Source organism: Paenibacillus sepulcri (assembly GCF_042647105.1).
In the GTDB taxonomy this organism is placed as follows: domain Bacteria; phylum Bacillota; class Bacilli; order Paenibacillales; family Paenibacillaceae; genus Paenibacillus_Z; species Paenibacillus_Z sepulcri.
Window position 1 is genome coordinate 1,960,828 of record NZ_JBHRUP010000001.1, and the last position, 115,343, is coordinate 2,076,170.

Consider the following 115,343-nt stretch of genomic DNA (forward strand, 5'->3'; position numbering starts at 1 on the left):
CCCTCAAAATACGTGTAGGAATCGTTCATTTGATTGCCGATGAACGCGGCATCGTTGGTGGCGGATATACGCGAGCCGTCAAAATGATTGTTGATCACCCGCGCTCCCGTGAACGGCTCTGATACCGCAAGGCCTATCGCTCCCTTGGATCCCAGTTCATTGCCCTCCACTACCGCATCACGGCCATCATAGAGAATCACGTCATATGCTGCATTATTATAGAATCGATTGTTTTTAATATTAATATTGCTGTTCCGGTTGCCGTTCTCGCCGAAGCCGCCTTCCACATCGATGCCGGATTGCGGTGCGACGCCTTTGATATCATGAAGAATATTTTTGCTGATGGTCACATTATCCGCGCCGCCGACAGTAATGCCCTGGCGCCGGTTAAAGGCGAATTCCGAGTTGGTGACGAGCGCATTGCGGGTCAAGGCGCGGTTCCAAAACTCCATATAAGCGCCTTTGGTGCCCGCTTTGGCATAGACCAAATGAAATGAACTGGCCTTCGCCGGAATATCAATCAGATCCCGCATTTTCACATTTGGCAGCTTTTTGATAAAACCGCCGGCTGCATTGTAGAAAACTAAATCGACAACATTCGGCAAATTAACCGGATTGGCAAGTTCGAACTGACGCTCTGTCTTGAAAATCGGATTGGAGAAATCAAGCTGCGCCTTCGTTCTGATTTTTTTCGCATCCGCGACTGGACGGCCGAGGTCGTCGATGCCTCCTGAGACGAAATTTCCTTCATACAGGTCCTTGACCAGCGTATTTTTCCCGCCCAGAGCCAGACCGTCGCCCGTAAGATTAATCGCCTTGATGCCGTCGATGGTCAGGTTAATGGCTCCTTGGGTCTGAATGCCGTATCCGCTCTCATGTGTCCCTGAGGTATGCGGACTGTCTTTTTTCGTAAAATCATGAGTATCTTTGTCACCGCGGTAGGTTCCGCCCTTGAGCGTTACATTATCGGCCCCATAGCCGATATACATGATCTCGTAGGCTTCGCGTCCGTTGGTTTCCTTCTGGAGCACTGCATCGCTTGGCAGCTCGAAGCGCATGTTCCCTACCATATTGATCCGGCTGTTTTTGTCGATCAGGTATTTTCCCGAAGGCAGCGAAGCAGCTTGAATATTATTCTGATGGGCCCATTGCAGTGCGGCGTTGATTCCCTTCGTCGTTTCTACCGGATGTGTCCCGTTATTATAAATCCCGAACCGGGAAAGCTCGATCAGATAAGGAATCCGAGCTGCTTCAGCACCTTCTGCCGTTGTCGTCGAAAACCCCGGATGCCATACGAGCGATATCATCATAATGAAGGCCGCTGCCAACATTTTGATCTTCATAACTTGTCCCTCCCCTATGAATATTGTCGAAGCATGAGGATGAAATAACAAAGAGAGAGTCCTGATCAAGCTCTTTGTTATTTTCACTATAGCACTGCGAAAAGCCTGTCCGTGATGGACAATCATACTAACTCCCAAAATTTGTTTGGCCCTCGAATCCATTTCATATAAGGCTTTGGCATTAAGAAATGGATTCCCTCATATGACATATTCAGCGGAGAATGGGCTCAATTTTTGATAAACAGACACATATATCCCAGACTAGCATAGTCTTTCTTTCTCAAATCATCCAGTATCTTCTTATGAAACAGGGAAGCATGTTCGTAATTTTTGGTATAGGACTGGATCAGCTTGACCGCCAGCTCCCTGGAAAGCTCCTTGTGATAAGAGGCCATACCGATAAGATGCAGCTTAATCATGGCAAAATCAAGAATCAGCATCCTGTAGCAGTCAAAAACCGGAATGCCCTGCGACATCTCGCCCAGTACGCGGCTGTAGATGGCGTTCAATATATAGTTCTCCAATATTTGCGGATTGCTGTCGAGAAAAGGGGCGGTGTACTGTTCATATGATTCCGTGTATACATCCAGAATCGATTCCAGCGATGCGTCTGTGGCCTTCATCCCCCTCGTATAATCATTCATACATTCCCGATACCGGGTATTCCATAGCGTATCCTCCAGAACCCCCATCAAGCAGTTGTTCAGGTACTGCAGCTGAAAAGCGGGATCGACCGGAAAAACGTTATAATCCAGCAGCTCTTCGTTGTGGGCAGCCTCATGCCGGAATTCAAGCAGGAAAGCGGGAATATCCCTGAATTTCTTCTCCTCCATTATGAGGTTGACATTATCGCAGAACACACCGAGCAGGATCAGACGATGCGGCAGGCTGAACTGCCTGTAGCGGATAATTTCCATCATCATCCCGCGAATCTGCGGCAAATAATAATCACGCTTCTTCTCGTTATGACCGCTGCTGGTTACATGCCTGAATGCAAGTATGCCCGGATCTCCCGGGGACGCTTCTTCAAAATCCATCGCCTGGCGATCCAGCAAAATGACTCTGGCCGCTTCCGGACAGGAGAGCTGCAGAGACATCTCCGTCGCAGCCCCCGCCTGATTCACGACCCGCGGATACGTCCGGCAGGTTTGCGACAGATACTCTTCCCCCAATGTCGCTTGAATGGTGCATAATCCCCCATCCAGCATGGAGCAGTTCCCGGTTTCGGGGTTCAGCTGCATTTCCGCGTAATCCTGGGCACTGCCATTTTTTTTGACGGTCAAATGGTCGTTCAGCTTATTTCTCATCCCGCTGTGGTTTACCGTTTGGTAGCGGTTATAGCTCTGTTTGTCGATGCTGATGCCCCACCAGGCGCAGCAGGTATCCTCGCAGCTGCTGCCGATGCACGAGAATTGCTTCAAATAGTGAGGGACGGCTGTCTGATTATTTGTCATGCCCATTTTGAACTGCCTCTTCTCTTTCATGATCCTGTCTAATTCATATATCGGCTGCCCGGGATCATTTGATGCGGTGAAAAAAAACGGAATGCCCCAAACAGGGCATTCCGCATGTACTGTTGATCTTTTTTTGCTTCATCGGCTTTCTTCACTTTATCATTTATCGCCATAATTTGTAAACTAGCACACTCTCCTGTCGATCATCTTCTTAATTGAGGGGATGCCAGCGTCTGTGCCAATGCGTTCTCCAAGGGCGTGGCAGCCAAGCCGAACCGTTTGGTGAATGAACTGCTGTCCACGATAAAATCCTGCTCGAACTGGTACAGCATTTCGATGCTTTCCCGCGCTTCCGGCAGGAACAACCCGCCTAATCGAAGCATACCTTTGCCCATGGACCGGATAGCGGCAGGAAATCCCGCAAGCCGATAGGCGGCTGCGGCAAACTCCCGTGTCGTGACAGTGTCAGCATTCGGCACATGCCAGGCACGCCCGAATGCGCCCTCATCCCGACTTAATGCGACAAGCGCCTTGCCAAAATCGTCAATAAACGTATATGTGTGCTTCTTATCGGGATTTCCCAGGACGGTGCATGGTTTCCCTTTCACGATGGATTGGAAGAACCGCAAGCCCACCGACGAGCTGCGGACGTCCGGCCCGAAAAAATCCGCCCCTCTTCCCATTGCCACCTGGAGCTTGCCCTCCTGATGCAGCTGCAGCAGCCGGCGGGACATCTCCGCCCGGACCCTTCCTTTCCTTGTTGCGGCGGCGTATGGCAGCCCTTCATGCATGATTCCGCCTGCCTGCCCGTACATATATACATTTTCGGCAGCGACAAGCTTCGCTCCCGCGTCCATAGCGCCGGCGGCAATATGATCCTGGAAAGAAAGGAACATATGTTCCCATTTCTGATACGGAGGCTGCGCACATTGAAAGACGACTTTCGCTTGTTTCATAATCGCCTTGGTCTGATCCTTGTTCATGAAATCCGCCTTCAGCACGCGCACTCCGGATGGAACCGCCGCTTTCCCGCTTAGACTGACCATTGTGACCGGTTCCCCGCAAGCGGCAAGCTCTCTCATAACGGACATGCCGAGCGGTCCCGTTCCCAGTATTACATTCATCGTATGTTCCTCCTCCTTAAATCTGTTGGACTGGTCAAAAAAAGAATAAACCCTATAGCAGCTATAGGGTCAATACTTTTCGTACAGGTATTTGGAGCTCTACGATAAATTCATCCGGCTTCATCATTTGGGCCATATCCACCAGATACTGCTCCATAGAAGGACCACTCTCTTTATAGTGATTCCTCTCCATCCATTCCACCAATTTAAGATAGACGCGCTTGCAGGATTCCTCGTTAGGAATTCCGCAGTAGAGTGCGGTGATATATTCGCCTCCGGGAATAATCCGGGTATAAGCTTCCGGCACTTGAGCTCCGGGAAAATCGGTAGACATACAAAATTCAAGATCGGAATCATTGCGGTCGAAGGTCATGATATTCTCATGATAGATGGTCAGCAGCCGGTTCGGGACCAACCCGCAGGCTTCGGCTTTTTGGAACAGTTCAGTAAACTGAACAATCGAAGCCTCCATGCCGCAAGCCGATCTCCTTCGATCATACAAAATATATTGATCGGGAAGCCGTTTCAACTCCACAAGCACATCAAGATTCTTAAGTCCGCTCCCCAGCTCTCGGAGGTATCCGATCTGATTCTTTCGCTTATCTATCGATTCTACAATTCTCGCTAATTGTTCAATCTCTGCTGCCGTTTGCCTGCGCTTGGCTTCCAGCTTTTCCAACAGGCCATCCAGACTGTCGCTGGTCATGGCTGCTTTTATTTCATCAAGCGAGAAATTCAGCGCCTTCATATCCTGAACTATTTTAATCACGAGAATCTCGGAATTGGCGTAATAGCGATAACCGGTGGAGGGGTCAATATGACCAGGGTTCACCAAACCGATCTTGTCGTAGAAACGTAATGTTTGCACGGAGATGCCGCAAATCTTCGACGCCTGGCCGATGGAATAGTATTGATCATGACGCATGGCGCTTAACTCCCCTTTTGTGATAACTGGTATGATTCTCATGTTAGACGGTGAATTCCCTTTAATCAAGCATCCTAATAAATCAGCTGCAGGAAACCGGAAAAGGGGCCCCCGTGAGGGCCCCTTGCTTCCGATTGCGATTTAAAACTTCAGCCTTTGATGCCCGAAAGCGTTACGCCCTCAATAATATACCGCTGCCCGATGATATAGACGATAAGCACCGGAATAAGCGCGATCGCTGCTCCCGCCATCATCAGGGTCCAGTCCGTCGCGTACATGCCCCTGTACAGGTTGAGCATCATCGGAACGGTAAACTTATCCGGGCTGTTGAGGAAAATCAACGGATTAAAGAAGTTGTTCCACATGCCGAGGAAGGTGAATATCCCCAATGCCGACAATGCCGGCTTGATCAAGGGCAGCATAATCCGCGAGTAAATCGTCCATCGGTTGGCCCCGTCCACGATAGCCGCCTCTTCCATTTCCTTGGGAATGCCCTTGAAGAACTGGCGGAGGAGAAACACCCCGAAGGCATTCAGCAAAGCAGAGGGAACAATGATCGACAGATGGGAATCCAGCCAGCCGATGTTCTTCATTATAAGATACAGCGGAATAATCGTAACCTGTCCAGGAACCATCATGGTGGCCAGAAACATCAGAAACAGCGGCTCTCGCATGGGAAAACGGATCTTGGCGAACGCATAAGCGGCCATGGAACAGGTTAGCAGCTGCGACAGAACGACGATCACATTAATATAGAAGCTGTTGAAGTATGCCCGGCCAAACGGCAGCGCCGTCAGAGAGTCCTTGAAGTTGGACCAGACAAAGGGGCTTGGAATCCACTTCGGCGGCACGATGAATACCTGCGATAAATCCTTCAGCGCGCTAAGCACCATCCAGACGAAAGGGAGTGCCATCACGCAAGCCCCCAGAATCAGCACAAGATGGAGCGCCAGGGTGGAAATACGGAAGCCTTTTAGCTGCATATCGCTGCTCCTCCTTACCGAATCTATTAGTCCTCGTAATGCACCCAGCGTTTGGATATGCCCATTTGAAACAGCGTCAGCGACAAAATGATCAGAAACAGGATTACCGCCGCCGCCGTGCTTTTGCCAAATGTAAAGTCTACAAACGCTGTCTCATAAATATGGAACACAATGGTATAGCTGGCCTTGGCCGGCCCTCCTGAGGTCATGACGAAGGACTGGTCGAATACCTGAAAGGAACCGATGATCGACATGATGGTAACAAAGAAGGTGGTCGGCGAGATCAAAGGAATGGTAATATGGCGCAGCTGCTGCCACTTGCTTGCTCCGTCAATCTGGGAAGCTTCATAATAGCTTGCCGATATGCCCTGCAGACCCGCAAGAAACAGCACCATATTGCCGCCAAGCCCCATCCAGATGCTGAGCATAGCAATGGACGGCATAACAAAATGCGTATCCGTCAGCCACATCGGCCCTTTGATCCCGAACCATTCCTTCAAATACAGATTGATGAGCCCAAAATCCGCGTTGAACAACCACATGAATACGACGGCTACCGCAACCGACATCGTGATGTTCGGCATGAAATAGATCAGCCGGTAGAGCACTTTTCCCCTTACCCGGTTGAGTCCGATCGCGACGAGCAGAGCCAGCAGAATGCCGGTCGGCACCGTCAGCAGGGTGTAATAAAGCGTATTGACAATGGCGATCCGGAATTCTTCATCCTTGAATTGGGAGATAAAGTTATCCAATCCGACAAATGACCGCTCTCCGAAGCCATCCCAATTCATCAAACTCAGCACAAATGCCATAATGAGCGGAAGCAGCGAGAAACAGAGCAGCCCGACGAATTGCGGGAAAATGAAGAAGTATCCCCAGAAGCCGTCCGTCGTCTTGTTGTTCAAGGGCTGCCGGTGCGGGCCAATTTCCGGGCTTATGGTGCCTGCTGCCTGTGTTTGCCTGGTATTCACATCCATCGTCATCCCAACTTTCTTTTGCTGGCCTTATTTCTTCTTATATTCGTCGATTTTTTTGTTGGCAAGATCCTGAATCTCCTGCATGGCCGTATCCAGATCCTCATTCTTGAGCCAAAGCGCTTCAAAACGGGAGTTAATGTCCGTGCTGAGTCCTGGAATGCCGGCTTCGGCAGGCGTCAGCGCATAACCGATTTCCCGTGCATCGAGAAACAGCTTCGCATGCTCCGGCAGATTGCCTTCCAGCACCACATCGTCCGCTCCTTTGACGGACGGAACAGCGTTGCCGCCGCCCTGCAGGCGATAGATCTGGCCTTCTTTACTGACGAACTCCGTCAGGAACTTGTAGGATGCTTCTTTTTGCTTGGAAGCTTTATTCAACACCATATAAGCAGTGGGAATACCGGCTGGCTCAATTTTGTTGCCTGTATTGGTCGGCCAGGTTACCACGTCATATTCGAGACTGGCATTTTTCTTGAACAGCGGGAGGTACCAGCGTCCGGCCCCGACAAATCCGACCTGATTGGACATGAACATGGCATCGCCGCCTTGGCCTTTGGGAAGTGTACCTGAGAAAGTAATATTTTTGGCCTTCACGTTATCATAGAGGAACTGGAAGGCTTCCTTTGCTTTCGGATCGGAGTTGCCGACATAGGCTCCAGACTCGTCATATACTTTACCGCCGTTAGCGGTTACCCAGCTGTGGGTGCTGTTCCAGGAATTATCCAGCACATAGCCGTATTTGCCGGTTGTGCGGATTTTCTCGGTCATCAGCTTGAATGCGTCCCACGTCCATTCGCCCTTCTCCTGAAGATCTGCAGGCATATCGGTGACTCCTGCATCCTTCAGCACCTTCTTGTTATACCAGAGAACCATGGGATTACAGTCCACCATGATGCCGTAAATTTTGTTGTCGCGCTGCGCTGCGCCCCACAGTCCTTCGTAGTAATCCTCCTTCTTCAGCGTGCTGTCCGACACTTCCATCAAGGGTGTTAGCTCTTCAATGCTGCCATTCTCAATCAGCTTCACGATGAAGGCATCACCCGCATAAAAGATATCCGGCGCCTTGCCGCCCGTAAGCTGCGTTAGGATTTTCTGATCGTATTCGCCGGGAATCGGAATAAGCTCGGCTTCAATATCGGGATGCTTGGCGTTAAAATCCTTGGTAAATTCCTGAAATCTTGTCAATTCGCCAGGATTCCCCCATGTCGCCCAGGTAATTTTTACTTTCTCCCCTTTGGGCGGCGCTGTATTTCCCCCTTCGGTCTGAGCTTCTTCATTGCCTGCCGCACAAGCCTGCAGCAGAATCGATAGAGTAAGAACAAGAGCCAGCAGCGACCATTTTTGCTTTTTCATTACGAATTCCTCCTTTAAATTGTCTACCCATGCCGCCACTTCTACTAATGGAAGCGCTTTTATTATAAAATACGAGAATTTTCAAGAAAACGGGTTTTGTTCCGATAACGTGTCTTGTTTTCCGCTGTTTGCTTGTCCTCCCGGTTTATGGGGCTGTCCGTGATATTCACCCGGCGAGAGTCCGACAATTTTCTTGAACTGCTTGCTGAAGTGCTTGACGTCGTTGAAGCCCGACTGCTCCGCGACCTCATAGACTCTCAGCGTTGACTCCGCCAGCAGCTCCTTGGCCCTGTTGACTCGCAGGGCAATCAGATAATCGATAAAGTTCTTCCCCGTCACCTTCTTGAACATTTCGCTGAAATAATTCCGGCTGACATTGACTTCATCCGCCACCTGCTGCAGGGAAATCGCCTCGGTGAAATGCTCCGTCATGAACTGCACCGCCTGCATCACAATCCGACCGTGAAGCGTGGTGTCCGGAATTCCGGAATCATTCGTCACCGGCATGCTGCTAAAGCAGGCCTCCACATGCTCCGCAATATCCGCCGCAAAATCAAGCTTGCTAAGCTTGCGGATATGATGCACCATCGCCGTATTGTTATGCTTGCTTAACATGAGCAGGCTGAGCAGCTGCTCGGCTTCAACAATGACCTGCTGCTTCGTCTTGAATTGGCGGCTCCAATGGCCGGTGATCCGCTTCAGCTGGAGCAAGGCTTCGGAATGATTCTCCACAGCCAGCGCTTCCTTGAGCAGATGCATAATGTCGCCATGATCGGGAAGAGGCTGGCAAGCTGGCTGAGGCCTTTCCTCTGCCATCACGATGCTGCCCGGACCGTAAAAGAATGTATCCTCGAGCGCCTGCTGCGCTTCCGCAAAAGCAGCCTGAAGCTCCCGCAAATCCCCATGCAGCCGGCTGATCCCAGCCGCATACACATCATCGGCCAGCTCCCCGCCCCGGACGGCTTGGCCGACAACCTCCTCCGCCCGCCCCGCTGACAATATCCGCTCAGGAATAACCGCTATCAGCAGATCCGGGTGGATTGCGGCGGCGGCAGGAGCTTCCAGCCTTTCATACAAAAGGGTCTTCATTGATCCAATCTCCCGGCTTAGCCGGACTTCAGACTCCAGAGAATGCGGCTTGATGCCATGAACCTGAAGAACAGCCATGCCGTAACGAGGCGGAATATCCGTCAGATTCACTATCAGCGAAGCGCAGGCCTCCTCATTGCCGTGAACGGCCTTAATCAACAGCTTCTCCAGCTCTTCCTGCTGCTCGGCAAGCTGCTTGTCCCGATACTTCTCGAGCAGCTCCCGGTTCGCCTGCTCCTCCCGGAGCTTCACGCGCATCTGGTCCAGAATCGTCTTGAGCGAATCGGCGTTCAATGTCGGTTTCAGGATATAATCGGACGCGCCCAGCCTGATCCCTTCCCGCACATAATCGAAATCGCTATGGCAGCTGAGCAGCAGAACCTTGACCCAGGGACATAGCTCCCGCGCCCGGCGCGTCAGCTCCAGTCCGTCCATCACCGGCATGGCGATATCCGTAATCAGAATATCCACTTCCCCGTTCTCGAGCCACTTCATCGCACGCATGCCGTTTGCGGCTTCGCCCACCAGCCGGTAGCCGTTTCCCTCCCAATCGAACGTGGCGCGAAGTCCGGCCCTGGCCATGAATTCATCGTCAACGAGCAGCACTCTGCACATATTTATCCTCCTTTCTCCGCGAGAACGTAATCAGCACCGAAGTGCCTTCCCCTTCTCCGCTGGCCACTTTTACCCCGTAGGCATTACCGTAATACAGCTTGATCGTTTGATCCACATGCCGCAGCCCGATGCTCGTCATCCCTTTCGTCGTACGCTCCTTGCTGCTGATCAGCAGTTGGCTGATCCGCTCCCTGTCAATGCCGACTCCGTCATCCTTGATCCGGATGAGCAGATCCTCTCCCAGCTGCTGCACCTGGATGGCGATCGTCCCCTTCTCATCCTTGGGAGCAATCCCGTGGAAGATGGCATTCTCCACGATCGGCTGCAGCAGCATGCGGGGGATCGGAACGTCGAGCAGCTCTTCCGGACAGTCTGTATACAGCTCAATCTTGTTCTCGTACCGGTACTCCTGGATAATCATATATTTCTCCAGCAGCTCAAGCTCACCGCCGATGGTGCCGAATACGCCTCCCCGCTCCAGGCTCCCTTCCAGCAGCTGAACAAGCGTCGTAACGGCATTATCCACATCATTCGTGCGGTTGAGCTTGGCCATCCAGCGAATGGAGTTCAGCGTATTGTACAAGAAATGGGGATTGATCTGGTAGCGCAGAGCGCGGATTTCCGCCTTCTTCTTCTCCGATTCCTCTTCCGAGATACGCTCGATCAAGAGCGCGATCTGTCCGATCATTTTGTTGAAGCTGCGCCCCAGCTGGCCAATTTCGTTTCGTCCGATGTGACCGCTTCTGACCGTCAGATCCCCGGCTTCGCCCTTCTTCATCAGCCGGCTGAGGTTGACGAGCGGATTGCCGATTTTGCGGATTCCGAATACCCCCATGCCGACAGCAAGCACGATGGAGCCCAAAGCGATCCAGAGCGTAAAATTGCGGATACTGGCAGAGTCTGCGGTCAGCTCCTTCAGCGGAACAACACCGACTACATGCCAGCCGTTATCCAGTTTCTCGGGAATAACCAGCGTTTTCTTCTTATCGCTATCGCTCTCCCGCATCTTCTCCGGCAGCTCGATCCTTGAGGCTTGTCCGTATTCCGCCGGGTCGGGGTGATAGAAATAACGGTTCTCGTCATTGGTCACATAGATATAGCCGGTATCGCCGAACTGCACACGATCAAGCTCGTCAATGAGCAGATCGGCCATGATTTCATAGAACATCACGCCGATGATCTCCCCCGTCTCCCAGCTGCGGATGGCGCGGCCCAACCCGAATACGGGAAAGCCCATTTCCGTTTTCTTCAGGTACGAGGTTTGCGAAAGTCCGAACCAGACCGTATTGCCGTTCGCCTTCAGAATGGCTTCATACCAGTCGGAATCCCATTGATCGGGGACGGACATGAGAGAGTCTCCGCTGAACACGGAGTTGTTGCGTTTTACATCGAAGATGTAGATGTCGAGAATTTCCGTGGAATTGATCATAATGGATGTCAGCAGCTCTTTGCCGTTCTTCACCATCTCATTGAGTTCGTATGGGGTGGTCTCCGGCTTTTGCTCCAATACCTCCTGAATGAGCTTGCTGTTGAGCACCATCATGGAGGAGTCGTCAAGCTTCTTGAAGAACAGATTCAGCTTGTCGCTGACCTGCGTGATGGTAAGGGACGCCACCTTGCTGACCTGCTCCTCCACAATAGCCGAGGATTTGTTATAGGACAGGAAGCCCATTACAAGTACAGGAAGCGTCATGCCGATAAAACAAAACAAAAACAGCTGAATAACGATCGATTGCAGATGCCGAAACCGAAACCGCATGAGGATTCATCCTTTCCTGCCAGATTTGATTATCCGCTTACAGCTTTGGAGCTTTACCTCCCTTCTGATTGTAAATTTCCATAGCAAAAAAACCATGGGCAGGACGACTGGGTTAAAAACAAATCTCGTCACCACCTCATCGCTAAGGATTGACCCTTTAATTCGCCACAGGCGGGATATCCCCCTTCTTTGGGTGCCATTTTAAGGTAAACAAGTTGGAGGCAAGCCCCATCCTGACTCGATGAATTCCATACAAATAGAAACAGACGCGCTTTGGAAGCACGCCTGTTTCTATTTCTTACTATTAAACTTATATCAAGTATATGCTATTATACCTCCGTCTAAAAGCATGGTGAAATAGTCTGACATAATGCTCTTTCAGAAAATCACAAGCCTTCTAGGCCAGCAGTCTTCTCACATTGCCCAGCCCTATGCGGGTGCCGGTCCGGCACTCTTCCATGCCTTCAAATTCTATGGAGATATATCCGTCATAGCCGGACTCCTTCACAATTCGCAGCACCTCCGGAATGTCGATGTCGCCTTGACCCGCAATGGCGCCGCGAAGGAAATTGCCTGACGCTGTCTTGAACCAGCCCTCGCCGGGATCGCGGTATGAGGGGCGGAGATAGAAGTCTTTAATATGCACCATGGAAGCATAAGGGAGATTCTTCTTCACCGCCGATACCGGATCCTCGTCCGCGCACATAAAATTGCCGATATCCAGCGTTGTCTTGAAATTTGGCCGGTCCACCGCATGAATAAGCGCCTGCACACGATCGCTTGCCTGGATAAAATAGCCGTGATTCTCCACGCTTGTCGTAATTCCGAACCGGGCCGCATAATCCGCGACCTGCCGGCAGCCCTCCGCAAGCCGCGGCAGCTGCTTCAGAAAATGGCTCATGGATGTATCCGGATGCGAAGCGACATCATGGCGCATCAGCTTGACGCCAAGGCTGCGTGCAATGTCCACTTCCCCCTTCAAACGCCGGACTTCCTGCTCGAAGGCCTGGTCATCAAGCGCAGCCAGATTGCCCCCTACCGCATAGTTGGAAATCGCAATGCCCGCTCCCTTGGCGCGCTCCACGATTTGTCCGGCAAGCTCCGGCGTTTGCGCAAAATCAAGACCAAGCGGCACAATTTCCACATGCTCTCCGCCTTCGGCGGCAATCCAGTCAATGACATCCAGCACTGTCATTTCGCCTTTCCTGACCGCTTGCCACAGGCTGTACGTGCTGACACCGATTTTCACCTAATATCTCCTCCTGACAAATCGTTTCTTGAACATCTTAAAAAATGCATCCATCCGCTCCCAAGCTGCGTCATTGATGCTGTTATATAGAGAGCGTATCATACTTTCCAGCCGTCATCGAGAGCCTGCAGCAGAATAAGCACTCGTTCTTTGTGCCTGTTGACAACAAAAAAGAGTTATGAGAACATTACCTAACGACCGTTAGGAAGGTGATTTTATGAGCAAGCTCAATATTCAGAAGGCTGCGCTCTCCCATTTTGCCCGGAGCGGCTATGAGGGGGCCTCCCTGAGTCAGATTGCCGATGAGGTTGGCATCAAGAAGCCGTCTATTTATGCGCACTATAAAGGTAAGGACGACTTGTTCCTGCATGTTGTGCGGGATGTTTTTCATACCGTGCAGCGCCGGATACTGGAATATTTCCAGGCCCGCAATGGTGAGCCTGTGGAAGACATTTTGAATGGATTGTTTGGATGGATCCGGCAGGAGTACGAGCAGGATGACGCCGCCAAGTGCTTGCTGCGCATGGTATATTTCCCTCCGGACAAGCTATATCAGGAGATTGCGGATATCGCCAATCCGTTCATTGACGGGATGCAGCGCAAATTGATTTCCTACTTGAGGCAGTCCCATCAAGTCGGAACATTCCTGTGCACGGACTATGAAGAAGCCGCGGTTGCTTATATAACGCTTGTGGACGGAGCGATCATCGAATTGATATACGGCGGGCCCGAGCGTTACGGCAAGCGTGTGCAGGCAGCGTGGCTCATTTATTGGCGGGGAGTAACTTCCCAAACCGGAAGGGATTTGACATCATGAATCGGTATTGGATCTATGTGATTTTCGCCGGCCTGCTTGAGGTGGTATGGGTCTCAGGCCTCAAATATTCCGATTCTCCTCTGGAATGGATCGGTACCGGCGCGATCATCGTGATCAGCTTTGTCGCCATTATTGTATCCAGCAGCAAGCTGCCGGTAGGGACGGTCTATGCTGTCTTCACCGGCCTTGGGACGGGCGGATCGGTAATCGTGGAGATCCTGCTGTTCCATGAACCTTTTAAACTATCAAAAATCATTCTCGTCGCGATCCTGTTGGCCGGAGTCATCGGTCTGAAATTCGTCACCGGCGACAATCCGAAGAAGGAGGCTGCATAATGGCTTGGGCTGCAATTATTTTGGCCGGGTTTCTGGAAATCTTCGGTGTGATCAATATCAAACGCCTCACGATGAAAAAGTGGGACGCTGCTCTTTATCTGTTTTTGTTATTCGGCTGCAGTCTGTATCTGATGTCCTTTGCGATGAAAACTCTGCCGATGGGTACGGCTTATGCCGTCTGGACAGGGCTCGGCACCGTATGCGCCACTCTGCTTGGCATGTTCAAGTACGGCGAAAACAAAGAATGGCGCCGGCTGCTCTTTATCGCCATGATTATAGGTTCGACTGTCGGATTGAAGCTGGTTTCCTGAAGAGCTTGCCTGTTGTATAAAGCTTGATCCAACAAGAAGAAACGGCTATCGCCGTCCTTTTGGCGGTGCGGTTAGTTTCTTCCCGCAGAGATATAAGCAAAGCAAAGTAAGGTGGAATTTTATACTTTCTGATGGATAAAAAAATACGGCTCGCCCGTAAGCGAACCGCATAAATGAGAATAATTAATTCCCGGGAAATAAAATTAAAACGCCTTGGCTTATGCGCTGCGTGTCTCTTTCTTCACATTCACCGTTTGGCTTTCCTTTTGTATATTTACACGTCTGATAAATAATGCAATGACAAGTCCGATAATCGCCACAACCATGGCGAATATAAAGGCATTTTGTATGCCGGCAGTCAACGCTCCCAGAGCTGCAGCCGGTTCAGAGGGATCCGCCGCCGACTCCATGAATTTCTTTTGACCCGCTGTCATGATGCTGACCGCCAGCGCCGTGCCGATTGCACCGGCAACCTGCTGCAGGGTGTTCATGATCGCCGTTCCATCCGGATAGAACTCGCGGGGCAGCTGATTGAGACCGTTGGTCTGGGCAGGCATGAATACCATCGCGACGCCGATCATCAGACAGGAATGCAGCACGATGATCAGCGCCGTTGTAGATGCCGCTGTAATCCCCGCGAAGAACCAGAGCACGACTGCGAGGATAATTAGTCCGGGAATGACCAGCCATCTCGGGCCGTATTTGTCGAACAAATGCCCCATGACCGGCGACAATGCACCGTTAATAATTCCTCCCGGCAGCAGGATCAAGCCGGCCGTTAAAGCGGACATGGACATTCCTGTCTGCAAATACATCGGAAGAATCAGCATAGAGGACAAAATCACCATCATGCAGATAAATACCATCAATACCCCGACAACAAACATCGGATATTTGAACGCACGGAGGTTGATCATCGGCTGCTTCATCGAGAATTGACGAAGCGCAAACAGCAGCAGCGCCACAATTCCGATCGCCATCGCAACGATGACCTTGGTGCTGCCCCAGCCTCCTTCACCCTCACCCGCGCTGCTGAAGCCGAACACGATGCCGCCGAAGCCAAGCGTCGAGAACAGGATCGATGTAATATCAAATCTGGGCTTGGTGATCGTCGAAACATTCTGCATATACAAAATACCGAAGGCAAGCGCGATCAGCAGAAACGGAAGCGACAGCCAGAAAATCCAGTGCCAGCTCAGGTTCTCGATCAGCAGTCCGGCAAATGTCGGGCCGATCGCAGGAGCGAACATAATTACTAGGCCGATAATACCCATAGCCGCTCCCCTTTTCTCAACAGGGAAAATAATAAGGATCGTATTAAACATCAAGGGAAGCAATAAACCTGTTCCAATCGCCTGCAGAACCCTTGCAACCATCAGTATTTCAAAAGAGCCTGAAAGCGCCGCAACCAGCGTCCCCAGAATGGAGAACAGAAGCGATGCCACAAACAGCTGTCTTGTGGTGAACCACTGCAGAAGCAGGCCAGAAACGGGAACGAGAATTCCCAATGTGAGCAAATAGCCTGTCGTCAGCCACTGGACGGTTGCCGGCGTAATATTGAGCACCTGCATCAAATCGCTGAGGGCGACATTAAGCGCCGTTTCGCTGAACAATCCGATAAATCCGCTGAGCAGCAGGGAAACCATAATCGGGATAACTTTAAACGTTTGACCGGGGTCTATCTTTGTTGAACCTGTCGGCATGCTTGCTTCCATGTTTCCTCATTCTCCCATTCATATCTATCTCTATGTTTTTATTGTTTGTTGCTTTGATGCCATAGCTGACTCCAAGGTCTGCAGCAAAATCATTCCGAAGTCCGCTGCGCGCATTTGTGAACGATAAACGGGATGTACCTGGAGGCTGTAAGGAGCGGCGTTTTATCCTTATTCGTCTGTGCCAGTATTAATGCTCCTTCAACCAGAGAAACGATCACCGTTGCCGTCTCCGCCGCGCTGCCCCGCTCGATGCCGGACTGTGCCAGATGCTCTGCAATAACCGACTGCCACTGCGTTAATGCATCCTGGCAGGCAGCCCTCAGTTTATCGCTTATGGAGGAGGTTTCCACCGATACCCAGAAGCTGAAGGGCATAAATTCTTCGAAATTCGTCGCTTCCGCTTCATCGGCTATTTCCAGGACAAAGGCCTGGATGGCCTCTGCTGGCCCCTCATTTGCCGCAAAATAATTTCTCCATTTTTGGACGACAAACTCCTTTACCGAAGCAATGCACTGCAGGGCAAGCTCTTCCTTGCCGGCAGGAAAATAATAATACAATGAGCCCTTGGGACATTCACTCTCCTTAATGATTTGATTTAAACCCGTTGCATGATAGCCTTGTGTAAAAAACAGCTTGGATGCCGTCTCCAAAATGCCCTCACGCGAGTTTTGTTTGCTTGTCATCGGCTAACCTCCAGAATTATAGCGAACGGTCTATTTAATTTAACCGTGCATCGATGAAGATGTCAACCTTTTTTCATGGGCTTCCTATAGTGCCAGACGGTGAATGATCGGCTATACTTCAGTTATACGATAAGTCGGATTTTTAACGATTGATCAAGCTTGGCCCTCTTTCCGGAGAAAGGATGAACGATATTGGAGCAGGATGAGGTTCGGGAGGAACTGCCTTTCCGTTCGCTTTTCGAAAGTCTGACCTATATTGGAATAGTCTCCCGCCAGTCCTGGGATGTCGAGAAGCATGAGCATGATCATTTCGAGCTCTGTTATGTAGACGAGGGCGAAGGCTGGTTCGCCATTGACCAGTTCCTGTATGAGGTGGAAGCCGGCGATTTGTTTCTGACCAAGCCCGGGGAACGCCATCAGGGAGCGGCGAGCGGCCGCATGCCCTACAGGCTTTATTATCTCGGCTTCCAGATCGACGGTCTCCGCTCGGTGGAGCTCGATTATATCGAGCTGGGTGTAAAACGGGTGGTCAAGGACACTTCCGGTGCCGTGAAACGGATTTGCGATCATATTTTTGATGAAATCAACGGCCAGCAGCTGCATGCCAATGTGATCGTACAGGGTTATTTTCTGCAAATGCTCGTCTCCGTCATTCGCGCTTATCAAGGAGACGGCTCCGGCGGTCATCATCCCAGAACCGTCACGCCTGCGGTTAAAACCGTGCTTTCCCATCTGCATGAATACGTCCGGTTCCATCACGATGTCCGCGAGCTGGCCAATAAGGTCCACTTGAGCAGAACCCATCTGGAACGGGAGTTCAAGCGATGCATGGGAGTTCCGCTGGGGCATTACATCCGCTCGCTCTGTCTGGACCGCGCCAAATATTGGCTGGGGGAATCCAATGATTCCGTGACGGCCATCGCCGAGCGGCTGGAATTTGGCGGAATTCATCACTTCAGCCTTTTCTTCAAGCGCCTTACGGGCATTTCCCCCTTGGCCTATCGGCAGCAGGCGGCCAAACAGCCAAGGAAAAGTACATGAAATGAAATGACGAAAAACGTTAAATAGAAGGAGATATCCCGTAAAGACCCGACCCGGCAAAGCAGTTAAACTGTACCTGAGCAAGCCAATCCGCTTCGTAAAGGAGACAGCATTCATGAACGATACCCTTATTTTGCCGCAGGCCGAGGACCAACGCTTTTTTGATGAGAACGGTTACTGGATATCGCCTAAAATCATTGATGATGACAGACTGGGGCAGCTTCGGGCGCATATGGAGCTGGTCCACAACGGCATCTTCGAAACCGGACGCGCACCGCACCATGGCTACTGGAAGCCGGAGGATGGCAACGTCCTCCGGAAAACCGACAATTCCCACTGGGCTGATCCCGTACTCCGCGGTCTTGCAGCTGATCCGCTTATCGGCCATATAGCCGCGCTTCTGATGAAAGCGGACGCCATTGCGCTGTGGCATGATCAGCTGCTCTACAAGCCGGGCCGTCCCCGGGATGGTCAGCGGCCTTCCGCCAATGTCGGATGGCATCAGGACTACTCCTATTGGCGCGCAGCGGCTGAGCCGTCGCTCATTACCGCCTGGGTAGCCTTTGACGATGTGGATCTGTCCAACGGCTGCATGCAGGTCGTTCCCCGCAGCAACCGGTGGGGATTGGTCAATGTCAATGACTTCTTCGAGCAGGACATGAAGAAGCAGCAGGAGCAGATCAATCTGCCGGAGGGGGAGCAATTCCGCACCGTTCCGCTGATCATGAAGGCCGGGCAGGTCAGCTTCCACCATGCGCTGACGATCCACGGCAGCGGCCCCAATACGACCGACAAGCCGCGCAGATCATTGGCAGTCCATCTGATGACAGGCGATACGCGTTACAAGGCAGGCACCAGAGGCGACAATCATATGAATGTGGCGCTCCTTGGCGGCCAGGACGGCGATTTGTTCGCCGGCGACCCATTCCCGGTTTTGTACAGGAGATAGGCCCCGCATTTTTTCGCATCGCGCGCCAGCTGCCAGCGTACGGCGCAAAAGAGGGTGAAACCATTTAACCTTAACATACAAAATCCAGAGTCATTTCTTATCGATTGCTGTTTTGAACATTTGCGGTCAAGAAGAAACGGCGGCGCCGTCCTTTGGCGGCATCGTTAGTTTCTTCTCTCAAACCTTATAGAAATTTATAGGCGTGAAAACTTATAAATTCTATAAGGTCAAGAAGAAACTTGCTGTTCTTTGGAAGCTCAGCAGGTTTCTTCTATCAGAAATATAAGCAAAGTATGGAGGAATTTTATACTTTCTTATATTTCAAGAAGAAACGGCCTCGCCGTCCTTTGGCAGTCCTTGCTGATCTATCAACAATAAACAGCCATTCCGGGCTCCTCACGAGTCCGAAATGGCTGTTTATGTTTTATATCCAGCTGCCACGCCGCTTTACTGGAAACCGCATAAGCGAAAAGCTCTGCTCAAGTCGGCAATCAAATCTTCCGGATCCTCGAGTCCAATATACAGCCGCACAACCGGAACGCCCGCCCGCGGCGAACCGGATGCCGCCTGCTGTACGGTAATCAGACTTTCGTAGCCTCCCCAGCTGAATCCGATGCGAAAATAGCGCAGCTCATCCGCAAAAGCCTTCAGCTTCTCTGCGGAGTGACCGCTCTCAAAAGAAAACAGACTGCCGAAGCCCGACATCTGCTTTTGCGCGAGCTCAACCTGGGGATGCCCGGGCAAAGCCGGATAATGCAGCTTATTGATAAAAGGAAGCGAAGCCAAATACGCGGCAACGGCCGCTCCATTTGCCTGCTGCTTCTCCATCCGCAGCGGCAGCGTCCGCAGCCCCCGCATAATCAGAGACGCCGTCTGCGGATGCATGATTGAGCCGAGCAGCACCAATTCACTGCCGCTTATCCGGTCGATCCGCTCCCCGCTTCCGATCACCGCCCCGCCCATGGCATCGCTGTGTCCGCCTATATATTTGGTCAAGGAATGGACCACCAGATCGATTCCATATTGCAGCGGATTCTGAAAGCATGGCGTTGACCATGTATTATCGATCACGGTGGCTAATCCGTATTTCTCCGCCAGCCGGGCGCAGCCCTCCAGGTCCTGAAGCTCAAACAGAAGACTGGAGGGACTTTCCAGATAAAGTAGCTTCGTATGGTTTCCAATAGCCCTTTCGACGGCCTCCAGACTCGTACCGTCCACGAAGGTTGTCCCGATGTTGAACCGCTTCAGATAATCGCCCATAAATACCTTTGCCGGCCCGTAGACCTGATCCACGCATACGATATGATCGCCGGCGCTGACAGTCGAGAGGATGGTCGCCGTTATCGCCCCCATGCCCGATCCGAATGCCCGGGCCTTTTCCCCGTCTTCAAGCTTAGCGAGGCGCTCTTCCAGCTCGACGACCGACGGATTATTCCCGCGGGAGTAGCTGTAATGCCCTGCCGGGTCGGCTCCTGCGCGGTCCATCTCCTCGTAGGAGGCGAACGTAAACAAACTGGTATTATATACGGGGACATGTACAGCCCCGTGATGTCTTTCATCATGATCATCGTGAGTGACCAGCGTTCGCAGCTTCCGCTTATCCGCCATGTTCTTCCCGCTCCTCTACTATTGTTCCAATACGACGCTTTGGAAGCTGCGGGTACGAGCGGATTGCTCGGCTTTGAGACACAGCAGGGCGCTGCTGATTCCCGCCTCCAATGGGGTTCGCGATTGCTCCACCCCTTGTATTACGCGGATGAAATTCAGCGCCAAAGCCGAATCTCCGCCAAAATGGGGCAGCTTCGCCGCAGCCAGCTTATAGTTTTCCACTCTCGGCGTATGATGCATATGCACCTTCACCTCGTCCTGATACCAGTCGAATTCCACGGTGCCCTTGTACCCGATCAGTCTGGCTCCCCGCAGGGCGGCGGATTTGCGCGAATAGAAGTTTTGCGAATAGACGGCATGCATGCCTGTTTCATAACGGATCATGATGCTGGCCGAATCATGGTTGCCTGTATCCTCGGCAAATGCGCACATCTCCCCGGTGATCTCCTCCTGGCTGTAATGCTTCAGCACATGGGGACTTTCCGGACAGGTCTCCCATTCGCCGCAATCCCTGCAAAACAAGCCGGCAGGCTTGCTGCCCTTGAATACCCGTTTGGACTCCATGGCGCTGACCTCCAGCGGCCGAAGTCCAGTCAAATAATTGAGGTAGTCCAGATCATGGGTCGCCTTCTGCAGAAACAGCCCGCCAGTTTCCGCTTCATCTCTATACCAGCTGTGATAATATACGCTTCCATACGGCACATTATTAACCGCCTGTATATGCTCGATCGTGCCCAGCTTTCCGGAATCAATAATCTCCTTGACCAGCTTCACTATCGGCGTGGAGCGCAGCGGGAAGGAAACGACAACCTCGCTGTCTGATGCCTGCGCAGCCGCGCGCAGCTTCTTCAGATCCTCCAGCGTGATCGCGACCGGTTTCTCCAGAAACAACGGAATATTTTTTGCCAATACCTTCTTTGCCATCGCGGTATGCAGCGTGCAGCGCGTACCGATCATGACGCCATCGAGTTTCTCCGCTGCCAGCATCTCATCCGCATCCGTATACAGGGCGATGCGGGTTACATCCAGGCCTTTTGCCGTGAGGAGCGTATTTGCCTTCGCCAGATCAATATCCGCAACAGCCGCAAGCTCTGCTCCCAGCTCCAGTTCCAGCAATCGGTTCAAAAAATAATCCATTCTTGTCCCGTATCCGATAATTCCGATTCTCAAAGCATCCTCACTCTCCTTTCTGCCCCCTTCTAATGAAGCTCCGGGTAATCCTGCAAAATGACCACCGGCTCCCTGACATCCTGCAGCTCGAAAATGACAAGCTCATTCTCGCCTGCCACAAGCAGAGGTCCCGGTACATATAACGTCCGCTGAGGTCCCTTATCCCAATACCGGCCCAGGTTGAACCCGTTGATATACGCGACTCCCTTGGTCCATCCGGCAAGCTTCAGAAAAGTATCTCCGCGCTCCTCAACCAGGAATTTCGCACGATAAAAACGCGGACCGCTTGCAGTCCCATTACCGCTGGCCCGATCCGCCGCATCGGCTTCAACCATAACCGGTTTAAAAATAAGGGCAGACAAATCCTTTAGCGGCAGCGGCTGAATGCTCCAGTTGAACAGGAACTGATTATACTGCTGCGTGCCTGCTTTGACACCTTCCGTGATTCCTTTGCGGTCCTTCATCTTTGCGCCATAATTGATCCGACCCATATTCTCCACGAGCAGACCCAACAGAGCGCCTTCTGCCGGAATGTCCAGCTTCGCGGAATTGGCGCCCCATCTCTCGATGACGCCCTTGTATTCCTTGTTCAAATAAACAAGCGCCCGGTCATGAACATCCTGCACAATGATTTCGCAGCCGCTTCTGGGACCGGAGATAAACGTTTCATACCAGATAAAACCGTAGTCCTGCCCGAGCTGCTCCATCGTCTGCGGATAGGCACTGCCGACCGCCTCGCCGAGCTGCGGGAGTGATTCAAATAAAGCCGCCTGCTCCGTCATCCGGATCGCCCCGTAGCTGCGCTTCGCCGGCTGAGCCGGAACTTCGGTCTCCGGCGGTTCGACATATCGCAGAATAACCTCGCGTATCGCTTTATATTTATCCGTTATATCTCCCGATTCCGAGAGCATGGCATTGTAATCGTAGCTCGTCACGGTCGGTTCATAGAAGTCGATATGATTGGCGCCATTATAGAAGCCGAAGTTCGTTCCGCCATGAAACATATAGAAATTGACGGACGCTCCCGATCTCAGAATACGGTCCAGCACATCCGCCACCTCATCATATCCCCGGACATGATGCTCATCTCCCCAATGGTCGAACCAGCCGTTCCAGTATTCCATGCAGAACATCGGCTTGTCCTGCTGGTATTCCGCAAGCTTCGCGAAGGCCTGCTCCGGCTTGGAGCCAAAATTAAGCGTTGCCAGCACATCCGGCAGCAGCGTGCCGCCCTGCAGCATGAAATCCTCGGGGCCATCCGATGTGAACAGCAGCACATCGATGCCGCGGTCGATCATGCCCTGGCGCAAATAACTCAAATAGGCAGCATCATTGCCGTAGCTGCCGTATTCATTCTCAATTTGCATGGCGATAACAGGTCCGCCGTTCGTGCAGAGCAGAGGCTTCAAGAGCGGCAGCAGCACATCATAATAAGCGTCAACCTTATCCAGGAAAGGCTGGTAGCTGCAGCGCAGCATCATATTCTTGTCCTGCAGCAGCCATGACGGCAAGCCGCCGAATTCCCATTCCGCGCATATATATGGACTTGGCCGCACGATGACATGCAGTCCCGTTTCCTCCGCCAACCGGATGAAACGGACAAGATCGGCCATGCCCTCGAAGCAGAAGCGGCCTTCCTGCGGCTCGTGGATATTCCAGGCCACATAGGTCTCAACAGCATTGAAACCGCATGCCTTGAGCTTCAATAGCCGGTCCTGCCAATATTCGGGCACAATCCGAAAATAATGCAAGGCTCCGCTGATGATCCGCAGCGGTTTTCCATCGTACATAAATTGATTGCCTACAGCTGTAAACAAGGCCACTTTACGCTACTCTCCTTCGTCCGGCAGGACATCATGATCCCTGAATTCCCTCGGGGTCAAGCCGGTCATTTTCTTGAACAGCTTCTGAAAATAGATTTTATCGCCGTATCCGGCCAAATGGGCGATCTCATATACCTTAAGTCCCGGATGATCCAGCAAAAATTGCTTCGCCTTGTCGATGCGCACCCGGTTGATGTAATCGGTGATGGTCTCGCCCGTACCAAGACTGAAGATTTTGCTCAGATAGCTTGCGTTGAAGCCGACCTTCTGAGCGATATATTTCAGCTCGAGATTGCGGTTATATTCCTTTTCAATCAATCGTTTGATCTGTTCGACCGCTCCGTTCTCAATCCCTGAAGCGGCATATCCGGGAGATGGAATCCTCTTATCGGAGTCTCCCCTTGCAGCCTGCTTCTTCTGCTCGCACAGACCGAGCAGCCGGAACACCTCGCTTTTGTCCATCGGCTTGAGCAGATAATCCGCCGCCCCGCCGCGAAGCGATTGCCTGGCATATTCAAAGTCGTTATAGCCGCTCAATACAATGATAAACGTTTCCGGCATTTTGAATTTGGCCTGTTCGATGAACTTCAGGCCGTCCATGACCGGCATCTCAATGTCCGTAATGATGACATCAAGCTCCCCCTGCTTCATCTCCGACATGCCGACCAGAGCTTCAAGACCGTTGGAATAAGAACCGGCAATATGGAGCTCGCCTGGATATTTGGATAATATTTTCTCAATGCCAATCCGAATGCGCTCCTCATCGTCCACAACCATCACATTCAACATATCTCGTCCCCCCGCTCGTCAGTTGAGATCCTTGCTTGATGAACCAGGCAGACGCAGGGTCACGATGGTGCCGATCTCTTCTCTGCTGTCGACCTTCAGACCGTAACGCTCGCCGAATTGAAGCTTGATGCGTTCATTGATATTGCGCAGACCGATGCCCCGTCCCGAATCAATCAATTGGACGCCTGAAATATGATCCCTGAGAATTTTTAACGCCTGTTCGTTCATCCCTACCCCGTCGTCGGACAGATGAATCACGATGTCCTCGCCGTCATGAGCTGCTGCGATTTGAATCGTTCCGGATTCCGGCTTGTCTCTGAAAGCATGATGAATCGCGTTCTCAATGATGGGCTGGAATATCAGCTTGATGCAGGGCAGCGCATAAATATCTTCGGGAATATGAATAATCAGCTTGTATCTGTCGGCGAACCTCATATTCTGGAGCGCCAGATAGTTTTGCAGATGGTCGATTTCTTCCCTGATCGTGACACTGCGGTTGGCGTGATTGACCCCGTAACGAAGGAGCTTGCCCAGAATATAGGTCATCTCGGATACTTCATCGTCATCATTGACCTCCGCCGTCATGCGGATCATTTCAAGCGTATTATAGATGAAATGCGGGTTAATCTGGCTTTGCAGGGCAATCAACTCCGCTTCCTTCTTCCTTGCCTGGGTGAATTCCACCTCTTCGATCAGGGTCTGGACGCGGGAAACCATCATATTGAAATGCCGGCCCAGCATCCCGACCTCATCGCTGTATTTCAGATTAAAGCTGACATCGAGGTTGCCGCGCTGAACCTCCTGCATGAGCAGCTTGATTTTGCGCAAGGGACGCGTAAGGGCGAACGAGATGGCAATGGCAATAAACAGGGCAAAGGCGATAAACGCTGCTGTTATCGTCAATGTGAAATTTCGTGTTACCGATGCCTGCCGGGTCACTTCCTCCAGCGGAATATAGACGAGCATTTTCCAATGAGTCAGATTGGAGATGACATACGTGCAGATATAGGGCTCGCCATCCTTTAGGATTTGAAAAGACCCCTTATCATCGACTGCCCGCCTGATGCTCTCGTCGCTCGAGATATTATGCGTGATCAGCTTCCTCTCGCTATCGAACACGACCACATTATTCTCGTCCACAAGCAGCGTTTTCCCCTTGGTTACATCATCCGCACTCTCAATCTGGCGGCTGATCGCGCTTATATTCGTATCGAATACAATATAGCCGACCGGCTCCATATCCCAGGTGCCTTTCAGCTCGCGGATGACGGAGAAGGCGTAATAAGTGGTGGGGGAACGGTCCGAGGCGACTTCCTGTGTGCTCACAAGCTCCGGCCGGCCGTCGCCCTCTGCGGCTATCTTCTCCCAGACGGATTTCACTTCGTCAAAATTGCTTCGTTTGCCGCCGGATTTGATATTATAGAATACATTGCCGTACCGGTCGAACACATAGACGGATACGGTATCGGGTTTGATCTTGTTCAGATTGGCCACATATAAGTCCAGGGACCGCTGCTTGTCCAGTTCAACGCCCGGCTGAGACAGCCACTGCAAGAATACCTCATTATAAAGGGGCATCGCTGACATATTGTAGAGATCGGTCACGTAATCATCCAGCTTTGTCATCATTTTGGACGTGATTTCGGCAGCATACGCTTCCGTGTTGGTCTGGATGGAACGCGAGTAGGAATAATAAGAAGCGTAGCTGACCAGAATGATCGGCAGGGAAACCAGGAACAGGAACACGATCAGCAGCTTCTGCTGCATGCTCAGATTGGCGAAAGCGATCCAGCTTTTATCCACTCTCATCTTCCATTTTCCCCTGAACGGACTGCGCATGCCCTGTTCCCCCTTAAGCTGAATTCCAGGGCATGAGCACAGTACTCTTGCCCTTTGGAAATACTGCTTATTTTACAGCACCGCTCACGATACCCGCAAACACATATTTTTGAAAGAACAGATACAGAACAATGATCGGAACCATAATCATTAATATGGCCGCAGACATAAGTTCCCACTCCGTGCTCCGCTCGGACGAAAAGTTCATCAGGCTGGTCGAGACGACCGCCAGCTTCTGATCCGGCATATACAGAAACGGAATAAACATATCGTTATAGATATTGATCGTCTTGATAATGACGACAGTCGCCGTCGCCGGTGCAAGCAGCGGGAAGATGATCGTCCGGTAGATTTTGAACAGCGAAGCGCCTTCCATCATTGCGCTTTCATCCAGCTCAGCCGGTATATTGCGGATAAACTGCAGATAGATGAAGATTTGCAGCACATCGGTGCCCAGATGCAAAATAATCGAAGCGAACAGCGTGTTGAACAAATGCAGATTGTTAATGACCGTGAACGTCGCCACCTGCGTCGTGATCATTGGAATAAAGGAGACCGCGATGTAGGCGCCAAATATTACTTTTTTCAGCTTGAAATCGAAGCGGCCCAGAATATAGGCAACCATGGTACCGAGCGCCACGTTGCCGATGACCGCCACAACAATAATAATCAGCGTGTTGAGATAAGCGCGGTCCAGATTGGCCCGCTCCAGCACCGTCATAAAATTGTCGAAGTTGAAGAAATTTTTCGGCAGCTGGAATACGCTCGTCTGCGTAAATTCCTCTTTGGTCTTGAAGGCATTAAGAACGAGAATATACGGCGGGAAGAAGATCAGGAACACAGCCACCCAGATACAGGCGTGCTTGATCAGGGCCATCGGTTGAAATCGTCTGCTGCTCATTACTTCTCCCACCTCCGGATAACGGCTCTTTGAACGCCCAGAATCACAATAACAGCCACGATCAAACTCACACTCATGGCTGAGGCCAGCCCGAAATTATTAAACGAGAAGGCCGTATCCACGGTTTTCGTCACATAGGTGTCGCTTGCGCCCAGCGGACCGCCCTTGGTCAGCAGGAACGGCAGATCGAACACTTCAAGCGCGCCAATAATCGTCAGGAACAAGTTCAGCTCAATGACCCTCACCATATTCGGCAGAATAATATGCCAGATAATCTGCAGGCGCGAAGCGCCGTCGATTCGTGAAGCTTCAATAATATCGGAAGGAATGGACTGCAGCGCTGCCAGGTAAATGACCATATTGAAGCCCATGAATTTCCATAATGTAATAAATCCCAGCACATGGTTGACGAATTTCACCGACCCGAACCAGCTGATCGCCCAGTCATCGAGCCCCACGGCATGCAATAAAGTGTTAAGCGAGCCATATTCGGAATTAAATACATAATTGAACATGTACGCAACTGCCACGCCATTCATAATATAAGGCATAAACAAGATCACCCGGTAGACATTGCGCCCGCGCAGCTTGGAATTCAACAGCAGGGCGAAGCATAAACCAAGCGCATTCTGGAGCAGCCCCCACAGCAGATAGACAAAGTTATGCAGAAAAACAGACAGTATTTCCTTATTATGAAACAGCTCATTGAAATTGCTGAAGCCTGCCCAGGTTTTCTCCGGGCTGTATCCATCCCAGGTCATCATGCTCATATAAAACAGATAAATAGCCGGATACAGCGAAAAAACCGAAAGCAGCGCCAAGGGAAGGATCAGAAACGCAACGATAATGATCGTTCTTTGATGCTTGTAGGATAAAGTTTTGATCATTCTCACTCCTCTTTCTCGCAGATAGCCCGGATTGCGAGGAAAAAACAAAATGGATTATCCGCCTGGACCGATAATCCATTTTGTCTGTTCTAGCCGTTAACCAAACCGTCCATCTGCAAGCCGCTTATTTATTCAGCGCAGCCTTGGCCGCAGCCCACTTCTTGTTATAGCCGTCGAATACCTCTTTCATATCCTTGACGACCACCTCTTGAATGAATTTAAACGGATCGAACTGCGTTTTCTGCTCGATTGCCGTAACATCCGCGCTAACGGGCTCCGCTTCCATCATCGTCGGATTATAGCTCATAAATTGCGTGATTTGCGGCAGATCCTGCTGCTTGTCCTTGATTGGCGAAATAATCATATGGTCAGCATAATCGCCGGATTCTTCCAGCATGAATTTAACGAACGCTTTGGCTGCTGCCTTGTTTTTGCTGTTCTTGCTGACGGCGTATGCCCAGTCATTGCGCATCATGCCTTTGTAAGTACCGCTGTTGTCATAGGGCAGCGGCACAAATCCGATATCCTCCAGCGGCAACCCGTTGGTAATCAGGGAAGAGAAGAGCCAGTTCCCGATATACATCATCGCTGTTTTGCCGGTTGCCAGGTCTTTTTGCGTTTGATCCCAGCTTGCGGAGTAGACATCTTTCTCCAAATATCCTTTGTCGTTCATTTGTTTCAGAATGCCAAGTCCTTGTCCATATGCGCCGTCTACTGTAAATGGTGCATCCGATTTTAATTTATCATTGCGCAGCTTCGTGCTTCCATAAATGAACTCTGCCGGATCAGTCCAGTATTGAAGCGTCCAGGCATCCTTGAATGCGGTGGCCATCGGTACAATTCCAGCCGCCTTCAGCTTTTCGGAATCAGCCATCAGCTCATCGAGCGTTTTTGGCGGTTCTGTGATGCCCGCTTTTTCAAAAGCGTTCTTGTTATAAACCAGTCCATTGATGGCTACCTGCTGGGAAATCCCGTAAAGCTTGCCCTCGTAAGAGCTGAAGTCCTTGAAGTAGATATTGTCCGTCAATCCCAGATCGTCAAGCGGCTCGTAGAACTTCGGCAGATCCTCCTGCTTCGTCTCAACCAGCGACAATACGTCCGGCAGCTCATTCGCCGCCATACGTACACGGATCGTTTGCTCGTAATCCTTCAGACCTTCAATCTTCACATCCGTGATGCCAGGGTATTTCTCTTTGAACTTCTCTACATACTTCTTGAGATCCGTGTCGACCAATTCGGTTCTGTGCGTCGCCCACGTAATTTCGCCTTTGATTTCTTCGTCGCCGGAAGCGGCATTGCCGCCTGCGGCTGCGTCATCGCCCGGAGCCGCGTTGTCGCCCTCCGCCGTGTTGCCTGCATTATTTGCTGCCGTGTTGCCCCCTGTGCTGCCATTGTTCGCGTTGCTGCCGCACCCTGCCAAGAGTGCCATGATCAAAGTCAGCAGCAATACATAAGACGCTGTTTTCTTCATGTCCGATTCCTCCAGTCCATATAAGCGTTATCGCTTACATAAATATTATGTTAATTAACATAACATTAAAATGGTTATATATTGTTTTTATTGTCTGCATTTTGTTTGTTATAAATATATTCGCGATTATTATCAGAAAAAGAATCAAGTCCATTTAATATGTCATATTTCATAACATAATAAATTGAATTTATTGGTAACTGCAGGTAAAGAGATGTTGTGTTCTAGCAGTTATCTGTACCGCAGACAACTGTCTATGAGGCAAGTGTACAATCATCTGGTTGTACTCGAACATAGAATATACAGAAAACCAATCCTAACCATGAAGGGAGTTTGAACCATGTCTACTAATCATGGTAATCCATGTGAAGACCAATGCTGTCCTCCACTGCCTGCGATCTTTGATCCACCGCAATATATTGTGAACGACTACTACCATCCGCAGGTACAGCCTGTTATTCACCAGATCGAAGTCATTAATCAGCATCACTGCGTGCCTGTACCTCAGCATATGTACACTTATAGCGAAAAAGATATCATGTGCAGAGTATCCAGCAAACGCAAATCCGTAAAAAAACACAGCAAAAAACGCAGCAGATAATAAGTCATTGCGGGAGCAGCCTGCTGCTTATGCTGAACTATTCCCATCACATTTACCATTAGAGCGAAAAGCCTCCAGCGCACTTTCAAAGTGCACTAGGAGGCTTTTTTTGGTATGCAATGGCGTAATATCCTGCTAAAAACCGCAATCGGGGGAGGAAGCTGGCGTGCTGTGTTCCCACCATTTGCTGCAGCAGCCATTGTCCCAGTGCCATTGCGCGAGCTTGCCATTGCGCGAGCTTGCCATTGCGCGAGCTTGCCATTGCGCGAGCTTGCCATTACGGGCAGCACCGTCTGGTGCTGCCCGCATAATAATGAAGCTCTAGCCTACTTTCCCTATTGTCAACCTTGCGGAATTTCGCTGATCGCACGCAGAAGCGTGTGCCGGTTCAAGCGGACGCGATATGCTTCCCGCTTGCTTCGCTCCAGCAGCTGCGGATCGAGACCAAGCTCAGCGATTGTGGAAGGTCCTCCGACTATCTGCAGCAGGCGGCGAATTTCAGCCTCATCCGGGAGCTTCGCAAGCTCGGGGCTGATCTCGTTCCATCCTGTCACCGCCTGCGCTTGTTGTCCGGCAGCGAATTTATGATACAATGCCGTAATTTCAGCGCAGGCTACTCCCACCTTCGCGCCGTGGAGAAGCTGCCTCTTACCGGTTTGGATATACTCCATTTCCCAATAGTGGGACAGATGATGCTCCGCTCCCGAAGCGGGATGCGACTGCCCGAACAACAGCATTGCCAATCCCGAATCGATGAGCGCCTCAATCAGAACGCGAATTCCTTTCTCTGTCCGGTTCCCGATCTCTCTGGCATGCCGGACACAGGCTTCCAGCGCCTCTTCCGTGATGTCGGCAACAAGCGTCGAATAAGGCTCGTCTGCTGTAATTTTGCCCACTTTCCAGTCGAACAGCGAGGTGTATTTGCCCAGCATATCTCCGAATCCCGCAGCAACCATCTTTCCCGGCGCTGCGCGCAAAATATCCAGATCGGCAAAAATCGCCACAGGCCCGATTGCCGGGACCGTTATTTTTTCGCCGCGGATGATGATCGGCGCGCCTTTGGAGGTAAAGCCGTCTACAGACGGAGCCGTCGGGACGGATACGAACGGCAGCTTCGTCGTATATGCGGCGTATCTGGCTATATCATGCAGCGTCCCGCTGCCGGCAGCCAGCACCAAATCAGCAGCAGTGCGCTGAATGTCGAGAATCAGCTGGATGATGGATGCTTCATCGGCAATCACATCTCCCTGCCTGTCGGGCTTGATCAATGTGACGGCCGCCGTTAAACCAAGCTGCTGCAAATTGTCTACTAGCTGCTGTCCTGCTATCCGGTATGTATGGTCATCTGCCACTATGACAATATTTCTGTATCCGTTATCAACAATATAAGGAGCCGCCTGCGTAATGCCACCGGCTTCAATAAGAATGGGGTCGGGAAATAACCCTTCCCCGTTTGCGAAGCCCATTTGTCTGGCGGCATGCTTGATTTTAACCATGGAATCACTCATATTATATCTCCTCTGCAGGGTTCAGTATTTTCTTATCTATTTGTAATCATCTGCTTTTTCCTTATTATAGCGAAATTATGGGGAATTCACCTCATAAAACAAAATACACGGAAATAAACGATATAAGTATATGAGCTCTCCCGAGTTTAAGGATAAGAGATTTGAATCTACATTACCTTTTTTATTATAAAACAAGGTCGAAAGGCTCATAAATCCGATGTCAATTTCCATTTATTTCATTGGAAAAATAGGGAAATTGTAGTTCTATGTCGAATAACGCTTTATCTTAAAAATAAGTCACATTACATTTTGGTGGTGCTAATGCTAAGTAGAAATCTTAATTATTTGAAATCGGTGCGTTCTGATTTATTTGAATCTCTTGGCTCATTGAATCAGCTTTCGGCTGCTGATCCCTTATCTCTGACAAGATCCGGCTTCACCTTCCCAAACTTGACGGCTCGTAAGGAGCAATTGGAAATCCCCCTGCATGATCCTTCCGATCCTCATGCAGAGGCCGGGCGGCTGCTTGCCCCTCTGACAGAGCAATTAAGTCAGCCGGAGCATCATGTTTTGTTTTTTGGCGCGGGGCTGGGGTACCATATCAAACTGTTTGCTTCCCGGTACCCCGGAGTGCCCTATTCTATTTATGAACCATCGGCAAAGGTGCTCAAGGCTTTTCTATCCGAAGTTTCGCTAGAGGACTTGAATATGACCATGCTGCGGAACCTGTATTTCGGGTTCAATCCCAAGCTCACAACGGAGAATATCAAATCGTTTATTTATCAAGCACCCGGAAGTTTTACCGTTATTACTCTTCCGTCCTATGTAAAGTTATTCAGCGGCTTACATAAGCAATTTCTGGAGGGCATTCAGGCTGTTATCAAGTATAAGCAGCAATCACTGGTCACGAATCATCATTATGAAAAAAAGTGGATCTTGAACAGCTTCAGAAATTTCAAATATACCCTGAATACGCCAAGCATATTCGACTATCGCAAGCATTTTGAGAACAAACCGGTCCTGCTTGTTGCCGCAGGTCCGTCCCTGCAGGATGAGATCGAGAATCTTCGGCAGATCAAAGAAAACGGCACCGCCTATATTTTTTGCGTCGGATCGGCCATCAACTGTTTTATTGAGAATGGGCTCATTCCGGATGCTGCTTTCACTTATGATCCCAGTACTGAAAATAAAAAAGTGTTCTCACGTGCCATAAATGAAAACACAACCGGGTTTCCTCTTGTCTACGGTACTACAGTTGGCGAGGATACTTTGGATCAGTTTCCTTGGGACAAAATTCATATTCCGATTAATCAGGATCCGATATACTCCTATTATTTCAAACCTGCCAAGGAAATTGTGCTGCAGGACGCACCATCGATTGCGGTCATTACCCTGCAGGTATTGCTGGCGATGAAATGCTCCGCGATCATTCTTGTCGGTCAAAACTTCGCTTACCGGGATAATCAGTTTTACTCGAAGGGTGTGCCCTATGGACATAGCGAAAGTCCAAACCAATTAACCGTTCCCGGCGTCAATGGAACTCCTGTCAAAACAACAGCAAGTCTGGATCTCATGCGCAAGGAAATGGAGCATTATATCCGGCTCTATCCGCAGGCGGCTATTATTAACACAACCCAAGACGGCGCAAGCATTCTAGGCGCCAAATTCCAATCTTTGACCGATACCATGCAAACGAGTTTGACTGAGAAAGTAGTAAGTCCAAACTGGAGCAACCAGCCTGAGAATGGTGTCTCTGATCACAATCATATTCATTCAAGAAAACAAGATATGCTCAAACAGTATCAGCAAATCAAACAGATCTTCATACAGATGCAGGCTGCTATGCTCAAGCTAAAAAACGATCAAAGTCCAGCATTATTTCAACACTTTGACGAGTTATTTAAAACCTTGCAGCAAAATATGTATTTTCAATTATTTCTGCGGCAAATGAACCGCGTCCGTTATGAGCAGTTGTACAGCAAAACCGTCACGATTAAGATCGAAAAAAATGCAGAGCGCAAAGCTGCTCTTCTTCTTCAGTTATTCGGGCAATTTTTATATGACGTATATGAAGATTTCAGAAAAATCCAACCCTATTTTGATCAACTCAATCAAACCATAGACCAACTACCATCACATAAAGCGAGGTTACGTTGAACTTGAAGAAAAAACAAAAGCCCAAAAAGAGTGCGCTTCAAAAAACAGTAAAGCTGTTGACACTAGGGACGGCCACCTCTCATCTTTTTAATTTGTTTTCGCCTTTTATTGCTCATGCTTCTTCACCTGCGCCTGGTAATATTCCAGCTATTATCACAAAGAAACAAAAACAGGAAGAGCTTCAAAACAGACAGCTGTTTTATTCCATTTTGTCCAGCGCCGGTCCTAATTTGAATAATTTTTTGCCTGTTGGAAGCGGAGTTTCCTCCGATTCGGATTTTACTTTTGTTTTTGACCGTTCCGTCCATCTCGGCAACGGGAATATTCAAATCATCAGTCTTGATAATAATAATCTTAATCAGAATATTTCAATATTGAGTGGTCATTCAACAGGCGGTATGATTTCATTAAGCGGAAATACCGTCCTATTAAATCCAGATTACAATCTTACAGGTCGATATTATGTTCAAATCAGCGAAGGGGCTTTTGAGGATTTAAGCGGTAATCCATTTGCCGGTATTTACGATGCCACGACCTGGAGCTTTACCACCTGGGATCAATCCCCAGGGCTATTGACGTTCTCTCCCGACACCTCCGGGGCCGCGACCGATACCGACCTGACCCTTTTCTTTGACGAACCCGTTATCCTCGGCGAAGGCACCATCGTCATTCACCGCATGGCCGACGATTCCGTCGCCCAGACCTTTTCCATCACCAGCGGCCAGATGACGCATGCCTCCTTCAGCGGGGCGCCCGGTATTAGCGGTTCCTATGCGATTATCATCAATCCCGACGTGAATTTATCCGGGGATACCTCGTATTATGTCGATGTCCCCAGCGGCACGTTCACCGACTTGAACCATAATCCGTTCTCCGGTCTGCTTGGTCAGATCTGGTCGTTTGGCACCACCGACGATCAGGCGCCTACTGCTGTTTCCTTTTCGCCTTCTGGGGATAGTGCCATCTTCCCTGGCGAGTTGACCATTACGTTCAATGAAAATGTCCAGTTGGGGACCGGCTCCATTCAGTTGTTCCAGCAGGGCGAGGATACTGCCCTTGAAAACGTTTGGGTATCCGGCGGTTCTGTCCTTTCGGGCACAGCTTCCGTTTCCCCTCATGACCCGGCTTCCCTCGATTTTTTCCATTATCCCTACCTGCTGCAGGACACGTCCTACTATGTTCAGATTTCCTCCGGCGCCATCGTCGATACGACCGGTAATCCTTTCGCCGGTATTTACGATACAACCACCTGGAGCTTTTCTACCTGGAATTCACAGCCCAGTCTATGGATGTTCTCCCCGGACACCTCCGGGGCCGCGACCGATACCAATCTGTCCCTTTTCTTTAACGAACCTGTTATCCTCGGCGAGGGCAACATTGTCATTCACCGCATGGACGATGATTCCGTCGCCCAGACCTTTTCCATCACCAGCGGCCAGATGACGCATGCCTCCTTCAGCGGGGCGCCCGGTATTAGCGGCTCCTATCAGCTGATCATCAATCCCGACGTGAATTTATCCGGGGATACCACGTATTATGTCGAGATCTCCAGCGGCGCGTTCACCGACTTGAACCATAATCCGTTCTCCGGTCTGCCTGGTCAGAACTGGTCGTTTGGCACCACCGACGACCAGGCGCCTGCGGCTGTTTCCTTTTCGCCTTCTGGGGATGATGCCGTCTTCCCTGGCGAGTTCACCATTACGTTCAATGAAAATGTCCAGTTGGGGACCGGCACCATTCAGTTATTCCGGCAGGGCGATCCTTCCCCTCTGGACACCATTTGGGTATCCGGCGGGGCTGCACCCTCGGACATGGCTTCCGTTTCTCCTCACGACCCGGCTTCCATCAATCTGTTTCGGCATCTCGATTATCTCGATCAGGACACGTCCTATTATGTTCAGATTTCCTCCGGCGCCATCGTCGATACGACGGGCAATCCCTTCGCCGGTATTTACGATGCCACGACCTGGCGCTTTACCACCTGGGATCAATCCCCAGGGCTATTGACGTTCTCTCCCGACACCTCCGGGGCCGCGGTCGATACCAATCTGTCCCTTTTCTTTAACGAACCTGTTATCCTCGGCGAGGGCAACATTGTCATTCACCGCATGGACGATGATTCCGTCGCCCAGACGTTCTCCATTACCAGCGGCCAGATGACGCATGCCTCCTTCAGCGGGGCGCCCGGTATTAGCGGTTCCTATGCGTTTATCATCAATCCCGACGTGAATTTATCCGGGGATACCTCGTATTATGTCGAGATCTCCAGCGGCGCGTTCACCGATTTGAGTCATAATTTGTTCTCCGGTCTTCATAGTCAGAACTGGTCGTTTGGCACCACCGACGACCAGGCGCCTGCGGCTGTTTCCTTTTCGCCTTCTGGGGATGATGCCGTCTTCCCTGGCGAGTTCACCATTACGTTCAATGAAAATGTCCAGTTGGGGACCGGCTCCATTCAGTTGTTCCGGCAGGGTGATTCTTCTCCTCTGGACACCATTTGGGTATCCGGTGGGGCTGCACCCTCGGACATGGCTTCCGTTTCTCCTCACGACCCGGCTTCCATCATTCTGTTTCAGCATCTCGATTATCTCAATCAGGACACGTCCTATTATGTTCAGATTTCCTCCGGCGCCATCGTCGATGAGACGGGCAATCCCTTCGCCGGTATTTACGATACAACCACCTGGAGCTTTACCACCTGGGATGCACAGCCCAGTCTATGGACGTTCTCCCCGGATACCTCCGGGGCTGCGGTCGATACCGACCTGACCCTTTTCTTTGACGAACCCGTTATCCTCGGCGAAGGCACCATCGTCATTCACCGCATGGCCGACGATTCCGTCGCCCAGACCTTTTCCATCACCAGCGGCCAGATGACGCATGCCGCCTTCAGCGGTGTAACCAGTATTAGCGGCTCCTATCAGCTGATCATCAATCCCGACGTGAATTTATCCGGGGATACCACGTATTATGTCGAGATCTCCAGCGGCGCGTTCACCGACTTGAACCATAATCCGTTCTCCGGTCTGCCTGGTCAGAACTGGTCGTTTGGCACCACCGACGACCAGGCGCCTGCGGCTGTTTCCTTTTCGCCTTCGGGGGATGATGCCGTCTTCCCTGGCGAGTTCACCATTACGTTCAATGAAAATGTCCAGTGGGGGACCGGCACCATTCAGTTGTTCCGGCAGGATGACGATACACCTCTGGACACCATTTGGGTATCCGGTGGGGCTGCACCTTCGGGCATGGCTTCCATTTCCCCTTATGACCCGGCTTCCATCAATCTGTTTCGGCATCTCGATTATCTCGATCAGGACACGTCCTATTATGTTCAGATTTCCTCCGGCGCCATCGTCGATGAGACGGGCAATCCCTTCGCCGGTATTTACGATACGACTACCTGGCGCTTTACCACCTGGGATCAATCCCCAGGGCTATTGACGTTCTCTCCCGACACCTCCGGGGCCGCGACCGATACCAATCTGTCCCTTTTCTTTAACGAACCTGTTATCCTCGGCGAGGGCAACATTGTCATTCACCGCATGGACGATGATTCCGTCGCCCAGACCTTTTCCATCACCAGCGGCCAGATGACGCATGCCTCCTTCAGCGGGGCGCCCGGTATTAGCGGTTCCTATGCGATTATCATCAATCCCGACGTGAATTTATCCGGGGATACCTCGTATTATGTCGATGTCCCCAGTGGCGCGTTCACCGACTTGAACCATAATCCGTTCTCCGGTCTTCTTGGTCAGAACTGGTCGTTTGGCACCACCGACGATCAGGCGCCTGCGGCTGTTTCCTTTTCGCCTTCTGGGGATGAGACCGTCTTCGCTGGCAATTTTGGTCCTTTGACCATCACCTTTAACGAATACATTAAGTTGGGGACCGGCTCCATTCAGTTGTTCCAGCAGGGCGAGGATACTGCCCTTGAAACCGTTTGGGTATCCGGCGGTTCTGTCCTTTCGGGCACAGCTTCCGTTTCCCCTCATGACCCGGCTTCCCTCGATTTGTTCCATTATCCCTACCTGCTGCAGGACACGTCCTACTATGTTCAGATCTCCTCCGGCGCCATCGTCGATGAGACGGGCAATCCCTTCGCCGGTATTTACGATACAACCACCTGGAGCTTTACCACCTGGGATGCACAGCCCAGTCTATGGATGTTCTCCCCGGACACCTCCGGGGCCGCGGTCGATACCGACCTGACCCTTTTCTTTGACGAACCCGTTATCCTCGGCGAAGGCAACATCGTCATTCACCGCATGGTCGACGATTCCGTCGCCCAGACCTTTTCCATCACCAGCGGCCAGATGACGCATGCCTCCTTCAGCGGGGCGACCGGTATTAGCGGCTCCTATCAGCTGATCATCAATCCCGACGTGAATTTATCCGGGGATACCTCGTATTATGTCGAGATCTCCAGCGGCGCGTTCACCGATTTGAGTCATAATTTGTTCTCCGGTCTGCATGGGCAGAACTGGTCGTTTGGGACAACAAATGCAAACACGATTCCGGACAACAACCCAAATAATCCGAATCCATCTAACCCGACGAACCAGAATCCGACTCAGCCGACCGGCAACACAAACAATGACTCCAACGACGACAGCCAGGATACTGAGGAACAGGCGCCTGTCATAGTTGATCAGAAGCAGGCCAATGTCATCGTACAGCCTTTCAAAGCAAATGAGTCTGACAAACAAATCGAAATCAAAGTAACCCAGGCGACTTCAAAATCAACCTTGATTTATTATTTCGATGAGCGTTATCAAGCCTGGATTGCTGTTCCAACCACGAAGACGATCAGTCTGCTTTCTGCAAATATTCCTTCCGGGAGCTGGATCGCCGTCATGGACGATAAGAATATCTTCCAGCCGTCCGATACTTCCGGGAATTGGGCAAACCAGGATATTCTGAAGATGATGAGTCTTGGCATCATTCAAGGCTTTGAAGATCAATCCTATAAACCGCAGGAACCAACGAACCGTTATCAAATCGCTACCGTATTAGCCAAAGCTTTACAACTCGATCCCATGAAATCGGATCTGAGTGTTCTGGATCATTTCCCGGACGCGGCAAGCATACCTGAGTGGGCAAAACCCTATGTTGCCGCCATGCTCCAAAACAACCTGATGTCAGGAAGCACCACAGGCTTCGATGGGCAAAGCTCCCTGACGAGAGCCCAAATCGCAACGGTCTTGGCCCGATTACTTGCTGATGCTAAAGCCAACCCATCTTCTTCTGGCATACCCGCCGATTTCAAGGATGGTGCGAAAATCCCGGCCTGGGCCGCTGCCGGAGTCAGCAAATCAGTGGAACTGGGCATCCTCCAAGGTTATCCGGACGGCAGCTTCCAACCGAACAAAGCCGTAACCAGAGCAGAAATGGCCGCCATTATAACCCGATTAATGGATTATCTCGTTCAGAATCAACAAAACACCGGGCAACAACCGTAAAGAAAAATGAGCTGACGCCGACATCCGGCGTCAGTTTTTCTTTGCCACTTCATCAGTTAAGGAATTCACATTAAATCCGGCGTTTGACTTTCCCCTTCTTCCTTGCTCTAATGGAAGAACAACCAATTACCATTCACCTATAGGAGGTCCCATCATGATGCTTTTTCTGGACAATCGGGGCATAACGGATCCTGCGTTCAATCTCGCGCTGGAGGAATATTCGCTTCGCAATTTGCCCATGGACGACAGCTATTTGCTTTTTTATATCAATGAGCCGTCCATTATTATAGGTAAGAACCAGAATACTGTAGAGGAAATCAATGCGGAGTATGTCAATGAACAAGGAATCCATGTCGTAAGGCGACTATCCGGAGGCGGAGCCGTTTATCATGACCTTGGCAATCTGAACTTCAGCTTCATCACCAAAGATGATGGCAGCTCCTTTCATAATTTCGCCAAGTTCACCCAGCCTGTAATCGATGCGCTGCATAAACTTGGTGTGGAGGCTGCGCTTACCGGACGCAACGATATCCAGGTGGGAGAACGTAAAATATCCGGAAATGCCCAATTCGCCTCGAAGGGCCGACTATTCACCCATGGCACACTGCTCTTCAATTCTGCGATGGAAAATGTAGCATCAGCCCTGCGGGTCAAATCGATTAAAATCGAGTCCAAAGGGACCAAATCGGTCCGCGGCCGTGTAGCCAATATCTCTGAATTTCTCGAGCAGCCCATGACGACCGAACAGTTCCGCTCCGCCCTGCTGCGGGAGCTGTTTCATTGTGAGCCTGAGGATGTGCCTGAATACCGCTTCAGCGACGAGGATTGGTCGGCTGCCCAGCGGCTGGCGGACGAGCGTTACCGCAGCTGGGATTGGAATTACGGCCGTTCGCCCAAATCCAACATTCAGAATATCCGCAAATTCGCCTCAGGCATCATCGATGCCCGCCTAGACGTGGAGGGCGGCCGCATAAAAGGCATCAAGATATTTGGTGATTTTTTCGGTGCCTATGATGTTGCTGAGGTTGAACAACTGCTAACAGGCATTCCTTACGATGAAGCGGCCATCCGCCAGGCACTTGCATCGGTCGAGCTCAGCCGTTATTTTGGGGCCTTGACCCTTGATGAACTGACAAGTCTGTTGCTGCCGCAGGATTAAAGAAGGATTTCACAGCAGCCATTTTCCGGATGCCGCATATTGGACAACGGATTTTTGTACAGGCAGGCGCAAATACCCACGTATACAACAGCTAAGGATCTATGGCGAAGAAACGCCCACCCGCCTCCTAAAAGCGGCAGGGTTCTCCCCTCACAATGTACAGAAAACAGCTGTGAGACGATATAATTTCTACATGTTCACACAGGAACGGTCGTACGCCATCCTTCGAGCCATATGCAAACGCAAAAAGAGCAGTCCGCCATCAAGGCGGCTCTGCTCTTTTCATCTTCCCTTTAGGAGCCAGTACTGGTCCCCGAATCTGCCATGCTTAGCCTTACCTTATTCTTCCGATTGCGGCAAGCTGTCCTCAGCCGCTTCCACGATACGGTCGAAGATCTCATCGTCTTCCTCAATCGCCTGCTCAACCGCAAAGATCTCTTCTTCAGATCCCGATTCCGAGCTGAAGCTCAAGCTGTAATCCCACATTTTCCCTTTTTTAGTAAGAAGAGTCACCTCATACGGATATTTATGACCCTCAACCTCGAAGATCACATTCCCTTTATATCCCTCTTCGGCGTCATGGGTCATGCTGGCACTTATAATCTTAATATTCACGCTTAAATCCCCCTTATTTCATCAGCAAAGAAACGATAGCTTGTCTACCTAAAATGTACATGATAAACCTGAAAAAGAAAAGGGTTCCGACTTTAGGCATGAACCTTATTCCTAATCAAATGTAAATAGATTGTCCGGAATTTTTGCATTTCCTCCAAAAATTTTCTTCATTTCTCACAAAAAAACCGTTCCCTTACGTATAATTTTATGATATTATGAAAGCGCTAACAAATTCATCTTATTAAGGGGGCGCGTTACATGATGAATGTGGCATTGAGCGAGCGTAATGTGTATGAGAACTTTGAGGTGGAGACAGATATTCTTTATTTCAACGTCGGCCGTCTGGGTCTCGTTAGCTTCCACGGCAGAAATTATAACATAAAAAAAAGCATGTCTGCTGATCAACTAAACGCTTATATAGCTGACGGACGATTCGTGAAGGTCAACGCGAACTGCTACGTCAATTCCGGGAAAATCATGTCACTCACCGATGGAATTATTCAATTCCAAGGATGCGGCAGCGATGACAAGCAGGTCCCGGTATCCAAGTGGAGACAGCACCAGATCAAGAATCTGCTTGCCGCCCGCAAGCCAATGGCGATGTAATCGGGCAGGACATATAGCAAACTCCATCACTAGACACAGTCCTTCCGCAGAAGAAAAGCCTTGACGGTCAAGAGAGCAATCTCCTGATGTCATCAAGGCTTTTTTTCAATCCCTATTCGAGTCTTGCGGCAATTTCCCGTTTGAACTGCAGCAGCGCCTCATCCGTATCGATCGTATAGCCGCATTCCAGCCCCACGATGCCTTCGTAGCCGGTATTCTGAATGGCCTGCAGAATATTCAGGTAGTTCAATTCGCCCGTGCCCGGCTGATTGCGTCCCGGATTGTCGGCAATATGATAGTGGTTGATACGATCCTTGTAGCGAGTCGCGTTGGCAATGACGTGACCTTCGGTAATCTGCTGATGATACACATCGAACACAAGCTTGACATATGGACTGTCCACTTGATCGATAATATCCGCAGCCTCGTATGAATATTGGACAAAATGCCCCTGATGGTTCACAATCCCGTTCAGCGGCTCCACCTCGAGCACAATTCCAGCCTGTTCACAAAGCGGCGCACACCGTTTCAAAGTCTCAACCATCGCTTTACGCTGATATTCACGCGGCAGGCCGTCTATGACCTGGCCGGTTTGCGTAATGATGGATTTGGTCCCCAGCGTATGACAGGCTTCAATGGTCTGCTTCAGATCCTCGATGTAAACATCCCGCTTGCGGTCATCGACCAGATTAAATGATTTTGTGCAGGTCGCCGTTATGCCGGAGCCGATCCGTTGCTGCTCTTTCGCAACCGTTTTCAAATCTTCGATGTTCCACCAGGCATAATACTCCAGGCCGGCAAATCCATGCTCGCTTACTTTCTCCAAATGATAAATAAGATCTTTTTCCGGGTACGCTCCAATGCATAATGAAAATTTCATAATCCAAGGTTCCCTCCAGCTCATATCAAAATCAGACTTACTAACGAGTATGCCATATTTCCGCCAAAAGTCCAGGCATTCCCTTCTATTCCTCCACTTTAACCCGGCAAAAATAAAACAGCCGCTATCGCCAAAGGCAATAACGGTCTGTATACGATCCTCATTCAAGGCTTCAGATTGCACAAATGTTGTTATTCCCGCTCTCTCGCCTTATCCATATTGGCAATAACCTGATTAAACAGGCGGGTCAGCTCACGCACATCATCCTGCGACAGACCTGTGAACATCATTTCCGAAATTTCCGCGCGCTTGTCCTTCAGCTTCTGAACGACATCCTTTCCTTTATCCGTTATCACCAGATAAACGACGCGGCGGTCCTCCAGATCGCGTACTCTCTCCAGATATTCCATATCGATGAGCTTATCGGCGATGCCCGTAATCGCACCCGCCGTAATCAGCAGCTGCTCGGCAAGCGCCGAAGCCTTCTGGGAACCATCTTCATCAAGTCTGATGAGGATACGGGCCTGCATCGCATTTAAGCCGAAATTGCTCGTCTTGGTCCATTCTGAATCCATGCGCCGCTTCATTTGAATAAACGCATTCTCTAACGAAAGAAAATCCTTTTGACGCTGCTCCTTCATGATGGCCCACATCCTTTATTCATTCTCCTATTATTTTAGAACAATATATTTTAGTTGTAAAGTATTTATATCTAAAAGAGATACCCTTTCTTACTATACCACAAATAAAAGGATGACAGATAATCCGCAGTGGATCATCCGTCATCCTTTAGTTGTGAAGCCGCAGCGGCCCAATCCCCAGGAGAGCAGCGCGCGTCGCCTCCCAGGCAGCTGCCAACGCTTCCTGAAGCGGCCATGCTGCCGTGCTCGCTGCCATCACGGCAAAACCATACTTATGTGTTTCCGTTACACCGGCAATGACCGGGTGCTGTTCTCTGACACTCAGACCTGATACGGCATCGCGGACTGCCTCAATGTGCTTGGCCGTGATTTGATCGGAGAAGGCATAAAATGCACCTGTATGCGTCAAACCGCCGAAGCAGCCCGGAGCGCTCAGCATATCCGATGCCGGATCGATCAATTGATGCTGGGCGAAAATAAGCTCGCCCTCATAGCTGACCTTCAATCGGTTGCGGTAAATACGGTAAGCGAATGTCTCGCCTCTGAGCGTCCTGCCGGGGCACAATACCTCAGCTTGCATCCAGACTGAAGCCTGCGAAAGATTGACCACTGTTTCACTTGAGAAAGCGGCATCCCGATACAGCATGACCGGCTCCGGCATATTTTCCAAGATAGCCCCGGGCGAAAGCGCAAAGGTCTGCCTCATGGAGGAGCCGCTGGCAAGGTCCGGGCATGGATGCACCTTGGTGAAGGATTGATTAGTCAAATAAACGTGAGCATCTTCATGGGCCGTCCAGTCAAATTCATACCGGTCGCCGGCCAAGAGACCCGGCGAGACGTCCATAACCATAACCCCCACAGGTCCTCCCATAGGGAAGGTCTTCGCAATTTTCACAGGAGCTGTGTGGTATTTCGACTCCACCTGCGTTTGACCGCCCCGGCGCTCGAAGGCGGCTCGCAGATGGGATACCCTTGCTGCCTGCGTATGATTAAACGTGATTATGGGTGTGTACGGTGCCCGGTTCATGCTTATGCTCAGCCGCCGGTTCTGAAGCTTTCACATGCCCATGATCGCGGGTATGATGGTTATGGTTATGATCATGGTCATGATCATGGTCATGGTCATGGTTATGATCGTGATTATGGTCTTGAGCTGCATTAGGATTATGGCCATGAGTTTCATTATGATTGTGTGCCTGCGGCTGATCTGCATGCAGATGATCATGATCCACGCCTTGGGCATGAGCGAGCTCATGCTCAAGCCAACCGACAATTTGTTCCACGCCAACGCTTCCGAACAGATTGGAGAACACATAAGGGCGGTCTCCCCTCATTCGTTTTGTGTCGTCTTCCATAACCTGCAGACTGGCGCCAACATACGGAGCAAGGTCAATCTTGTTGACCACGAGCAAATCGGACCGCATGATGCCGGGACCGCCTTTACGCGGGATTTTCTCGCCTTGAGCCACATCAATAATATAAATAAAACGATCGACAAGCTCCGGACTGAAGGCAGCTGCCAGATTATCGCCGCCGCTCTCGATAAAAATCAGATCAAGCCCTTCGAACCGGCTGGTCAGCTCATCCACGGCTTCGAAATTCATCGAAGCGTCTTCGCGAATGGCCGTATGCGGGCAGCCCCCTGTCTCCACGCCGATAATGCGCTCTTCTGGCAGTACGCCGGTAGCCGCCAGAATGCGGGCATCCTCTTTTGTATAGATATCGTTGGTTATAACGGCAACGCTGTATTTATCTTTAAGCGCTCCTGCCATCCGCTCTACAAGCGCTGTCTTTCCCGACCCTACCGGCCCGCCGATACCGATCCGTATGGGACGGGAACGATCGATCGCCGGCTGTTCCCATCCATGATGATGATGACCCTGACCTTGTCCTTGACACATTACACATACCTCCCAAAATGATTAGTAAATCCTGTTTGACTAAGCGTTCCTTGAGCTTACCCTGTTAAGACATGAACAATCGGGAATAGAGGGTCTCATGCCTGATCATGGCAATTTCGGCCATCGGCATATTTGTGTAGGCGTCCTCCGGCTCCATTCCCTTCACAACAGACCAGGCACGGCCAGTATGGGATGCAAGGCGCGCGATAAGCTTCTGCCCTTCCGTCTGTCCGATGGACATCAGCCGAAGCGCGCTGTTGATGCAGGTCACCACACAGGCATACAGATAGCCCTGTACGGACTGCTCCAGCGTGATCCCAAGCTTGCTGCAGGCGTAGCCGAAAACAAGCGGGTGCGTAGCCAGACAGCGGCCCCCTCGCAGGCCTTCAGTAAGCGGCGACCAATCCAGCTGCGGATAGACCTGGGCTGTGAGCTGCAGCAGCCTGCGGCCCATCTTTTGCACGCCTGTGCGGGTTTCCTGCGCGGCCCGCTGCACATGTACAAGATGTTCAACCGCCCATAGAGGCTCCCAGTCGCCAACAGACGCGCAGCGGTAAACCGCCTTAATCACCATAGCGTCTGCCGTGGACCAGCTTTGGTACAGCATCGCGGTCACATAAGCCTCCAGCTGCGCGCCCGTGATCAGTTGACCCTCTTGTACGAGGGTTTCAAGACCGAATGAATGGGAGAAGCCGCCAATGGGCAGGGCCGAATCCAGCAGCTGCTGAAGCGCCAGCCAGGGCAGAACTCCAGGACCGCCCCCGACCCGAGCTTCCTCTATATTCATACCCATGCCCTCACCTCATCAAAATAAGAAATACCGCTGCGCCATCGGCAGAACCTCTGCAGGCTCGCAAGTAGCGGGAACACCGTCCACCTTCACCTCATACGTCTCGGGATCCACCTCGATTTTCGGCGTCGCATCGTTATGGATCATGTCTTTCTTCGTCACGCTGCGGCAACCCCGTACAGGTTCCACCCGCTTGGACAGGCCAAGCTCCCGGGCAATTCCGCGGTCATAAGCGGCCTGTGAAACAAATGTGATGGAGCTGTTCGAATTGGCTTTGCCGAAAGCGCCAAACATCATTCGTCCAAATACCGGCTGCGGTGTCGGAATGGAAGCATTGGGATCGCCCATCTGGGCAAAAGCAATCGTTCCGCCCTTGAGCACCATATCCGGCTTAACGCCGAAGAACATGGGACTCCAGACCACCAGATCGGCGAACTTTCCCGGTTCGATGGAGCCCACCAAATGCGAGACGCCATGTGTGATCGCCGGATTGATCGTATACTTGGCAATATAGCGTTTGATGCGGAAGTTGTCCGCGTCGGCTGTCGTATCCGGGGCAAGCGGTCCGCGCTGCCGCTTCATTTTATCCGCTGTCTGCCATGTCCGGATGATAACCTCGCCTACCCGCCCCATGGCCTGGGAATCGGAGCTGATCATGCTGAACACGCCCATATCATGCAAAATATCCTCCGCGGCGATCGTCTCCGGACGAATCCGCGAATCGGCGAAGGCCACATCCTCGGGGATGCTGCTGTCCAGGTGATGACATACCATAAGCATGTCCAAATGCTCTTCAATGGTGTTGATTGTAAAAGGACGGGTTGGATTCGTCGAGGACGGAAGCACATTCAGCTCTCCGGCAGCACGGATAATATCCGGGGCATGGCCGCCTCCGGCGCCCTCCGTATGATAGGTATGAATCGTCCTTCCTTTGAACGCTCCAAGCGTATCCTCCAGAAACCCGGCTTCATTGAGCGTATCCGTATGAATGGCGACCTGGATATCATACTGCTCGGCTGCCGCAAGACAGGTATCAATCGCCGCCGGAGTCGTTCCCCAATCCTCATGCAGCTTAAGGCCGATCGCGCCCGCTTCAATCTGCTCGATCAGCGGACCGGTGAAGGACGCATTTCCCTTCCCGGTGAATCCCAGATTCATGGGGAATGCTTCTGCCGCTTCCAGCATGCGCCGCATATGCCAGGCACCCGGCGTGCAGGTGGTGGCATTCGTCCCCGTAGCCGGTCCCGTGCCGCCGCCGATCATCGTCGTCACGCCGGAGGAAAGCGCCGTCTCAATCTGCTGCGGGCAAATAAAATGGATATGCGAGTCAATCCCGCCCGCCGTAACAATTTTGCCTTCGCCGGCGATCACTTCCGTGCTGGCGCCGACGACCATGTTCGGCATCACACCGTCCATAATATCCGGATTGCCCGCTTTGCCTATTCCGACAATCAGACCGTCGCGAATGCCGATATCGCCTTTTACGATGCCCCAGTGGTCGATGATGATCGCATTGGTGATCAGGGTATCCAATACGCCATCATCGCGGAGCGCCCCGCTGGATTGTCCCATTCCGTCACGAATGACCTTGCCTCCGCCGAATTTGCATTCATCTCCATAGACCGTATAATCCTGTTCAATCTGCGCCCACAGCTCCGTGTCTGCAAGGCGTACGGCATCGCCGGTGGTAGGTCCGAACATTTGCGCATAGCTTCTGCGATCCATCTGGGTCATGACGGCTCTCCCTTCCATGCGGCCAGCCTTGCCCGTACCTCATCCGGCATATCTCCCCGAACAGCAGGTCCGTGCGTCAGACCATTCAAGCCAAACGAGCGTTTCAGCCCGCCGAGCTCCACCAGGTGCACCGGCTTTTCCTCGCCAGGCTCGAATCGGACAGCCGTTCCTGCCGGAATATCAAGCCGCATGCCAAACGCCGCCTCGCGGTCGAACTCCAGCCCGCGGTTCACCTCAAAAAAATGAAAATGCGATCCGACCTGCACCGGTCTGTCGCCTGTATTTACAACTATAAGCTCCGCTCTTGCCCTGCCTGCATTCAATTCAATTTCGCCAGGCAGAGTACGGTATTCTCCAGGTATCATGACATCACCTTCCTTAACTTGAGGTTTTGCCGGGCAACAACTCATGTTCATATACGATTACAAATATTGCTTTTGTTAAAAACAACCTCTGTCAGTAAAGGGAATGAGTTCATGGATGGGCAATGGGATGGTGAATCGTCACAAGCTTCGTGCCGTCTGGAAAGGTAGCTTCCACCTGCACCTCATGAATCATTTCAGCCACGCCGCTCATGACTTGCTCGTGAGATAGGATGCGGGTGCCTTGTTCCATCAACTGGGCCACAGTCAGCCCGTCGCGGGCGCCCTCCATGATCTCGGAAGTGATGAGCGCCACGCTCTCCGGATAATTCAGCTTAACCCCTCTCCCGAGACGTCTGCGCGCCAAATCAGCAGCGATAGTGATGAGCAATTTTTCCTTCTCGCGTTCAGTCAACTGCATGGGTTCACCTCATAAATGTAGTATCTCTTCCTCAATCCATCAACAAGCAGTTAAGCTTTCTTACATTATAACGGCCGAATGGCGTCAAGTAAACATTCGATGTTAGATTTAATGACATTAACTAACGGTTGACTCCCATGTTCCTCTCTCAAAATTGCACAGCTTTCATAGCTTCCCTCTTTTTGCTCAGGCCTTGCCAATACTAGTCATAGCGTTTGCATTGTGATAAACTTAAAGGCATTGATCTTGCGCAAATTGGCCTTTACGGAAGAAACTTTTGCTGGCTGAAACAGCCGCTAAAACGGCACTTACTTACACATTGGAGGGACATGCATGGCGACACAGAAAATGCGTTCAGATATGATCAAAAAGGGGTTCGACCGCGCTCCTCACCGCAGCTTGCTGCGCGCTGCCGGAGTTAAGGAAGAAGATTTCAACAAACCGTTTATTGCAGTATGCAACTCGTATATTGATATTATTCCAGGTCATATGCATCTTCAGGAATTCGGCAAGCTGGTAAAAGAAGCGATCCGCGAAGCAGGCGGAGTGCCGTTTGAGTTCAACACGATCGGCGTCGACGACGGCATCGCTATGGGCCATATCGGTATGCGCTATTCATTGGCAAGCCGCGAGATTATCGCCGATTCCGTAGAAACGGTCGTTAATGCCCACTGGTTCGACGGCATGGTCTGTATTCCCAACTGCGACAAAATCACGCCAGGCATGATCATGGGCGCCCTGCGCGTCAATATCCCGACTATGCTCGTCAGCGGCGGACCGATGAAAGCCGGTAAAACGGCGGACGGCCGTTCGATTTCACTCTCCAGCGTATTTGAAGGCGTAGGCGCGCACCAAGCGGGTAAAATCGACGATGCCGCTCTGCAGGAGCTTGAGCAATACGGCTGTCCAACCTGCGGATCCTGTTCGGGCATGTTCACAGCCAATTCCATGAACTGTCTGGCCGAGGGTCTGGGACTTGCTCTTCCAGGCAACGGAACGATTCTGGCGGTCTCCCCTGAACGTAAAGAATTCGTCAAGCAAGCTGCCCGTCAGTTGATGAATCTTATCGAGCTTGATATCAAGCCGCGCGATATCGTAACCATCGAATCCATCGATAACGCTTTTGCGCTGGATATGGCGATGGGCGGATCCACCAATACCGTTCTCCATACTCTGGCTATCGCACATGAAGCCGGAATCGAATATCCGATCGAACGTATCAACGAAGTGGCAAGCCGGGTTCCCCATCTGGCCAAGGTTGCTCCCGCTTCCGATTACCATATTGAAGATGTGCATAATGCCGGCGGCGTAAGCGCCATTATCAACGAGCTGTTCAAGAAAGAAGGCGCACTTACTGGCGACGTTATCACCGTTACCGGCAAAACCCTTCGCGAGAATGTAGCCGGGGCCGAGATTCTGGACAAGGATGTCATCCGCACCCTGGACAACCCGCATAGCGAACGCGGCGGACTAGCCGTTCTGTTCGGCAATCTTGCGCCAGGCGGCGCGATTATCAAAGTAGGCGCAGTAGACAAATCGGTTGGCGGTTATCTGAAGGGACCGGCCATCTGCTTTGATTCCCAGGACGAAGCACTTGCAGGCATTGCGGGCGGCAAGGTCAAGGAAGGCCATGTAGTCGTAATCCGTTATGAAGGTCCTAAAGGCGGACCGGGCATGCCTGAGATGCTGGCTCCAACTTCGCAAATCGTCGGTATGGGACTTGGCGCCAAAGTAGGTCTCGTAACGGACGGACGCTTCTCCGGCGCCTCGCGCGGCATCAGTATCGGCCATGTGTCACCGGAAGCTGCCGAAGGCGGCCCGATTGCTTTCGTCAACGACGGTGATCTCATTGAGCTGGATATGAACAACCGTACGATGAATCTGCTTATCAGCGATGAAGAGTTCGAGCAGCGCAAAGCCAACTGGAAAGGCTTCGAGCAAAAAATCAAAAGAGGTTACCTGGCCCGGTATTCCTACCTTGTAACCAATGCCAGCACCGGCGGCGTCATGAAAATGTAGCTTGCGCACAGGAAAGCTCCAAAGCTTTCCTCGCTATTGAAAAAACGCTTTGCCTCCGGCATTTAAATGCCAGAAGCAAAGCGCTTTTTTGCATACATGACTCTCTTGGCAGCAAAACAAAAAGAAATGCCGTCAAGGAGTATATTCCCTGGCGGCATTTCCATTGTCATAGACGGCATGCGATACTGCCGGCCGACCCGGCGTTTGCAGCTTGTCATCGAAGTCGGCTGCAGCAGTCCACTTGGAAGTAAAGTCATCCCCCTTGCCGTATCGATGCCAGAACTCCTCCATCGACATGGCAATAATTCGTGGTGTCAGCTTGCTGCCTTGCTCTTTAATTCTGCGTTTCCCTGAAGGATGCAGCACCCTCAGAAGAAGCTTTAAGTAAATCCGTGTCATTTTATCGAATAAGCCCTTGGGCAGATCCAGCACGCTAAACCCGAACTGCTCTGCGCCCCGGTTAATCATGCTGATTCCATACAAGCCCTGAACATGCTCGAATTCCTGTCGTCCCGCAATTTGAGCGGCAAGCTTGGGCATTCCTTTCTCCACTTCACGGATAAGACGAATGGCAACATGCATCATGGAGCGGGCTTCCGTCATCAATTGGAACAGCTTGTTGTTGTCAAAATGCAGCTCGATAACCTCATCCTTATCCTTGATGACCTGACCGTCTGAAAGCATAAGCGGCTCTCCGCGGTAAGGAACAACCCGGATATGAAAGATGGAATCCTCCCCGCCGGATTTTACCCGGAAAAGGAAATGAAAAATTTTCTCCCAGCCCATCCAGCAGGCAATGGAAGAACGCTTCAGCCATCCAAGAGCGCGGCGGCTTGTTTTGTGCCGGTCCGTAATGGCGATCATTTCGTTAATGGCCACGAACCTATAGCCCCGGTTCACGCCCTCTTCGAGATAAGTCTCCAAAGCCTCCAGCATATTGGCCGGAGCCTCAAGATCCGCGCCGAATGTCGCGCCGCAGTCATGCAGCAAGATGATCTCGCCAGGGCGGAGTTTTTTCATCAGCCGCTTCTTCAAGCGTCTGACACCAACTCTTTTGCGCCAATCGCCGAACAGGGATGACCATAATATAATCTGCAAATGTCCCATATTGGAGAAATCAAATAAATTCACGATTCCCCAGGGAGGCCGATAATACGCGGAAGGAGCTCCCGTTGCCTGTTTGATCAGCTCCGACGTGCGGTGAATTTGTCTTGTAACCGTTCTTGGACGCATGAACCAGTTGGACTTATGGACATAATTATGAATCCCGATAATGTGACCTTCATCATGCATGCGTTTGAGCAGTTCTGGATGCTTCTCCGCATGAATGCCGACAACAAAAAATGTGGCTTTTGCATTGTAACGCTTTAACAAGTCAAGCAGTAAAGGGGTATATTTTGGATCCGGTCCATCATCGAATGTAAGAGCAATTTCATGACTGGCAAGTCCCTTCTTAAACACTCGAAAGCCGAAGGTTCGGCTTATAATCCCCGGAAGAAAAGCATAAAACGTCAAAATATAAAAGCCCCATAGCAGGAAGTTTTCCATATCTCTATCCCCACCACCCTAGTTTATATCCCTGCTAATACTGGTAGACGGAGCACTAATGTTCCCTCGTTTCATTGTAACATAATGCTGACGAAAACGGCTATGGTTTGATGTTAAGCCTTTGTTTTTTCCTTGTGACTAATTGAAAGAAATATTGGGAAACTCTAGAAAATTAGTGTACAATCATGAGGGATATTCAAGCATCATATGTGCAAAGGAGTAAAAAAATGATTTCCTTCTACCAAAAATATTGGCGCACCGCTTTTGATATTGCGCTGATCGTGCTTACCGTGTACCTGATCATGCTGGCCTTCAGTTATGTGTACCGCATTGCGACTCCGATATTCCTCTGCTTCGTTATCTTTATGTTTATTGAACCGCCAACCAGATGGATGACCAGAATCGGTATTCGAAGATCAATTGCAGCCGCTATATCCGTGCTTATTTTCACGCTTATTATTCTTGGAGCATTTGTAGGGGCAGGATTCATTATGACATCCCAAATTACCGGACTTGCTGAAAAGCTTCCTTATTATCAGCAATTATTCACAGATCAATTCCAGAAAAATTCGGCATTTTTTGCAGACAAAATGCAGGCGCTTCCGCCTGGCTTAACCGATAAAGCAACCGAGGTTGTAGGCTACATCACAAACTGGGGCCAAAAAATCGCCACTACTTTTCTGCTTTCCCTGGGCGGTTACCTGAAATCGGTCTCCACCTTCATTTTAAATTTTGCCATCGGCATCATTCTTGCTTATTTTCTCAGCCTAGAAATTGCCGATTGGAAAAAAATGGCCAGCGAGAAAACACCCCGAACGTTCAAAACCGCCTATTATTTTCTGCGCAATAATGTATTTGCCGGAATAAGCGGTTATCTCAAGGCGCAGGGCAAGCTGATTTCCATCACCTTTTGCGTAATATTCGTTTGTCTCCTGCTGCTTGGCGTGGACAATGCGTTTTCTATCTCTTTGCTTTCCGCCGTGTTTGATGTTCTCCCTCTTCTCGGCGTGGGAACGGTCTTCATTCCCTGGATCATCTATTTGTTCATCGTTGGCCAAACGACTTTAGCCATATGGCTTACGGTATTATTCCTTGTCGTTGTGCTGACCAGACAGATCCTTGAGCCGAAAATCACCGGAGATACGCTTGGTGTTTCCGCCTTTACCATGCTCGCGTTCATGATCATTTCGCTCTCTTTGTTCGGCATAGCGGGCGTGATCCTGTCGCCGATTTTAATGATTTTAATCAAGGCCTTATACGATCAGGGATATTTTCACCGGTGGATTCATTTGCCCAAGGGAGAATATGATCAGACGTCTCAAGAACCGCCCCAAACGATGCCTTGACGAAAAACGTGCATAAGCAAAGGGCCATGTCTCCTTCAAGATTGAAAGGGACATGGCCCTTGGTGTGAGGGCGAAGATTCATTGCAAAACGATTCAGATGCTTATAGCTCTGAACTTTATACCCGGCAGAGTTCATTCACAGCCCGCTATTATCTGCCGTCCCATCGAAAGACTTCGACGGCAGCTTGCAATTCTTCAGCCAGCTGGGCGAGCGATTGAGCGGTAGCGGCCGTTTCTTCGCTGCTTGCCGCCGCTTCCTCTGTTGCCGACGAGATGTTCTCCACCGCCGATAGTACCGTTGATGCCTGTGCCGCCTGTTCTTCGCTCGCCGCTGCAATCTCCGTTACCTTCTGTCCGGCTTGGTCCACCATTGCCGCGATTTTCCGGAAAGATTCTCCCGTTTGACGCGACAGGTCGGAGCTGGCCTGAACGGCCGTAACGCTTCGTTTCGTATTATCCTGCATGCCTTTTATGATACCTGCAATCTGTTTGGTCGCCTCTCCGCTGCGCTCCGCGAGCTTGCGGACTTCATCGGCAACCACTGCAAAGCCCCGTCCCTGCTCACCCGCGCGGGCAGCCTCGATAGCAGCATTAAGGGCAAGCAGATTCGTCTGATCCGCAATATCCTCAATGACCTCGATGATCTCGCCGATCTTCTGTGAATCATCCTCCAGCCTGGACATTTGGGAGCTGACAGCCTGCATGCTTTCGATGGAGGACGTGATCACTTCTCCTCCCTCTCTGGCAATATCGATGGTTTGATCCGAAAGCTCGGAGGCTTCTTCCGTATTCCGTGCGACCGAGTGTATGGCCGCTGAAAGCTCGATAAACAATTCATTGATAGTCTGTGCAGCGGTCGCCTGATTCGTCGTTCCACCGGCAATTTCTTCAGTGCTGGCCGATATTTGCTGGGCTGCCGCCGCAACACTATGAGAGGATGAGGTGATGCTTCTCACAATATTCCGCAAATTATCCACCATATCATTGACCGCCGCTGCGAGTCTGCCCACCTCATCCTTTGTTTGGATGTTATTCTTCTCGCGCAAATCGCCGACCGCCACCTTATCAACCAGCTGAACCAGCTTGTTTAATGGCCTTGAAATAATTTGCGCGATATAATAACCAAAGGCAATACAAAGTAGGATGGAAGCAATAATGATGCCGATTGTCAGATTACGCGACTGATTGAACATTTCGACGTTCTGATTATTGGACTGGTCCGCATGGGCGATATTCAAATCGTTCAGCCTGTCCAATATCGCGCCAAGTGCTGTGCTTGATTCCAATAGCACTCCTTCTGTAAATTCAAGCATCTCATCATTCTTATCGCCGTTGGCAAGCTCAATCAGATGCGCGAAATTGTTTTGATAGGCGGCCCACGCACTGTCAAACGGGGCAAGCGCCGTCCTGGACTCATCGCTCATCATCGTATTTTTGAATAATTCCATTCGATCGGTAACCCTATCCTTGACGGCTTCGTAGCTACCCTGGTTTTGTTTCCGGTCTGCTGCAGTCTCATCAATGTACAAATCACGGGCAAGCTTGCGAATTTCCATCACATCCACCTCGGTTTGCGCCAAATAATTGACGGGCAGTAAATTATCCGAATACATGGCCTGGAGATTCGTGTTGAAGCTGCCCAGATTGCCTAATCCATAAAGCCCTACAAAAGCGAGAATACACGCAATGACCAGAAATGAGGAGATCAGCTTTATGCTGGTTTTTAAGTTATAGAACCATTTCATACATGTCCACCCCGATGATTTTAATGGTATCCGCTATTGATGCACCGTCACGCGCTTCTTGTCACCAGCTTGATAATTCCGCCAATCTCCAGGATCAGGCCCACTCTGCCGTCCCCCAGAATCGTCCCGCCCGAAATCCCCTCAATATTCCCCATGTAACGGCCCAGTGACTTGATGACTATCTCCTGGTTGCCGATCAATTCATCAACTGCCAGTGCGATCCTCTTGTCTCCGCGCCCAACAATAACAATTGGAATTTGCCTGCTTCGATGGTCCCTGCGCTCATAGTGAAAGTAATCATGCAGCCAGCTGACAGGGATGACCTGATTGCGAATCGTCACTACGGGCATTCCTCCGACCGTACTGATATGCTCTGGGGCGATGCGTACAATCTCCGATACACTGCTCATCGGAATAATGAAAATCCGGCCGCCGATATCGACCAGAAGGCCTGTAATGATAGCCAGCGTTAGCGGCAGCCGGATCCGGAACAATGTTCCTGTGCCGATATTCGTCTCAATCTGGATTAGTCCGTTCATTCGCTCAATTTCCGTCCGCACAATATCCATACCGACGCCACGGCCCGATACATCGCTTATCTGTTGAGCGGTTGAAAATCCCGGATGAAAGATGAGATGTACCGCATCCTGATCCTTCAGCAGAGCTGCTTCCGCAGCCTGAATGATTCCTTTTGCCACAGCCGATTGCCGGATGCGCTCCGGATCAATGCCCGCTCCGTCATCCTGTATGGTTATGAGCACCTGATTATCCTCATGAGAAGCGCTGATCCGCAGCGTTCCCTTTGCCGGCTTGCCGGCGTCAAGACGCTTGTCTGGCTCCTCGATACCATGATCAATGGCATTGCGGATCAGGTGGATAAGCGGATCTCCAATATCTTCGATCAAGGTGCGGTCAAGCTCTGTTTCCTTTCCCTCAATGACGAGCTCCACTTCTTTATGCAGGATATGAGCCAAATCCCGCACCATCCGGGGGAAGCGGTTGAACAGCTGCTCGATGGGAAGCATGCGGACCTTCATTACGCTTTCCTGCAGCTCGCCGATGGTCCTGGTCAGATGATCGGATAAATGCCCCAGCTCTTCCACTGCCTCATCAGGACCAAATTTCTGATAGAAGGCTTTCTCCATCTGCTGGATGCGCGTCTGTGCGATGACAAGCTCCCCTACCAGGTTCATCATATTTTCCAGCCGCTCCACATTGACGCGGATCGTCTGTCCCTTGGCTTTCTCAAAATGCCCCGGTGGAGCAATGCTTTCGGACTCAGCCCGGACCTGCTCGTCCTGCTCGTCCAGTGATGCCGCCGCTTGCAGTTCTGTCCAATCGCAAGCATCAACGAGCACCTCGTCCACATCCGTCATTTCTCCGATTCTGCTCCCCAGCTCATCAAGCGGCAGTGCTGTGGACAGCAGCCATCGGTTCTGAATCACGTTTTCTTCCATATCGTGGCCTTCGAATGCCGTATCCGACCAATAGACGTTTTCGGTTTCCCGCAATCTGCAGTCGATCAGACTGAGCCTGGCCAGCTTCATTTCACAGCTCTGGCAGATGGTGACGCTCACCCATGCCGGTACGCGTCCAAGTTCAGCCTGCTCCTGTAAGGATTGCAATACCTCATGCGTAAAGATTGCAATTTGAGGCTGTACCCCGGATGCCTCCGCTGGATGGGATATGCCGCCGAACGACTGCAGCTCCCGAATCAGATGCTCCATATTCGAGCGCTCGCTATTCGTGTTTATAATTTCGGCCTGCAGCCTCTTCATGCCATCCGAGCATTTGAAGAACAAATTGGTCATCGCCTTATTAACGGCAAGCTTGCGGTTCCTCACATTATCCAGCAAATGCTCCATCTCATGCGTCAATATTTTCATTTTTTCATAGCCCATCGCCGCTGATGAGCCTTTCAGAGTATGAGCTGCGCGGAACAACCGGCTGATCGCAGCATCGGATTGTCCTTCCTTCTCGAGGCGCAGCACCTCTTCGTCCATACACTGGAGCTGTTCCTCGAGCTCTTCCAAATAAACGGCCCGAAATTCTGACAAATCGTCCATCGCCGCTCCTCCTCAGGGGTTTTCCGTTTCGGGAGCCTTAACTATCCTGGATCAATACCTCATCCATTTTCAGAATGCCGACCAAGCCTGCAGTTGAAATGCCGATACCGGCAAAATAACTGCCGTTGATTCCCCCTATCCGCTCGGGAGGAGGTTGAATGTCGGTGAAGGTGGTCACCTGATTGACCCGATCCACAATAATGCCTATATACTCCAGCGTGTGATTGACGACCACAATTCGGGTTGATTTCCCTGCCGGCGTTTCCTGAAGCTCGAACAACCGGCTTAAATGGATAATCGGAACGATTTTCCCCCTTAAATTGATTACGCCTTTCACATAATTGCGGCCGTTCGGGATTTCTGTAATATCCTGCATTCGAATAATTTCATGAATAGCTGAGATTGGAATCGCGTAATTCTCTTGGCCCAGCTCAAATTCGACAAACTGCTCATCTGAAACTCGCATCGCATAGCTCCGATCCGTAGGATGTGGGTTATTCTCTTGATAACGATAAAGATGGCAGTCCTGTCACCTCCCTCAGCTTCGCTGCGATATCTTCCAGGTCTACGATGTAATCCACCGCCCCCGTTTCAATTGCCGCGCGCGGCATCCCGAATACAACCGAGGATTCTTTCGATTGGGCAATCGTTGTGGCTGCTCCTGCCGCCTTGCCCTCAGCCAATGCTTCAGCTCCGTCGCTCCCCATCCCCGTCAGCATGACCAAATGCCGCTTCAGACCCTGCAGCGCCGAGACCGAAGTGAATAATTCATGCACGGACGGCATATGCAGCCCTTTGCTTGGCCGCTGGTGAAGCTTAATCCGGCAGACACCTCCGGTTTCCGCAATATTCATATGCCGGTCGCCCGGGGCAATATAGACACACCCGCCCTCCAGCCTGGCATCATGCTCCGCTTCCCTTACCGTGAGGGAACAGTTGTGATTCAAACGCTCCGCCAGCGACGCTGTGAACGGCGACGGCATATGTTGGACAATGACAATGGCATGGGGGAAATCGGCAGATAAGCCCTGGAGTACCGTTAATAAAGCCTGCGGACCGCCGGTGGATGCACCAATTGCAATAAGATGCCTGGGCGGCAAACCTCGTTTAGAAGACGGGATCTGGTTTTTGGGGAGGGGGGAGTACTTAAGCTTAAGCAAATTTCGCAACGAAACCTGCGCGGCCGTTTTGATTTTTTCCGACAAATCCTGCTTGACCTTGTACAGATCGAACGATAATGCGCCCGAGGGCTTATGTATAAAATCAACTGCCCCATACTGAAGCGCTCTGATGGTGGCCGCTGCTCCGGTCTCCGTCAGTGAGCTCAGCATGAGAACAGGTGTAGGCTTCTCCGCCATAATTCGTTTCAATGCGTCCAAACCATTCATAACCGGCATTTCGATATCGAGCGTGATGACATCCGGGGCAAGCTGCTTGGTCAGCTCAATCGCCTGCAGTCCATTCCGCGCGGTGCCGATGACTTCCAGCGCATTGTCTTCACTAATGTACCTGCTGACCATATTTCTCATAAAAGCGGAGTCATCCACGACCAATACTTTAATGGCCAATGCCAGCACCTCATCCATTCCAAGGTTTAACGTTTGCGAAAGAAATAATAGAGATCGGACATTTGCTCGGACAAGGATAGAAAAAGATCAACGATTTCTCCGTCAAACTGTTTATTTTTGTGCAAAATCAGTTCCGTCTTCGCCTCTTCAAAAGTGACCGGCTTACGGTAAGAACGGGTGGTCAGCATGCAGTCGAACGCATCAAGAATCGCACATACCCTGGCCTGAAAGGGGATTTCCTTGCCTTTTAACCCGCTTGGATAGCCGTTGCCGTCCCACCGCTCATGATGATGCTTCACCAGATCAACAATTCCCTGCTCCGTATATACCTGCTCCAGCAGCAATTCCGCTCCCAGCTCAGGATGCAGCTTTATGATCTTCCACTGCTGGTCCGACAAAGGCCCTTCCTGCTCAAGAATTCTCGATGGAACGAACAGTTTGCCTATATCATGCAGGAAACAGCCTCTGATCAGCATCTCCTTCTCACTGTTATCCAATTGCAGCGCCGGAGCGAACTTCTCTGCCAGAAAAGCCACCCTCACACCATGCTGATAAGTCCGAGGGCTTTTGATCTCAAGCGAATTCATCCAATGTATCGTTTCCGCTTTAATGCTAGGGCGGACATCCCACTCCATATCCGCCTCATATAGACGTTTCACGCTATGCACCATCCTTGTCTGCTGTCAGTAGAAACCATCGTATGAGGATTAGTATTCCGAATAGCTGCCTTTATAAAAAAAATAAGACTTTAGGAGGATATTATTATTGCAAATATAACCGATGTCGTACAATAGTAGTTATGCGACATGAAGAGGAGGAGCTTGCATCAGCATGAGGAAAGTCTCAGAGGAAAAAGCAAACGAATTAGTGGTTTTACCCTATAGTTCCGGCTACAGCGATGACCAAATTATAAATATGTTTCTGGTCGCCTGTGTAAGATCCCAGAATACGAAGAGAAACTACAGCCGGGCGATTGAACGGTTCCGGCAATTCATTTCGTACAAGTCGCTAAAGAATGTGACCTGGCAGGAAGTAGAGGCTTTTAAGACAGGGTTAATTGAAGGGAAATGGGGAGCAACCGGAAAGCCTTTGGCGCCAGCCAGTGTGGCTGCCTTTATTGCACCGCTGAAGTCCATGTATAAATGGGGAAGCGATTCCAATATAGATCTGTTCGTGCATAATCCGACCACATCCATTCGTTTACCCTCGGTTCCCATGAACAGCCGCAAGCATTTTTTGACCAAAAGTGAAGTTGGGAAGCTGCTGAATGCCTTGAAGCGGCAAAACATGAGAAATTATCTGATCGGGTTATATTTGGTCCTGCTCGGATTGAGGGTGTCGGAATTAACGGGGATTAAGTGGAAGGACTTCTATGCGGATTCTTCTGAAACCTCCATTTGGCTTACAATCAACAAGGCAAAAGGCGGAAAATCCCGCGAGGTTAAAGTCCCTAATCGTTTGTGGTCACTGAGCATTCGCTATGTGGAAGCCATTTCTGCTCCTGGCTTACCAGCGCCGGAGCTTGTGTTATTTCCTGTGACAACGAGACAAATCGAACGTATTATACGCGATACCGGTGACCGATGCGTCACCAATAAGAAACTTACTCCGCATTGGCTTCGGCATACCTATGCTACATTGGCCTTATTGAATGGAGCCTCACTCCAGCAAGTACAGGAAACGCTGGGGCATGCCCATATGAATACAACCCAACGTTATTTGCATACTGTAGAGCAATTAAAAAAAGCCGCGCCTGACTTTGTAATGGATTATCTGCATGATTATATCCCAGAATAATAGTCCTTTTGTAATAGGCATGATTTATTTTCGCTTGTTTTAATGGGATTAATATCCTATAATTCTATTTGAAAGCAGTCGTCGAATATTGGCGAATTTGAGTGAATTATGTCGCATAACTACTATTGTACGACATCGAATACAACATGAAATATATGTCCTAATTATTATACTGCATTCTTTTATTTGAAACTTCTACGGGTTAAAATTGGAAAGTCGGTCGCTGGTTATTGATGATCAGTTGCCGGCTTTTTGTTTATTACGTCCTCCCTAAATCCCTCCAGAGGAGGGACCCCTAGGGCCGCCGGCCCTCTGGACACCCGGATTTAATAACGTCAGAGTTACACAGGAACGCTCTCTCGCTGCTACCAGCCTGGCTCGTTTTTCGTCCCTTGCGGGACACACTTTCTTTCGTCCATTCCCTCCCTAAATCCCTCCAGAGGAGGGACCCCTAGGGCCGCCGGCCCTCTGGACACCCGGATGCGATAACGTCAGAGTTACACAGGAACGCTCTCTCGCTGCTGCCTGCTTGGCCCGTTTACGTCCCTTACGGGACACACTTTCTTTCGTCCATTCCCTCCCTAAATCCCTCCAGAGGAGGGACCCCTAGGGCCGCCGGCCCTCTGGACACCCGGATGCGATAACGTCAGAGTTACACAGGAACGCTCTCTCGCTGCTGCCTGCTTGGCCCGTTTACGTCCCTTACGGGACACACTTTCTTTCGTCCATTCCCTCCCTAAATCCCTCCAGAGGAGGGACCCCTAGGGCCGCCGGCCCTCTGGACACCCGGATGCGATAACGTCAGAGTTACACAGGAACGCTCTCTCGCTGCTGCCTGCTTGGCCCGTTTACGTCCCTTACGGGACACACTTTCTTTCGCGCACTTGGGGTGCCTGGTGGACTCCGTCCCATAATAACGTTGGCGGGACAGAGATGGCGTTTTTTTGAGGCGGTTGTTTGGAGTCTGCTTAGACCCTGTTCTTCTCCTTACGTATTGCTGGAGGAGATAGGAGTTTGCCTGCCCTCCTCTGCGGACAACGTGAGGGGAGGATTGCTGATTAGAATAGTGATTGAGTGCTTACCCCTCGGCGAGGATATCCATTACACCGCGAAATAAGGCCGTTGCCTTATTTGATGAATCGGGAGAACGATTCTCGGCTAATACTGCTACCGTGTAACGCGGGGCTTTCAGAGGCCCATACCCTGCAAACCACTGGTTGTTCCGCTTGATGCCCTCTCTGAGCGTCTCAGCAGTGCCTGATTTGCCCGCGACCTGCCATATGCCTCTATTGATTGACCGGCCTGTTCCGTTAGTGACAACGGCTTCCATGCCTCTTAAAAGCGCATGTGCTGTCTTGGTCGATATACGGCCATACCGGGAAGAGGAATTCATGCGAGGCAGCACAGCCATTCGCTGTTCATTAGCATAACGAATCTCACTCACAAGACGCGGTTCCATAACTTGTCCACCATGAAGCAGCGTCAATACCAGATTAGCCGCCTGCAGAGGCGACATGGTGACATCGCGCTGACCGATTCCTGTTTGCGCCAGCTGCCCGCCGTCCCGATGATCGGGGAACGCTGCGAACAACGTCCCCGCTTCTTCCTCCTGCAGCAGCCGCAGCGGCTCTCCAAGCGGCGCGAAGGGCCGGGGATCATACCAGCCAATCTTGCGGCCAATCCCCAGCTTGTCCGCTGTCACAGCCAACTGGGCAGGCGTCAACCGTTCGGCTATTGTCGCAAAGGCAACATTGCAGGATTGGGCTAGAGCTTCATGCAGTGTAAGTCGGCCATGTCCCCCCTCCTTCCAGCAGTGGAGGCCATAATGACCGTAATCTCCATCACATTCGAACACTTCCCGCTCCTCCGTCAGATCTGCTTCCAATGCAGCTGCGGCGGTAACCAGCTTGAAGATGGATCCAGGCGTTGTTGCTCTGACCGCATGGTTAGCCATGTCGGTTCCTGTTTTTTTCAAGGAATCCGGCGCAAGCAGCGGCCGCGAAACCATGCTGACAATATCGCCCGTATGGGCATCCAGCACGACGACCGCCCCTTCACGGAGACCATGCGCATCGGCATATGCCTCAATCTTGTTTTGCAGCGGCAAATCCAGAGTCGTAACAACCTTAAGGGGATAATAGGGGTTATCCGGACTGGTTAATCGCATATCCAATCCATTAAGCGGCTTGTCCGAACCATCGGTGAAAAAAGAGACTGAAGTTGCACCGGTGCCCCGGAGCAAGCCGTCCAGCGACCTTTCCAGGCCTGCTCCGCCCACCTGATCGGTCAGCTTCATCTTACGCTTGCTCAGTTCACGCTCGTATCGGGTTTGAAGCAGCTCGGGATGCTGACTGATGTAGCCGATCGCGTGCTTGGCATCGAACCCGGATGGATAACGGTTCCGGTAAGGCAAAATGCGGACGCCGTCCAGCCTCAAGCCGCTAATGGTATCCAACTGCTGCTTACTGAGCTTATGCGGTGCAGACTCGCCCGCCACCTGCCAGAATGACGGCGCCTTCAAGCCTTCCATCCAGACCTGGAGCTTTCCGGCACTGACACCCAGCGCGGCTGCCAGCTTCTCAATTTCGCTCCGCTGCTGCCCGTGATTCCGAATTTCCTTCTGCACAGGAAATACCGCCAGTCCTTGATACGACTCACCAGTCAATGCCAGCCCGCTGCGGTCCACAAAATCTCCCCGCCCACTGTCAAGGAGCAGCCCCCGCTCCCGCTGCGCGACCGCCTCCCGCTTCCAATTCACACTGCGGCTGGTAGCCGGAGCGGCTGGCATCAGCTGCAGCCAGGCAAGCCGCAGCACAAATATCCCAAGCACAGCGCTCATACCAAGCAGAACGATAAAAACACGCCGATTCCTCCTTATTCGGCGTTCCCTTCCGTTCATCGATTTCCCTCCTCATGCATGACGCTGAACTGCCCGTTACAGGGCAGAATTCGATAATACCTCCTATTATCTCCTATTCCAGCCGTTTCATCCTATGCCTGACAAAGAACCTCCAATGCCAAGATCGAGGCAAAATAAAGAGCCCGCCATTCAGCGGGCCCATCGTCATTGTTATTTAATACCCTTGCAGCTGAAATAATCAAGCAGAAAGCTTTGAAATACTTTGGCTACAAGCGGCAGCTTTTCGTTGGAACGATAGATCAGACCGATCGTTCTCGTCACAGTGGGAGATTTCACTCTGACTTTGACGGGCTGCAAAGGCCCTGAAGGGTACAACGCCATTTCCGGAAGCAGGCTGACTCCCATCCCGGCAGCGACCAGACCGCGAATCGTATCGGTCTCTTCCCCCTCAAACCCGATATGGGGCGTGAAGCCCGCTTCCCTGCAGGCATCCCATACAATCGGACGCAGAGAATACCCCTGGCTGAACAGCACAAAATTATCATCCTTCAGCTGAATCAAATCGATAATGTCTTCTCCGGCCAAATGATGGTTGGGCGGGAGGATGGCGAACAATTCTTCCGTCAGTACCGTCTCTCCTGTAACTTGACCATGCTGCTCGGGAAACGGCGATACGAAAGATAAATCAACTTCACCCTTAATCACGTCCCGGATCAGTGAAGGATACATCCCCTGCTTAAAGCGGAAGGTGACATTGGGATGCAGCTTCCGGAACGTCGAGACGATTTCGGGAATGAGAGAAAACCCGAGACTATGCGGAAAGCCCAGCCTGATCTCGCCTTTCTCGGGGTCAAGAAATTCATGCACATCCGAAACAGCCCGTTCCAAATCAGCCAAAATCACTTCGGCTCGTTTCAAGAAAAGCGCCCCCACCGGAGTCAGCTGCAAATTGCGTCCCTTTTGCAGAAACAGCTTTGCACCAAGCTCCTGCTCCAGCTGATGGATTTGGCGACTTACCGCCGATTGTGCGACATGCAGCTCTTCAGCCGCCTGCGTCACATGTTCTTTTTTGGCTACTTTAACAAAATAATGCAGCTGTCGAAGCTCCATGAATTCCCTCTTCTCCTTCGTTCCCGTCCGTACGTTTAGTAACGTTTTCTTTTGTTGATGGTATACCAGTCAAATCCATAAGCCAGAACAAACCCGGCAAACAAACCGCCTATATGAGCCCAAATACCAATTCCCGGTACAAAAACGGAGTATATGAGACCAAAAATCAAGATCACATAGACCGTTTTGCGGGATGCCTCATCCAGTGATTTCTTCATCAGGGCCAGATAAAGATAGGTGCCATAGATGCCGTAAATCGCTCCGGAAGCACCTGCTCCTGCCGTCTGAGCCTCCGCTATGGCGCTGAACAGGTTGCCGACAATTCCGCTGATCAGATAGAACAGCGAGTAATGGATATGCCCAAGCATCTTCTCCAGCGGAGGAGCAAAAATCAGAATGGCAAACATATTAAAGAACAAATGCTGAAAACCAAGATGAAGAAACACCGCCGTCACATAACGCCAAGGTTCTTCCAAGGAGAAATAATTCTCATAGGGATCGCTGTAAAATATGCCCCGCTCGAGCAGCGCATGGTTGCCGCTGAGCTCATCGACCAGAAATACGAGCAAATTCAGGGCAATAATAATCGCTGTGACCGGATACATCCGCAGATAGCCGCGAAAGCTTTCATATCGTAGAAAGATCATCCTTTTCCTTCTTTCTCATATATTGGACAACAGCAATTCATTATGATTATAATAAATTTGTTATGAAACATACAATTATTTAGAAGGAGGACGTTTTCCAATGGCACAAGAACGCACAGGCGTGGCTACCCTCAAAGGAAACCCGCTTACACTGATTGGTCCGCAACTGAAAAAAGGTGATGCAGCACCAGATTTTCAACTGAACAAATCATTGGTGGATGTCGTCTCATTAAAAGATTTCGCTGGCAAGGTTAAACTCGTTAGCGTTGTTCCCTCCATCGATACCGGCGTATGCGACGCTCAAACCCGCCGTTTCAACGAAGAGGCTGGCAAGCTCGGTGATCAAGTGGTCGTACTTACCGTCAGCGTCGACCTTCCGTTTGCCCAAGCGCGCTGGTGTGGAGCTGCAGGCGTTGAGAATGTGGTTATGCTGTCCGACTACAAAAACAACAACTTCGGTGAAGCTTATGGCGTACTGATTAAAGAACTTCGCCTGGACTTCCGCAGCATCTTCGTTATTGACAGCAATGATACCATTCAATACGTTGAAGTGCTGGGCGAAATGACCGAGCATCCAAACTATGAGAACGCGATTGAAGCGGTAAAAGCGCTCGTATAGATTACATACGGGTGAACAGGTGCAATGGTTGCGCGCCAATTCACAACAAAAGCGAGAGAAGGATTTTTCCTTCCTCGCTTTTTGTTTATATGCCAGATGTTTTATAAGCAGCAAGCTTCTTGTCAATCGTTCTGTAAATATCAAGAATCGTACGATAATTGGAACCTAGATCGCCGAGTGAACCACGTGAAGCCGAATAGATATCAATAGCGGATGTAACCGGATTCACACCAATCACTGACACGGTAATGTCCATGGTGCGACCCGTCATAGTACGTTTTTCGAGAACAATTTCTCCAACGGAAACGACCTCATGCAGTACTTTGTAGCCCTGCATTTTCTTCAATAAGGAGACAACTTCCTCCCACGCCTTATCCTTCGACAACTTGTAAAAATGGGATTTTAGCAATGGATCTTTCGCTTTATCGCCAGTCAGCTCATGACTGCGCAGCAACCCTATCAGGGTTCGCTTCAACAAAGGTGATCTCCCCCTCTAACGTCTATGTATGCTAACCAATATCATAGCATAATTCACACATTAAAAAAAAGGGGCTGCCCCCTTTTCTTGAAATATCAGCAAGGACCAGACAACGCGTCATTCCTACCTGATATCTTTATTGGGAAGAAAGCAACTATGCCATATCAGGATGCTTCAGCCGCTTCTTCTTAATTTTGAAAAAAAACCCGCTAATGCCGTCCGACCCGCTTGCTTCTGAACCCGCTCTCGCAGGTGGGTGTCCGCAGGAACGTTTTTGAGGTCCCCTTTCGAGGGCATGTCAGCCGCGTTCCGATCTAGGTCTCCCGGGAAACAGCCATTGGTTCAAAACAACGTAAAGCCGTAACGAGCAAAAGCAGGATGTACTCATTATTATAGAGGTTTTTGAATCAAAAGTAAACGTAAAGCAGCTGCTAATTTAGGGAGCAATCGCTAGCTGTCCTTTTTCACTTCTTCATTGAGATTCATCAATTCAGCCTCAGCTTCGGCTTCAGCGGCTTTCTCCGCCTGCAGCTGGAGCTTCGTATAAATCTGATAAAAACCCCAGAACGAAATGGCCGCAACGATACTGCCTGTGAAGAAAGGCACCAGGAACATCAGCTTAGGCGAGCTGAAGCTGATATAAACGACTACGCCGCACATGATGGCGGTGGACAATGAGCGGAAAGGACGGCCGATAGTCAGGAGCACTGCGTTCTTGAGCAGTTGGAACGTCTTCATATGGTAATGGACGACCATAGAGAAGAAGTTAAACAAGGAAACGGCAAGCAAGGCCATGATTGCAATGAATAAATAAGAAACCAGCTGAAGATACTCCAATTCTTTCAAGTATACCTGGAAATCAACAATCAGAATGGCGAACAAAATAACATACAAAATGCCGCCTATCATGCTTTGCAGATAGCTTTCCTTGTAATTCCGGAAAAATGTACGCAGAAGCGGGGCGTCCACTTCGCCCATCACCCATTTACGGGCAACTCCAAACATAGCCGCCGTTGCCGGAAACAACGTGAAAGGCGCTATGATACTTGACAAGACAACACTGCTCAAAAATTGATCGGTGTTCTGAGCCATAATGACTGGAAAGATCAAGAAAATATACGGTATAGAACATAAAATCCACAATACATTCGTAACCGATAATCTCATGATCCACTCCGAGATCTTGTACAGCCCGCCCATTAAGCCTCTCATTTCCATGATTGCCTGAATCCCCCTAAAGGCGTTTTTCGCAAGAAAACGCTACATCGTAAGTATGAGCCTTGGCGTTTCCGTAAGAAACGTGTACAGCAAGCGATTTCATTATTCTATATAACTATATAATAGGTTGCCCCTAATCGCCAACTCTTCATTCGTTCAACCCTTATACGAATCCATATTTTCCATTAAAATCAAGAAAAATGGGGCCACCCGCCCGATTGCTCGGCTATACGGATAGCCCCGGTTAACCATTAGTTGCGGTTGAAGTCCTCTGAAGATTGACGCGAACGGCGAGTATCGCTGCTGCTGCTGCGTCCCTGTGAGGAGCCTCTGCTTCCGCCTTGGCCATCACGGTCGCTGCGGTTGTAGCTGCTTCCGCTGCTGCTTCCGCCACTGCGGCTGCCGCCGTAGCCGCCGCGGCTATCGCTGCTGCGACCGCTGCTGCTTCCGCCGCGGGGACCGCTGCCAGTGCGGTTGCCGCCGCCAAAAGGTCCGCCGGAGAAACGACGGCCGCTCGAACGGACATCCGGTCTGCGTTTTTTAGCACGGATAGGATCTTCCGGTGTCAACTCGATGCTGACATCCTTCTTCTCACCCGTGATCAGCTTGATGGCTGCTGCAAGCAGGTTGACGGAATCATATTGCTCCAGTAACTGGATCGTGATCGCTTTGAATTCATTGATCGAATCGCTCTCGACAAATTCAAGAATCCGCTCAGCCGTCAGACGCTGTTTGCCTTCAATCGCTTCCGCAATGCTCGGCAGCGGCTTCTTGGCAATTTTGTGGCGCGTGACTTTCTCAATGAAATGCATGTGGTCAATTTCACGCGGAGTGACGAATGACCACGCTGTTCCTTCTTTGCCCGCGCGGCCTGTACGGCCGATCCGGTGAACATAGCTCTCCGGATCCTGCGGCAAGTCGAAGTTGATGACATGCGTTACGCCCGAAACATCAAGACCGCGCGCAGCAACGTCCGTTGCAACAAGTACATCGATGCTGCCGTCACGGAATTTGCGCATGACGTTGTCACGTTGATTCTGTGACAAGTCGCCATGAAGTCCGTCAGCGGAATATCCGCGTTTTTGCAGGGCTTCGCTAAGCTCATCTACCCGGCGCTTGGTGCGTCCGAAAATGATCGCCAATTCAGGTGATTCCATATCAAGCAAGCGGCTCAGTGCGTCAAACTTCTGACGTTCATGAACTTCAATGTAAGCCTGCTCGATCAGAGGCGCACTGATCTGGGTCGGAACGACGGAGACATGTTCCGGATTTTTCAGAAATTGCTGTGCCAGCCTCTGGATGTTAGCAGGCATCGTAGCTGAGAACAGCATGGTGTGGCGATTTTCAGGTACAAGAGAGAGGATTGTGGTAATGTCCTCCATAAAGCCCATGTCGAGCATTTCATCCGCTTCATCCAATACGACAGTTTGTACATCGTCCAGTCGAATGGTTTTGCGGTTAATATGATCAAGCAACCGTCCGGGTGTTCCGATAATGATTTGCGGCTTCTTTTTCAAGGAGCGAATTTGTCTTCCGATCTCTTGTCCGCCATATATCGGCAGCGAACGAAGACCTTTGTAACGGGTAAGCTTTCCGATCTCTTCCGAAACTTGAATGGCAAGCTCGCGGGTCGGGGTCATGATTAATGCGACGATACGCTCTTCGGTTACCGGAATCTTGTTAACGAGCGGGATTCCGAAGGCGGCCGTTTTGCCCGTTCCTGTCTGAGCTTGACCGATCAAATCGGTACCGGTCAGCGCAATTGGAATGGCTTTTGATTGGATGGGAGTGGATTCTTCAAACCCTAGCTCCGTGATGGCTTGCAAAACTTTAGGTTCCAAGCCGAATTCAGCAAATGTTTTCAAACTTTTTCAATCTCCTTCTATCTGCACTCTACAGAAAATATACAGTTCATTATAGCACAACATCTTGCATGAATACCAGTAAGTCGAAAGTACGCATACTATTTACACACACAATCCCCGCGGCAGCAGCGAAAGGACTTGATGTCAAGCGCATGCAAATAAGAGGTGAATCACAACAGATGAAGAGACTCCGCACGGCGATTGTCATGCTTCTGAGCTCGGCCCTGATCGCCTTTGGCTTCAACCAGCTCCTTATTCCGCTGAAGATGATCAGCGGAGGCGTATCAGGAATAACCATGATTATCGGCTATGCCACAGGCTTCAATATCAGCTGGCTTTATTTTGTGCTCAATATCCCTGTTTTGATCTGGGGCTGGAAGATCCTTGGCCTTCGTTTTGTCGGCTGGAGCATCTTCTCTGTCGTTACGACTACTATTGCCATCCAGCTTATTCCAACTGAGGCGGTTGTGAATGATCTCACGCTTGGAGCTGTCTTCGGGGGCGTTGTGGTGGGCTTCGGCAGCGGGTTGTCGCTTCGCGAAGGCGCTTCAACCGGAGGCTTCGATATTGTTGCGACCATTTTGACCCGTAAACGGGATTTATCGATCGGCATGCTTATTTTTGTCATGAACGGGAGCATCATTATTGCGCTTGGTTTGTTGACTGGCGACTGGGATGCCGCCCTCTATTCGCTGCTTTCCATCTTCACAACCGGCAAAGTCATTGACCTGATCCACATCCGCTATGTCAAGATTACCGCCTTCATCATCACCAACTGCGCCCAGGAGCTGCGCAAGGAGCTGCTGCCTCTGCAGCGCGGCATTACCGTTATCCGAACCCGCGGCGGATACACGGATGCGGAGAGGGACATGCTTATGACTGTAACAACCCGCTTCGAGCTGCCGGAACTAAAAAGAATTATCCAAAAAACGGATCCGGCCGCTTTCGTGAATATCGTCGAAACCTTGGGTATCATGGGGGACTTCCGCAGAACCTGACCTAAGATAGCGTTGTTTGTCTCCTGCTGCAGAAAGCGCGGCAAATATGGAATTTTCCGTATACCCCTAGGTTTTTCGCTTCGCTGCTGTTATAATAATGCTACCCCGCAGATTTGGTTCTTGCCATACGTTTTTGCCCTCCATTACGATGAAAGGGTGATGCTTGATGGATATGGAAACGGTCAAACTGTTGATGATTGTGGAAAAGCTGGTTCCAGAGCTAGTGCCTTTTCTCACGGAGCGGGAATTGAACCTGAATATTGTGCTTCGGGACGGACTGTCATTACTGGAACCGGGAGATGCGATGGAAATCGTGCAGCACAGTATTGTTGAGCATCAAAAAGCAGTGTACTTGCATTAAAATAAAGGCGGCGGGAACGTATTTATACGTTCCCGCCTTTTTTTTTGCCCGGCGCCGATTAGATCTTCTCCGATTGCTTTAATATCCTACAAAATACCTCTGTGCCTCTTTCTATAACTGAATTATAATTAATGTACAGAGCCAAATGGGAGAGAACACAATGGATGCCATTATTTCAATTATGCTGTTATTGTTTCATGTTTTATCCGGAGGAACGGCTCAGAGCGGGCAAGAGAGTGCTTCCACTTCCCAACTGCTAAGCACTTTATTTGCCGGTCACGGTCCCGCGCAAACGGGTCAGGGAGTACAAACCGGAACGGGTGCTTCAAGCGGGGCAGGCACTTCGGACTCCTCCACCGGTTCGATTCTGGTGAAGAAAGACCCCCAGCCGGATGCTCCCAAGGTAAAAGGCGTCTATGTGACGGCCTACAGTGCCGGCGGCGAGCGGATGGAAACGCTGCTCAAGCTGCTCGACAGTACCGATTTAAACAGTATGGTTATCGATTTGAAGGATGATCTGGGCAACATTACATACCCCACGGAAAATCCGGAGCTTCTGAGGCTGGGCTCGCCCAAGAAGTATATCCGCGATATCTCCGCCATGATGGATCGTTTGAAGCAGCATAATGTCTATCCTATCGGCCGGATCGTTGTTTTCAAGGATACGGTGCTCGCCACCAAGCATCCGGAGCTTTCCTTTCGCCAAAAGGATGGGAGCATCTGGAAGAACGGCAACGGGGACAGCTTCGTTAATCCTTATATGAAGGAAGTATGGGATTACAATATCGAAGCCGCCAAGGAAGCCGTCAAGCTCGGCTTCAAGGAGATTCAATTTGATTATGTGCGTTTCCCCGAGGGCTTTGAGAATAAAGCGGATTCCCTCGTATTCCAGCACACTAAAGAAAGCCGCGTCGATACCATCGCCGCATTCGTCAAATATGCCAAGTCACAGCTGGAGCCGCTTGGCGTCCGCGTATCCGTGGACATTTTCGGCTACGCCGCCTCGGTTCCGGCAGCCGAAGGAATCGGTCAGGATTTTGTTAAAATTTCCAAGCATGTCGATGTGATCTGCCCGATGGTATATCCCAGTCATTACAGCACAGGCTGGTTCGACGTGAAGGACCCCGACAAGGATCCATATGCAACCATTAAAGGCTCCATGGCCGATACGCATAAGAAGCTGGATCCGATCGGTTCCTACAAGCCGGTTATCCGGCCGTGGATTCAGGATTTCACCGCCAGCTGGCTGGGCAAAGGCCACTACATCCAATACGGCAAGGAACAGGTGCAGGCGCAGATTAAAGCGCTGCATGATTCCGGAATCGATGAATTTCTACTCTGGAACGCAGGCAACAAATATACGGCTGGTGTAGATTATAAATAAGAAAAAACGGCTCAGCTGCCAAAGGGCAGCTGAGCCGTTTTTTACACCTGATACATAAGCAAGATTTGGCATTCCTGTGCTTATTCTATAAGAATGCCCCGCACAGCCAGCAGCTGTGAAAATGAAATTTCACAGGCTGCCAGGCCTTTGGCAGGGCTTTTTTAACTATAAGGGCCGTCTCTAATCTGTTAATCCTTGAGAAGCTTCTGCGCCAGCTCCAGAAAATACTTGACGGCGTGATGAATGCGAAGCTGAACGCCCTCTGAAGCAGGTGCGCCGTCAGGACCAAACTCACGCTGCGCTCCGCCCACCGAGATCCATTCCGGGCAATTGATTCCGTGCACATTGCGGACAATCGTCTGCAGATGCTGCAGCGAATTGACTCCTACCGCACCGCCAGCCGAACTGATTGACAATACGAGTTTGCTGTCAAATTGCTCTGCGCTGAGAAAATCAAGAGCGTTCTTCAGCGCGCCGGAAATACTGCCGTGATACTCAGGCGTACTAAGTACAATTGCATTGGCCTCAAGTACAGCCTGGCGCAAGGATATTACCTCTGGAACCTGGACAGCATCATCCGAGCAATAAATCGGAAGACGGTGCTGATGCAGATCCACCATATTAACCTCGTGACCCTGTTCTTGCATCAATCCAGCCGCATATCGGGCCGCTTTTGTGCTTGAAGCTCCAGCCCTGGTGCTTCCCGCAATAATAACAATTTTCATATAAGTATCTCCTTTGATTCAATGAAATTATTAAGGCTTGCTTATTGGGACAAGCGCAATGCGAGATTGTACAGATCCATGTTAAAAGGCTTCTTCGTATTTACCACTTTATCGATATCGGTTACAGTCAGTTCTCCGCGGATGATGCCGCAGCCTTTGCCTGATTCGCCTTCCATGAGCATGCGTACCGCAAAGTCCCCCAGCTGACTGGCTAGAATCCGGTCATTATGCGTCGGGTTGCCGCCGCGCTGAACATGACCCAGAACGGTAACGCGCGGATCTACGTCGCAGCGCTCTCTTATCCCCTGACCGATCTCTTCTCCGGTGCTGGCCCCCTCTGCAACGACAATAATACTGTGCCGCTTGCCTGACAGGAAATTTTCCTTCATCCGGTTTGCGACCTGATCGATGTCAAACGGCACTTCAGGCACGATGATCGTTTCCGCTCCGCTCGCAAGTCCGGCGAACAATGCGATGTCGCCGCAGCGCCGGCCCATAACCTCAACGACTGAAGAACGCTCATGCGAGGTCATCGTATCACGGAGCTTGTTAATGGCGTCAACCACGATGCTCACCGCAGTATCGAAGCCGATGGTGAAATCGGTGAACGGAATATCATTATCGATCGTTCCCGGCAGTCCCATCGTCTTGATGCCGAGCTTGCTCAATTTGTTCGCCCCTTGGTAGGAACCATCGCCTCCGATTACAACAAGACCGTCAATCCCGCGGTCACGCAGCACTTCCGCTCCCCGCTGCTGACCTTCCGGGCTTAAAAATTCCTTGCATCTTGCCGTCTGCAGAATCGTTCCTCCGCGCTGAATAATATCTCCGACGCTGCGCAGATCCATTTGCCGTAAATCATTGTTTAACAGCCCCTGATATCCCCGCTGAACGCCATATACCTCCAGACCATGGTACAGCGCACTTCTTACCACGGCGCGCACCGCCGCATTCATGCCCTGCGAATCTCCACCGCTCGTGAGTACGGCAATCGACTTGACTGCTGACATTTCAATCCACTCCCTGTCTCTTATCTATATCTTAAGTTTGCCGCATTCTGATCCAGACGCTGTTCCCCAAAAAAAACAATCGTGTAAGAGGACTTCGTCTCATCAGATGTTTGGAAACGCGACGTACGTCCGACTGTTCCCGCACCTTCGGATCCGACAGGTACAAGGCGAGCAGTCCTTCAATAATCATGGTATGAAACTGCCTGCACGGCAGCGCCTGCACATCCTTGCGCGCTCTTGCTGCAATCTCGCCGATTCTCTCCACAAGCTGCGATTGATCTTCGTAATAATTGCAGAAGTTCAAATCCCCGCCGATACGGTCTTCTTCCTGGTCGATTAAATAGTCCAGCATAATGTGAAGTCCGCATACATGAGGAAAGTAGGCGTCCCGGATCAACAGGGCATCCTGCTTCGCAAGCCCATCCTCGGAGGCCGCAAGAAAAAGAACAAACATCCCAAGTGTGGACCCTGTTGCAGCAGCAAACTCGTTCCACTGCAAATGGGGGACCTTCTGGCTGTGCTTCTCCCACCACCCTAGCAGCTCGGGTTCACGGCGGTTTTTGACAATATGCTTGTACACCTGTAAATCGCCATAGAGGCCGACCAGCTCGGAGACAGGCGACTGAACGCTGCTATAGGAAGGAAGCTGCCGTATGCAGCTCTGACAGGTCTGCACCAGCCCGTGCAAATACCCCCCATCCTCCCGTTCATTGCGCAATGCGTAATAATCACGCAGGGGAGCTCCGGGATCAACCGCATCCAGCATCGCCTGATGCAGCAGCCGAAAATCGCCCTCGTCCTGCGATGTACTGCGGTCGCACAGATTATCCAAATAATCGCTGATCGTCTGAAGCGCTACGATAAGCGGAACGAGAACATGCCGCTGCTGAAGATTGGCGGCGGCGTAGATTCCTCCACCCTCGCAATGAAATTGCTTGTCTCTCATACTGGCGAGCGCTTGTGTCCGCAGTTCGTCATCGGGTATCTGCCCGGCAATCATCCTCAGCCGTCCAAGCTCGGCCCTAACCTCGGGAAGTACATATTTATACACCCGGTACATAAGCGAAACGGGTGTTTTCGGTACATGACGAGCGTGCGCCAACATTTTCATTCAAGCGCCCTCCTTGAACCCTTCCTTCAGAAATGGCTCCGCGTCTCAATCTCCTGATTGATGCGATACCAAATATGCAGATCATTAATCCGGCTTGCAAGCTCCGCGATTTCTGAATTAATGCAGCAGGAAGTCTCGAAATCTTCTTCCTCGTATAATTCCGCCTGTTTCACATTTATTAACCGTTCATAAGCAAAGACACGATCCGGGATCGTGCCGCGAATAATTTCCCATTGCGTAACTATGGATGAACGCGCTTGTTCACTATAGCTTTCCCATTCCTGATTCAGTTCAGGCAGTGCGATCCCGAGGCGTTCGTTCCATATAAAAATGTCATCCACCATAGAAAACCTCCAACCATTAATGTACCATTTCATAACGCACAAATCCAGCGCGAAAACATGTTCGTGCAGCCCGTTTCCACCACCCGGAACAAGGCGGAATCTTGCAGCCGCCCACAATTTTAATCGAACGGCAAGCTTGGGGCCTCTACGCCCTGTTCATCCATGCTATACTGTTTACCATAATAAATAACATCAGGGAGACGAGTCAAAAATGATTCAACAGCCGGGCACAGTTACGATGGGACAGCTGTGGCGCTTTTTTTTACCGCTTGGCATTTCAGCAAGTCTCGTAACGTTGTCGCATGTCATCATTAACAGCACGTTATCGCGAGCGGACAACCCCGAACAAATTATTGCCAGCTATGCGATAGCCATGAGCCTGCTCATTATAACCGAACGGCCGGCCGTACTGCTGCGGCAGACAAGCTCTACGCTTGTAAGGGATAAACGTTCCTTCCGGTCCATGCTGCTTGTCGGACAAGCCGTGTTCGGAGCCATCATGGCGCTTGGCCTGCTCATCTGCTATACGCCGCTTGGCGTCTGGATCTTCCAGGGGGTGTTCGGGGCTGATGAGTCGCAGGTTCCCGACATCATAGATGTTTATCAGGTGCTGATGTTTGTGAGCTTGTTCTCGGGGATCCGCTGCTTGTATCAGGGCGTCATCATTTATAATCTGCGGACCAAATGGCTGACCATCGGGATGAGCGTACGCCTTCTGGGGATGTACGGATTATCGTTGTATTTTATCCATACGGGGGTGCACAGCAGCTCGGTAGGAGCGGTTATTTTCCTAGTCGGCATGATCATGGAGGCCGCTATGAGTTATGCGGAGGGACGCCTGCTGGTCCGCCAGATGCCCGATGAAGCGGAAGGACACACCATTAAGTCGGGCAAGCAGGTGTTCTCTTTCTATCGTCCGATGCTGTTCTCTACCTTTCTCGCTGTGTGGATCGGCCCTTCCATTAATGCATTTCTGGGCAAAACCTCCGACGCTGCGCTGGCCATAGCTTCCTTCGCGCTCGCTGCGAGTCTCGTGCAGCTGGTCACCAGCTTTTTCAGTTATTTTCATCAAATCGTCCTTAATTTCTATCGAATTGACCGGGATGCGGTCCGCCGCTTCACGCTGGCCTTCGGCTTCATTCCGCTGGCGCTTGTAAGCAGCATCGCCTTCCTGCCCTTAGGCGACTTTATCGTCGGCGATATCATGGGGGTGCAGGGAAAATTAAAGGAAGAGACGCTCCGGGCATTAAAGCCCTTCGCTCTGTTCGCCCTGGCCATGCCCTGGCTGGATATGTTCAACGGCATCATCATGGTGCGGGGCCATACGCGGGTGATGCTGGGCTCGCAGGCCTCCAATCTGCTGTTCACCGTCACAACGATTGTTCTGCTGGTGTCGCTTGCTCCCGGCTGGAACGGAACAATCGGCGCCTGCGCGCAATCTGCCGGCCTCGCCGCTGAATGCATTTTTGTTGCATTGGCGATCAGGCGAGGCCGCAAATCAAACCGGATTATAGCCGGAAAAGTATTGGATATGGAGTGACACACACATCATGAATTCATCAAACCCGGTTCTCACCGCAGCCGGACGGTCGCAATCCGCAGCAAAAGAAACCCTTATGCTCCGCATGTTCAGTTTTGCCATGTTTATGACACAGGCCATTGTCGTATCTTATTTACCGCTTTATTTTCTGGATCATGGCTATAACGCCTCCCAGATCGGTATCATCTATTCCATCGGACCGTTTATTTCGATATTTTCTACTCTTCTGTTCGGAGCGGCCAGCGACAAATACCGTACGCTCAAAAAGATTATGACCGTCATTCTGTTCGGCCAACTCGTGATGCTCTCGCTGCTGTTCACGACCCAAACCTTCACAATAGTCTGTGTCATTATGCTGGTCTTCTATTTCTTCCAGACGCCGATGAACCCGCTGAGCGACAGCCTGATTTTGTTGTCTAGCCAATATACAGGCACCCCTTATGCGCTAGTCCGTATTTTCGGTTCGCTGGGGTTTGCCTTCATGGCGTTTTTTATGGGGCAGCTGCTGAGATTTACGGGATCTTGGGCAAGTCTATTGGTCGGCGTATGTACGATAACAGTCTCCTTCGTGCTTTCGCTGGGGCTGAAGGATTATCAGGGCTCGCTCAAAAAGATGGATTTCTCCGGTTTGTTCAAAATTCTGCGAAAACCCGATATCGTTATTTTTTTCGTGCTGATTCTCGTTATTTCCATTTCGCACCGGATGTATGAGGGGTTTCTGGCGGTGACGCTCCGGCAGATGGGAGCAAGCGATTCCCTCGTCGGCGTGGCATGGCTCATATCGGCGGTTAGCGAAATTCCGGTTTTCTTCCTGCTCGGCAAATATGGCCACAAGTTCAAGGAGCTTCCGCTGCTCGCAATCGCAAGCCTCATGTACGCGATCCGCTTCTGGCTGGTCAGTGAGATCCAGTCGCCGATCTGGATTATCCCCGTGCAGGCGATGCACAGCATCACCTTTGGCATCTATTTTACGACGGCGCTCAGATACCTCTCCACGATCATTCCCGATGAGTACCGCTCTTCAGGACAAGCCGTATTTACCGTGGTATGGGCTGGCATCGCCGGCATTATCAGCGGCACGGTGGGCGGCCCGATCTTTGATCATTACGGAAAAGGCGCCTTTTTCCATATGGCGATGATACTGGCCTTGATCGCGGCGGCAAGCTTTTTGGCCAAACATATTTTCTCCCGCTCCAGCGTTTAATGCCAAGCTGCTGCAAATTCAAATGAAACGACCCTGGTTCCTTGATGAACCGGGGTTATTTTCTGATTTACCCGCTGCGCTAAAATCATTTTCTTGGGACGCGTTTCCCCCATGGTTTAAATACCGACAATATAAACAATGCCAGAAGAGACAACAGCTGCATGATGATGCCATTGATCAGAAAGGCCCGATTCACCAGAAAGTCTGATTGGCCAAGAGCATTCAGTCCGTCTGCACCGGTGATTGCTGCGGCTTTAAGCGACCACATATATATGCCTGCCATGCCCAAACCGATTGAAGCCACCGTCAGCAGCAGCTTGGCGATAATCCAGTAATATTTGAACAGCCCCCAATGAGTAAGCAGCGACAGCAGAACACCGGTGACAACAGCACCGATTGTAGAGGCCCGGATCGATGTCTCGGCCAGAAGCAGCATGCTGGCGTAGCACGCCTTCAGCACCCCCTCATCGGAAGTGGAAGCCGCAACCAGGCTCAAGATCAGGAAGGCTACCGTCACGCCAAGCATAATGGCGCTAAAAAGCAGATGGAGCGTCAGCAGCCACTTCTTTGTACCTCCCGAAATTCGATGCATGTCCGTATTCATCTCCTTCATCCCGCATGCTTCCCATTGTAGGATTCAGTTCTTGATTCCTTCTAAATAAGTTCTAAACAAAGTATAAAAAAAAGCCCTTTCCAGCTGTTCGCGCAATCAAAAGCCGCGAAGCCGGAAGGGGCTGGTTTGAACTATAAAAGCAGTAACAAGACGGCCGTATTTGAACAATCGGAACAATCAGAGTCGGTCCGGTGAACTTCTATTCATCCTCATCGATTTCGAAGTTGGCAAAAACGTCCTGCACGTCTTCATTGTCTTCAAAAGCGTCCATCATCTTGAGCAGCTTCTCGGCATTCTCGCCTTCCGCTTTGATCGTGTTTTGAGGCAGCCAGCGGACAGCGGCGCTGCTGAACCCGTAACCGTCATGCTCAAGCGCCCCTTTCACCCGTTCAAACTCCTGCGGGTCGGTGAGAATCTCATAGCTGTCGTCATTCACGATAACATCCTCCGCCCCGCCTTCGAGCGCCATCATAATCATCGTATCTTCATCGGTGTCATTCTGCTCCCGGTCAATGACGATCAGCCCTTTCTGATCAAACATATAGGCGACGCAGCCGGACTCCCCCATGTTGCCGCCCCGCTTGTTGAAGATGGAGCGGACATCCGCAGCCGTACGGTTGCGGTTATCGGTCAAACAGCGCACCATAATGGCCACGCCGCCGGGGCCATAACCTTCGTACATGATTTCTTCGTAATCCACGCCATCTGTACTTCCTGCCGCCTTCTTGATGGCGCGCTCGATATTATCAACCGGCATCTGCTCGGCCCTTGCCGCGGTTATCGCCGTTTTGAGAGCAAAATTGGATTCCGGATTAGGTCCTCCCTTGCGGGCATGTACATATATTTCGCGGGCGAGTTTGACAAATTTATTATTTTTAGCCTGGTCGGCCTTGCCTTTGCGGTCTTTAAACAACTTGAATTTCATTTTCAAATCGCTCCCCTTAAGGTGAATTCCAACCCTCATTTTATCATCATGCAAGCCTCGGGGTCAAAGCATTCGGGGCATTGGCGCAAGCAGCCTGCGAACATTCCAGGCCTCCCATAAGAAAAACCCGACAATAAATTGTCGGGTTTTATATACGTTGGGACATGTGTTTGTGCGATTGTGTCCGATCCTACAACTTCACGACGTTGGCAGCTTGTGCTCCGCGATTGCCTTCAGTGATATCAAATTCTACAGCCTGACCTTCATCCAACGACTTGAAGCCATCTCCTTGAATTGCAGAAAAATGTACGAATACATCTTCTCCGCCTTCGACTTGAATGAAACCATAGCCTTTCTCTGCGTTAAACCATTTTACTGTTCCTGTCAATTGAACAACCTCCTAAAATAACGTCATTAAATGACGTGTGTTTCCATTATACACCTAATATGGGGCAGTTGCAATTACATCCCGATAAACAATCCGCTCTCGGAGCCGGGAATAAAAGGAAGTCCGGTCCGGAACAATTCCGCCTTTCCGCCTTCAGCCTGAATCATTTCAAGAAGCGCATCCAGATGCGGGTATATCTCCCCGCTTAGAGACATTAGGGGATAGATGCGAATGCCTCCTCCTGGACGGCAAACCCTCATCATCTCCAGAACCGCTTGCCTATGGAAAGCAAAATCAAATTGTTCTTCATATAAAAACAGAAAGTGGCTGCACAGAACAAGGGAGAAACGCCGGTCCGCAAAGGGCAGTGCCGGAAGACTTCCAGCCGCATAACATCGCGCTCTGGCCTCAGGTTCACCGTAATGGGCGGCAAACCGTCCAAGCGACTTCTCGCGCCCGGCTCTGTGATTGCTCATATTGCCGTAATAGGACATATCGAACTGATCTGTAAGACCCTCAAGCTTAGCCGTCGAGAGGGATATTTCCGCCTCGGCTTCGGTGAATAACCCAGCCGGGTCAAGCGCATACCGCGGATCAACCGCCATCGCCTTGAAGCCCAAGCCGCTTGCATCCGCTGTGAAGGACGAACCGCCGGATGCAATGTCAAGAATTTCTCCTGCCTTGAGCTCATCCTCAGACAAATCAAACATCCTCACATATTCCTCAAATCCCCGGCATGTCACTGCAACGCCGACCTGTTCATACCTTTTCTTCATCGCTCTTCTCTCCTCTGCTCGGCTCATCTCAACTCAAAACCCGGCTAAATGCTCTCTTCCCACTTCAAAACCAGGAGTATCAAGTACTCCGCTAAAAAAGGTGAACAAATTTTATCACGAAACTTATTTGATTTCTACCCCCTGTATTCGCTATGATTGATGGATACGCCACTATGCTGGAGGGAATGTACCGTATGTTTAAGAAAGTACAAATTTATAAAACGGACAAGTATAATATGCTGAACGTCGAGGTTCAGGGGAAAACGCTGATCGTCCGGGAAATTTCCGATCAATGGGGCGAGGAATGCCACACATTCGTCAGCCGCCCGGAAATGCTCCACTGGGCCGAGAACCGCTTTAAGCCCGAGAGCTTTGAAGGCCGCGAGGAAGAGCTTGCAGCGATTATGGAAGGCTTCCGCTCTGTCTAGTGCAGATGCCGGGGCATGTTTCTTCCTGAAGGATTGAAGGAAAATTCATCCTGTATATCGAAGACATACAAGGCGGGTCATAACCAGCCTGCCGGCTGAATAGGTTGTGCGGAGGGAGCTTGAAAGAAATTGGATACGACAGCTACGATTATTTTTATCGTCGCGGCTTTTTCGCTGGGCATCCTGATCATTATGCAGCGCAACAACATACCCGCGAGCCTGCGAAGAGGCCTCGCAATCGCCGCAATTGTTTTTATCGCGTTTGCTTTTTTCCTGATTGTTTATAGTTTAACTACGATGGGGTCATAACGAGACTGTTCGCGGGCAAGACTAGGTGCAGACTGTACCTAGGAGCGTGAACCTCAATCATGAAGTGGCTTCCCATTGTATTGTCGTTGTCCCTGCTGCCCGCCAGCAGCGTGTCCTTGCACCTGCCCGCTTCTGTACCCGCAGTTCCGTCATCTATTAATCAACCGAGGGGGATTCCGATGAACCACGTACCCAAACGTTCCGAAACCGCGCCTGAGAACAGCTGGAAGCTGGAAGATTTGTTCGAAAGCCAGTCTGCATGGGACAAGGAATATTCGCACGCGAAGGAACTGATGAAGAAAGTCAATGCCTTCGAAGGCAAGCTTGCCGACCCCAAACAAGTGAAAAGCTGCTTTGAGCTTGAGGATGAGCTGTCGCAGCATGTGGAGCGGCTCTATGTGTATGCCAATTTGAAGCATCATGAAGACACGGCTGAGGCCGAATTCCAGGCTTTATCCGAGAAATCCAAGAAGCTCAGCGTCGAAACAGGAGAAGCGTTGTCCTTTATAACGCCTGAAATTCTGAGTCTCTCCGATGCCGATCTCGAAGCAATGATCAACAATTCCGATTTGGCCAAATACCGTCATACGCTGGAAGAAATGCGCCGGGAGAAAGCCCATATTCTATCCAAATCCGAGGAAGCTCTTCTCGCTGCGGTCGGGAATGTGAGCCAGGCGCCGGGCACGATTTTCAGCATGCTGAACAACGCAGATCTCAAGTTCCCCAAGGTCAAGGATGAGAATGGCGAAGAAGTGGAATTGACGCAGGGCCGTTACATACAGTTTCTGGAAAGCAAAAACCGCGAGGTTCGCAAGAATGGCTTTAAAGCCATGTACGACACCTACGGCAAGCTTAAAAACACGCTCGCTTCGACGCTCAGCGCGAATGTGACCAAGAACATTTTCTACTCGCGCGCCCGCAAATATCCGTCTACCCTGGAAATGTCCCTCTATGGCGACAACATTCCCAAAGAGGTGTACACCAACCTCATCGATGCCGTGCATAAGCATCTGCCGCTGATGCACCGCTACATGGAGCTGCGCAAGAAGCTGCTCAAGGTGGATGAGCTTCATATGTATGACCTGTTCGCTCCGCTTGTCGATGAATTCAAGATGGACATCAGCTTCGAGCAGGCCAAGGAAACGGTCAAAGAGAGTCTCGAACCGCTGGGCAAGGACTATCTGCAGGTGCTGGAGAAAGGCTTCCAGGACAGATGGATCGACGTTTACGAGAATGAAGGCAAACGCAGCGGCGCATACAGCTGGGGCGCTTACGGCACGCATCCCTATGTGCTGCTCAATCATAAAGACAATCTGAACAGCATGTTCACGTTGACGCACGAGATGGGCCACGCGCTTCACTCTTATTATTCCGACGGCAATCAGGATTACCGCGATGCGCAGTATACAATCTTCCTGGCCGAGGTCGCTTCAACGCTCAACGAGGCGCTTCTAATGGATTATATGCTGAAGAAATCAACCGATCCGAAGGAAAAAATGTACCTGCTCACCTATTATGCGGATCAGTTCCGGACAACGGTTTTCCGTCAAACCATGTTCGCCGAATTCGAGAAAATCATTCACGAAAAAGCCGAGCAAGGCGAATCGCTGACCCCGGATCAGCTCAGCAAAATCTATTATGAGCTCAACAAGCAGTACTATGGCCCGAACATGGTCGTGGACAAGGATATCGAAATGGAATGGGCCCGTATCCCCCACTTCTACACGAGCTTCTATGTCTATAAATATGCGACAGGCTTCTCTGCAGCCACCAGCTTCTCGAAGCAAATTCTCGAGGAAGGCGCACCTGCCATTGACCGCTATCTTGGCTTCCTGAAAAGCGGAGGCAGCGATTTCTCCATCAATATCCTCAAGAAGGCCGGCGTCGACATGTCCACGCCTGAGCCGATTGAGCAGGCGATGAGCGTGTTTGAAGAGCTTATCGCGCAGATGGAAGAATTGACGAAGTAAGAACGGCTCGCCGTGTTTTCTATCATGTATTCATCAAAAAGAAGTCCCTCCGTTTAATGGTGGGACTTCTTTTTGATGGTGCTATGGTTTTTGAATTGACTCTTCAGTATGAACTACAGGAACTTAGTCCTCCGGCGGATACAGAACGATTCGTCCTTCCTCCATCTCCACCCGCACCTTGTTTTTCTCCTTGAACTCATCCGCCTGCAGGTAATTGGCAGGAATCTGCAGACGTCCCGCCTTGTCGATCACGGCATATTCGACATGGCTTGCTTCCTGCTTGAATAATCCGCCCCTCTCAAGCTCCGCAAGCTCCTCCGCGTACGATTGGCGGCGGATGATCTCTGAAGAGGTCTTGCCGTCGCGGATCGCCACAACACGGTCAACCTTCCGGGCAAGCAGCGGGTCATGCGTGACAATAACGATTGTTATGCCGATCTTCCGGTTCAGCTCCCGGAACAGATCCAGAATCTGATCCGACATCCGCGTATCCAGCGAGCCCGTAGGCTCGTCGGCGAGCAGCAGCTTCGGTTCATTAGCCAGCGCTATGGCTATCGCCACCCGCTGCTGCTCGCCGCCTGAGAGCTCGCTCAACCGGTTCTTGATCCGGTGGCTGAGTCCAACAGCGTCAAGCAGCTCCAACGCGCGCAGACGCTTGCGGCGGCCTTTGAGCAGGATGGGAAGCTCCACGTTCTCCAGCGCCGTCAGATAGGGAATCAGATTGCGGGCATTGCTCTGCCAGACGAATCCGACGGTTTCGCGCTTGTATTTGACCAGATCGCGTTCCGCGAATTTCAGCAGATCCTGATCATTGACGAGCAGCGTACCGGCTGAAGGCCGGTCAAGGCCGCCCAGCATATTGAGCAGTGTCGATTTGCCGCTGCCGCTGTTGCCGATAATCGCCATCAGCTCGCCAGCCTCCACATGCAGGTCAAGTCCCTGCAGGGCGACGACTTCCAGATCGTCTGTCTTATAAATTTTGACAAGTCCATCGCAATGGATCATAAGCTTAATCCTCCCCAAGCTTAAGCGCCTGCGTAATTTTCATTCTGGAGACCCTTACTCCGATGACGATGAGCCCGATGAGCAGCATCACGCCAACCACGCTGTACAGCTGTACATAATCGCTGAGCTGATGAATAATCTCGAACGGCGGCACCTGCTCCGCGGCGCTGAAGGACAGCTGGAACAGCGGAACGAACAAGTCGCTCACCGTATTTCCAATCCACACGCCCATGAGAATGGCCGCTGCCGAGGTGAGCAGCTGCTCGCTGAGCAGCATGCCGATAATCTGCATGAACGAGATGCCCATTGCCCGCAGAATCCCGAATTGCAGCGTGCGTCCGGCCAACGTCAGCACCCAGAACAGCAGAAAGCCGAAGAAGCTGATCATCATCGATATGACAAAACCAAGCGTCATGACGCCGTTGATGGCAAGCCGGAATGGATCATTTTTGGAGCGGATCAGCTGCTGATTGGCATCCACCAGCTCTTCAACAGGGATTTCCTTCTTTATCAGGTCATCATAAATCACTTTGCTGGTTGCATCTTCCTTAAGCTTGATCCAGACCTCGTACGGCTCCAGAGCCAGATGGTTCTGGATGTAGGATAGATGTCCGACAATCAGATTCGGCAGCCGGACATTTTCATCATCCTGATCTTCGCTGACACCGCCAACAGGCAGCGGATTCCAGCCCGGCCAATAATCAATGATGCCATACACGGTAAACCCGGCGTTGTCCAATCCGCTCCATTTGACAGATATGGGATCGCCCGGCTTCACCTGGTACTTGTCCGCGATTGATCTGGAGATCAGCACAGCCTTGGGATCGGAAGCAATCAGGTTCAGATAGCTGTTGATGTGATGATCAAGAAGCCCGCTGCGCATCCAGGACACATTGCCAAAATCAAGGGTATCAATTCCGTATAGCGTAGTTGCGCTGTCCCCCCCGCTTGCACTGAAGCTGGCATCCGGTTTGCGGAATACGCGTGCCGCCTTGTCCACCCCAGCCAGCTCCGTCATCTGGATAAAGGAGGGCTCGGTGTAGGTTATGACTTTCGGCTTTGCGGCCGCATCCTCGGGGGACTCGGCGCCTCCTGGCCCGCCTGACATTGCAGGCGGGGGAGCATCGTTATCCCAGTGAATTTGCAGTTGAATATCCGATCCGGTCGTATAGTGGATCGCATCCTCCATATTTCCGTTGATGGTCCTCGCTGCATTGGCGCTGAACAGTCCCATGGCAACGGTCATAATCAGAAACACCTTGATCGTCAAATACTGCGTGGACGAGCGGCTGATCTGCAGCAGGGTGGAATAGAGAGCGGGGGTCCACCACCTTCGTCCTATCCAATAAATCAGCTTAATCAACCAGGGATAAATACGCAGCAGCAGCAAGCCGCAGCCAAGCGCAAACAATGCCGGCATAAAGAACAAGAGCGGGTCAACCTGCAGCGCAGTAGGATCAAGCGCAAGCTGCTGCAGCTGATCCAACCGCTTATTGAAGCCGACAAGCAGATAAATCGAAACCGCCAGCAGAATCAGGTCGATGCCTGTTTTATGCCAGAAGGACATTTTGCTGGAGCGGGCGAGCTGCTGCTTATGTCCGACAATCGAAATCCGCGTTGCCAGAAATGCCGGAACAAGAATCAGGATAATCGAACCGACCACAGCCGCAGCCGCAACCTTGTAAGAGGCACTGTTTAAGGCAACATCAAGCGACGAACGCTGCACAAATTCCAGGAAACCGTTGGAGGCTCCGAGAATCTTCGTGAAATACACGCCCACGAACGGTCCGACCAACAGGGCCAGCAGCCCCAGAATTACGCTCTCCACGGTGAACACCAGCATGATCTGCAGCCGGCTCGCTCCGCGGCTGCGGAGGACTGAGATCTCCGTCTTCTGCCGCTCGATGATGAGATTCGCCGCCATATACAGATAGAAAGCGAGCATGAACATCACCGGCGAGTACAGCGACCACAGCATGATGTCGAGCTTTTCCTTCTTTTCCGTGTACGACTGGATGGGATTCTTCGCCGGAATATCGACCGACGCAATGCCAAGACGCATCGTAAAATAATTGGTCATCGCCTGGCTTTGGCCCGTGAAATTTGCGATATCATCGATGTTCAGCTGCTCATAATCAAGCGAATACTGCCATGTAATGCTGGAGAGCTTGAGCACGCTTTCCTTCTGGACAAAATCCTGCTCGAAACGTTCGAACGGTATGTAGAACGATGAGTTATAGCTCTCCACGTTGAATTGATCGTAGATATTCTGCGGACTGCTCTCAACCAGCCCCACCACCAGCACACGGATTTTCTCACCGGTGTCTTTGTTGGTATAAACAAACTCATGATCCAGATCCCGCTTCAGATCAATAATAAACTTCTGCGTGACGACAGCTTCATAAACTCCGTCGCTGCGGCCCGGATCGGGAAAACGCCCATCGATCAGGCGGACGCGCTTCTCCAAATCGGTCAGGGTCCGGAAGCTTCCGCTGACGTTCATTTCCTTCAGCTCGCGCTCAGAGCCATCCGCTGGAAACACGCGGAAGGACTGTGTGGACCTGGACACCAGGTAAGACTGGGCATCCAGTCCGAAGCGCCTGGGCGCATTTTCCATATAACGGTCCGCCTGGGCAATCATGTTCCGGGTTTGATCGAAAGTCCTTTCACCCGGAGATACCGATGTAGCCGCGCGGATATAGCCGGGGTAAATATTCTGATCCTTTTGCAGCTGCTGCAGCTCCTTGGTGAGTGTACGCTGGAGTATGGCATGGGAGTATAAGGGCATAGAGCTGAACAATGCGACACAAATCGTCAAGCCGAACCACAAATTTAGCTGAAGCCAACGATTCTTCGCCATTTTGCGAAAAATCATCGTCCATAAGGCCATCGTCGTTTCACCTCTTCTTGTCCCTTAAGTCAGGCATCACGCGGATTAATTGTTCAGGATAACCTGCTCGCCGGGCTCGAGTCCCTTGACGATCTCCACTTCCGTCGCAGTCATGATTCCCGCCTCCACGTCAACCTCCTTACGGCGATCGCCGTCAAGCACCTGCACATAGGTTCGTCCCAAATAGGTGCGCAGACCGCTGCGCGGAAGCACGATAACATCGTCATGCTTCTCCAGCATGATGTGAAGCTGAACGGTTTCTCCCATAACGAGCTTGCTGCTTGGTTCGTTCAGTTCAATATAAAGCAGCTTGGCATTGCGCTCAGCCTGCTCCTTGTTATCGGTAAAAGGAGCGCTGGAAGGGGATTGAACCACCTTCCCCATGATCTTCGTACTGTCCACGGTCACTTCTACGTCCATGTGAAACTGGATCGGCGAGATCGTTTTGGGATCCTCCGCTTCGCATACCAGGTAGAGCTGCTTCGGATCAGAGACGCTCACCAGCGGTTTGTATCCGGTTACACTATCGCCTGCAGCAATCGTATCCTTGTAGGTGACGATTCCATCAATCGGCGCGGTCAGCCTGGCCGCCTCGGCCTCCTGTTCCAGGGAATCCAGCGAAATCTGCTCGCGCTCCCTGTCGATTTCGCGAAGTCTGACTTCGCCCGCATCCGCCCCCGCCTGCTTCACCTTGGAAAATTCAAGCGTAGCCCGCTCAAGATTCAGCTTCTGCAGCTTGATGCGCAGATCCAGATCGCCCATATCGAGCTCGGCGAGGAGCTGGCCGGCTTTCACGACATCGTTCTGGTTGACATGAATTTCCTTCAATCTTCCGTTATCTTTATAAAATAGCGGTATGCTGTGTTTGGAAGCCACTACTGCGGTTCCTGAGAAGAAACGTTCGATGGTCCCTTTCTTCACTTCAACGGAATCGAACTTCTCCTGCGCCGGCTTGATAAGCGGGGGCGCAAGCGTTTCTTCTCCCCCGGGCAGCAGGGAACAGCCCGATAATAATGAGGCTGCGAGCAGCAGCAGCGTCGATTGCTTCAGCAGCCGTTTGCGGCGGCTATGAATTAGGTTCAGCGACAATCTCCCCATCCTCCAATGCAATGACATGGTCGACGATCTCCATAATGCCGGGATCGTGGGTCGTCATAACTACGGTCATGCCGCGCCGCTCCACCAGATCGCGGAATACCTTGATTACCTGAAGCCCCATCCGGCTGTCCAGCTCCGCCGTCGGCTCATCGGCCAGCAGCAGCAAGGGCTCGTGCGCAATCGCTCTTGCAATGGCCACACGCTGCTGCTCCCCGCCCGACAATTCGGGAGGACGATGCTTCATGCGCGACTTCATGCCCACCCACTCCAGCGCAGTCTCGGCACGCTCCTTGTTGAGCTTCTTATCGGTTCCGGCGATACGCAGGGCGAATTCAACATTCTCATAAGCGGACATCAGAGGTATTAATCCGAATGCCTGAAAAACAAGTCCCAGCTGGGAGCGTCTCCAGACGCTGCGCTGCTTCTCCGGCAGTCTGGACAGCTCCTGTCCGTTAAACAGCACATAACCTTCTGTCGGCTGATCCAGCGCGGCCAGCAAATTAAGCAGCGTCGTCTTGCCTGAGCCCGAGCGGCCCTTGAGCGCAACCATAGAACCTGCAGCAATATCCAAATGAATATTCTTAACGGCTGTAACCGCCGTCTCGCCCCGGCCAAATACTTTCTTCACATTAACCGCCCGCAGAATCGGTTCTTGTTGCTGCTGTCTCGCAAGCAGCGCAGACGTTTCCATGTTCAATTGCGGTCAAGCTCCTCTCTGATGGATTGACTGGCTTTCAAACTTTTACAATTCATCCATTTTGAAGCTTAAGCTTATGTCAGAGTTAGAATACTCGTTGCGTGAATGCGCTGTCAACCCAATATTATACAGGATAAAGACCTGATTGCACTTAAATTTGTGACGGAATGCCTGACTGCCGTTAGGCAATCAGGATGCCGATCACTCCGGCCAGCACAGCGGCGGCTGCGGATGAGAACAAATTGACCGCGTCATTGGTCATCCAGCCATACCCGCTGATCCGCTTCGCCACAGCACCGCAATGCTCGGCACGCTCGGTCTGCACACCGCAGACGGGGCAGCGGTACATCGCCTGCACCGTCGCTCCGAGGAGTGAATCGGCGAAGGCGCCCGCCGTTCCAGCGAGACAGCCTACGGCGACAAGCACGCCTGGCAGCACCTCTCCAGGCCCGCCGGTAACCCATGGCGATATAAGAAGAGCGGCAGCAGCCCCGATCACGGCTGCCCCGGCCAGGGCAGCCATACTGCCAAGCGGCGTAACCGCGCCGCTTGTTCCAGCGGGAACGCGAGCGCCGCCGAGTATGGCCCGCGGCTCCACCCGGCTGAGCGCTCCAAGCTCGGTAGCCCAGGTGTCCGCGTTGACGGATGCCATAACGCCCACGAACGCGTAAAGCCATAACGGGTCCGGCCATATGGCATGCGCGGCGCACAAAATCAGGCCCAGACCGCCATTTGCCCAGACCTGCCCGGCATCGCGCCGGCTTCCTTTGGCATAATTCGCTTCGGCGTCCTGTTTGGCCCGATGCCTCCGTTTGAATTTGGATAGAGCCGTGGAGGTTACAAAGAATACCATTAACGCGCCGAACCACAGCGGGCCGCCAAGCGTTACATAGCTTGTCCCCATAATAATGGCCGCCAAGGCACCTGATCCTGATAAAGAGCGCACCCTGTAGGCAGCCAGCGCAATGATCCCGCTGCCCAGCAAGCCAAGCGCAAGACGAAGCCACCAAGCGTCAACCCATCCGACCATGCCAAAAAGCCTCCTCTATGCTTTGTTTCTATATATTAATTCTCAATCCTGTGCCCGGCCAAAGCAGGATTCACCCGAGGCTGCGTAGAAATGGTCACGTTGAGTGATCCACTATTCACCAAGGAGTGTCCACCTTTGAACAAAGACCCTAACGATGCGGATGCGCCGGCACGTTCAACCTCTAATGAGCGAAGCCCCGAGGAACTGCTTCGTATCATATTCGATTATACCGCAAAAATCGGCAGAGAGCGCAGCCTGAGCAGCGTCCTTCTGCTGATGGCGAACATGGGTCGTGAAATGATATTAGCCGATAGATGCACCGTATGGCTGATCGATTATGCCAATCAGGAATTATTCACCACGGTTGCGCACGGAGTGAACGAAATCCGGGTTCCCCTAGGCTCAGGAATCGTCGGACATTCCATCGCCATAGGCGAATCTCTGCTGATTGAGGATGCTTACCGCGATCCAAGACATAATGCCGAGAATGACAGGCGGACAGGGTACCGGACCCAATCGGTCATTACGGTGCCTTTTGTCGGTAATGACGGCAGTATCATCGGCGCGTATCAAGCCATCAACAAGCTTACCGCGAGCGGCGTTTTCACCGGACAAGACCTGGAGCAGCTGAAGCTGGCCGCAGCCTATGCGGGCAAATCTCTGGAATCCGTTATGCTGCAGGAAGAGATCCAGGCCACCCAGCGGGAAATTATATATACGATGGGCCAGATCGGCGAGAGCCGCTCAAAGGAAACCGGCTACCATGTCAAACGAGTATCTGAATATTCCTATGTCTTGGCTCTTGCTTGCGGGCTGTCTGTGGAGGAAGCGGAGCAGCTCAAGATCGTGTCGCCCATGCACGATATCGGGAAAGTCGCCATCCCCGACGCCATTTTGCAAAAGCCGGGCAAGCTCACCGCAGAAGAATACGAGTTGATGAAGCAGCATACCGACATCGGCTACCAGCTGCTCAAAGCCTCAGGCCGCCAGCTGCTCAAAACGGCTGCCATCATCGCTTATGAGCATCATGAGAAATGGGACGGCTCCGGCTATCCAAGAGGCATCAGGGGCGAGGCTATTCATCTGTACGGACGCATTACCGCCATTGCCGATGTATTCGACGCTCTGGGCAGCAAGCGGGTCTATAAGAGAGCCTGGGAGCTCGGCCGCATTCTTGAGCTGATCCGGGAAGAAAGCGGACGCCATTTTGACCCGCAGCTTGTCCGGATCTTCATGGAGCAGCTGCCCAAGCTGCTGGAAATACGCGAGCGGTACCGCGATGAGCATGATCTAACCAATGAAACCGGCCACCTGTAGGTGAGCCGGTTTCATTGGTTACAATTGGCTTTTATAATAATTCGGCGAAGCGGTCCGGGTAATTCGTGCAGATCATCAGCTCGGGATCAATGGCCGCCAGACGCTTCATGGCTGACACATCGTTGACGGTCCAGGCCATCACGGTTATTCCCTTGCTGCGCATCTCTTTCATCAGCTCCGGCGTTACCCGTTTATAGCCGATGGAGAGAAAGGAAGCTCCCAGGGCACGCAGATCACCCGCCAGGGAAGGCGGAGCAACCTCCGTGATCAGCCCTGTCCGCACCTCGGCGGTCAGTTCTCTTACCGTCCGCAGCGCCTGCTGGTCGAAGGAGGTGATGACCGTGTCAAACTGCAGTTCCTTCTCATAAAGCAGTTCCACGACACGGCGCTCCATTCCCGGATAGCGGCCGCCGTGGGTCTTCAGCTCAATATTCAATCTGCATCTGCCTACCGTCGCATCCAGAACCTCCTCCAGCAGCGGCACCCGTTCTCCGGCGAAGGCTTTGGAGAACCATTTCCCCGCATCCATGCGCGACAGCTGGGTGGTCGTAAAATCCCCCACCGGACCGGCGCCGCTTGTTGTCCGGTTCAAAGTGGAATCATGAATAACAATCGGCGTTCCTCCCCGTGACAGCTGGACATCAAGCTCAATCCACTGTATGAAAGGAAAAGACATCGCTTTTTGGAACGCAGCCATTGTATTTTCCGGCGCAAGGCCGGAAGCTCCCCGATGGGCTACACATGGATTAAGCAAAGCACTCACTTGGCGCTCACATACCCTTCTGAATTAATTGAGGCATTCAAGGAAATACCCGACAGACGTTTAAGCAGGGCTTGCGCCTCCTCTCCCTCAAGCGGCGTTGGCTGGGAAGCGACGCCACGCATGGGATTGAACTTGAGGGTGCAGTCTCCGCTGCCGGTGCAGAATGCGTTCAGCACACCGGTGTCCTTGGTTTTATCCGTCGCTGTCATATTGAAAATATAATTGCCCAAGCTGTAGGAAATCCATTTGCCTTTGTAGGTCTCGAAGCCCTGCAGAACATGAGGATGACTGCCGATCACCAGATCCGCACCGGCATCAATATACGTATGGGCCAGAAGCTTCTGGTCCGCGTTGGGATTATCCGAACGCTCAATTCCCCAGTGAACCATAACAACAACCAGATCCGCATGTTTCTTCGCTTCCTGAATCGCTTTTACACCGCGTGTGGAGTCATAGGTTTCCGCAAGGCCCGCGTGATCGCTTGTCGCTTTCCAGGATGCCTCCGGAACAACTCTGGTCAGGCCGATATAAGCTACGCTGATGCCGCCGGCTTCCAGATAGACCGGCGCATAGGCTTCCGTCTCGTTATTCCCTGCGCCGATATTCGGCATCCCGGCTTCCTCCAGATGGCCGATGGTGTCAAGCAAACCTTCTTTCCCTTGGTCAAGCGTATGATTGTTGGCCAGGTTTACCAGATCGAATCCCGCCTCCTTCAATGCCGGCAGCGATTTCGGGGATCCTTTGAACACGTACTGCTTATCTTCAGCCGGAACTCCGCGCGTCGTGATGGGGGTTTCGAGATTGCCCGCCATCAATTCAGGCTCCGTCAGGAAAGACAGCGACTTGGCATACGGATAATCGTAGCCGCTGCTCTGCATCAGCTTATCCACTGACCCGGCAAGCAAAATATCGCCTACAAAACCAAGCGTGATTGTACGCCCGTCATCCGCGCTTCCTCCGCCAGATTGGTCCGGAGCATCGCTTCCGGTAGACGAACCCGTTCCTGACGGATTCTGGGAGCCGCTTCCCGTTGATGAATCCGTACCTGATGGACCGGAGGATCCGCCTCCCATTGACGAATCCGTACCGGATGGACCGGAGGATCCGCTTCCCGCTGACGAACCTTCGTCAGATTGACCGGGAGAACCGTTACCGGTTGATGAACCTGCTGGTTTTCCCCCTGGCGGATCTGCAGGCGGTTCTTCAACAGCCCCGGAAGGGGTAGTTACGGAGCCTGCCGATTCTGTTCCACCGGATGAACCGGCAGCAGCATCAGAGCCCACGGCTGAATCGCCGCTTGACACAGAATTATCGCTTCCTGCACCGTCCGCAGCTTCATCCGGGTCAGCAGAGCCGCTCCTGCCATTCTCCCCGCTGCCGTTTCCGTCGGCATTCTCATACCCGAGAGTCTCTGCATTCTGATTCGTCGGCTCCTTGCCCCCACTGCCGGAAGCGCCTTCAAGCCTGGGCTGTTTGTCATGGTTGACCATGAGATACACGCCAATAATGATGCAGATCGCAACCAGCATCGACAGATTGAGCAGCAAGAGCCTTCGCATTCGCCGGGCTTTTCGTTTTTTAATGTGCTGGTGTGATTCTGAACGGGATATATGCATACAAAAATAAGCTCCTTTGGGCAAATGAATGGGATAAATCCAAGTATACGCCGGGCTGGTTAATTGCGGCTTCTGCCGTCAGGAAGTGAAAATGATCATCCCATTGCGCGTTCTGCTGTGGATTTGTCCCCGATTCTCCAAATGAAACAAATGGGCAAGCGTCTCAGACATCGCGAAACGCAAATTATGCGTATTTCCCGAGATTCGTGCGCCGAACAGCCTTTGGCACAGGTCGTAACCGCTGCAGGGTTCTGCTTCCAGGAGGCTCGCGATCTGCGCCAATCTCCGCTCATGGTGAAGCAGCAATTCGGCAGCACGGTCATCGAAGCGGGTAAACGGATCCCGGTGGCCCGGAAAAGCCAGCTCCACCTCATAGCTCCGCAGATGGACAAGACTGTCCAGAAACTGCTGCAGGGGATCTCCGTCTTCCCTGGGCACTACGCTCACATTGGGCGTAATATCCGGGAGCACCTGATCGCCGCAAAACATCCGCCGCTCTGCGGAATCATATAGACACAGCTGGCCTCGTGCATGTCCCGGCGCATCGATGGCAAGCCAGCTCCTGTTCCCCATCTGGAGCATATCTCCAGCAGAAATATAAGTAATTTCCGGCTGAGGGGATACCCTCTCGCGGAAAGCCGCCAGATGGGGAGCAATAGCGTTCAATACCTCAGCGGGCATCCCGTGACGGGCATATAGATCTGTCAGTTCCAATGAGAATGAATCATCATTTCCCCAAAGTCGCACCGCATAAGCATGGGATTGTTCCGACATCAGCACGGGGGCCGCTGTACGCTGTTGAAACCAGCCTGCCAGCCCGTAATGGTCGGGATGCTGATGAGTCAGCATAATGGTGTGGATCTGTTCATACGCGATCTCATGAGCTTTCAGAGCCGCATTCCATGCCAGGACGGCATCCGGTGTATGCAGGCCCGGGTCGATTAGCGTATAGCCTTGCTGTCCAGGCACTAGATAGCTGTTCACCCATTTCAGAGAGAACGGCAGCGGCACCTTGACCTGAATGATGCCTTCAGGCCAGACCGCAGTTGCTGCTTGATTCAAGAGGACACCCTCCCTGTCATAATCATCCGCGGAGATTCCATTTGATCATATGTATTTCCCTCATAATCGCCGTATACGCGCCCTATGGCCAATCCTGCCTCCGCAAGTGCATGCTCAAACCATTCCAAAGACAATAAACAGACGCGCTCTTCATATATGCGGGCAGCTTTACTGTCGGATTCGGGTTGGATGGTAATTTGCTTCCTGACACAATTATTCTTAATCTTCCTGACTTCATCGATCAGCAGTCCCGTTGGCCCGTCTACACGCCGGGAATGGGGAACAAGATGGTTTCTGACATAATCCGGGTTAAGAAAATCAATGAGAAACTGGCCATTCTCCGTCAGAACCCTGCGAATTTCCTTCAACACCCGATGGTTGTCAGCTTCATCTTCAAAGTAGCCAAAGGAAGTAAATAAATTGACTGTCGCCCGGAAACTGCCATCCGGTATGGGGAGACGGCGCATATCGCCGTGGATAAGTGCTTCAATTTGCCCTTCCTTATCATGCTCTCGCGCTTGCTCCAGCAGTACTTCTGACAGATCGACACCGGTCACGCAGTAACCGAGACTCGCAAGCGCCAGAGAATGTCTGCCCGTTCCGCAGCCAATATCCAGAATTTTCGCAGCTCCGGGAAGCGACAGCCAGCTGCTCATACGCTCAACTTCTCTGACAGCCTGCTCCCAATTACGATGACGGTACACAATCATATAATCAGAACCGAAGCTCTTTTCATACCAAGCAGTCATTCCTCATTCCTCCCCATCGATGCGATAACCCGCAAGAAGAGCTGGCTGCCGCCGTTCTTTGTCGGCTAAGCCAAGTTCCTCCCTCTGAAATATAAGCAAAGTATGAGCCAATTTTACACTTCATTTATCTTATGAATGCACCCTGATGAGACTTTCGTCAAACTGCTTTTAGGCAATATTGTATCCACTCTTCTTCGTGGCAGCAACTGCATCCATTAGATTTATACCAGGCTGACGGGAAATCATAACAGAGAAAGAATAGACCTTTATCCGGCAATATGGACCCAGCCCGCTGCACCTGCCCTGGTCAGCGCATGATTGCAGATGAGGGATTTACTCAAATTCAGGCCAGCTTTACGAGACGGTCCGTTGCCCGTAAAAACTGAAGCGAAGACGCCCCTATCCCAAACATCGCGGCGCGGAGCTCGAACTCGATCCGCTCCAATTGATGATAGACCGCCTCCTGCTTAAGGATAGAGGATTCAGGGCCTGCAGCTCCAGCCAGAAGCGTACGGCCGAATCCGGCCAAATCAGCGCCAAGCGCAATTGCTTTGGCCGCGTCCACGCCTGTATGCAATCCACCGCTGGCGATAAGGCAGGTATGGGGGAGGCGCTCTCGGACTTCACGCACGCATTCAGCGGTAGGAATCCCCCAATCGGCAAAAGCGGCCGCTGCGTCTGCCCGCAGCGGATCGCGAACGCGATATTTTTCCACCTGGCTCCATGAGGTTCCGCCCGCTCCGGCAACGTCAATAAACGATACCCCGACATCAACCAATGCCCGGGCTGTATCGCCGTCTATTCCCCAACCGACCTCTTTGACGCCGACGGGAACGCCAATCTGCCTGCACACCTCGCCGATCCTGCCGAGCAGAACGCGGAAATCCGTATCTCCTTCAGGTTGAAATACCTCCTGCAGGCTGTTAAGATGCAGCACCAAAGCGCTGGCCTCCGCCAGTTCAACCGCTTGCCGGCATTGGTCGACGCCGTATCCGTAATTCAGCTGCACGGCGCCGAGGTTCGCAATAAGCGGGATGCTCGGCGCTTTCCGTCTGACACGAAACGTCTCGACAAGCTGCCCGTTCTCAATGGCAGCCCGCATGGACCCAAGTCCCATGGCCCACCCTCTGGCTTCAGCCGCCTCGGCGAGACGCAAATTAATTTGTCCGGCTTCACCGGTTCCTCCGGTCATGGAGCTGATCAGCAGAGGCACCTGCAGCTTCGTTCCCATAAATTCAGCGCTTAAATCCACATCCTGGAACGACAATTCCGGCAGCGCGCAGTGGCGCAGACGATACCGGGCAAAGCCCGCATCAATTCCAATACTCTGTACATCCTCCTCCAGACAAATACGGATATGCTCGCCCTTGCGCCTAGCCGTCTGCTCATGACCTTCTGTACCGCTATTGATATGCTCTGTCATACCCATTGCTCCTTAGCCGATCCATTCTATACGTCCATCATCACATAGGATCTGCCCTTTGATCAAGTTCAGAACCTTTACGAAGGCAAAATTAAGCTCGTTTATTAATAATTGATTAAATATTTCATTTTAATGATTTTTTTATTCATTTTCATTGTTAAATCAAGCGTGTTATTTTACAATAAGAAGAGACGATTTTCTAACATCGCCGCATTCATAAATTTCAGACAAACGGAGGCTATTCCATTGAATATTACTCAATTCAACAGCAAAGAAGAGCTTGATCAGCATGCAGCAGAGCTGTTCGCCGCTCTGCTCGCTCATAATCCGCAGGCTACGCTTGGCCTTGCCACAGGCTCGACACCAACAGGAATTTATGAAAAAATGATAAAGATGCATCAGGCCGGGCGGCTTTCCTTCAATGAAGCGGCAACCTTTAATCTGGATGAATACGTAGGTCTGCCTCCCGGGCATGATCAGAGCTACGCTTATTATATGAACAAGTATTTGTTCAATCACGTAGATGTTCGGCGTGAGCATATTCATTTGCTTGATGGAATGGCCGATGATCTGGCAGCGGAATGCTCGCGCTACGATCAGCTTCTGGCGGCCAAGCCAATCGATATCCAGCTGCTCGGTCTTGGCCACAACGGGCACATCGGCTTCAACGAGCCGGATCATTCTCTCCAGGGTGGTACTCATATCGTGGAGCTGAAGGCCGAGACGCGCGAAGCCAATGCAAGATTTTTCGAATCGGTGGACCAGGTCCCGGCCAAGGCGGTTACGATGGGCATCGGCTCCATCCTGAAGGCGGATACGATTCTATTGGTCGTCAAGGGCGCAGACAAGGCGGAAATTGTCAAAGAAGCTTTAACCGGACCGATTACGACGGAATGTCCGGCATCATTGCTGCAGACGCATGCGAAGGTAATTGTCCTACTTGACCGTGAAGCGGGGAGGCTGCTTGATTAATGACATCTGTCCATGCAAAATGGCGAATAGACCATGTAAGGATCGTGCTTGAAAATCGAATCTTGGAGGGCAGCGTCGTTGTGGAGGACGGTATTATTACCGCGATACACGAAACGAATGACGCTGAATCACAAGCAACTCATTCTGACGGGGAATTTCTGATCATCGATGGCGCTGGGGGCATGCTGCTTCCCGGATTTGTCGATGTTCATGTTCATGGCGGATTCGGGGCTGACTTCATGGAAGCGGATGCCACCGCCTATGATACAATTGCCCGCTTCCATGCATCCAAGGGTACGACCACGATGCTCGCCACCACCGTTACCGCATCATACGACGCAATTGCGGAAGTGCTCGGAGCCGCTTCCGCTTATATCAAAGACGGCGGCATGCCCTATGCGGCGCTTGCAGGCGTCCATCTGGAAGGCCCGTTCATCAGTGAGCTGTGGCCGGGTGCGCAAAATCCCTCCTACATCTCGCCTCCGCGCCTGGACTGGCTGCAGGAATGGCAAACCGCTTATCCGGGTCTGATTAAACAGCTTACTCTTGCCCCCGAGAAAGCAGGCGCTGTTGAGCTTGTCTCCTGGCTGGCTGAGCAGGGAATCGTGGCGGCATGCGGACATACGGATGCTTATTATGCCGATATCGTTAAGGCTGCCGATGCAGGGCTCACCCAGGCCGTTCATACCTTTAATGCCATGCGGGCTCTGCACCATCGCGAGCCGGGGACGGTCGGAGCCGTTCTGACCGATCCCCGTATCTACGCCGAGGTCATTGCCGATGGGCACCATGTTCATCCGGCAGCGATACGGCTGCTGACCCAATCCAAAGCCGCCGACAAGGTTATTCTTATCACGGATGCCATGTCCGCTGCCGGTCTGGGCGATGGCAGCTACGACCTAGGCGGCTTGGCCGTCGACGTACATGGCGGCGTCGCCAGGCTCCAAGAGGGAGGCAACCTCGCGGGCAGCACGCTGACGATGATCGATGCTTTCCGTTACATGGTAGAGAATACTCCGCTCAGCATCCCTCAGATCAGCCGGATGGCAAGCGCCAACCCCGCAGCCCAGCTCGGATTGCAGGATCGTATTGGACTTATTGCGGTTGGCAGACAGGCGGACCTCGTCTGGACGGATGAATCCTTCAAGACCGTACATGGCACATGGGTCGGCGGCAGGCGGGTATTTCAATAATTTCAAGAAAAAGCAGGTATCCGCTTGAATGGCGAATACCTGCTTTTCTTTCTTTATCGTTTGTTTGGCTCAACCGCGTTTGCGGACCAGCTTCGTTACACGTCCATGAACGGTCCACTCGGCAACGTAAACGTTCCCTTCAGCATCCACACAAACACCATGAGGCGAGCTGAATTTGTCTGCTTCGAATAAATTCAAATCGATATTAGGCCAGCCTTCCCGTTTGGAGGCATTCTCATCATCGCCCAAATGGGTGATCAAACGATCATTTTTGTCGAAGATGGTAACCCGGCTTTGCAGATCCGGGAAATAAATTTCATCGCCATAATAATAAAAGCTGCACGGCATTTTCATATCGTCGGTAATAAAACGCTTGTGCTCGCCGTCCAGAGTGAACACTTGAATCCGGTTGTTGCCGCGGTCCGCTACGTACAGCTCCGGCTCCTCGCCGCGCAGATCGACGGATATGCCATGCGGGCAATTCACTTGTCCGGGCTCGCTTCCTTTTCCGCCCCATGAACGGATCAACTGACCTTCGCTGTCGTATTGATGGATCCAGCTTTGCCCGTACCCGTCAACCACATAGATATCGCCGTTTGGCCCCACAGCAACGTCAGTTGGCACAAATTTGCGATCCTCATCGTAAATGTCCGGCAAATCAGGTGTTCCGATGGTCAGAATTTCTTTTCCGTCCAACGTTGTTTTGACCACGATCCTACGGGAAGTGTCCGTCAGGTACAGATACTGGCCATCACTCTCCTGATGCAAATAAAAGCCGTGGGCGCCGCCAACGAACTGCTCTCCCCAGCTGCGCAAAAAATTCCCGTCCTTATCGAACACGATTACCGGATTGTTCCCCGTGTGGAAGACCAGTACATTCTCATCGGCGTCCACGACGATACCATGGGTATAACCAAATTCAACTCCCTCCGGAAGCTTCGCCCAGCCTTCGGCAACTTCATAAACATGTGTTCCAGATCCCATCTCAGCCATTATATTCACTCCTTTTGGTTTTCTTCGTAAATGCTCAACCTATGAATTCCATGGCGGCAAGGCTTATCCTGCTTACCGGCAAGAAATAATTATTGCTGGTCCGGCTCCTCGCGATGCTCCGTGACAAAAACTTGAATGCCATGGGCATTTGCCACGGACGAAAGCTGCTGCGGCAGCGGCATATCGGTAATAAAGCCCTGAAGCACCGACAGCGGGGCAATCGAGAACAGCGAGGTCCTTCCTATCTTGGTATGGTCAAACATCGCATACGTCGCTTGCGAACGGCTTATCATCGCTTTGGCCATATGGGCTTCCTGCTCGGAATAGGTTGTGATCCCGCCCGTGGAGGACACACCGTCCACTCCGAGGAACATTTTGCCCAGATTAAGCTGTCCCAGCATGCCTTCCCCCAGCGGTCCGCACAGCTCGAAGCTGTTGTGGCGCATCAGGCCTCCGGTTACAACCACCTGGATATCGCTTCCTGCAAGCTCCATGGCCACATTCACGGTATTCGTTACGACGGTAATCCCCCGGCGTGTCTTGAGCAGCTTGGCCAGATAATAATTGGTCGTGCCGCCTGAGAGCCCGACTACGTCCCCTTCATTAATCAGCTCCGCCGCAGCTGCCGCGATCCGTTCCTTCTCCAGAAACGACAGCCCCTCCTTCTCGGCAAAAGGGAGCTCTCTCACAGCATTCATGCCGTCGTACATAGCGCCGCCGATCGTACGGATGACCGGCTCCGCCTTCTCCATCAGCTCCAGGTCGCGGCGCGCCGTCGCTTCCGAAATGTGAAAGCGGTCTACAACTTCCTGAATGGTAATCCGGCCCTGCCGCTTCAGCACATTCATTATTTGTTCTCGTCTGCGTTGTCCTTTTGAACCATCAGCCATTTCAGCGTTCCACCCAGGCCTTATCCGATAATCGCTGATCGACGGATGCCCAGTCGGGAAGCGCTTCCCAATCGCCGCGCATTTGAACCACAAGCGACCCGCTTATACTGCCCAGACGCACGGCCTCCACTGGGTTCATTCCCTTCAGAAGGCCTGTCAGAAACCCCGAGCAAAAGCCGTCTCCCGCCCCGACGGTATCCACAACTTTATCCGCTTTATAGAAGGGCACTACCTGGGATTCCCCATTTTCGATCACGATGGTCGTGTCGTCCACGCCCTTGACGATACACACCGCGTTCAACTGCTTCAGCTTCGTTTTCACTTCATCCAGATTGTCCGTTTCGTAGAGAAGCTTAAGCTCGTCCCAGCCAGGCAGAAAATAATCGGCCTGCTCCGCCAGTGGGAGCACAACACGCCGGGCTTCTTCAATCGTCCACAGCTTGAGGCGCAGATTGGGGTCAAAGCTCACCTTCACTCCCGCCTTCTTCGCTGCGGCAACCGCCGCAAATACCGTTTCGCGGGCGCTCACGCTGATCGCAAGCGTAATGCCTGTCACATGGAGGATCCTGCAGCCGGCTATGTAATCCAGATTCAGATGCTCGGGCCGCATCTTGCTTGCCGCCGAATGTTTCCGGTAATAATGAACCGCGAGCTTCCCTGCGACCGTTTCCCGGAACATTAATCCGGTCTGTTCGCCTGGCGTCAGCCTGGCCTCGGAAACGTCGACGCCTTCTCCTCGCAGCTGCTTGAATATTGCACGACCGAACGGGTCTTCTCCCAATGCGCCAAACCAGCCGACTGAGCAGCCCAGTCTGGCCGCTCCGATCGCCACGTTGCTTTCGGCACCGCCGAAGCCCTGCTCAAGGGCTGCGGCTCCTTCAAGACCGCGATGCTCCTGCGGCATGAACAGCGCCATTGTTTCGCCGAAGGTTAATAAATCCGGTACTTCATTGGTCAAGCGTATCGCCCCCCAGTGTTGGATTACATATCTTTATAAATCGGGAATTTCATGAAATAGATAATGACCAGATAAACCAGCAAAATGATGATGCTGAGCGTACGCGCTTTGCCAATGTTTGACGTTGCGCTTTGACCTGCCTGGATGGATGCGACAATCTGTTTAAGCGGCTTCGTCACAATTCCGCCAATTGCTGCAATAGCAAGGAATAAGACGATAACCAGAATCATCCAAACAACTTCATAATCCCCTTGCGAAATCAAATATCCGCCTGTCAACAGCTGCAAGACGAGAAAATATTGCGCGATTCGGTTCGCAGACACCAGACCTTCCGCAAGTCCGGCTTGTCCGGCACCATTGAGCTTCGTAGCGCGTCCGATCAAGAATGGAAGCACGATGTAAAAACCCATGCCTGCAGCGCCGATCACATGCAGAAAAACCATTACATTCAACATTTCTTTTCCTCCTGCCACTCATATACAATCCCATCAAGTATACTAGAAGAATCGCCCAAATTCAAAAGAGAAATGGCCTATTTTCCGCCATGCGACAAACTGAGCTTCATCATGACCGCTTTAATGGCAAAATAATCGATTTCATCCGGCAGTGCTTCCTTGATCGGCTTCAGCTTCTCCGCTCCCAGCCGCATAATCGTCTCTGCAATGAGCGCTTCATGCTCTGCGGGGATAAAACCATCCCACTCGATCATTTCACCTTCCTCGGAGCAGCGCAGCAAATGGTTCTCGATCGTAATTCTGCCCATATCGCGCAGAGCGGCAATTTCCGTAATGGAGTGCCCTTCCCGCAGCAGCGCCAATGATTGCATATGGCTGCTCAGGCCCGCATCCGTGAAGGATATAGCCGCCGCTCCGCCCCGCCCGCCGGTCGATGCGACAGGTCCTGCCTTTCCTCTCTCTTCTTCATCCGTCTTCACAACAGGGGAAAATGAATCCATTTGCTGTGGGCTGCTGCCCGTCTTAAAGCTTCTGACAATGGCAATGACATCGCTGCCGTATTTGCCGGCTTTAGCCGCTCCCACTCCTTTGACGGTGAGCAGCTGCTCAGTCGTAACAGGCTGCCTGTCGGCAATTTCACGCAGTGCAGCATCAAAGAACAGCATAAACGGCGGTACATGCTCGCGCGCCGCCGTCTCCTTGCGCCAATCGCGAAGCGCCTCGAACAAGGGTGTGTTCTCCGCCTGGCTTGCGCTTGAAGCCGTTCTGCGCTTCGCAGCCATGCTGCGCCGCCTGAACACGGTTTTCTTTCCCTCCAGCACGGGCAGAGCCTCTGCCGTCAGGGATACCGTAGGAAACTCTCCCTCGCTTATGCGCATATAGCCTTCCGCCACCAGCCAGTAGAGCCAGTCGGAAATGTCCTTCTCCACCCAATCGCGCAGCAGCGCGTACGTGGACAGACGGTCCAGACCGAATTCGAGAATACGCTTCTCGCGGGAGCCCTTGAGCACCTTGGCCGCGAGCGCGATGCCGAACCGGCCTTTCAGCCTGCCCACGCAGGATAAGGCCTTCCGCGCATCCTCCGTCATATCCAGCTTCTCGCTCTGATCCAGACAATTGCTGCATTTGCCGCACTCGGGAACATCGGCTTCGCCAAAGTAGCTGACGATAAACTGCAGCAGGCATTTCTCCGTACGGCTGTAATGCATCATCGTGTACAGCTTGTTTAATTGAATCCGCTGTCTGTCCGGATCGGTTGTACTCCGCTCGATCAGGAAGCGCTGGACCTGAACGTCCTGCGGCTCGAACAGCAGCACGCATTCGCTCTCCTCCCCGTCGCGCCCCGCACGACCGGCCTCCTGATAATAGGACTCCACATCGCTTGGCATCTGCCAATGGACGACATAACGGACATTCGGCTTATCGATGCCCATGCCGAATGCGTTGGTTGCGACCATAACCCGTGCTTCGTCGAAACGGAATTTCTCCTGCGCTTCAGCCCGCTCATCATCCGCGAGTCCTCCATGATATTTGCCAGCCGATACGCCCAGCCTGCTCAAGTCGGCACAAACCTCTTCGGCTTCCTTCCGGGTAGCCGTGTAGATAATGCCCGATTGATCCGCCCGCTGCGCCACATAATCACGCAGAAATTTCCGTCTGTCCGTCCCGGTCACAACCGACAAGCTCAGATTGGTCCGGGCAAAACCGGTCACAAACACATTGGGCCGGCGAAGTCCAAGCATGGCCGAGATATCGTCTGACACCTCGGGAGTGGCTGTTGCCGTAAAAGCCGCAACCGGCGGCCGGTTCTCCAGCCTCCCGATCCAGCCCGCCAGCTGTCGGTAGCTCGGCCGGAAATCATGTCCCCACTGCGAAACGCAGTGAGCCTCATCGATGGCTATAAGGGGGATGTGCAGCTGGCTGGCTAGTGATTCGAACATTGTCCCATCCAGACGCTCCGGTGCAACGTAGAGCAGCTTGTAGACGCCCTGAGCGGTCTTTCTCACGACCTCCCGATAAGTCGCTGCATCCAGAGAGCTGTTCAAGTAGGCAGCCGATACACCCAGGCGGCCAAGCGCGTCGACCTGATCCTTCATCAGCGAAATCAGCGGCGATACGACAATCGTTGTGCCTGGCAGCAGAATCGCCGGCAGTTGATAGCAGACCGACTTCCCTCCGCCTGTAGGCAGAATCGCCAGCGTATCCTTGCCTTCCAGCAAGCCTTCGATTATATCCTGCTGTCCTTTGCGAAAGCTGTCAAAGCCATATACCTCTTTAAGCATCCGCTGTGCTTGCTCCATCCTGATTCCTCCTTCCCAACTAAAAAGATGGCCTCGCCGTCTCTCGTGCGGCAGCGGTCATTTCTTCCCTCAAACTTTTATAGAAGTGAAACTAATACCTGCTATCAGGTTAAAAAAATGAAGACCCTGACAACAATCAGTCAGGGTCTCATGTCCTTCATGAGTACAACGGCTTTGGAATTAACCGTTAACGACAGAGATGACGTTGCGAACCGAAACGGCGGATTTCTCCAGAGCGGCTTTCTCATCCCCGGTCAGATCCAGTACAAAAATCTTCTCGATTCCATCGCCGCCCAGCACGACTGGAACGCCCATGAACAGGTTGTCATAGCCATATTCGCCTTCCAGCAAAGCGATTACTGGCGTAATCCGCTTTTTATCCTTCAGAATCGCTTCAGTCATTTGGACAAGCGATGCTGCAGGCGCATAATAAGCGCTGCCGTTGCCAAGCAGGTTGACAATTTCGCCGCCCCCAACGCGTGTGCGTTGTACAATGGCTTCGATACGGTCAGCCGGAATCAGCTTCTCGATTGGAATGCCGCCCACATTGGAGTAGCGAACGAGCGGAACCATGTCATCGCCATGGCCGCCAAGCACGAAGCCTCGGACGTCTTCAACCGATACATTCAGCTCTTGGGCGATAAATGTGCAGTAACGGGCTGTATCCAGTACGCCGGATTGACCGATTACACGGTTTTTAGGGAAACCAAGCGCATTGTAAGCCACATAAGTCATGGCATCAACGGGGTTGGAGAGGATAATAACATAAGCGTTCGGGCTGGTTGCTTTGATGTTCTCGCATACCGATTTCACAATGCCGGCATTGGTGTTGACCAAATCGTCACGGCTCATGCCCGGTTTGCGGGCGATCCCGGCAGTGATAATCACAACATCGGAATTTTGCGTATCGGCATAATCGGAAGTACCGATGATGTTGGCGTCGCTGCCTTGTACAGGCGTGGACTCCATCATATCAAGCGCTTTTCCTTTGGTTGGGTTTTCCAGCTGCGGGATGTCAACAAGAACAACATCGCCCAGTTCTTTCTGTGCAAGCATAAAAGCCGTCGTAGCCCCGGTAAAGCCTGCTCCAACAACGGTAATTTTTTTCCGTTTAATCGCCATTATCCATTGCCTCCCAAAAATTTCTTCGCTTTCGCTATTGTCTCTCAGCTCTTCGCCTTTATCCCATCGCTCTCGGTCCTTGTCTCTCCGCACTCGGTCCTTGTCACTTTCGCACTTGATCCTTGTCTCTTCGCACTTGATCCTTGTCTCTACCGCACTTGGTCCTTGTCTCTACCGCTGTTGCTTCTCAGATCTTCGTCTATCGCCCTTGACCTAAGTCGCCCCAAGCGACCCCACGCACGAACACTAAAAATGCGTGCCATGAACTGCATCGGTCGATGCGGTTCATGGCACAAGCATTCCTCGCTCAAACACTCCAGCGCCTGTCCGGCACCCACGTTACTCAACGGGTGTCCAGAGGGCAAGCCCTCGGGGTCCCCCTTCCAGGGGGATTTAGGGGGTCATCCCCCTGGATACGCAGCCAATCCAATCAAAACTATTTTAAAAATTAACCGGGTAATTTAAACCAGGTTCTTGATGATCTCATCAGCAAACGCCGAGCATTTAACTTCAGTCGCGCCTTCCATCAGACGGGCAAAGTCATAAGTAACAGTTTTATTGTTAATCGACGTTTCCAACCCTTTGTAGATCATATCAGCCGCTTCCAGCCAGCCAAGATGCTCCAGCATCATAACGCCGGACAAAATAACTGAACCCGGGTTTACAACATCAAGATCCGCATATTTTGGAGCCGTACCATGAGTCGCTTCGAAGATAGCGTGTCCAGTCAGGTAGTTGATGTTCGCGCCTGGTGCGATCCCGATACCGCCAACTTGTGCAGCAAGCGCATCGGACAGATAGTCGCCGTTAAGGTTAAGCGTAGCAATGACATCAAAGTCAGTCGGACGAGTCAGTACTTGTTGCAGGGCGATATCAGCGATTGCGTCTTTCACGATCAGCTTGCCTGCAGCTTCCGCGTCCTTCTGTGCTTTATTCGCCGCATCCGTGCCTTCTGCTTCTTTAATGCGGTCGTATTGGCCCCATGTGAAGGTTTTGTCGCCGTATTCCTGCTCGGCCACTTCATAACCCCAGTTTTTGAAGGCACCTTCGGTGAACTTCATGATGTTTCCTTTGTGTACCAGGGTCAGCGTTTTACGGCCGTGTTTCAGCGCGTACTCGATAGCTGCACGGGCAAGTCGCTTGGAGCCTTCAGCCGAAACCGGCTTGATGCCGATACCGGAGGTTTCCGGGAAGCGGATTTTGTTAACGCCCATTTCTTTTTGCAGAAAATCAATGACTTTCTTCACTTCAGCCGAACCTTCTTGATATTCGATACCTGCATAGATATCTTCTGTATTCTCACGGAAAATAACCATGTTAACCAGTTCAGGACGTTTGACCGGTGAAGGCACGCCGTCAAAATAACGTACAGGACGCAGGCAAACATACAGATCAAGCTCCTGGCGAAGCGCCACGTTCAGGGAACGGATACCGCCGCCGATAGGCGTAGTCAATGGACCTTTGATAGCAACCATATATTCACGGATAGCCGTAAGCGTATCTTCCGGCAGCCATTCTCCATAGTTATTGAATGCTTTCTCGCCGGCAAATACTTCGTACCAGGCGATTTTTTTCTCGCCGTTATAGGCTTTCTCAACAGCTGCGTCAAGTACGCGCTTGGATGCCTTCCAGATATCGCGGCCTGTTCCGTCGCCTTCGATGAAAGGGATAATCGGGTTGTTTGGAACCTGCAGTACACCATTGTCAATCGTAATTTTCGCGCCTTCGGTCGGAAGATCGTATTGTTTAAGCTGCATGAATAAATTACCTCCTGAATGTTTGTTGGATATGAAGTTTACATAACACGACGGGAGCTCGCTGCACGGCCTCTATTATGCGGCCATGCGCTGGCACCCCGTCACTCTTAAGCGGATTATGATAGCCGCCGGCAGCTGATTTCTACTGACGCTGTGCAATCGGCGTCACTTTTTGATCAACCGGACCGACGTACTCGGCACGCGGGCGGATAAGACGGTTATTCTCATACTGCTCAAGAATATGCGCAGTCCATCCGGATACACGGCTGATCGCGAAGATCGGCGTGAACAGGTCCCGAGGGATTTTGAGCGATGTGTAAACCGAGGCGGAATAGAAATCAACATTAGGCTTGAGGCCTTTTTGACCCGTCACGATCTCTTCAATCTTGATGGACATTTCATACAAATCCATATTGCCTGTCAGCTTGCCAAGCTCGCGCGACATTTTTTGCAGATGCTTCGCACGCGGGTCGCCGTTCTTGTAGACGCGGTGGCCGAATCCCATGATTTTCTCTTTATTGGCGAGTTTCTGGTTGATCACGGCCTCTACATTAGCAGGGGTGCCGATTTCTTCCAGCATCACCATGACCGCTTCGTTCGCTCCTCCATGCAATGGACCCTTCAATGCGCCGATAGCGGAAGTAACGCCAGAATAGATGTCCGACAAGGTGGCAACCGTAACACGGGCGGCAAATGTGGATGCATTCAGCTCGTGATCGGCGTGAAGCACAAGTGCCTGATCCAGCGCCTTAACCGCTACCTCGTCCGGCTCTTGTCCTGTAAGCATGTATAGGAAATTGTGGGCAATCGATACGCCCGTTTTAGGAGCGACCGGCTCTTTGCCTTCACGAATACGGGCAAATGCAGCGACAACAGTTGGAAGCTGAGCCTGCAGTTTAACCGCTTTATGGATATTCGCTTCTTGTGACATGTCATTGGCGGATTCATCATACAATGCCAGACTGGAAATCGCCGTCCGTAAGCTGGCCATTGAATTAGCTTCCTTAGGATAAAGCTTGAGCTGATCTAGCACACCTGCCGGGATGGGCGCGTATTCTCCGAGCTGCTTTAACAACTCGTCCAGTTCCGGCTTCGTCGGCAATTTTCCATACCATAGCAGATAGGCCACTTCTTCAAAAGAAGCGTTAACCGCCAGGTCATCGATGTCTATACCGCGATAAGTCAATACGCCATCAATAATCGAGCTGATGGATGACGTAGTAGCGACGATCCCCTCTAGGCCTTTGGTTGCTGTCATTTTTTTCTCTCCTTTAACCTTGGTTTAATGATTCGTAAAATAACAAAAAATGGTTTCGATATCCGTATCGTCAAGTTAATCATATCGGATTTTGACGGGGAAGTGAACATAAACCGATATAAAAATGCTTTATCAGCGCCATCAAAAAAATTTTATACTTATTTGCCGCGTAATGCAACGACCATGCCCCTTGTGGCAAAAATGACATTTGATTTCCCGAAAACACCCCTTTGTGTAAAGCCCGGCAAATGTTAAACTATAGAGATGATTCGGGCACAACTATTCAAAGCATCAGACATAGCGGCAGGTACATAATTCTTGAAACCGGAGGCTCAATTATGACGGAACAACGCATCGGCATCATAGACTTGGGCTCCAATTCCATCCGGCTTGTCGTATACGAGCGGACGGCAGGAGGAGCGCACCGGGTTATTGACGGCAGCAAGCGGTCGGCGCGGCTCAGCGAGCAAATCGATGAAAATGGCGCACTGCCGGATTATGCGACGGATGAGCTGGTCGATACGATCAACCATTTCCGCCTGATTTGCGCGCATCACCGCACCGGCCACATCCGCGCGGTCGCAACAGCAGCTATCCGCAATGCGGCCAATCGGGAGCACATCCTCTTTCGCCTCGAGGCCGAGACCGGTCTGCCCGTTGAAATCATCACTGGCGTGCAGGAAGCCAGCTACGGCTTTCTCGGGATGATCAATTCCATGAATATCAATGACGGTTTTCTCATTGATATCGGGGGCGGCAGTACGGAAGTCTCCCTATTCAAGGACCGCACGCTGATGCAGGCAGTTTCTTTCCCATTTGGCTGCGTCAGCCTGACCAAGCGATTTACTCAAGGCGGACAGCTGCCGGATGACAGGCTGCAGGCTCTTGAGCATTTCATCGAGAAGGAAGTGCGCAGCGAGTCCTGGATCAGACATTCTCCTGGTCTTCCGCTTGTCGGCATAGGAGGTACCGTACGGGCTTTGGGCAAAGTGCATCAGGCGGTTACCCGCTACCCGTTCGAGAGCTTTCACAACTACTCCATGACCGATGAATCCACTGAGGATCTGTTCCATCTGCTTCGCGGACAGCCGCTGGATAAACGCAACAAAATACCGGGCTTGTCGAAGGACCGCGTTGACATAATTGTACCAGGCATCACCATTTTGCGTACGCTTTACAAGGTCATGGAGGCTTCCCATTATATAGTTTGCGGCTCCGGCTTGCGCGATGGATTGTTCTTCTCCACCCGCTTTCCCGAGCGCCCGAAGCTTGACAATGTACTCAGCTACAGTGTGAACAATCTCGCCGCTTTGCATCCGGAGGCGCCCAGGCAGCATATGGCGCAGGTAAACCGGACGGCCCTGCAGCTCTTTGATGCTATGCAGAGCAGATATTCGTTCCCGGAGCAGGCCCGTTCATGGCTGGATACAGCCTCCACTCTTTACAGAATCGGGGCAAGTATCGACTATTATGAGTATAACAAGCATACCTTTTATTTGATGGTTAATTCTCATATCAATGGCTTATCCCACCGGGAAACGCTGCTTTGCGCAGCCATTGCCTCCTACAAAAGCCGTAACCGCGTGCGGCAGCAGGCAGCTGTCTATAAACCGTTGGTCTCTGATGAGGATATCGCAATCATCAGCATGCTTGGTTCTCTCCTGCAGCTGGCCATTGCGCTGGACCGCAGCGAAACCCAGGCTATTGGCAGGCTTGCAATTGAACAAGCAGACGGCAAGCTCCATCTGCGGGCGGTTATGGCAGAGGGCTCCCTCATCGTCGAACGCAAGGAAGTTGATGCGCTGGCGGTTGATTTCAGAAAGCTTTGGGGCTGCTATCCCGTTCTTTACCCGCCCGATTACCGGTAGGTTTTCCATTTCTTAATATTTATCGCTTTGAACTGGCTGCGCATTGGCGGCAATTCATTGTTGACACGGGCATAAGAACCGTTAGGCAGCAGCTCACGGGCCTTCATGTTGTCGTTCAGGTTGAGCTGTAGAATATTGAACAGATTCCGGCGTAAACGGGCATCAAATACCGGGCACATGAGCTCAATCCGGCGCGTCAGATTACGGGTCATCCAATCGGCGCTGGACAAATAAATCTCTTCTTCACCGCCGTTGTGGAAATAAACAATGCGGGAGTGTTCGAGAAACCGGTCTACGATGCTGATCACCCTGATGTTCTCGCTCAGACCCGGCACACCTGGACGAAGGCAGCACACGCCCCGTACAATTAATTCTATTTTTACCCCCGCCTGGGAAGCCTCATACAGTTTATCAATCATTTCCTGATTGGATAAGCTGTTCATTTTGGCAATAATTCTGGCAGGCTTGCCGGCAGCGGCATGCCCCTTCTCTCTCTCAATCAGGGTGAACAGCTTCTGCTTGAGATCTGTGGGAGCCACGCCGAAGGCCTTCCACTCGTATGGCGAAGAATAACCGGTCACCTCGTTGAAAAGCGCCGATGCGTCTGCTCCGATTACCGGATGGGAAGTGAATAAACCGATATCGGTATACAATCTTGCTGTGTTTCCGTTATAGTTGCCTGTTCCCACATGGACATATCTCCGCAGCATCTGCTGCTCCCTGCGGACGACCAGCGTGATCTTGGCATGTGTTTTCAAGCCGACTAGACCATACACGACATGACAGCCCGCTTTTTCCAGCTGACGCGCCCAGGCGATATTCCGCTCCTCATCAAACCGCGCTTTCAGCTCAACCACCACCGTTACCTGCTTGCCTGCTTCCGCGGCCGCGGCTAGAGCTTGTACGAGGATTGATTGCCCGCTTACCCGGTACAACGTCATCTTGATAGCCAGCACATCCGGATCCTGCGCGGCTTCCGTCACAAAATCATCCACCGCTTCAAACGACTCATACGGGTGGTAAAGCAGAACATCCTCCTGGCGCAGCACGGAGAAGATATTGTCCGTTTCTTCAAATTCCTGCGGGTAAAGGGGCTCAATCTTCTCAAACCGCAGTGATTCGTAGCCGGGAAGCGAGCTTGCGAATTTCATCAAAAAGCTTAAATCAAGCGGCCCATCGATCTCGATGATATTGTCGCCCTGCTCAAGCTCCTCTTTCAGCATTTGCAGCGCATAGGGATGCATGCCCTTGCCGAATTCAAGGCGAACCGGAAGCCCCCAGCGGCGGCGGCGTATTTCCTTTTCAATCTCTTCCAGCAAATCTTCCGCCCCTTCTTCATTGAGGGTCAAATCCGCATTCCGGGTCAACCGGAATGGATGGACGGCGATGGTTTTGTATCCATAGAACAGCGTGCTGATATGCCTTTCAATCAGCTCTTCCAGAAAAACAAATTCCTTTTTCTTGCTGTTCGTTCTGCAGGGAACCGGCACAAGCCGCTGTAAAATGGAAGGAACCTGGATAATGGCAAAGAATGGCTCTTCCTCGGGCGGCATTTCCTCTTGTCCCAGCAATACGGCCAAATAAAGCTCTCTTGTATGTAACAGCGGGAAAGGCCTGCTCTGATCCACCGCCATTGGCGTCAGCACCGGAAACACAATTTCATGAAAATATTCATCCACGGCATGCAGCTGCATGGCGCTCAGCTCGTCCATCGTCCTGAACGTAATTCCTTCTTTATTCAGTCCCCGGAGGACCTCGCGATAGGCTTTGTATTGATCGGTCACCATCTGCGAGGCACGCCGCATCAGTCGTTTCCACAATCCATCGGGCGTATAGCCGGTAAAATCCTTCTTGGTATAGCCGGCCTTGATCTGGTCCTGGATCCCAGCCACGCGAACACTCATAAATTCATCCAGATTGCTGGACATAATAGCGAGAAATTTTGCCCGCTCCAGCAATGGATTGTTGGAATCCTGAGCCTCCTCCAGAACGCGGCGGTTAAACTCAATCCAGCTCAGATCACGATTGACATACGGGGACATTGACTTGTTCATTGCAAGACTCCTCCTGTAGAAAAAGCACGGTTAACCCCATTATGTGGGAGTTCTATTACGTTCATGTTAAGGGATTGTTAATGACACGTAAAGTGAAGGCATTTTTTTACGTTTTTTTGGTAAACCTTCCATCCCAATGCTACAATATTCAAAAGGGTTGCCGGTCCACCCGCATGGAGCGTGAATTTCACCTGTGAGAAAATGAACCGGCTTCGCACGTTTTTTGATTCTCAAAGGGAGGAACGTCCATGGATCGTGCGCTAGGAAGGCGGATTGGCCGCGGACTGTTTGTGGTCATCGGAATTGTTTTGCTTATCCTCGTCATAATTTATGTAACTCCGCTTGTTTATCCTTTCATTATCGGCTGGCTCCTTGCTTTTGCCATTAATCCACTTGTTAATATGATGCACCGAAAACTGAAAATTCCCCGCTGGATTGGCGTCACCTTGTCGCTTTTTATCGTGGTGCTGGCCCTGGTAACGATCGTATCCGCGCTTGTTACGCGCATTGTTGTGGAAATCATTCATCTATCGAAATCACTGGACAGCACGATCGAATGGTGGCGCAATGAATTTGAACGCGTCGTCGCCTCAACGGAAATTCAGGATTTGATCGAAAAGCTGAATGCCTTCTACCAGAACAATCCTAATTATCAGGAGACCATCAACTCCCGCATATCCGATACCGCCAATCTGCTCGCCAAAACCAGCTCCACCATTATCAGCACGATCCTCAACAGTATTGTGAACCTTATTTCGTCGCTTCCCAATGTGGCGACAATCACGGTTGTCGTGCTCCTCGCGGCTTTTTTTATTGGAAAAGACTGGTACCGTCATGTGGGCAAAATGTCCGGCTGGATTCCCGATGACATCCGCAAAACGACCTCTGTTGTTTGGAACGATCTGATCCGGGCCCTTTTCGGCTATCTGCGCGCCCAATTTATTATGATTTCCATTACTGCTGTCGTCGTTACCCTTGGCCTGCTTATTCTGAGAGTCGACTATGCCATTACCATTGGCATGCTGATTGGAATCGTCGATCTGCTTCCCTATCTTGGCGTTGGAGCAGCCATGGTGCCATGGATCGCCTACACGTTTATCTATGGCGATATTTCTCTCGGTATCGGACTATCGGTGCTGTATGGCGTCATCCTCGTGGTCCGTTCATCCGTCGAGCCCAAAGTGCTGGCAAAAAGCGTCGGACTGGATCCGCTTCCCACGCTTATTGCCATGTTCGTTGGTCTTAAGCTGTTCGGCATCGCGGGCTTGATCGCCGGTCCCGTGTCTCTTGTTATTCTGTCCACGATTCATCGTGCTAATGTTTTTCGGGATTTGTACCGGTTTGTTATGAGGAGGTAGTGCCCTCCCTAAATCCCTCCGGAGGAGGGACCCCAAAGGGCCGCCGGCCCTCTGGACACCCGGATTAGATAACGTTGGAGCTTGCCCTCCCTAAATCCCTCCGGAGGAGGGACTCCAAGGGCCGCCGGCCCTCTGGACACCCGGATTGGATAACGTTGGAGCTGCACAGAAACGCTCTGTAGTTACTGCCTGCTTGGATCGTTTTTCGTCCCTTGCGGGACACACTTGCCTGTTGGCGCACCCGGGGTGCCTGGTGGACTTCGTCCCTTAGTAACGTGAGTGTAACAGAGTCTACCTTCAGGTGACTGCTTGCTGGAGGCTTACTCCCTCCCTACATCCCTCCGAAGGAGGGACCCCAAGGGCCGCCGGCCCTCTGGACACCCGGATTGGATAACGTTGGAGCTGCACAGAAACGCTCTGTAGTTACTGCCTGCTTGGATCGTTTTTCGTCCCTTGCGGGACACACTTGCCTGTTGGCGCACCCGGGGTGCCTGGTGGACTTCGTCCCTGAGTAACGTGAGAGCAACAGAGTCTACCTTCAGGTGACTGCTTGCTGGAGGCTTACTCCCTCCCTACATCCCTCCGAAGGAGGGACTCCAAGGGCTCCCGGCCCTCTGGACACCCGGATTGAAAACGTTGGAGCTGCACAGAAACGCTCTGTAGTTACTGCCTGCTTGGATCGTTTTTCGTCCCTTGCGGGACACACTTGCCTGTTGGCGCACCCGGGGTGCCTGGTGGACTTCGTCCCTGAGTAACGTGAGAGCAACAGAGACAGCCTTCAGGTGACTGCCTGCTTGGTGGGAGCTTACTCCCACTCTAAATTCCTCCGGAGGAGGGACTCCAAGGACGCAGGCCCTCTGACACCCGGATTGGATAACGTTGGAGCTGCGCAGAAACGCTCTGTAGTTACTGCCTGCTTGGATCGTTTTTGTTTATTGAGATACTTTCTTTATTTTCTATGGATAGTTAATGCGCCGCCGCGGAGCTTGCGTTCCAGCCACCGGAGAATGGCCATGCGGTAGAATGGGCGGGTGAGCGGCAGCAGAAGCGTGATGCCTACAATATCTGTCAGGAAGCCCGGAAGCAGAAGCAGCACTCCACCAATCAGAATACAAAGACCGTTTAACATCGCATGGCCCGGAGGCTGACCCGCCTGCATCTGACGCTGCACATCCACCAGCGCTTTGCGCCCTTCCATTCTGGACAAATATGCTCCTGCAAATCCCGTTATTATAATCAACAGAAAAGTCAGCCACCCTCCAATCAAATGGCCCACCCTAATGATTCCCCATATTTCTATGGCCGGAATGATGATGATAGCAGCAATAATCCATTTTAACATTCTAATTCCCCTCTTCTTGATCAGTCCTGTCGCCGGATGCGGCAGCAAGCAGCTTATAAAGCTCCGGGAAAGCCTTGTCCAGCCTTGAAGGCCGCATATCCGCATTGACCCACACATGGCGCGTGCCGCCCCTTAGAAGCAGTTCTCCGGGCAGATC

The 115,343-nt window shown here is 51.5% G+C and carries 96 protein-coding genes, 1 other RNA gene and 1 pseudogene (2 of these 98 only partly in view); 26 read left to right on the forward strand and 72 right to left on the reverse strand.

What is annotated here, in order from left to right; translation table 11 throughout:
- The 10 genes from ACFOLF_RS08630 to ACFOLF_RS08675 form a co-directional block, all read right to left on the reverse strand.
- Positions 1-1,343: the 5' portion of a right-handed parallel beta-helix repeat-containing protein gene (locus ACFOLF_RS08630; RefSeq protein WP_210038022.1), read on the reverse strand. Its footprint begins 784 nt before the window's first position; only the first 1,343 of its 2,127 coding nucleotides appear in the window; its start codon is at positions 1,341-1,343; the stop codon falls past the left edge of the window.
- Positions 1,344-1,570: 227 nt separating this feature from the next.
- Complete coding sequence (gene fliB / locus ACFOLF_RS08635) at positions 1,571-2,803, reverse strand: flagellin lysine-N-methylase (RefSeq protein ID WP_210038023.1); 1,233 nt, start codon at positions 2,801-2,803, stop codon at positions 1,571-1,573.
- A gap of 197 nt (positions 2,804-3,000) precedes the next feature.
- The gene (locus tag ACFOLF_RS08640) at positions 3,001-3,921 is read right to left on the reverse strand and encodes an NAD-dependent epimerase/dehydratase family protein (protein ID WP_210038024.1); all 921 of its coding nucleotides are present in this window, start codon (positions 3,919-3,921) and stop codon (positions 3,001-3,003) included.
- A gap of 61 nt (positions 3,922-3,982) precedes the next feature.
- On the reverse strand, positions 3,983-4,846 hold the full coding sequence (locus ACFOLF_RS08645) for a MerR family transcriptional regulator (RefSeq protein ID WP_210038025.1): 864 nt from the start codon (positions 4,844-4,846) through the stop codon (positions 3,983-3,985).
- A 149-nt stretch (positions 4,847-4,995) separates the two neighbouring features.
- On the reverse strand, positions 4,996-5,829 hold the full coding sequence (locus tag ACFOLF_RS08650; RefSeq protein ID WP_210038026.1) for a carbohydrate ABC transporter permease: 834 nt from the start codon (positions 5,827-5,829) through the stop codon (positions 4,996-4,998).
- A 26-nt stretch (positions 5,830-5,855) separates the two neighbouring features.
- The gene (locus ACFOLF_RS08655; RefSeq protein ID WP_379114105.1) at positions 5,856-6,734 is read right to left on the reverse strand and encodes a carbohydrate ABC transporter permease; all 879 of its coding nucleotides are present in this window, start codon (positions 6,732-6,734) and stop codon (positions 5,856-5,858) included.
- 99 nt (positions 6,735-6,833) lie between these two features.
- Positions 6,834-8,159 carry an ABC transporter substrate-binding protein gene (locus ACFOLF_RS08660; RefSeq protein WP_210038027.1) on the reverse strand — a complete coding sequence of 442 codons (1,326 nt, stop codon included), beginning with the start codon at positions 8,157-8,159 and terminating at the stop codon, positions 6,834-6,836.
- An 81-nt stretch (positions 8,160-8,240) separates the two neighbouring features.
- Complete coding sequence (locus ACFOLF_RS08665) at positions 8,241-9,863, reverse strand: response regulator (RefSeq protein ID WP_210038028.1); 1,623 nt, start codon at positions 9,861-9,863, stop codon at positions 8,241-8,243.
- Entirely contained in the window at positions 9,841-11,622 is a 1,782-nt protein-coding gene (locus tag ACFOLF_RS08670; RefSeq protein ID WP_210038029.1) for a sensor histidine kinase, read from the reverse strand. Before ACFOLF_RS08670 ends, ACFOLF_RS08665 begins: the two co-directional genes overlap by 23 nt.
- A gap of 397 nt (positions 11,623-12,019) precedes the next feature.
- Complete coding sequence (locus tag ACFOLF_RS08675) at positions 12,020-12,871, reverse strand: sugar phosphate isomerase/epimerase family protein (RefSeq protein ID WP_210038030.1); 852 nt, start codon at positions 12,869-12,871, stop codon at positions 12,020-12,022.
- A 217-nt stretch (positions 12,872-13,088) separates the two neighbouring features.
- Between ACFOLF_RS08675 and ACFOLF_RS08680 the strand changes: the two genes are divergently transcribed.
- Genes ACFOLF_RS08680 through ACFOLF_RS08690 form a run of 3 tightly spaced genes read left to right on the forward strand, consistent with a single transcriptional unit; the run spans position 13,089 to position 14,334 of the window.
- Positions 13,089-13,688 carry a TetR/AcrR family transcriptional regulator gene (locus ACFOLF_RS08680; protein WP_210038031.1) on the forward strand — a complete coding sequence of 200 codons (600 nt, stop codon included), beginning with the start codon at positions 13,089-13,091 and terminating at the stop codon, positions 13,686-13,688.
- Positions 13,685-14,023, forward strand: a complete 339-nt coding sequence (locus ACFOLF_RS08685; protein ID WP_210038032.1) for a DMT family transporter — start codon at positions 13,685-13,687, stop codon at positions 14,021-14,023. The genes ACFOLF_RS08680 and ACFOLF_RS08685 overlap by 4 nt, the downstream gene beginning before the upstream one ends.
- Positions 14,023-14,334 (forward strand): DMT family transporter, encoded by a 312-nt coding sequence (locus ACFOLF_RS08690; protein ID WP_210038033.1) that lies wholly within the window; start codon positions 14,023-14,025, stop codon positions 14,332-14,334. Before ACFOLF_RS08685 ends, ACFOLF_RS08690 begins: the two co-directional genes overlap by 1 nt.
- Before the next feature lie 218 nt (positions 14,335-14,552).
- Here the strand turns inward: ACFOLF_RS08690 and ACFOLF_RS08695 are convergent, their stop codons facing one another.
- On the reverse strand, positions 14,553-16,037 hold the full coding sequence (locus ACFOLF_RS08695) for a DHA2 family efflux MFS transporter permease subunit (protein WP_379114103.1): 1,485 nt from the start codon (positions 16,035-16,037) through the stop codon (positions 14,553-14,555).
- 101 nt (positions 16,038-16,138) lie between these two features.
- The gene (locus ACFOLF_RS08700) at positions 16,139-16,732 is read right to left on the reverse strand and encodes a TetR/AcrR family transcriptional regulator (RefSeq protein WP_210038035.1); all 594 of its coding nucleotides are present in this window, start codon (positions 16,730-16,732) and stop codon (positions 16,139-16,141) included.
- 192 nt (positions 16,733-16,924) lie between these two features.
- Here ACFOLF_RS08700 and ACFOLF_RS08705 point away from each other — a divergent pair, with 192 nt between their 5' ends.
- Together ACFOLF_RS08705 and ACFOLF_RS08710 are read left to right on the forward strand one after the other, a co-directional pair.
- Positions 16,925-17,773, forward strand: coding sequence for an AraC family transcriptional regulator (locus ACFOLF_RS08705; RefSeq protein ID WP_210038036.1), 849 nt, complete (start codon positions 16,925-16,927; stop codon positions 17,771-17,773).
- A gap of 115 nt (positions 17,774-17,888) precedes the next feature.
- Entirely contained in the window at positions 17,889-18,722 is an 834-nt protein-coding gene (locus ACFOLF_RS08710; protein ID WP_210038037.1) for a phytanoyl-CoA dioxygenase family protein, read from the forward strand.
- A gap of 447 nt (positions 18,723-19,169) precedes the next feature.
- Here the strand turns inward: ACFOLF_RS08710 and ACFOLF_RS08715 are convergent, their stop codons facing one another.
- The 9 genes from ACFOLF_RS08715 to ACFOLF_RS08755 all read right to left on the reverse strand — a co-directional run bounded on the left by ACFOLF_RS08715 (position 19,170) and on the right by ACFOLF_RS08755 (position 31,319).
- The gene (locus ACFOLF_RS08715) at positions 19,170-20,330 is read right to left on the reverse strand and encodes a trans-sulfuration enzyme family protein (protein WP_210038038.1); all 1,161 of its coding nucleotides are present in this window, start codon (positions 20,328-20,330) and stop codon (positions 19,170-19,172) included.
- Positions 20,331-20,348: 18 nt separating this feature from the next.
- Complete coding sequence (locus ACFOLF_RS08720) at positions 20,349-21,500, reverse strand: Gfo/Idh/MocA family protein (protein ID WP_210038039.1); 1,152 nt, start codon at positions 21,498-21,500, stop codon at positions 20,349-20,351.
- A 29-nt stretch (positions 21,501-21,529) separates the two neighbouring features.
- A complete protein-coding gene (locus tag ACFOLF_RS08725; protein ID WP_379113992.1) occupies positions 21,530-23,323 on the reverse strand; it encodes a glycoside hydrolase family 35 protein in 1,794 nt (597 codons plus the stop codon).
- Between the two features lie 6 nt (positions 23,324-23,329).
- Positions 23,330-24,112, reverse strand: a complete 783-nt coding sequence (locus ACFOLF_RS08730) for a response regulator (protein WP_210038040.1) — start codon at positions 24,110-24,112, stop codon at positions 23,330-23,332.
- A gap of 18 nt (positions 24,113-24,130) precedes the next feature.
- Positions 24,131-25,921: a cache domain-containing sensor histidine kinase gene (locus tag ACFOLF_RS08735; RefSeq protein ID WP_210038041.1), complete on the reverse strand. Its 1,791-nt coding sequence runs from the start codon at positions 25,919-25,921 to the stop codon at positions 24,131-24,133.
- 97 nt (positions 25,922-26,018) lie between these two features.
- Positions 26,019-26,852, reverse strand: coding sequence for a carbohydrate ABC transporter permease (locus ACFOLF_RS08740; protein WP_210038042.1), 834 nt, complete (start codon positions 26,850-26,852; stop codon positions 26,019-26,021).
- Positions 26,852-27,739, reverse strand: a complete 888-nt coding sequence (locus ACFOLF_RS08745; RefSeq protein WP_210038043.1) for a carbohydrate ABC transporter permease — start codon at positions 27,737-27,739, stop codon at positions 26,852-26,854. The genes ACFOLF_RS08740 and ACFOLF_RS08745 overlap by 1 nt, the downstream gene beginning before the upstream one ends.
- Before the next feature lie 124 nt (positions 27,740-27,863).
- On the reverse strand, positions 27,864-29,210 hold the full coding sequence (locus tag ACFOLF_RS08750) for an ABC transporter substrate-binding protein (protein WP_210038044.1): 1,347 nt from the start codon (positions 29,208-29,210) through the stop codon (positions 27,864-27,866).
- Between the two features lie 942 nt (positions 29,211-30,152).
- The gene (locus ACFOLF_RS08755; RefSeq protein ID WP_210038045.1) at positions 30,153-31,319 is read right to left on the reverse strand and encodes a sn-glycerol-1-phosphate dehydrogenase; all 1,167 of its coding nucleotides are present in this window, start codon (positions 31,317-31,319) and stop codon (positions 30,153-30,155) included.
- A gap of 321 nt (positions 31,320-31,640) precedes the next feature.
- On the opposite strand from ACFOLF_RS08755, the gene ACFOLF_RS08760 reads away from it, so the two are divergent.
- The 3 genes from ACFOLF_RS08760 (at position 31,641) to ACFOLF_RS08770 (ending at position 40,094) form a co-directional block, all read left to right on the forward strand.
- Positions 31,641-33,476: a motility associated factor glycosyltransferase family protein gene (locus tag ACFOLF_RS08760; RefSeq protein WP_379219439.1), complete on the forward strand. Its 1,836-nt coding sequence runs from the start codon at positions 31,641-31,643 to the stop codon at positions 33,474-33,476.
- A 242-nt stretch (positions 33,477-33,718) separates the two neighbouring features.
- Entirely contained in the window at positions 33,719-38,935 is a 5,217-nt protein-coding gene (locus ACFOLF_RS08765) for an Ig-like domain-containing protein (protein WP_379219615.1), read from the forward strand.
- Between the two features lie 157 nt (positions 38,936-39,092).
- A complete protein-coding gene (locus ACFOLF_RS08770; RefSeq protein WP_210038105.1) occupies positions 39,093-40,094 on the forward strand; it encodes a lipoate--protein ligase in 1,002 nt (333 codons plus the stop codon).
- A 339-nt stretch (positions 40,095-40,433) separates the two neighbouring features.
- On the opposite strand, the gene ACFOLF_RS08775 is transcribed toward ACFOLF_RS08770, so the two are convergent.
- Positions 40,434-40,709: a hypothetical protein gene (locus ACFOLF_RS08775; RefSeq protein WP_210038048.1), complete on the reverse strand. Its 276-nt coding sequence runs from the start codon at positions 40,707-40,709 to the stop codon at positions 40,434-40,436.
- A gap of 258 nt (positions 40,710-40,967) precedes the next feature.
- Between ACFOLF_RS08775 and ACFOLF_RS08780 the strand changes: the two genes are divergently transcribed.
- Positions 40,968-41,315 carry a LytTR family transcriptional regulator DNA-binding domain-containing protein gene (locus tag ACFOLF_RS08780; RefSeq protein ID WP_210038049.1) on the forward strand — a complete coding sequence of 116 codons (348 nt, stop codon included), beginning with the start codon at positions 40,968-40,970 and terminating at the stop codon, positions 41,313-41,315.
- A 112-nt stretch (positions 41,316-41,427) separates the two neighbouring features.
- Here the strand turns inward: ACFOLF_RS08780 and ACFOLF_RS08785 are convergent, their stop codons facing one another.
- From ACFOLF_RS08785 to ACFOLF_RS08820, 8 genes and pseudogenes are all read right to left on the reverse strand, one after another.
- On the reverse strand, positions 41,428-42,195 hold the full coding sequence (locus tag ACFOLF_RS08785; protein ID WP_210038050.1) for a TIM barrel protein: 768 nt from the start codon (positions 42,193-42,195) through the stop codon (positions 41,428-41,430).
- 191 nt (positions 42,196-42,386) lie between these two features.
- Positions 42,387-42,848 carry a MarR family winged helix-turn-helix transcriptional regulator gene (locus tag ACFOLF_RS08790; RefSeq protein WP_210038051.1) on the reverse strand — a complete coding sequence of 154 codons (462 nt, stop codon included), beginning with the start codon at positions 42,846-42,848 and terminating at the stop codon, positions 42,387-42,389.
- 136 nt (positions 42,849-42,984) lie between these two features.
- On the reverse strand, positions 42,985-43,863 hold the full coding sequence (locus ACFOLF_RS08795; RefSeq protein ID WP_210038052.1) for an urease accessory protein UreD: 879 nt from the start codon (positions 43,861-43,863) through the stop codon (positions 42,985-42,987).
- Positions 43,864-44,074: 211 nt separating this feature from the next.
- Positions 44,075-44,737 (reverse strand): annotated as a pseudogene (ureG, locus tag ACFOLF_RS08800) (urease accessory protein UreG); the annotation flags it as partial.
- Positions 44,738-44,801: 64 nt separating this feature from the next.
- Positions 44,802-45,530: an urease accessory protein UreF gene (locus tag ACFOLF_RS08805; protein WP_379113988.1), complete on the reverse strand. Its 729-nt coding sequence runs from the start codon at positions 45,528-45,530 to the stop codon at positions 44,802-44,804.
- A gap of 12 nt (positions 45,531-45,542) precedes the next feature.
- The gene (ureC, locus tag ACFOLF_RS08810; protein WP_210038053.1) at positions 45,543-47,261 is read right to left on the reverse strand and encodes an urease subunit alpha; all 1,719 of its coding nucleotides are present in this window, start codon (positions 47,259-47,261) and stop codon (positions 45,543-45,545) included.
- On the reverse strand, positions 47,258-47,626 hold the full coding sequence (locus tag ACFOLF_RS08815) for an urease subunit beta (RefSeq protein ID WP_210038054.1): 369 nt from the start codon (positions 47,624-47,626) through the stop codon (positions 47,258-47,260). Before ACFOLF_RS08815 ends, ureC begins: the two co-directional genes overlap by 4 nt.
- 109 nt (positions 47,627-47,735) lie before the next feature.
- Complete coding sequence (locus ACFOLF_RS08820) at positions 47,736-48,044, reverse strand: urease subunit gamma (RefSeq protein WP_210038055.1); 309 nt, start codon at positions 48,042-48,044, stop codon at positions 47,736-47,738.
- Between the two features lie 333 nt (positions 48,045-48,377).
- Between ACFOLF_RS08820 and ilvD the strand changes: the two genes are divergently transcribed.
- A complete protein-coding gene (gene ilvD / locus ACFOLF_RS08825; RefSeq protein ID WP_210038056.1) occupies positions 48,378-50,063 on the forward strand; it encodes a dihydroxy-acid dehydratase in 1,686 nt (561 codons plus the stop codon).
- A 132-nt stretch (positions 50,064-50,195) separates the two neighbouring features.
- Here ilvD and ACFOLF_RS08830 read toward each other — a convergent pair whose 3' ends face one another.
- Complete coding sequence (locus ACFOLF_RS08830; RefSeq protein ID WP_210038057.1) at positions 50,196-51,611, reverse strand: polysaccharide deacetylase family protein; 1,416 nt, start codon at positions 51,609-51,611, stop codon at positions 50,196-50,198.
- A gap of 227 nt (positions 51,612-51,838) precedes the next feature.
- Here ACFOLF_RS08830 and ytvI (ACFOLF_RS08835) point away from each other — a divergent pair, with 227 nt between their 5' ends.
- The gene (gene ytvI, locus ACFOLF_RS08835; RefSeq protein ID WP_210038058.1) at positions 51,839-52,957 is read left to right on the forward strand and encodes a sporulation integral membrane protein YtvI; all 1,119 of its coding nucleotides are present in this window, start codon (positions 51,839-51,841) and stop codon (positions 52,955-52,957) included.
- A 149-nt stretch (positions 52,958-53,106) separates the two neighbouring features.
- On the opposite strand, the gene ACFOLF_RS08840 is transcribed toward ytvI (ACFOLF_RS08835), so the two are convergent.
- Genes ACFOLF_RS08840 through ACFOLF_RS08860 form a run of 5 tightly spaced genes read right to left on the reverse strand, consistent with a single transcriptional unit; the run spans position 53,107 to position 58,995 of the window.
- On the reverse strand, positions 53,107-54,702 hold the full coding sequence (locus ACFOLF_RS08840) for a methyl-accepting chemotaxis protein (RefSeq protein ID WP_210038059.1): 1,596 nt from the start codon (positions 54,700-54,702) through the stop codon (positions 53,107-53,109).
- A 47-nt stretch (positions 54,703-54,749) separates the two neighbouring features.
- Positions 54,750-56,768: a chemotaxis protein CheA gene (locus ACFOLF_RS08845; protein ID WP_210038060.1), complete on the reverse strand. Its 2,019-nt coding sequence runs from the start codon at positions 56,766-56,768 to the stop codon at positions 54,750-54,752.
- Between the two features lie 37 nt (positions 56,769-56,805).
- Positions 56,806-57,234, reverse strand: a complete 429-nt coding sequence (locus tag ACFOLF_RS08850; protein ID WP_210038061.1) for a chemotaxis protein CheW — start codon at positions 57,232-57,234, stop codon at positions 56,806-56,808.
- Positions 57,235-57,262: 28 nt separating this feature from the next.
- Positions 57,263-58,354 carry a protein-glutamate methylesterase/protein-glutamine glutaminase gene (locus ACFOLF_RS08855; protein ID WP_210038062.1) on the reverse strand — a complete coding sequence of 364 codons (1,092 nt, stop codon included), beginning with the start codon at positions 58,352-58,354 and terminating at the stop codon, positions 57,263-57,265.
- An 8-nt stretch (positions 58,355-58,362) separates the two neighbouring features.
- Positions 58,363-58,995 carry an HD-GYP domain-containing protein gene (locus ACFOLF_RS08860; protein WP_379113984.1) on the reverse strand — a complete coding sequence of 211 codons (633 nt, stop codon included), beginning with the start codon at positions 58,993-58,995 and terminating at the stop codon, positions 58,363-58,365.
- Positions 58,996-59,167: 172 nt separating this feature from the next.
- Between ACFOLF_RS08860 and ACFOLF_RS08865 the strand changes: the two genes are divergently transcribed.
- Positions 59,168-60,133 carry a tyrosine-type recombinase/integrase gene (locus ACFOLF_RS08865; RefSeq protein ID WP_210047219.1) on the forward strand — a complete coding sequence of 322 codons (966 nt, stop codon included), beginning with the start codon at positions 59,168-59,170 and terminating at the stop codon, positions 60,131-60,133.
- Between the two features lie 1,078 nt (positions 60,134-61,211).
- Here the strand turns inward: ACFOLF_RS08865 and ACFOLF_RS08870 are convergent.
- From ACFOLF_RS08870 to ACFOLF_RS08880, 3 genes are all read right to left on the reverse strand, one after another.
- Positions 61,212-63,032, reverse strand: coding sequence for a peptidoglycan D,D-transpeptidase FtsI family protein (locus ACFOLF_RS08870; RefSeq protein ID WP_210046935.1), 1,821 nt, complete (start codon positions 63,030-63,032; stop codon positions 61,212-61,214).
- A gap of 171 nt (positions 63,033-63,203) precedes the next feature.
- Complete coding sequence (locus ACFOLF_RS08875; RefSeq protein WP_210046934.1) at positions 63,204-64,103, reverse strand: LysR family transcriptional regulator; 900 nt, start codon at positions 64,101-64,103, stop codon at positions 63,204-63,206.
- Positions 64,104-64,138: 35 nt separating this feature from the next.
- The gene (locus tag ACFOLF_RS08880) at positions 64,139-64,750 is read right to left on the reverse strand and encodes a rhomboid family intramembrane serine protease (RefSeq protein WP_210046933.1); all 612 of its coding nucleotides are present in this window, start codon (positions 64,748-64,750) and stop codon (positions 64,139-64,141) included.
- A gap of 100 nt (positions 64,751-64,850) precedes the next feature.
- Between ACFOLF_RS08880 and tpx the strand changes: the two genes are divergently transcribed.
- The gene (tpx, locus tag ACFOLF_RS08885; RefSeq protein ID WP_210046932.1) at positions 64,851-65,369 is read left to right on the forward strand and encodes a thiol peroxidase; all 519 of its coding nucleotides are present in this window, start codon (positions 64,851-64,853) and stop codon (positions 65,367-65,369) included.
- Between the two features lie 85 nt (positions 65,370-65,454).
- Here tpx and ACFOLF_RS08890 read toward each other — a convergent pair whose 3' ends face one another.
- The 4 genes from ACFOLF_RS08890 to ACFOLF_RS08905 all read right to left on the reverse strand — a co-directional run bounded on the left by ACFOLF_RS08890 (position 65,455) and on the right by ACFOLF_RS08905 (position 68,930).
- A complete protein-coding gene (locus ACFOLF_RS08890; RefSeq protein ID WP_210046931.1) occupies positions 65,455-65,847 on the reverse strand; it encodes a DUF1499 domain-containing protein in 393 nt (130 codons plus the stop codon).
- A gap of 199 nt (positions 65,848-66,046) precedes the next feature.
- Positions 66,047-66,230, reverse strand: a non-coding RNA gene (ssrS, locus tag ACFOLF_RS08895) — 6S RNA.
- 67 nt (positions 66,231-66,297) lie between these two features.
- Positions 66,298-67,065, reverse strand: a complete 768-nt coding sequence (locus ACFOLF_RS08900; RefSeq protein ID WP_210046930.1) for a YesL family protein — start codon at positions 67,063-67,065, stop codon at positions 66,298-66,300.
- A gap of 251 nt (positions 67,066-67,316) precedes the next feature.
- Positions 67,317-68,930, reverse strand: coding sequence for a DEAD/DEAH box helicase (locus ACFOLF_RS08905; RefSeq protein WP_210046929.1), 1,614 nt, complete (start codon positions 68,928-68,930; stop codon positions 67,317-67,319).
- 179 nt (positions 68,931-69,109) lie between these two features.
- Here ACFOLF_RS08905 and ACFOLF_RS08910 point away from each other — a divergent pair, with 179 nt between their 5' ends.
- The 3 genes from ACFOLF_RS08910 (at position 69,110) to ACFOLF_RS08920 (ending at position 71,673) form a co-directional block, all read left to right on the forward strand.
- Positions 69,110-69,928 carry a YitT family protein gene (locus tag ACFOLF_RS08910; protein WP_210046928.1) on the forward strand — a complete coding sequence of 273 codons (819 nt, stop codon included), beginning with the start codon at positions 69,110-69,112 and terminating at the stop codon, positions 69,926-69,928.
- 166 nt (positions 69,929-70,094) lie between these two features.
- A complete protein-coding gene (locus tag ACFOLF_RS08915; protein WP_210046927.1) occupies positions 70,095-70,289 on the forward strand; it encodes a hypothetical protein in 195 nt (64 codons plus the stop codon).
- A gap of 160 nt (positions 70,290-70,449) precedes the next feature.
- Complete coding sequence (locus tag ACFOLF_RS08920) at positions 70,450-71,673, forward strand: putative glycoside hydrolase (protein WP_210046926.1); 1,224 nt, start codon at positions 70,450-70,452, stop codon at positions 71,671-71,673.
- Between the two features lie 188 nt (positions 71,674-71,861).
- Here the strand turns inward: ACFOLF_RS08920 and ACFOLF_RS08925 are convergent, their stop codons facing one another.
- The 4 genes from ACFOLF_RS08925 to ACFOLF_RS08940 are packed head-to-tail and all read right to left on the reverse strand — an operon-like array spanning position 71,862 to position 74,863.
- On the reverse strand, positions 71,862-72,398 hold the full coding sequence (locus ACFOLF_RS08925) for an NADPH-dependent FMN reductase (protein ID WP_210046925.1): 537 nt from the start codon (positions 72,396-72,398) through the stop codon (positions 71,862-71,864).
- A gap of 41 nt (positions 72,399-72,439) precedes the next feature.
- Positions 72,440-73,408: a 6-phosphofructokinase gene (gene pfkA / locus ACFOLF_RS08930; protein WP_210046924.1), complete on the reverse strand. Its 969-nt coding sequence runs from the start codon at positions 73,406-73,408 to the stop codon at positions 72,440-72,442.
- 31 nt (positions 73,409-73,439) lie between these two features.
- Positions 73,440-74,519: a tetraprenyl-beta-curcumene synthase family protein gene (locus tag ACFOLF_RS08935; protein ID WP_210046923.1), complete on the reverse strand. Its 1,080-nt coding sequence runs from the start codon at positions 74,517-74,519 to the stop codon at positions 73,440-73,442.
- Positions 74,520-74,545: 26 nt separating this feature from the next.
- Positions 74,546-74,863 carry a hypothetical protein gene (locus tag ACFOLF_RS08940; protein ID WP_210046922.1) on the reverse strand — a complete coding sequence of 106 codons (318 nt, stop codon included), beginning with the start codon at positions 74,861-74,863 and terminating at the stop codon, positions 74,546-74,548.
- Between the two features lie 211 nt (positions 74,864-75,074).
- On the opposite strand from ACFOLF_RS08940, the gene ACFOLF_RS08945 reads away from it, so the two are divergent.
- On the forward strand, positions 75,075-76,403 hold the full coding sequence (locus ACFOLF_RS08945; protein ID WP_379113982.1) for a multi antimicrobial extrusion protein MatE: 1,329 nt from the start codon (positions 75,075-75,077) through the stop codon (positions 76,401-76,403).
- 10 nt (positions 76,404-76,413) lie between these two features.
- Positions 76,414-77,607, forward strand: coding sequence for an MFS transporter (locus ACFOLF_RS08950; protein ID WP_210046921.1), 1,194 nt, complete (start codon positions 76,414-76,416; stop codon positions 77,605-77,607).
- A gap of 85 nt (positions 77,608-77,692) precedes the next feature.
- Here the strand turns inward: ACFOLF_RS08950 and ACFOLF_RS08955 are convergent, their stop codons facing one another.
- The 4 genes from ACFOLF_RS08955 to ACFOLF_RS08970 form a co-directional block, all read right to left on the reverse strand.
- Entirely contained in the window at positions 77,693-78,199 is a 507-nt protein-coding gene (locus ACFOLF_RS08955) for a hypothetical protein (RefSeq protein ID WP_210046920.1), read from the reverse strand.
- Positions 78,200-78,419: 220 nt separating this feature from the next.
- On the reverse strand, positions 78,420-79,145 hold the full coding sequence (locus ACFOLF_RS08960; RefSeq protein WP_210046919.1) for a YebC/PmpR family DNA-binding transcriptional regulator: 726 nt from the start codon (positions 79,143-79,145) through the stop codon (positions 78,420-78,422).
- Between the two features lie 190 nt (positions 79,146-79,335).
- Positions 79,336-79,533, reverse strand: coding sequence for a cold shock domain-containing protein (locus ACFOLF_RS08965; RefSeq protein ID WP_188993153.1), 198 nt, complete (start codon positions 79,531-79,533; stop codon positions 79,336-79,338).
- Between the two features lie 74 nt (positions 79,534-79,607).
- Positions 79,608-80,309 (reverse strand): methyltransferase domain-containing protein, encoded by a 702-nt coding sequence (locus tag ACFOLF_RS08970; RefSeq protein WP_210046918.1) that lies wholly within the window; start codon positions 80,307-80,309, stop codon positions 79,608-79,610.
- A 194-nt stretch (positions 80,310-80,503) separates the two neighbouring features.
- Between ACFOLF_RS08970 and ACFOLF_RS08975 the strand changes: the two genes are divergently transcribed.
- From ACFOLF_RS08975 to pepF, 3 genes are all read left to right on the forward strand, one after another.
- The gene (locus tag ACFOLF_RS08975) at positions 80,504-80,737 is read left to right on the forward strand and encodes a hypothetical protein (RefSeq protein WP_210046917.1); all 234 of its coding nucleotides are present in this window, start codon (positions 80,504-80,506) and stop codon (positions 80,735-80,737) included.
- Positions 80,738-80,866: 129 nt separating this feature from the next.
- A complete protein-coding gene (locus tag ACFOLF_RS08980; protein ID WP_210046916.1) occupies positions 80,867-81,046 on the forward strand; it encodes a hypothetical protein in 180 nt (59 codons plus the stop codon).
- Positions 81,047-81,225: 179 nt separating this feature from the next.
- Positions 81,226-83,016, forward strand: a complete 1,791-nt coding sequence (gene pepF / locus ACFOLF_RS08985) for an oligoendopeptidase F (protein ID WP_210046915.1) — start codon at positions 81,226-81,228, stop codon at positions 83,014-83,016.
- A 123-nt stretch (positions 83,017-83,139) separates the two neighbouring features.
- On the opposite strand, the gene ACFOLF_RS08990 is transcribed toward pepF, so the two are convergent.
- From ACFOLF_RS08990 to ACFOLF_RS09010, 5 genes are all read right to left on the reverse strand, one after another.
- Complete coding sequence (locus ACFOLF_RS08990) at positions 83,140-84,021, reverse strand: ABC transporter ATP-binding protein (RefSeq protein WP_210046914.1); 882 nt, start codon at positions 84,019-84,021, stop codon at positions 83,140-83,142.
- 4 nt (positions 84,022-84,025) lie between these two features.
- The gene (locus ACFOLF_RS08995; protein WP_210046913.1) at positions 84,026-86,911 is read right to left on the reverse strand and encodes an ABC transporter permease; all 2,886 of its coding nucleotides are present in this window, start codon (positions 86,909-86,911) and stop codon (positions 84,026-84,028) included.
- Positions 86,912-86,956: 45 nt separating this feature from the next.
- Positions 86,957-88,000: an efflux RND transporter periplasmic adaptor subunit gene (locus ACFOLF_RS09000; protein WP_210046912.1), complete on the reverse strand. Its 1,044-nt coding sequence runs from the start codon at positions 87,998-88,000 to the stop codon at positions 86,957-86,959.
- On the reverse strand, positions 87,978-88,700 hold the full coding sequence (locus ACFOLF_RS09005) for an ABC transporter ATP-binding protein (RefSeq protein ID WP_210046940.1): 723 nt from the start codon (positions 88,698-88,700) through the stop codon (positions 87,978-87,980). The genes ACFOLF_RS09000 and ACFOLF_RS09005 overlap by 23 nt, the downstream gene beginning before the upstream one ends.
- A gap of 187 nt (positions 88,701-88,887) precedes the next feature.
- A complete protein-coding gene (locus ACFOLF_RS09010) occupies positions 88,888-89,736 on the reverse strand; it encodes a DUF92 domain-containing protein (protein ID WP_210046911.1) in 849 nt (282 codons plus the stop codon).
- Positions 89,737-89,871: 135 nt separating this feature from the next.
- Between ACFOLF_RS09010 and ACFOLF_RS09015 the strand changes: the two genes are divergently transcribed.
- Positions 89,872-91,053, forward strand: coding sequence for an HD domain-containing phosphohydrolase (locus ACFOLF_RS09015; RefSeq protein ID WP_379113980.1), 1,182 nt, complete (start codon positions 89,872-89,874; stop codon positions 91,051-91,053).
- Between the two features lie 31 nt (positions 91,054-91,084).
- On the opposite strand, the gene ACFOLF_RS09020 is transcribed toward ACFOLF_RS09015, so the two are convergent.
- From ACFOLF_RS09020 to fni, 5 genes are all read right to left on the reverse strand, one after another.
- Positions 91,085-91,807 (reverse strand): glycerophosphodiester phosphodiesterase, encoded by a 723-nt coding sequence (locus ACFOLF_RS09020; protein ID WP_210046939.1) that lies wholly within the window; start codon positions 91,805-91,807, stop codon positions 91,085-91,087.
- A 5-nt stretch (positions 91,808-91,812) separates the two neighbouring features.
- A complete protein-coding gene (locus tag ACFOLF_RS09025) occupies positions 91,813-93,375 on the reverse strand; it encodes a CapA family protein (protein WP_379113978.1) in 1,563 nt (520 codons plus the stop codon).
- 135 nt (positions 93,376-93,510) lie between these two features.
- Positions 93,511-94,494: an MBL fold metallo-hydrolase gene (locus tag ACFOLF_RS09030; protein WP_379113976.1), complete on the reverse strand. Its 984-nt coding sequence runs from the start codon at positions 94,492-94,494 to the stop codon at positions 93,511-93,513.
- Positions 94,491-95,243, reverse strand: coding sequence for a class I SAM-dependent methyltransferase (locus tag ACFOLF_RS09035; protein ID WP_210046909.1), 753 nt, complete (start codon positions 95,241-95,243; stop codon positions 94,491-94,493). Before ACFOLF_RS09035 ends, ACFOLF_RS09030 begins: the two co-directional genes overlap by 4 nt.
- A 343-nt stretch (positions 95,244-95,586) precedes the next feature.
- Positions 95,587-96,666 (reverse strand): type 2 isopentenyl-diphosphate Delta-isomerase, encoded by a 1,080-nt coding sequence (gene fni, locus ACFOLF_RS09040; RefSeq protein WP_210046908.1) that lies wholly within the window; start codon positions 96,664-96,666, stop codon positions 95,587-95,589.
- Positions 96,667-96,912: 246 nt separating this feature from the next.
- Between fni and nagB the strand changes: the two genes are divergently transcribed.
- Positions 96,913-97,638 (forward strand): glucosamine-6-phosphate deaminase, encoded by a 726-nt coding sequence (gene nagB, locus ACFOLF_RS09045; protein ID WP_210046907.1) that lies wholly within the window; start codon positions 96,913-96,915, stop codon positions 97,636-97,638.
- Positions 97,638-98,831 carry an N-acetylglucosamine-6-phosphate deacetylase gene (gene nagA / locus ACFOLF_RS09050; protein ID WP_210046906.1) on the forward strand — a complete coding sequence of 398 codons (1,194 nt, stop codon included), beginning with the start codon at positions 97,638-97,640 and terminating at the stop codon, positions 98,829-98,831. The genes nagB and nagA overlap by 1 nt, the downstream gene beginning before the upstream one ends.
- 69 nt (positions 98,832-98,900) lie before the next feature.
- Here the strand turns inward: nagA and ACFOLF_RS09055 are convergent, their stop codons facing one another.
- The 8 genes from ACFOLF_RS09055 to citZ form a co-directional block, all read right to left on the reverse strand.
- Positions 98,901-99,824, reverse strand: a complete 924-nt coding sequence (locus ACFOLF_RS09055; RefSeq protein ID WP_210046936.1) for a hypothetical protein — start codon at positions 99,822-99,824, stop codon at positions 98,901-98,903.
- 89 nt (positions 99,825-99,913) lie between these two features.
- Positions 99,914-100,714 (reverse strand): DeoR/GlpR family DNA-binding transcription regulator, encoded by an 801-nt coding sequence (locus ACFOLF_RS09060; protein ID WP_210046905.1) that lies wholly within the window; start codon positions 100,712-100,714, stop codon positions 99,914-99,916.
- A 1-nt stretch (position 100,715) separates the two neighbouring features.
- Positions 100,716-101,672, reverse strand: a complete 957-nt coding sequence (locus ACFOLF_RS09065) for a sugar kinase (protein ID WP_210046904.1) — start codon at positions 101,670-101,672, stop codon at positions 100,716-100,718.
- 23 nt (positions 101,673-101,695) lie between these two features.
- Positions 101,696-102,127, reverse strand: coding sequence for a hypothetical protein (locus ACFOLF_RS09070; protein ID WP_210046903.1), 432 nt, complete (start codon positions 102,125-102,127; stop codon positions 101,696-101,698).
- Positions 102,128-102,204: 77 nt separating this feature from the next.
- Complete coding sequence (gene recQ, locus ACFOLF_RS09075; protein ID WP_210046902.1) at positions 102,205-104,427, reverse strand: DNA helicase RecQ; 2,223 nt, start codon at positions 104,425-104,427, stop codon at positions 102,205-102,207.
- Between the two features lie 180 nt (positions 104,428-104,607).
- Positions 104,608-105,549 (reverse strand): malate dehydrogenase, encoded by a 942-nt coding sequence (mdh, locus tag ACFOLF_RS09080; RefSeq protein ID WP_210046901.1) that lies wholly within the window; start codon positions 105,547-105,549, stop codon positions 104,608-104,610.
- Positions 105,550-106,010: 461 nt separating this feature from the next.
- On the reverse strand, positions 106,011-107,306 hold the full coding sequence (gene icd, locus ACFOLF_RS09085; RefSeq protein ID WP_210046900.1) for an NADP-dependent isocitrate dehydrogenase: 1,296 nt from the start codon (positions 107,304-107,306) through the stop codon (positions 106,011-106,013).
- A 142-nt stretch (positions 107,307-107,448) separates the two neighbouring features.
- Positions 107,449-108,564, reverse strand: a complete 1,116-nt coding sequence (gene citZ, locus ACFOLF_RS09090; protein ID WP_210046899.1) for a citrate synthase — start codon at positions 108,562-108,564, stop codon at positions 107,449-107,451.
- Positions 108,565-108,902: 338 nt separating this feature from the next.
- Between citZ and ACFOLF_RS09095 the strand changes: the two genes are divergently transcribed.
- Complete coding sequence (locus tag ACFOLF_RS09095; RefSeq protein ID WP_210046898.1) at positions 108,903-110,432, forward strand: Ppx/GppA phosphatase family protein; 1,530 nt, start codon at positions 108,903-108,905, stop codon at positions 110,430-110,432.
- Here the strand turns inward: ACFOLF_RS09095 and ppk1 are convergent.
- A complete protein-coding gene (gene ppk1 / locus ACFOLF_RS09100; RefSeq protein WP_210046897.1) occupies positions 110,423-112,486 on the reverse strand; it encodes a polyphosphate kinase 1 in 2,064 nt (687 codons plus the stop codon). The two genes, ACFOLF_RS09095 and ppk1, sit on opposite strands and share 10 nt — an antisense overlap.
- 248 nt (positions 112,487-112,734) lie before the next feature.
- Here ppk1 and ytvI (ACFOLF_RS09105) point away from each other — a divergent pair, with 248 nt between their 5' ends.
- Entirely contained in the window at positions 112,735-113,844 is a 1,110-nt protein-coding gene (gene ytvI / locus ACFOLF_RS09105; RefSeq protein WP_210046896.1) for a sporulation integral membrane protein YtvI, read from the forward strand.
- 949 nt (positions 113,845-114,793) lie between these two features.
- On the opposite strand, the gene ACFOLF_RS09110 is transcribed toward ytvI (ACFOLF_RS09105), so the two are convergent.
- Entirely contained in the window at positions 114,794-115,186 is a 393-nt protein-coding gene (locus tag ACFOLF_RS09110; protein ID WP_210038533.1) for an FxsA family protein, read from the reverse strand.
- Position 115,187: 1 nt separating this feature from the next.
- Positions 115,188-115,343: the 3' portion of an acyl-CoA thioesterase gene (locus ACFOLF_RS09115; RefSeq protein ID WP_379114101.1), read on the reverse strand. Its footprint extends 360 nt past the window's final position; the window shows 156 of its 516 coding nt (coding positions 361-516); its start codon lies beyond the right edge, outside the window; it ends in the stop codon at positions 115,188-115,190.

What these genes read in the sequence shown, in the direction of transcription:
- fliB (WP_210038023.1), bottom strand. Translation starts at nt 2,803, where the DNA reads ATGGGCATGACAAATAATCAGACAGCCGTCCCTCACTATTTGAAGCAA.
- ACFOLF_RS08640 (WP_210038024.1), bottom strand. Translation starts at nt 3,921, where the DNA reads ATGAATGTAATACTGGGAACGGGACCGCTCGGCATGTCCGTTATGAGA.
- ACFOLF_RS08645 (WP_210038025.1), bottom strand. Translation starts at nt 4,846, where the DNA reads ATGCGTCATGATCAATACTATTCCATCGGCCAGGCGTCGAAGATTTGC.
- ACFOLF_RS08650 (WP_210038026.1), bottom strand. Translation starts at nt 5,829, where the DNA reads ATGCAGCTAAAAGGCTTCCGTATTTCCACCCTGGCGCTCCATCTTGTG.
- ACFOLF_RS08660 (WP_210038027.1), bottom strand. Translation starts at nt 8,159, where the DNA reads ATGAAAAAGCAAAAATGGTCGCTGCTGGCTCTTGTTCTTACTCTATCG.
- ACFOLF_RS08665 (WP_210038028.1), bottom strand. Translation starts at nt 9,863, where the DNA reads ATGTGCAGAGTGCTGCTCGTTGACGATGAATTCATGGCCAGGGCCGGA.
- ACFOLF_RS08670 (WP_210038029.1), bottom strand. Translation starts at nt 11,622, where the DNA reads ATGCGGTTTCGGTTTCGGCATCTGCAATCGATCGTTATTCAGCTGTTT.
- ACFOLF_RS08680 (WP_210038031.1), top strand. Translation starts at nt 13,089, where the DNA reads ATGAGCAAGCTCAATATTCAGAAGGCTGCGCTCTCCCATTTTGCCCGG.
- ACFOLF_RS08685 (WP_210038032.1), top strand. Translation starts at nt 13,685, where the DNA reads ATGAATCGGTATTGGATCTATGTGATTTTCGCCGGCCTGCTTGAGGTG.
- ACFOLF_RS08690 (WP_210038033.1), top strand. Translation starts at nt 14,023, where the DNA reads ATGGCTTGGGCTGCAATTATTTTGGCCGGGTTTCTGGAAATCTTCGGT.
- ACFOLF_RS08695 (WP_379114103.1), bottom strand. Translation starts at nt 16,037, where the DNA reads ATGCCGACAGGTTCAACAAAGATAGACCCCGGTCAAACGTTTAAAGTT.
- ACFOLF_RS08700 (WP_210038035.1), bottom strand. Translation starts at nt 16,732, where the DNA reads ATGACAAGCAAACAAAACTCGCGTGAGGGCATTTTGGAGACGGCATCC.
- ACFOLF_RS08710 (WP_210038037.1), top strand. Translation starts at nt 17,889, where the DNA reads ATGAACGATACCCTTATTTTGCCGCAGGCCGAGGACCAACGCTTTTTT.
- ACFOLF_RS08715 (WP_210038038.1), bottom strand. Translation starts at nt 20,330, where the DNA reads ATGGCGGATAAGCGGAAGCTGCGAACGCTGGTCACTCACGATGATCAT.
- ACFOLF_RS08730 (WP_210038040.1), bottom strand. Translation starts at nt 24,112, where the DNA reads ATGTTGAATGTGATGGTTGTGGACGATGAGGAGCGCATTCGGATTGGC.
- ACFOLF_RS08735 (WP_210038041.1), bottom strand. Translation starts at nt 25,921, where the DNA reads ATGAGAGTGGATAAAAGCTGGATCGCTTTCGCCAATCTGAGCATGCAG.
- ACFOLF_RS08740 (WP_210038042.1), bottom strand. Translation starts at nt 26,852, where the DNA reads ATGAGCAGCAGACGATTTCAACCGATGGCCCTGATCAAGCACGCCTGT.
- ACFOLF_RS08745 (WP_210038043.1), bottom strand. Translation starts at nt 27,739, where the DNA reads ATGATCAAAACTTTATCCTACAAGCATCAAAGAACGATCATTATCGTT.
- ACFOLF_RS08750 (WP_210038044.1), bottom strand. Translation starts at nt 29,210, where the DNA reads ATGAAGAAAACAGCGTCTTATGTATTGCTGCTGACTTTGATCATGGCA.
- ACFOLF_RS08755 (WP_210038045.1), bottom strand. Translation starts at nt 31,319, where the DNA reads ATGAGTGATTCCATGGTTAAAATCAAGCATGCCGCCAGACAAATGGGC.
- ACFOLF_RS08760 (WP_379219439.1), top strand. Translation starts at nt 31,641, where the DNA reads ATGCTAAGTAGAAATCTTAATTATTTGAAATCGGTGCGTTCTGATTTA.
- ACFOLF_RS08770 (WP_210038105.1), top strand. Translation starts at nt 39,093, where the DNA reads ATGCTTTTTCTGGACAATCGGGGCATAACGGATCCTGCGTTCAATCTC.
- ACFOLF_RS08780 (WP_210038049.1), top strand. Translation starts at nt 40,968, where the DNA reads ATGATGAATGTGGCATTGAGCGAGCGTAATGTGTATGAGAACTTTGAG.
- ACFOLF_RS08785 (WP_210038050.1), bottom strand. Translation starts at nt 42,195, where the DNA reads ATGAAATTTTCATTATGCATTGGAGCGTACCCGGAAAAAGATCTTATT.
- ACFOLF_RS08790 (WP_210038051.1), bottom strand. Translation starts at nt 42,848, where the DNA reads ATGTGGGCCATCATGAAGGAGCAGCGTCAAAAGGATTTTCTTTCGTTA.
- ACFOLF_RS08795 (WP_210038052.1), bottom strand. Translation starts at nt 43,863, where the DNA reads ATGAACCGGGCACCGTACACACCCATAATCACGTTTAATCATACGCAG.
- ACFOLF_RS08805 (WP_379113988.1), bottom strand. Translation starts at nt 45,530, where the DNA reads ATGGGTATGAATATAGAGGAAGCTCGGGTCGGGGGCGGTCCTGGAGTT.
- ureC (WP_210038053.1), bottom strand. Translation starts at nt 47,261, where the DNA reads ATGACCCAGATGGATCGCAGAAGCTATGCGCAAATGTTCGGACCTACC.
- ACFOLF_RS08815 (WP_210038054.1), bottom strand. Translation starts at nt 47,626, where the DNA reads ATGATACCTGGAGAATACCGTACTCTGCCTGGCGAAATTGAATTGAAT.
- ACFOLF_RS08820 (WP_210038055.1), bottom strand. Translation starts at nt 48,044, where the DNA reads ATGCAGTTGACTGAACGCGAGAAGGAAAAATTGCTCATCACTATCGCT.
- ilvD (WP_210038056.1), top strand. Translation starts at nt 48,378, where the DNA reads ATGGCGACACAGAAAATGCGTTCAGATATGATCAAAAAGGGGTTCGAC.
- ACFOLF_RS08830 (WP_210038057.1), bottom strand. Translation starts at nt 51,611, where the DNA reads ATGGAAAACTTCCTGCTATGGGGCTTTTATATTTTGACGTTTTATGCT.
- ytvI (WP_210038058.1), top strand. Translation starts at nt 51,839, where the DNA reads ATGATTTCCTTCTACCAAAAATATTGGCGCACCGCTTTTGATATTGCG.
- ACFOLF_RS08840 (WP_210038059.1), bottom strand. Translation starts at nt 54,702, where the DNA reads ATGAAATGGTTCTATAACTTAAAAACCAGCATAAAGCTGATCTCCTCA.
- ACFOLF_RS08845 (WP_210038060.1), bottom strand. Translation starts at nt 56,768, where the DNA reads ATGGACGATTTGTCAGAATTTCGGGCCGTTTATTTGGAAGAGCTCGAG.
- ACFOLF_RS08850 (WP_210038061.1), bottom strand. Translation starts at nt 57,234, where the DNA reads ATGCGAGTTTCAGATGAGCAGTTTGTCGAATTTGAGCTGGGCCAAGAG.
- ACFOLF_RS08855 (WP_210038062.1), bottom strand. Translation starts at nt 58,354, where the DNA reads ATGGATGAGGTGCTGGCATTGGCCATTAAAGTATTGGTCGTGGATGAC.
- ACFOLF_RS08865 (WP_210047219.1), top strand. Translation starts at nt 59,168, where the DNA reads ATGAGGAAAGTCTCAGAGGAAAAAGCAAACGAATTAGTGGTTTTACCC.
- ACFOLF_RS08870 (WP_210046935.1), bottom strand. Translation starts at nt 63,032, where the DNA reads ATGAACGGAAGGGAACGCCGAATAAGGAGGAATCGGCGTGTTTTTATC.
- ACFOLF_RS08875 (WP_210046934.1), bottom strand. Translation starts at nt 64,103, where the DNA reads ATGGAGCTTCGACAGCTGCATTATTTTGTTAAAGTAGCCAAAAAAGAA.
- ACFOLF_RS08880 (WP_210046933.1), bottom strand. Translation starts at nt 64,750, where the DNA reads ATGATCTTTCTACGATATGAAAGCTTTCGCGGCTATCTGCGGATGTAT.
- tpx (WP_210046932.1), top strand. Translation starts at nt 64,851, where the DNA reads ATGGCACAAGAACGCACAGGCGTGGCTACCCTCAAAGGAAACCCGCTT.
- ACFOLF_RS08900 (WP_210046930.1), bottom strand. Translation starts at nt 67,065, where the DNA reads ATGGAAATGAGAGGCTTAATGGGCGGGCTGTACAAGATCTCGGAGTGG.
- ACFOLF_RS08910 (WP_210046928.1), top strand. Translation starts at nt 69,110, where the DNA reads ATGAAGAGACTCCGCACGGCGATTGTCATGCTTCTGAGCTCGGCCCTG.
- ACFOLF_RS08915 (WP_210046927.1), top strand. Translation starts at nt 70,095, where the DNA reads ATGGATATGGAAACGGTCAAACTGTTGATGATTGTGGAAAAGCTGGTT.
- ACFOLF_RS08920 (WP_210046926.1), top strand. Translation starts at nt 70,450, where the DNA reads ATGGATGCCATTATTTCAATTATGCTGTTATTGTTTCATGTTTTATCC.
- ACFOLF_RS08925 (WP_210046925.1), bottom strand. Translation starts at nt 72,398, where the DNA reads ATGAAAATTGTTATTATTGCGGGAAGCACCAGGGCTGGAGCTTCAAGC.
- pfkA (WP_210046924.1), bottom strand. Translation starts at nt 73,408, where the DNA reads ATGTCAGCAGTCAAGTCGATTGCCGTACTCACGAGCGGTGGAGATTCG.
- ACFOLF_RS08935 (WP_210046923.1), bottom strand. Translation starts at nt 74,519, where the DNA reads ATGAAAATGTTGGCGCACGCTCGTCATGTACCGAAAACACCCGTTTCG.
- ACFOLF_RS08940 (WP_210046922.1), bottom strand. Translation starts at nt 74,863, where the DNA reads ATGGTGGATGACATTTTTATATGGAACGAACGCCTCGGGATCGCACTG.
- ACFOLF_RS08945 (WP_379113982.1), top strand. Translation starts at nt 75,075, where the DNA reads ATGATTCAACAGCCGGGCACAGTTACGATGGGACAGCTGTGGCGCTTT.
- ACFOLF_RS08950 (WP_210046921.1), top strand. Translation starts at nt 76,414, where the DNA reads ATGAATTCATCAAACCCGGTTCTCACCGCAGCCGGACGGTCGCAATCC.
- ACFOLF_RS08955 (WP_210046920.1), bottom strand. Translation starts at nt 78,199, where the DNA reads ATGCATCGAATTTCGGGAGGTACAAAGAAGTGGCTGCTGACGCTCCAT.
- ACFOLF_RS08960 (WP_210046919.1), bottom strand. Translation starts at nt 79,145, where the DNA reads ATGAAATTCAAGTTGTTTAAAGACCGCAAAGGCAAGGCCGACCAGGCT.
- ACFOLF_RS08970 (WP_210046918.1), bottom strand. Translation starts at nt 80,309, where the DNA reads ATGAAGAAAAGGTATGAACAGGTCGGCGTTGCAGTGACATGCCGGGGA.
- ACFOLF_RS08975 (WP_210046917.1), top strand. Translation starts at nt 80,504, where the DNA reads ATGTTTAAGAAAGTACAAATTTATAAAACGGACAAGTATAATATGCTG.
- pepF (WP_210046915.1), top strand. Translation starts at nt 81,226, where the DNA reads ATGAACCACGTACCCAAACGTTCCGAAACCGCGCCTGAGAACAGCTGG.
- ACFOLF_RS08990 (WP_210046914.1), bottom strand. Translation starts at nt 84,021, where the DNA reads ATGATCCATTGCGATGGACTTGTCAAAATTTATAAGACAGACGATCTG.
- ACFOLF_RS08995 (WP_210046913.1), bottom strand. Translation starts at nt 86,911, where the DNA reads ATGGCCTTATGGACGATGATTTTTCGCAAAATGGCGAAGAATCGTTGG.
- ACFOLF_RS09005 (WP_210046940.1), bottom strand. Translation starts at nt 88,700, where the DNA reads ATGGAAACGTCTGCGCTGCTTGCGAGACAGCAGCAACAAGAACCGATT.
- ACFOLF_RS09010 (WP_210046911.1), bottom strand. Translation starts at nt 89,736, where the DNA reads ATGGTCGGATGGGTTGACGCTTGGTGGCTTCGTCTTGCGCTTGGCTTG.
- ACFOLF_RS09025 (WP_379113978.1), bottom strand. Translation starts at nt 93,375, where the DNA reads ATGCGAAGGCTCTTGCTGCTCAATCTGTCGATGCTGGTTGCGATCTGC.
- ACFOLF_RS09035 (WP_210046909.1), bottom strand. Translation starts at nt 95,243, where the DNA reads ATGACTGCTTGGTATGAAAAGAGCTTCGGTTCTGATTATATGATTGTG.
- fni (WP_210046908.1), bottom strand. Translation starts at nt 96,666, where the DNA reads ATGACAGAGCATATCAATAGCGGTACAGAAGGTCATGAGCAGACGGCT.
- nagA (WP_210046906.1), top strand. Translation starts at nt 97,638, where the DNA reads ATGACATCTGTCCATGCAAAATGGCGAATAGACCATGTAAGGATCGTG.
- ACFOLF_RS09055 (WP_210046936.1), bottom strand. Translation starts at nt 99,824, where the DNA reads ATGGCTGAGATGGGATCTGGAACACATGTTTATGAAGTTGCCGAAGGC.
- ACFOLF_RS09060 (WP_210046905.1), bottom strand. Translation starts at nt 100,714, where the DNA reads ATGGCTGATGGTTCAAAAGGACAACGCAGACGAGAACAAATAATGAAT.
- ACFOLF_RS09070 (WP_210046903.1), bottom strand. Translation starts at nt 102,127, where the DNA reads ATGTTGAATGTAATGGTTTTTCTGCATGTGATCGGCGCTGCAGGCATG.
- recQ (WP_210046902.1), bottom strand. Translation starts at nt 104,427, where the DNA reads ATGGAGCAAGCACAGCGGATGCTTAAAGAGGTATATGGCTTTGACAGC.
- mdh (WP_210046901.1), bottom strand. Translation starts at nt 105,549, where the DNA reads ATGGCGATTAAACGGAAAAAAATTACCGTTGTTGGAGCAGGCTTTACC.
- icd (WP_210046900.1), bottom strand. Translation starts at nt 107,306, where the DNA reads ATGCAGCTTAAACAATACGATCTTCCGACCGAAGGCGCGAAAATTACG.
- citZ (WP_210046899.1), bottom strand. Translation starts at nt 108,564, where the DNA reads ATGACAGCAACCAAAGGCCTAGAGGGGATCGTCGCTACTACGTCATCC.
- ACFOLF_RS09095 (WP_210046898.1), top strand. Translation starts at nt 108,903, where the DNA reads ATGACGGAACAACGCATCGGCATCATAGACTTGGGCTCCAATTCCATC.
- ppk1 (WP_210046897.1), bottom strand. Translation starts at nt 112,486, where the DNA reads ATGAACAAGTCAATGTCCCCGTATGTCAATCGTGATCTGAGCTGGATT.
- ytvI (WP_210046896.1), top strand. Translation starts at nt 112,735, where the DNA reads ATGGATCGTGCGCTAGGAAGGCGGATTGGCCGCGGACTGTTTGTGGTC.
- ACFOLF_RS09110 (WP_210038533.1), bottom strand. Translation starts at nt 115,186, where the DNA reads ATGTTAAAATGGATTATTGCTGCTATCATCATCATTCCGGCCATAGAA.